Raw genomic sequence first — 95,033 nt, forward strand, 5'->3', positions numbered from 1 at the left:
AGGAGCAATGGGACCGGAGGGAGCAGAGCGACTATGCGGCAAGCCGGGTACAATAGAAGAGGCGAGCGCTGCCATAGGGCAGAAGAAGCGAAGGCGTTTATTGCGCAGCGCAAGGAGCAATGGGACCAGAGGGAGCAGGGCGACTATGCGGCAAGCCGGGTACAATAGAAGAGGCGAGCGCTATATTTGTAAGCAGATAAATATATTAATTAACCGTGTTAGGTATTCTCATTTTAAGGAATATCTAAGGCGGTTTTTTGTTGTTCTTTAAAATAAAATTTACAAAAAATAAAAATACCTATACCTCCACCATTATTGCATTCTTTATTGATACTTCTGAATAATAATTGTACAATGAAAGTAAATTTTCACAATTAAGGGTAGATTATGGATAAAGAGATTAAAGAAATATCAGAATGATTAGGAAACTAAAACATGTTCAAATAAATAATACCTTATGGTTGCAGTATTGAGGAAAGGTTACTGGATTATTTAGATATTTTATACATAATCGGAGGTTTTATGAAAAAACGGTTACATAGAAAAATATTAATTTTTACCAGTGCTATTATACTTATAATTGCTCTTATATTTGCAATCTATCCATATAAAACTGGACTAATGTTTAACTTTAAAAAAATAACTTATTCAGACAAGAAAATAGTGAGCGAGTATTTTAATATAGATATTTCGGATAGTTCATATATTAAAGTATTAAGCATTGAAACGGATTTATATCAATTCGATTATGTAATGGAGGTCGAGTTAGTTATCCCGGAACAAGATATTAATAAGACATTTCGTAATTATAAAAATATGCAAAAATTAACGGAAGCCCGAGGATGGTTCGCTAGCCAGCTTTTCATTGATTGGGGAATTAACAAAAATAATTTTGATTATGAATATAGATGGGCTGAAAATGCAAGAAGAACCCACTTTCTTGGATTAGGCGATACTCAGACACAAAAAAGTCCCAATATTATTTTTACGAAACCAGTTAACGGAATGGTTTTTGTTTTTATGACTTGAGATAAACTTGGTTGGGAGTAAGCGTTGTATAAGGTTATCTGTATGATAATTTTGCATTAAATGTCTGACCGGAATAAAGATGTATTTTAATAAAAATTAATAAGATTGGATGACAAAATGAAGTATAAATGTGGAATGTATGGAGGCTCATTTAACCCACTGCATCTGGGACATGTGAGATGTATTATTGAGGCGGCTAACCAGTGTGAAGAGTTGATATTGGTTATAAGTGAAGGTATTAATAGAGACGAAATCGATATAAGGGTGAGATACCGCTGGGTATACCAGCTAACAAAGCATATAGGCAATGTGAGATTATTTGTCTTGCAGGATGCTGCCAAAAACAAGGAAGCTTATACCGAAGAATACTGGATGAAGGACGCTGGTAAGGTCAAAGAATTTGCAGGAAAAAAGCTAGATGTTGTTTTCTGTGGAAGTGATTATGACAATAACAGCTTTTGGGCCAAATGTTATCCGGAAGCCGAAACGATTTTTTTGCAGAGAGATGATATATCCTCAACTAAGATCAGAGAAAATGTTATGGCTCATTGGGAATGGCTTCCCAATAGCGTAAAGCCTTATTATGCAAAAAAGGTACTGCTGATAGGGGGAGAAAGCACTGGAAAATCAACTCTGGCGATTAATCTGGCAAACTACTATAATACCAACTATTTAGAGGAAGTAGGAAGGGATATATCTGAACGCTCTGGAACAGATATGTTAATGCTTCCGGAGGATTTTACAGATATCCTTTTAATACATAAGATTAGGGAAAGAGAAGCTCTTCTACACAGCAATAAAGTGCTTTTTGAAGACACGGACTGTCTGATTACCAAGTTTTATATTCAGTTTCTTAATGGAAAAGGCAAGGCTGTGAACGAAAAGCTGGCCGATGCTATATCAGAACTAAACAATTATGATTTGATACTTTTTTTAGAACCCGATGTCAGATTTGTTCAGGATGGTGACAGGAGTCCGGTAATAGCAGATGACAGGGAGCATTACAGCAATAGGATAAAGGAACTGTACAAAGAAAGAAAATACAATATTGAGATAATATCGGGCGATTATCAGGAGAGATTCTCGAAGTCGGTCAGTCTGATTGATAAATTACTTGGGAGAGCATAGAAGATGATTGAATTAGAAAATAAAAAAGACAACAGGCTGACAGATAAACTTGTGAGTTTTATGACACCCTTTCAGTGGTTTGAAGTACTTGTGCTAATTGGTTTTACTGCCTATTTTGCAGCGGTTGATAAAGAAAGTTCAGTGTTGTACCTTGTTATAAATTCGCTTTCAGCAATATGTGGAGTTTTCTGCGTGGTGCTTTGTGCCTCGGGGAAAAGGTCCCAATATTATTTTGGTTTTGTAAATATTGCAGCTTACATTGTAATAGCAATGACAAGCAAATACTACGGACAAGTTGCCTTAAATGCGCTGTATTATCTTCCCACTCAGTTTATAGGCATGTATATGTGGAAAAAACATATGAATGAGGATATAAATGCAGTTAAGTCAAAGAAAATGAGTCCTAAGCAGGTGGGAGGTTATATTTTTGTAACTGCCTTGGGGATTGTAGGCTGTCAATACATATTGGAACTGCTGGGAGGCAAACAAACCTGGCTGGACAGTACTACACTTATAATTTCAATAGTAGCAAATGCACTTATGGTATTAAGATATAAGGAACAGTGGGCTCTTTGGATTGTGGTTGATATTATAACAGTTACCATGTGGATACTGGCTGGAGACATGATTCAGGTGTCTATGTGGTCAGTATATCTTCTGAATGCATTTTATGGTTTTTATAAGTGGTCAAAGATGAATAAAGTGAATTTTGAGAATGAATAATTCAATCTATACTCGTGATATGAATAGTAGCTTAGCCTGCTAAAAAAAATATGTAGTGACATCTTTACGGGAGATTTAAATGGAAAACAAGATTAATTGTTGGGGATGCTATGGTGGAATTAAAGAAGCAATAAAAGCATTATAACAATTGATGGAAAAGCATGGTTGACTGATGTCCAAACATAGAAAAATAGAGGTTTAAGTATGTTAGTTTTTGAAATCTCAGCTATCATTAAAATAAATGAAGATGGAATTACCTACTTGGACAATAATGGAAATGAGCAATTTATAGATTTTCATGAATGTAGAAGAAATTGGGCAGAGCATGTTAATACATCAGGACAGTACATAACTTGGGATGGAGAGCCGATTAAAAATATTGCAGAAGCAGATACTACCTGCGTTGGGAAGCGAGATTGGTTCTCAGCTAAGCCATATTATGAATTTTTTACAAAGCCTATAGTCAGGTTTGAGATAATACCAAAAAGAAAGCTCTGGGAGATTTTTAATAGACGATGGGTTCATAGGTACTATCCTCAATTTCATGCCGTACAAACAAAAATCGATGAATTGGGCTGGACCACATTTGATATGGGATAAGTAGTAACACAATAATTGTAGCACAGTACACTTAAAATTATTGGAGGACAATAATGCGTGATAAATTAAGAGTGGAAAGCTATCTGAAAGAGCATTTCCCCAATATACCTTTAGAGTCACCGCTGTTTTATAAAGCTCCTATAGGTATAAGATTTGAGCTTGGCGTACCATACAGAGGTTTAAACAGGCGTGAGTATTTTACATATGTCTGTCTTAGAGCAAGCATGATTTTTCAGGAAGTATTTAAGCCAGAAGAGGATATGATAGTTGTTGTAAAAAAATATCGAAGTATTGAACCATATATTTGTATTAACCAAGGGGAGGAGGTTTTTCCAAAGTATATAAAAAACAATAAGTTTGTAGACCAAGTTGATAGTGTTGAAATAGAAAAATACGTTGAAGCTGATGGTGAATTATCTGGGATTAGCACTCAGCAGACATTGTTTTGTAAAGCAAATGATATAGATTATATGGGTATGCTTAAAGCCAAAGCACGCCAAGACTTTGGGGTACTCCCATTTATTTCAGATGGAGTTTTCTTTATAAATGCTAAGAAGAATATTATTTTTTACATGTATGATGATAGAGGATTGGATTTAGTGGCAGAAAATAAAGAAAGTCTTTTACCATTATATAAAAAGTTTAATGATTGGATTTTAAACTACGATAGGGAACGGATAAATGAAGTTTTTATGAATAAAAATTCATAGACATTGTAGTAGATAAATAATGTAATTTGGTTGGCATAAAAGAAAAACCTGGGATGCCTGACCATATATTTAATGCGTTACCAAGAAATCTTCAGCAAAAATACTTTATGAAAGATAGTAAACAGGAATATAAGTGATTACAAAAATATGTTACTGTTTTCAGAATGTGCAGCTTAGCTGTTTTTGGGTAAGATTTATCCGGAATAAACAATAATATAAAAAAGCGTGTATGATTTTACAGAAAATCTGGAAAATCATACACGCTTTTTTATATTATGCCTCCCTTTGATGTTATTAGCACTGGCAAATTGAAAACAATAGATGTTAAAAAATGTGAATAAATTTATAATTTATGTTAAAAAAGTTTACTGACGTTAATGCGTTTGCATTAAGAAAAGTAACTCCATTTTTGTAATAAAAACCCAGAACATTAGTGATGATGCCTAAATGAGGCCTTATAAAATTACAAAAAAATTGTATAAATCGTTGACATATTATTTAGTAGTAGTATAATTGAATTAAATTAATTTATACTAGCTAGTAACTTAATTTAATAATTTCAAATCATTAAATTTTGGAGGAAAATGATATGAAAATGAGAAAGACAATACTATCCGCACTACTGTCTGCAGCATTGCTGTTGTCTATTACGGCGTGTGGTTCCGGGGACTCCGGAAACGCTGCAAATTCAGGTGATACCTCTCAGGAAACAGGGACTTCAAAGGCAGGTGGAACTACAAAACTGACCATGTGGCATATTCAAACACAGGAAAATGTTGCTGAAATCATTAACGCATCAATGAAAAGGTTTGCTAAAGATAACCCTGGTTTTGAAATGGAAGCAATTCCTATGCAGAACGATCCGTATAAAACCAAGCTTATTACGGCAATGAGCGCAAATCAGCTTCCGGATGTATTTATTCACTGGACAGGCGGCCCCATGATTTCATATATAGAATCCGATGCAGTATATGACATAACAGATTATATGAACAAGGACAGTTATAAGGATCAGTTCCTGGATGCCGCTATAAAGCAAGCTACATATAAAGATAAAATATGGGCTGTACCTGTAGAAAATGTTTCACCGGCTCTGATGTTCTATAATAAGAAACTATTTGCAGATAATGGCCTCGAAGTTCCAAAGACTTTGGACGAATTTGAAAAAACAAGTGATACTCTTGTTCAAAAAGGTATTATACCTGTTGCGCTGGCTAACAAAACAAAATGGCCCGGATCAATTGTATATGGTTATGTTCTTGACAGAATAGCAGGTCCAACTGCTTTTGCAGATGCGAATAACGGAGTAACCGGTTTTGATACACCTGATTTTCTTGCCGCAGCTCAAAAAATGTCAGACTGGGCCAAAAAGGGGTATTTTGGAAAGGACTATAACGGTATTGACTATGACGCAGGACAAGACAGGCAGTTATTCTATAATGGGAAGGCTGCCATGTATATAATGGGTGGATGGTTCCTGTTTACTGCAAAGGGTGAAAATCCTGACTTTGTCAAAGACGTAGGAGTAATGCAGTTCCCTGCAAATCCTGACAGCAAGGGTAAATCCTCTGAGTATATCGGTACGATGGGTGATAATTTCTACTCAGTATCAAAGAACTCCAAAAATCCTGAGATGGCCTTCAAAGCAATCACTTATCTGCTTGATGATCAAGCAGTTAAAGAAAGAGTTCCTGCTGGTAAGATTCCTCCTCTTAAGGCTATAACTTTAACAGATGATATCAGCAAAATAATTTCTGACAGCGCTTCTTCAGCTACCAGTATGCAGCTATGGCTAGACCAGTATCTTGCGCCAAACGATGCAGAATTGCATAAAGATCAGCTGCAAAAACTTTTAGCAGGCACAATAACTCCTGAACAATATAACAAGAGTATGGCTGATGGCGTAAAGGGTAAATAAATTTTTCAAAAACATACGTAGTTTGTCTCTTTGATAATAACGGTACCTGAAAGGGTACCTGTTATTGTCAAAATACTTAGAAGTGAGAGGATAACATATGGAAGTGAAAAGACAATCCTTGGAAAGTGTGAGAAGGCGGTCTACAGCAATCGTTGCAACTCTTTTCCTATTACCTGTGGCATTTTTCTTAATAGTTTATATTTTCCGGTCAGTAATATACACATTCAAATTAAGTACTCTTGATTGGAATGGAGTAAGCCAATCATCTATTAACATAGGATTGGGTAACTGGAAAACGCTTATACATGATGCTACATTTTTTACTACAATAAAAAACAATATTATTATGGTTATAGCCTGTCTGGTAATACAAATGCCGATAGCATTGGTATTGGCTTATTTATTGGATTGGGCCAACTCAAGGTTCAAGTTTTTGAAGTCTGTATACTTCCTTCCTTTACTTATGAGTTCAGTTGCCCTTGGTTTTCTTTTTAAGCAGTTGTTTGATTCCAATTATGGCCTGGCAGGCGCTCTAATGAAGATTTTTACAGATAGTCCTTTTAATTTGCTGGCAAATGAAAAGACGGCGATATGGGCGGTAATCGGAGTTATATCATGGCAGTTTATTCCCTTCTATATGATTTATTATTTTGCCGGACTTACCTCCATTTCACCTGAATTGTTCGAGGCTGCTGTTATTGACGGAGCTAAGCATCATCAGTACATATTCAGAATCTCTCTTCCGATACTGAGCGATACTATAAAAGCTGCAACAATTATGTGTATAGTAGGTTCCCTGAAATATTTTGATCTGATTTACGTTATGACTGAGGGCGGACCGTCTGGTACCACAGAACTAATGGCCACGTATATGTACAAAAATGCGTTTACACAAATGAAAATGGGATATGGCTCCACCATTGCGGCGGCAATGTTTATCATTATTACAACTATTTCACTTTTCACATTTAAAATGATGAATATGAAGGAGGAGAATTAATATGGCTCGAAAGAAAAAGTTTTCCTTTGCTGCGATTGTCGCCATTATCTTTGCCGTAATATGGATGCTTGTGGCAACATTTCCTTTCCTTTTCATGGCATTTACATCATTTAAACAAAGAAATGAGCTTTTTCAAAGCCCGACTATTTTTTCATTGCCAAAATCCTTGTACCTGGATAACTACAAAGAAATATTAACAGGAAACTTTCTGATTTATTTCAGAAACAGTGTATTGGTATGTGCTATTGGCTTGATTTTGCTGTTGGCGGCCTCAGCAATGGCATCATATGTTTTTTCAAGACTTAAATTTAAAATTAACAAGATAGTGTTTGCAATAGTTATTGCCTGCATGGCCATACCTATTCATGCCACCCTTATACCTGTATTTCTGCTTACAAAGGAAGTTCAGCTCTATGATAATATTATCGGCTTATTAGGACCATATATTGCTTTTAATATTCCTGTATCGGTATTCATTTTAACAGGCTTTATGAAAGGAATTCCGGTTGAGCTGGAGCAAGCGGCCGATGTGGACGGGGCGGGTAAGGTAAGAACTTTTTTAGAGATTATACTGCCGCTGTCAATGCCCGGTCTGGCCACACTGGCAATATATAACGGAATAAATATGTGGAATGAATTCGTTTATGCCTTTGTTCTTACTTCCTCTGTAAAAAGCCGTACCCTTCCATTGGCTATCTGGGAATATCAGGGACAATACGGGATAGATATACCGATGGTTATGACAATACTGACCCTTTCTGCATTACCAATGATTATTGCCTTTGTTGTTTTCCAGGAAAAACTTATAAAAGGCATGATGGCTGGAGCGGTTAAAGGGTAGAAAGCTTTCAATATTATTAGAAAAAGAGGTATACATATTATGTTTAAAGATAAAAAGACATTTGCAAAAATGTTTGATCATACGATACTTAAAGCTGATGCATCAAAGGCGCAGGTGACCAAATTGTGCAATGAAGCACTGGAATATGGTTTCGCATCGGTTTGCGTGAATTCCTGCCATACAAAGCTGGTAGCCGGTATGCTAGAGGGTTCTGATATAAAAACCTGTGTTGTAGTAGGCTTTCCTCTCGGAGCAATGTCAACGGCTGCAAAGGCTTCTGAAACCAAGGACGCTGTTTCTTCAGGCGCCCAGGAAATCGATATGGTTATAAATGTAGGAGCACTTAAAGATAAAGACTACCAGTATGTAGAAAATGATATAAAAGCTGTAGTTGCGGCAACCGGAAAGAAAGCATCAGTTAAAGTTATTATAGAAACCTGCCTGCTCACAGATGATGAAAAGGTAAAAGCCTGCGAAATAGCAAAGACGGCCGGCGCAGATTACGTAAAGACATCTACGGGTTTCAGTACCGGCGGTGCTACAGCATCTGACATAGCATTGATGAGAAAGACCGTAGGGGCTGATATGGGTGTAAAGGCATCCGGAGGAATAAGAGACTATGAAAGTTCAGTTAAAATGATTAATGCAGGTGCTTCAAGAATTGGTGCAAGTGCGACAGTGGAAATAATAAACAAATAACTAATAAAATATATGAATGGAGTGATTTTTATGCCTGATAAAATGAGAGCAGTCCAGTTGTTTGCACCAGGACGTGTAAGCTGCGAACTGATAGATATTCCTGCCATTACAAATCCAAAAAACTTAATAATAAAGGTGCAGGCATGCGGAGTATGTGGTTCTGATATTCCACGGGTAATGAGCAAGGGTGCTTACAGGTATCCTATTGTTATTGGACATGAATTTGCAGGAGAAGTTGTGGAAGCCGGTCCGGATGTCAAAACAGCTAAAAAGGGTGACAGGGTTACTGCAATGCCGCTGGTAAACTGTAAGGAATGTGATTTCTGTAAAATAGGTCAGGCCGTTGCTTGTGATAACTATGACTATTATGGTTCCCGGATTGACGGAGCTATGGCTGAATACATAGAGGTAAGTGAAGAAAATATTGTCCATATACCCGACAGTGTCAGCTATTATGAGGCAGCAATGGCCGATCCTGTTTCTGTTGCACTGCATGCTGTCAGAAAGGCAAATGTGGAGGCCGGACAGACCGTAGTGGTATTTGGCTTGGGCGCTATTGGCTTCATTGCTGTTCAATGGCTGAAAAATCTTGGTTGTCATAAAGTTATTGCAGTTGACATTATTGATGAAAAGCTTGAGCTTGCTGAAAAATTAGGGGCTGACCTTTGTCTTAACGGAGCAAAGTGTGATGCTGTCAAATCAATCATGGAGTACACAGACGGAAGAGGTGCCGATGCTGCCATAGAGTTGGCCGGCAGCACATTTACCCAGGTACAGGCAATTGACTCTGTCAGAAAACTGGGTACAGTTGTATTTTGCGGTATTGCTTATAATGATCTTATGTTGCCGAATAAAACTCTCGGAAAAATTTTAAGAGGAGAGTTGAATATTAAAGGTTCATGGAATTCATCAATAGCACCGCTGCCTATCAATGAGTGGAAGAGTGCATTAATGTTTGTTGAAACAGGGAAAATAAAGCTTAAAGATCTTATTACCCATGTTGTCCGTTTGGAAGACTGTCAGGATGCATTTGAAATGATGTATCACAAAAAAGAGATGTTTACTAAAGTAATATTTGACCCGAATAAAAAATAATACAGACACCAGGAGGTGAAAATATGCTCTCTTATATTTACCATTCAGATAAGACACTGGAACTCAAAGAAGTTCCAAAACCGCAGTTGAAGGGCGAGGGTGCATTAGTAAGGGTAATAGCGTGTTCCATATGCGGAACCGATGTGAGGACCTATAGATTCGGAAGCGCAAAAATTGATGATGGAAGAATAATAGGACATGAGGTAGTAGGAGAAATAATAGAGATTTTACCTGATATCAAGGAGTTTAAAACCGGCGACCGCGTGGCTGTAGCACCGGCTATCGGGTGTGGGAGCTGTTATGCCTGCAAGGCCGGAAAGACTAATATGTGTGAGGAGCTTAAAACAATAGGTTTTCAGTTTGACGGAGGCTTTGCCGAGTATATGGTTATTCCGGCAGAAGCCTTCAAAATGGGTAACGTATATAAACTCCCGCAATCCGATGAATACTCGGTATTCACTTTGAGCGAACCGCTGGCTTGTGCCATAAATGCTCAATCATATCTCAATATTAAAAATGGTGAAGATGTAGTTATATTCGGCTCCGGCATAATTGGCTGCATGCATGCCGAACTGGCTCTGTATTCCGGGGCGAGGAAGGTAATAATAATAGAGACCTCTAAGGAAAGAATAAGACAGGCCGGTGAACTGCTGGACAAAGTAACCTTTATAAATGCCGCTGAAACCGACCCCTTCAGTGAGGTGAGCAGAATAACCGGAGGTAAGGGGGCGGATGTCGTGATAATTGCCTGCTCAGTGGGCAGTGCACAAGCCGATGGTATGAAAATGCTGGCTAAATGCGGAAGGATTTCACTATTCGGCGGATTGTCAGGGGAGTCAACGGGATTTATTGACAGCAATTTAATTCATTATAGAGAAATCAGTGTTTTCGGTGTTCACGCATCAACTCCGGAGCAAAACAAGCAAGCTATGGAGATGATATATAACAATTCAATAAACGTTGAAAAATATGTTACCAGAAGATATCCGCTTAAAGATATAGAACAGGCTTACAAAGATATTGAAGGTGGCAGTATAATGAAAGCTATTATTTGCAATGAGTAAGGCAAGCTTTATTAAAAATAGTTTTAAGTGAGGTTGCTGATATGCATAAGAAATATATTCTGGCTATTGATCAGGGAACAACATCTACTAAAGTAATTGCAGTCAATCATGAAAGCAAGATTATAGATCAAGCCTCAAAGGATATAACACAGTTTTATCCTCAACCGGGTTGGGTTGAACATGATGCTGAAGAAATTTGGGAAACGGTTTTGGATTGTTGCAAACAGATTTTTTCAAGAGGAGTTGTTAAACCTGAGGAAATTGCCGCAATCGGTATAACTGATCAGAGGGAGTCTACCATATTATGGGACCGGGATACGGGGAAGCCCGTTTACCATGCAATATGCTGGCAAAGCCGTCAGACTGCACCAATTTGTGAGCGAATGAAAAAGCAGGAAGGGTTGGAGGAGTTAATCAATGAAAAAACCGGACTTCGGATTGATCCATACTTTTCTGCAAGTAAAATAAAGTTCATACTGGAAAATGTACCAGGGGTCCAGGGACAGGTTGATGCCGGGAAGATATTGATGGGAACTATTGATTCGTGGATAATGTGGAACCTGAGCGGCAAAGAGTCCCATGTAATTGATTATACAAATGCTTCCCGGACACTGCTTCTCAACATTCATACCTTGCAATGGGATGATGAGCTTATAGAAAAAATAGGTATACCAAAACAAATACTTCCCGAACTGAAGCCTTCCTCCTGTGATGCCCTTGCATATACAGCCCCTTCGGCATTTTTCGGACAACGAGTTCCAATATCCGGAGATGCGGGGGATCAGCATGCAGCTACAATCGGACAAGCTTGCTTTGAACCCGGGATGGCCAAAAATACCTACGGTACATCAATGGCATTGTTCATGAATATAGGTGATAAGCCGCTGAAGTCGAATTTCGGACTTACAACTGATCTGGGTTGGGTAATCGACGGAAAGGTTCAATACGCTTTTGAAGGTGTGGTTTTTGTCGGCGGTGCGGTTGTTCAATGGCTTCGTGACGGCTTGGGTATTATAAAGGATGCAAGGGAGTGTGACCTCCTTGCCGAAAAGGTAAAAGACACCGGAGACGTATACATCGTACCTGCATTTGCCGGGATGTGCGCACCATATTGGGACTCTTATGCGAGAGGTACTATTATCGGAGTTACACGGGGAACCACAAAAGAGCATATATGCCGTGCGGCACTGGAATCCATGGGCTATCAAACCAGGGATGTAATTGATGCCATGATAGCTGACACGGGGAAGAAACTGAAGTCGCTCAGAGTGGATGGCGGGGCGACAAAAAGTGAATTTTTGCTCCAGTTCCAGGCCGACATTCTGGGAATCCCGGTTGAATTGCCGGAAGTGACAGATATGGCCGCTTTGGGGGCGTCATACCTGGCGGGGTTGGGTATCGGGTTCTGGAAGGATACCTCTGAATTGAGAAAGCATTGGAAAATAGCCAAAGTCTATTATCCCAAAATGACAAAGGAAGAACGGGACACTTTATATGCCGGCTGGAAGAAAGCTGTTGGCCGTTCTTTGGATTGGGCGAAAAAATAAGGTTTCAGGTACTGCCGGAGGTTTATATGAAAAGGGTTTTGATTACTGGTGTTGCAGGCGGTCTGGGTTTATGCCTGGCTAAGGAGTTTATCAGGAAATCCTATTTTGTTTTTGGCTTTGATAATGAGCATAATGACAAATTAGGCTTACTTAAAGCTGAGTATGCTGACCAATTTGAATTTTTTCGGGTGAACACCGGTGAGGACAAAGCTGTGGATAATGCTGCTGAAATGCTGAAAAAGAAAATTGACAGCCTTGATATAATTATTAATGCAGCAGCAATTCTCCCTCCTGATAGTGCAAATTTATTGGAGGATTTTGATATCTCCCAGGCTATTGAAGTTTTTTCTGTAAATTCACTTGGTCCTCTAAGAATAGTGAAGAGTCTTTTGCCGCTTGTAAAGAACGGTGAGGACAAGCTGATTGTCAATATCTCATCTGAAGCAGGCAGTATGTCCACTCACTGTGATTATATAAACAGATACGATTATTGCATGTCCAAGGCAGCCTTAAATATGCAAAGTATAATACTGCAGCGTTATCTTAAACCTGACGGAATAAAGATACTTGCAGTACATCCCGGCTGGGTAAGGACCAGGATGGGCGGCTGGGATGCTCCCGTTTTACCCGGGGATTCGGCAAAGGGTATAGCAAAACTGGCCGACAAATATATGCACGATTTAGATGCCGGAATATATTTCGATTACGATGGAAATACAAGGTCATGGTAGTATTTAACCAATAACTTTATTTTACAGGAGGTAGTGAAAATGATTACAAAACAAAAACCAAAAATCGGATTTCTTGGTTTGATGCAGGGCTTGTATGATGAATCACAGCCCGAATTGCCAAAAATGCAGGAAGCATGGGCAAGACAAGTTGCAGAGCAGCTAAGGGACGTGGCAGACCTTGATTTCCCCGGACCTGCAAAAGAGAGAGCAGATATTGAAAGATACGTAAAGTATTTCAATGAAAAGGAATACGACGGGATAATGATTGTAAACCTGTTGTACAGCCCCGGTAACCGTTTGATACAGGCAATGAAAAAAAACAGCCTCCCGATTTTACTTGCAAATATTCAGCCGCTTCCTGATGTGACGTCAAATTGGGATTGGGTACTGTGCACAACAAATCAGGGAATACATGGAATACAGGACACCAGCAACGTACTTATGAGATGCGGTATTAAACCGGCCATAATAACGGATGACTGGAAAGCTGACTCATTTAAATCCTATGTTGAGGACTGGGCATTGGCGGCTAACGCATATAACAGGCTTAAAAAGACAAAGCTGGCGATTTTTGGCCGTATGCACAATATGGGGGATATCCTGGGAGATGATGCCGCACTGTGCAGAAAATTCGGGGTAGAGGCAAACCATGTGACCATCGGCCCGGTTTATTACAATATGGAGGCACTTACAAAGGAAGAAATAGATGCCCAGCTTGAAGAGGACAGAAGGAACTTTAAAATCGACCCTGACCTTAACGAGGAAAATCACCGCTATGCAGCACGTATGCAGCTCGGCTTTGAAAAATTTCTTAAGGATAACGGCTACGATGGATTTTCACAGTTTTTCAATATCTACAAGGAAGATGGCAGATTCAGGCAGATTCCTATTCTCGGTGGTTCCAGCCTTCTTGCAAAAGGATATGGATATTCGGCTGAGGGGGATACAAATGTACTTCTCATGACAGTGATTGGTCACATGATGATTGGCGACCCTCATTTTACTGAAATGTATTCGCTTGACTTTGGCAAAGATGCTGCAATGCTGAGTCATATGGGAGAGGGCAACTGGAAGGTTGCAAGAAAGGACAGGGGAGTGACGCTGATTGACCGCCCGCTGGATATAGGTGGTCTTGATAATCCGCCGACACCGAAATTCAATGTGGAACCTGGAACAGCCACACTTGTATCGCTTGTTGCAGTTGAGGGAGAGAGATACCAGCTCATTGTTTCAAAAGGTACTGTTCTTGATACTGAAGAACTGCCTGAAGTTCCAATGAATCATGCATTCTTCAAGCCTGATTCAGGAATTAAAAAGGCAATGGATGAATGGCTTGCAAATGGTGGCACACATCACGAAGTGCTGTTTTTAGGTGACTATAGGAGACGCTTTGAACTCCTGTGCAAGATTCTTGACATAAAATGTATTGAAGTATAATATTTGATTTAGGGTAAATTATGGTAAAAAAAATAACATTGAAGGTATAATGACGTGAGTGATAAATATAAATTAATGGTTGACGTTTCCAAAATGTATTATTGTTTCGGTATGAATCAAAAGGATATAGCGGTTGAATTGGGTATATCCCGGGGCTATGTATGCCAGTTGATGGAGCAGGCACGAAAATCCGGTATAATTGAGTTTAAAATTAATGACCTTACCAAAGAAGAGAAGGAAATTGAGGCTCATATGAGGTCAAAATTCAATTTGCGTAAGGCCATAATCGTTCCTTCGCTATCTAATGCCGACCCAAATCAGTTGAACCAGGAAGTTGTTGAAAAAACCTGCATATATCTGGATTCTATAATTGAAAGTGAAATGATTATCGCGTTCTCCTGGGGATGGACTGTATTCCAGATTTCTTCCAGCATGGTAAAAAATAAGGATGTTAAAAATGTGGTTTCTATTCCGTTGTCCGGAGGTATGACCAACCTGCAGAAAAAAATCTATGTTTCAGAGATATCAACCAACATAGCAGAAGCGTATAATGGCACACCATTATTCATTCCACTGCCGGCTGTTTTGCAGAATGCCCAGATAAAAGAAGCCGTATACAGTGATACTAATGTAAATAGTGTCTTAAACAAAAGCAAGGAAGCAGATATTGCACTATTTACAGTTGGTGGCTTCGGAGAACAGAACGTATTGTACCGCGGCGGGTACATTGATGAAAAAATAATGAAGTCACTCACAAAAAAGAATGCTGTTGGCGACATATGTGCCCACTTTATTAATGAATACGGAGAAATTTGCGATAAGGAATTGGATGAGCGGACTGTAACAATTAACCTTAATGATTTCAGAAAGATTAAAAACAAGGTTTGTGTTGCTTCCGGTGCCCCAAAAGTCAAAGCATTGCTGGGAGCACTCAGAAAGGAATACATTGATGTCCTTATCACAGATGAAAATACCGTTAATGAAATACTGAAAATAATTTAAAAGGGGTTATTTTTATGAAATTAGCTGGAATAGACCATATTACAATTAATTGCTCTGATATTAACGGTTCTTTCAGGTTTTATGAGGAGGTATTAAACCTGAAGCGCTTAGGTGATGTAGACATGGGTGACCATATTTTACATTATTATCAGTTGTCCGATATAAAGCTTGAATTAATAGAATATAAGGAAGCCCAGAAAATATATAAAACCGGGAATACTGATACAGGTCTGTATCGTCACTTTGCAGTATATACTGACGATATTGAAGAAATCAGATCAAGATGTAAAGAAAAAGGTTATGCGATAAATCTCAATCCAACCTACCTTCCGCAGATTGACAAAACTGTTATGCTCATTGTTGATCCCAATGGCGTGGAAATCGAAATCATACAATTATAATCAAATCAAATATAATCCAATCAAAAGGAATTAGCATTAATATATTATATTCAATCGAGTTTACCGGCTGCTCAATAAACAATCCGGTACGACTCGGTGGAAATGGAGCTAAATATGGACAAAGCGAAGCTGGTACTAGATAAGGATTATGAAATTTCAAAGATAGATGAAAAAGTGTTCGGTTCATTTGTAGAACCTCTGGGAAGATGTGTATATGGCGGTATTTACGAACCAGGTCATCCAACAGCAGATGAAAAAGGCTTCAGGAGAGACGTACTGGAATTAACCAGACCTTTAAATGTTACATTAAACCGTTTCCCCGGAGGAAATTTCGTTTCAACCTACCGTTGGGAGGATGGTATCGGACCAAAGGAAAAGAGACCAAGACGAGCGGAGGTTGCCTGGCAGTGTATTGAAACCAATGAATTTGGACTCAATGAGTTTGCCGACTGGTCCAAATTAAACGGTTCAGATGTGATGATGACAGTGAACCTGGCTACCAGAGGTGTTTTAGAGGCAATGGACTGTGTTGAGTACTGCAACTTCAACGAAGGTACCTACTGGTCCGATCTGCGTATTTCACATGGTTACAAGAATCCTCATGGATATCGTTACTGGTGTCTGACAAATGAAATTGACGGGGTCTGGCAGGTCGGACAGAAAACTGGCACTGACTACGGAAGAATAGCAAGAGAGGCTTCAAAAGGAATGAAATTGCTTGATGATGGTATAAAAACTGTATTAGCAGGTTCTTCCTCGCCATCACAGGCGACTTTTCCCGGTTTTGACGCGGCAGCTCTTGAGGAATCTTACGATTTTATAGATTACCTTTCCATACATCAGTATATAGGAAATTCAAAAAATGATACGCCCAATTATCTTGCAAAGCCTATAACGACAGATGCGTATCTTAAGACTGCAGCATCTACAATTGACTATATAAAGGCTAAGACCAGGAGCAGCAAAAAAGTAAAAATATCCTTCGATGAGTTTAACACTTGGCATTCAATAGCTGAGGAAGACAGGTTCAGTAAAAAGTGGCGTATAGCTCCTCCTCTTCTGGAAGACATCTACACAACTGAGGATGCCTTAGCCCTCGGAGGCATGCTGCTTGCGGTACTAAAGAATGCCGATCGTGTGGAGATAGCCTGTGTATCTGAATTAGTAAACTGCATATCCCATATTCGTACCAGAAACGGCGGCGGTGCATGGGTTCTTCCTCCATATTACACATTCCTGCTCTTCTCCAAGTACGGAAGAGGAACTTCATTGGTTACAGCAATAAAATCACCGAAATATGACTCGACTGATTTTACTGATGTGCCTTATCTTGATGCAGCAGCTACAATAGCTGATAATGGCGATTTGACAATCTTCGCTATCAACAGGAGCCTTGAGGAAACTCTGCCACTGGAGACTGAATTGAGAGGATTTTCAGAATATAAGGTTGCCGAGCACATTGTTCTTACAAGCGGAAACCCAAAGGACACTAATACTGAAGAAAATCCAAATTTTGTAACTCCTAAGAGTATTGGAGATGCCAGGATAGATGGAAATAAGGTTATGGCGAATCTGCCAAAGCTGTCCTGGAACGTTATTCGTCTTCAAAAAATCAAGTAATAGAGGGGAAGAAGTTTATGGACGTATACAAAGAATTGCCAAGGACGTCCTTTTCAGATAATATGCTGACCGGTATAGGTGACGACTGGATGCTGGTAACAGCAGGAAATGAAAAAGACGGCTGCAACACATTGACAGCTTGTTGGGGCGGCATAGGCAATCTCTGGCACAGAGACGCCGCATTCATATTTATTCGGCCAACCCGTTATACTTATGAGTTTATAGAGAAAAATGAAATGTTCTCACTTACATTCTTTCCCAAGGGCTATAAAAAGGCATTGTCTTTGTTAGGCTCAAAATCGGGTCGTGATGGTGACAAAATAACAGAGGCTGATCTGAAAGTTCAGTACTTGGATAATGTACCTACTTTTGAACAGGGGAATCTGTGTATCATATGTAGAAAGATGTATTACCTGGATTTTGTACCTGAGCGAATACCGGAGGAGGTAATGAAGCGATTCTATCCTGATGGGGATTTCCACCGTTTCTATGCCGGTGAAATTTTAAAGATTTACAAAAAATAAGAGCTATTAAGACCGGATATCTTACTGTAACTGGGATATCCGGTCTTTTGTGCGAATATAGGAATTTATATGTTTTGGAACAGGGATGAGGTGTTCATAATACTAAGCTTGAGTGTATACACCAGAAAGTTCCATTCCATATAAATTCCTAAATTCGGGGATTGAAAAGGGGGATTCCCCTTTCCGGTCTAGAGGGGGTGCTCAGAAACACGTAGTGTTTCGTCGAAGGGGGGGAGTAGTCCCCCATAGCGAACAAGATAATTTGCGTAGCAAATTTCTTGCCGGCATGGGCGCAATCTGATGCTGGAATATGACATTTCTTGCAAATTCCATATCACGGGGATACAATATAGTAAAAATGCTGCTGATATAGAGTTGAAAAATGAAATATCTTAGATATAAGAACAAAAGTGGGTGGATATTGTGGAGCAGGCAGAAGGAGGAATGGTTCTGGAAGTAAAGCTAAGAGACGTTTGTACTGATGATATACACATGATTGAAAGATGGTATGTTGAAATAGACGGCAGGAATTACTTGTCAAGGTTCAGACCTAAAGATTCTTATTTTTATGGTTGGTATATTATCGAAGCAGATGGTATTGGTGTCGGCACAGTTTGGCTTGAAAAAGAACATCTCCAGGATAATACTGCCGCACTTGGAATAATGATAGGAAACAAAGACATATTTGGCAAAGGGGTTGGAGAGAGGGCAATCAGGTCAGCGATTGGTAAGTGCAGGCAAATTCTTGGTTTCAATTCTGTAATATTAAATGTCAGAGAGTCGAATTCAAGGGCAAAAAAGTGCTATGAAAAATGTGGATTTAAGCTTGAGGGCATATATGATAAATTTAATGAAAAAGGTGAAGGTTTTAAAGTTTTAAGGATGATACTTGAATTATAAAAATATAAGAGGATGTAATATGAAAAGAGGAATCACACAATGGCATATGTATGACGATACAATACCCTGCCTGGAAATAGCAAAAAGCAGAGGATATGTTAATGTTATTGTCTCAAACCACGTTCCTGAATTAGCACAATTAGTAAAAGCTTTGGGCTTGGGCGGATACTTCCGGCAAGTATATTCATCTGCAGATTTGGGCTTTGAAAAACCTAATATACAGATATACCGAAAAGTATTGAGCATGTTCAGCGATATAAACGAAGTGACAATGATCGGAGACAGCTACCCTGCAGATATTCTGGGCGCAAAAAATGCGGGAATAAATGCTGTCCTGGTGAGAGCGGAAAACACATACAACTATCAATATTACTGCAAGAATTTAAATGGTGTTTTTAATATATTAGTTATAGCGGCTAAAAAGAATAATGTGGGATATTAATATCCTCCCCCAACCCGCAAAAGAGCCTGCCCCCACGGGATAAGCTCCGGCAGCCGGTACGAAAACCCACTGCCGGGTATCCTGCAGATAAGGGCAGGCTCAACTTGGATGTTTTATTAACCTCTGATACAGTATAAGTCTTACTGTTCTTCTTCCACATTTATCTCACAGAGAACAGTGGCCTCAATAGGCCTGCGGGTAAACAGCAGGGTATATTTTCCGGGTTTCAGGGCATTAAAGGTCCAGGTTGTCTGGGAAAATGCGTCATACACATTGGGCTTGGCCTTATAAACACTCTCTTCTGACATGAGGAGAAATACTTTTTCTTCGGAGGGGGTGTACGACCAGATGTACCCTGCAAAACCGCCTTCCACCAAGGATATTTTAAAGGGCTCATGTGCCTTTACATTTATTTTGCATCCGTCCACTGTACTCACAAAAATATCAACCTTTACTGTCTGCAGTGGAGGAGCAGCAGTATCCCACGAGCGCCTGTTTTCAAAGGTAAGGGTGTATTTCCCGGGCAGCAGGGCCTCAAAGGTCCAAATCTTCTGAGCGGGTGCTCCGACCACATCTGGGGCATAGCTGGTAAAGCTCTCTACGGATTTCAGGTTCACTGCGGCTATATCAGATACAGTATAAGTCCATTGATAACCTGTAGAGCCACTTTCTTTCAAAGATATTTTAAAGGTCTTGTTCAGATCTGCATCCAGCATGCTTTCATTCTGAGTACTTATAAAAGTATCTATAACCGGAAATCTCGTAATCTTCCAAAGAAGCATTTGCTTCAACAATGCCAGGTCTAAGGCATCCACACTTCCATCTCCGTTCAGTTCTGCAGCTTTTAAATCCAGTGTGCCGACACTTGTGGGGGTGCCTGCCAAGTATGCCTGCAGCATCATGCAATCGAAAATATTGATATCATGGTCACTGTTGAGGTCGCCGAAATAGGTGTAGGAGTATGCAACTCCATCCTCTATATATTCTTTGGCATTTGCAGAATTTATTGGAATAATCAAAGTGAAAATCAGTAAAACGGCCAGAGAAAATGCCGCTGCCCTCCGCTTGCTGATGCTGAAAAAAAGTGTCTTCATTAAATTTCCTCCCTATTTGAGTTTGCATATAAGTTTTAAGAGCTATTAAATCTGATAACTAAGCCCCTTGTCCATATGACGCCTGACAATCACAGTTTAGCAATAATTATTATAAATGTCAAATAATACCATATGTTATAAGGAGTATGGCAGAATGTGCACATCTTTTACATACATCTTTCAATAAGATCAAAAAGTTGATATAATATTCATGCTGTACCATAATATTCCGTTTGGAGGAAGATAAATTGGAGCAGAAAAAAAGAATTATAGCATTTTTAATTACCCTTTGTTTTACAATAGGCTGTTTTTCGTCTATCCATGCTTACGCACTTGATAAAGAGCCTGATACGGACATAACAGATAGTTCTGACATTTCAGACGGCCCGGAGAATCCGGAGAAGGACGAAGAGGATTCCCTTCAGATTATCACCGGCTCAGCCATTGACATTAAAACCACCGGTGCAGCCATTGATGCCACAACCGGCGGAGCCATAAAGAAAACAACGCCCTCCGGCATTGAGACCAAAGATAAAAAGGCCCGGGAAGACGAGGAGGAGCTATGGTACAGAAAGCAGAATCCCATGAAAAAGGAGCATCAAAAGCTGCTGTGGGAGTATTGCCGGAAAAGAAATGTAAATTATGTAGATATGCTTGCACTGATTTACACCGAAAGCAATTTTATTGAAAAAAGCTCCACCGGTAAATATTTCGGATATTTTCAAATCAGCAAGGGAAATTGCACCAATCTGGCAGCTACGTTGAAAACACCCAATAAACCCCTTGACGGTGCCATAAATATAAACTGGGGAACGGCAATGTACAGTTGGATACTTGCAGATGAACGTGTAAAGGGCCTGGAAGGCAAGAAAAAACGTGATGTGGCCCTGTCAATATATCAGAGAGGCACCGGCGGATACGACAAATACGGTATAAGCACAAGCTTCCTCAAGGTATATTATAAAAAATGGGAGAAGGTTTCGGACTGGTTTGAAGCGGAGAAATGAGGCACCGGCAAGAACTTTCTTTATTAGCAGGGGGGAAGTGCATGACAAAAGAGATAGATGTGACAAAATACAGGATGACAGCAGTCCTTCAAATACTTGCGGTTCTGGGACTGGCCGTGCTGCTGGTTCTGGCGCTACTTCTCGAAAAGGAGAAGCTGTATCTTTTCATCTATGTGGCAGTTGCTCTGGCAGCGGTGTTTTTAAACAGGTATTTGCACGAAGCCGCACATTATGCAGTTGGCCGCCTTCAAGGCTTCAAATGTGAAATGAAGTTCGGCATGAAGATTTCGGAATGCAGAGTTTTCGGGACTCAGACCTACAAACAGGTTGTAGCCCTGTCTCTGGCGCCGCTGTGCGTCTATATCCCTGTCACCGTTCTTGTGCTGCTGTCAGGAGCTTCAATCGGGTTGAAACTTGTTTATTCAGGCATATTAAGCCTTTTTATAGGAGGCATGGCCGGGGATTTTATATACGTATTTGAAGCCTTGAAAAATAAAGGCGGTAAGTTTACCGACAAGGGGCATGTTCTTGCAATTGAACAGGAGAGGGACTAAGAAGCGGAGCCTGTAAATGCAGCTCGGAGAATAAAAGAGCCAGATACTACGGCAAATAGTATTTGGCTCTTCTTGTCTCCTGATATATTTAAGGATTCTACTAGAATATCCTGTATGCACCTTCAAAATGATTTATCCAGTAGGAGGAATTTATTGAAGTAATTCTTACCTTACCCTGGCTGGAGGAAGCATCTATCATCTGTCCGTTGCCCAGGGCAATTCCAACATGTCCTCTGTATGAAATAATATCTCCCTTCCTGATGTCCTTCATACTTGAAATCCTCTGATACCTGGAGGTATTCTGCCAGGAGTAGGAGGTCATATAGCTTTGCTTTATACCTGCCTGGTTCAGCACCCAGTACACAAAACCCGAGCAGTCGAAGGTATTTGGACCCTTGGCACCGTAAACATATCTGGAACCAAGCTTGGATTTGGCTATGGATATTATCCTGTTAACAATGGAACCTGAAGAAATGCCGCTGTCACTGTCCCCGGAACTGCCTCCGCCGGAATTGCCGCTTCCTGAACCACTGCTTCCCGAGCCGCTTTCCGAACCTCCGCCCAAGGCACTTCCGTTCCAGCTTTTCGCGCTGTCGGAAAGGAGCTTCCTGATGGTCTGGGAGCCTACTTTTCCGTCAGCGGTAAGACCGTTGCGCTTCTGGAAGTTGATAACCGCATCATGGGTGTCGGAACCAAAATAGCCTGTTACGCTCTTAAGATATTTCAGCTTTTTGAGATAGGTCTGGATATTCTCTACATCGTCTCCTCTGTCACCGGTTTTCAGGCAGTATTCCTGTGCATTTCCGGACATGAGCAGATCCCTGGTGGCAGGTCCCATATAACCGTCTGCTATCAGACCGTTTATATCCTGAAAATGCTTGACTGCCATAACCGTGTCGGTGCCATATTTACTGTCGGGCTTTGAAGTGAGATAGCCAAGCTCATACAGCCTCTGCTGGAATTTTAATATTTCATCGTTTTCATCTCCAATATAGAAGGAAAGAGGTATTGCATCGGCGGAGTACAGCTTTTCGCGGGTATTCTTTCCCACGTTGCCATCTTCCGAAAGCCCGTTTCTTTTTTGAAATTCCTTGACTGCGTCCTCGGTGTCGGTGCCGAAATAACCGGTTACCTTATTCAGGTAGCCCAATTCATAGAGCCGGTTTTGAAGCTGCTCCACATCTGTGCCTTCAGCTCCCAGATAAACCGTATATTCCTTGGCGGCATCAGACATTAACAAATCATAGGTTCTGGCATCCACCTGGCCGGTAATGTCCAGTTCGTGCTTGCGCTGAAACAGCTTGACTGCTGCCTCGATTGCCTCGCTGTATTCCTGGGTGGGCTCGTCGGATTCCAGATAATCAAGTTCCACCAGCCTTTGCTGTATCAGGGTGACAATAGTATTTTTAATTCCCAGGCTTATTATGTCACCCTTTGAGGGATCAAGCAGTGCTTTTTCACCACGGGAAACCTTTCCTGACACCGAATCCGACAATGCGGTGGTATTTTGGGAGAGACCATCTGCAGTGACTTTGGCGGCTTGGTCTGCTGCAAGCACGGAGGAATCGCCCGAAGTATATGTAGAATTCCCGGCAGCAGCCTGTGACGGCGGTTCAGCCGTAAGCTTGTCTGCCATATGAAGTGAGGAAGCGGTGACTGCTGCCAGGGATATTACAACCACTCCTGAGGCAGATATCAAAAAATATTTGAACTTTTTAGGATATTTCTTTTTATACGCTTTTATCTTTTGTGAAATATTGCTGTATAAACTCTTGAGGTTATTTTTCTTCATATTTTCTCCGATAAATTATGTATTTTATTTTTGAAGAGGAATTTTTTACGCAAAAAAAACCACTTCCCATAATAAAAAATCTCATAACAGGAATTGGAAAAGACTTGAAAACTGCTACAGGATAAAACAGGTGATGCAAAGAAAAGAGAAAGTTTTAATACATATGACAATAAGAAAAATCTTTATGTAAGCATCAAAAATTAATATGACAATTCCTGGTAAACATAACTTTTTTAAAATGTTATATATATAATAACACAGGTTTAAGACATTTGTATTACGTTAAATTTACATGAAATACGTTTATTCCTCATTTTGGTTGCATAGCGCCAAATTTCGGCCTTCTCCTCCTAAATCCCACCTTATCTATCAGATATATAAAATATCCCAGCAGCAGGAAGAAGAAAATCAGTATGCATGCATTCTTCAGCACTTCAATCCATCCCAGCAGGTCCACGTCAATAAAGAAATAGGGGTAGGGGCTCTTGACAATTTCGATTATCCCCCCTATTCTGGCACGAATAAGCACGAACAGAAAATAATTCAACGGGAGCAGCAGCCAAAACATGGGGTCGAACCAACGAAAACTCAGTTTTTTGTCAAATAACAGCCAGTCCGCCACAGTTGCAATTGGAACGAAATAATGAACCAGTACGTTTTGCCAGTTCAAAAGAATGTATGTATGGCCGGAGTCACTGACAAACCTGGGTACCAGAACGAAGTGATAGACTAAAAAGGTAACGGCCACCGCCAGGGTCACCGCACCCTTGAAATGCGGAAGAAACACAGTCACACCCTTGATGCCCCTGGTCCTGATGTCCAGTAAGGTCTTCAGCAGCAGGCAGGAAAAGAAGAGAAAGCATAATACGTTGCTTTGGATAGTATAGAAAATCAGCATGTAGGGAGCGGGCTTTCCGCTGGGAAGCCCGGAATTAAGGTATAAACCCATTCCACAGCCCGCCAGGAACACAATTCTAAAAATTAATGCATACAAGCGATTATGAATACACATGGCATTTTCCTCCGCAGCAGCTAATTTTAAAAGGTTTTATTTAGTTTTACAATATAATTATACCATTATTGTACTTATTTTAATACAATTTGAAATATGTATACAATATTTTTATAAATTACTTTTAAAAACTATGTTCATATATGATATAATTAAGTTAAATATATAACAATTGCTGTAATTATTGAAAATTCTATAGTCTTAGACAGGCATCGTAAAAATTATTATAAAAATTTCAGTCTTCTTTTGTATATTCTTTGGATTGCGTTAAAAAATAAAATATATTATTATAAAAGTACATTAATAAAAGACATTTATAAAACTGGGTGATTATATGACTACAGGCAGAGTAAATAGTATTGAGGTAAAAAAAATAAACAGGAATGCCATATACAACTTTTTGTATATGAGAGATCCCATATCTATTCAGGAGATAGCGTACTCTTTAAGCATGAGTCTGCCAACCGTCACGCAAAATATCAAGGAACTGTATGAGCGTGGACTGGTTATTGAAACCGGACTGTTTGAATCTACCGGCGGGCGAAAGGCAAAGGCCATTTCCTACAACAGCACTGCAAAATATGCTGTGGGTCTTGATATTACAAGAAACCATGTGGGCATCGTAATAATTGACCTCAGTGCAAAAGTTATCAAGAATTCCAGGACACTGTTTCCCTTTGTCAATTCAAAGGATTACTTCAAGGGTGTAGGTGATTTTGTCTGCGGGTTTATAGCTGAATGCGGCCTTGAGCCTGAAAACATTCTGGGGGTGGGTATTGCTTTGCCTGCCATATTATCCGATGACGGGCGGTCTGTGAGCTATGCGCAGGTCATTGATTTTGAGGGGGGCGGCATTGAAGTATTTGAGGAATTTATCCCCTATCGATGCACCTTCAGCAATGATGCCAATGCGGCGGGCTTTGCCGAAATGTGGGGAGACAAAACCGAGGAAAGTGTGGCGTACCTGTCATTGAATAATTCGGTGGGAGGTTCCATCATCATAGGCAAGAACATATATAACGGGCAGAACCAAAGAGGCGGCGAGTTTGGACACATGACCATAGTTCCAAACGGAAGAACCTGCTACTGCGGTCAGAAAGGCTGCGTGGACGCCTATTGTTCTGCAAAAATACTTTCTGACAGCACCAATGGGAATATTGCAGAGTTTTTCCGGCTTTTGAGGTTGGGACAGGAGCATCAGAAAAATATATGGGAGGAATATGTTTCACATCTTGTGGTGGCAATCAACAACCTGAGAATGCTTTTTGACTGCAAGGTGATTCTCGGAGGCTACGCCGGGGCCTACATGGACGAGTATCTGAGGGAGCTCAGGCAAAGAGTGTCAAAGTACAATACCTTTGAGTCCGACGGAACCTACCTCCATGTATGCAAATACAAGCTTGAAACCACAGCGGTAGGTGCGGCCCTGCTTCATGTGGAGGAGTTTATCAAGAACATTTGAACATATAAAATATGACTGCTGTACAAAAATAAATAATTTTATTAAAAAACAAGTATGTTTTTACTCAAAAATGAAGAGTATATAACCAAAATCATTGATTTACGGTTATATACTTTTTTTGTTACCAAAATTGGAGCAGTGCTTGAAGTACCTGGGGCTGAGGAGAAACACACTATTTTTCGATAAAAAATGCTAAAAACTTATAAAATATGACTAAAAACTCATGCTTTTTTTAAAATTTTATATTGACTTTGTACAAAAACACGATATAATCTTATTAAAAGTAATTTATAAAAGTCTTATATAAATATATTAATTCAATGTGTTTTCAAAAGCAAATATTTGAAAGTGTATATCTGTATAAGAACTGAATCTCGAATTAGATAAAATCTATTCAGGGGAATTTTTACGGGGAGAAGGATATGAATCAGAACATTAAACTAAGAGTTTCACAAATTGAAAAATCCTTTCCAGGGGTAAAGGCACTTGATAAAATTGATTTTACTGTCAAGAAAGGCTCTGTCCATGTTTTATGCGGTGAGAACGGAGCTGGAAAATCAACATTAATGAAAATAATTAATGGAGTTTATCAACCTGATGGAGGTCAGATATTCATTGATGAAAAACCGGTAAAGATCAACAATCCCATACAGGCTAGAAATCTTGGAATTTCAATGATATTTCAGGAAATGAACTATGTACCTGAAATGACTGTGGAGGAAAATATTTTCCTTGGCAATCTGCCCGTTGGGAAGCTTGGAAATGTTGACTGGAAAGAGGTAAGGCGCCGTACGACGGATCTGTTGAAGAAAGAGCACCTGCCGTATTCTCCCACTACACTTCTGAAGGATCTCACTGTTTCCGACATTCAGATGCTGGAGATAATTAAAGCCGTATCTTATAATTCCGACATAATCATCATGGATGAGCCCACATCGGCCATAACCCTGAAGGAAGTTGAAAAGCTGTTTACCAAGATCAGAGAGCTGAAGGCCAGGGGAGTAAGTATTATTTATATTTCTCACAAGCTGGACGAAATATTCCAGATAGCCGATGAAATAACAGTTTTCAGAGACGGTACGGTGGTTGAAAGCCATCCAAAGGAAGAGCTTGACATTGAAACGGTCATTGCTTTAATGGTTGGACGTAAGCTTACCAACACTTATCCCAAGGAAGAAATCAAAATAGGTGATGACCTGCTGAAGGTGGAAAAGCTTAATAATTCAAATGTATACCACGATGTCAGCTTCCACCTGAAAAAGGGTGAAATTATAGGGTTTGCCGGTCTTATGGGGGCAGGCAGGACGGAAGTAATGCGTTCACTCTTCGGCTTGGACCCCATAACCTCCGGTAAAGTCACCCTGAAGGGAAAAGAAGTAAAAATAAAAAGTGTAAGGCAAAGTATTGAAAACGGATTGGTAATGCTTTCGGAAGATAGAAGAAGGTATGGAATAATTCCTGTGAGATCTGTAAAAGAAAATACAACCTTATCCTTCCTGCAAAAGGTGTTCTACAAGCTCAGGCTTCATAACAAGGTGGAAAAGAATATTGTTTCCGATATGTTTTCAAAAATGAGAGTCAAGACACCCAGCCTGGAAACCACCATCCAGTCACTTAGCGGAGGCAACCAGCAGAAAGTTGTGCTGGCCAAATGGATGGTAAGAAATCCGGACATACTAATACTTGACGAACCCACAAGAGGTATTGATGTAGGTGCTAAATTTGAAATCTACAAGCTCATGACCAATTTAGCCCAGGAGGGCAAGGCCGTCATAATGGTTTCTTCGGAATTGCCCGAATTAATCGGAATGTGTGACAGGATTTATGTGATGTGCAAGGGTACGATTACAGGTGAGATTTCAAGGAAGGATTTCTCCCAGGAACTGATAATGAAATACGCAACCGGAACTTTAATATCTAACGAGGTGAATTGAAAATGGATCTGAAAAATGTATGGGGTACAGCCAAAAAGAAATACAGCATTTTTATGGTGCTGTTCGTACTATTCTTTATTTGCTCATTGATAAATGAGAACTTTCTCACAGCAAACAACCTGACAAATATATCCAGACAGCTTGCTGTTACTACAATTCTTGCATTTGGTCAGACGATGCTCATAATATCGGGAATGCTGGACCTTTCACAGGGTTCCGTGCTTGCTCTCTCGGGCGTATTTGCAGTATCTGCCTACAAGTCCACAAACTCTCTTATAATTGCGGTGCTGGTAGGTATAATCACAGGTGTTGTCTGTAATATAGTCAACGCAATCATGGTAAGTACCTTTAAGGCTCCTCCCTTTATTGCGACGCTGGCAATGCTGACCATGGCCCGCGGTGTGGCGCTGCTGTTTACAAAAGGTCAGAATTTACTGCAGTTGGGTGACTTCGTAGTATTCGGACAGGGCTCGGCAGGTGTTGTTCCGATACCTATCATATTCCTGATTGTAGTTTCCATATTTACCTGGTATATCCTCAAGCATACGCGTTTCGGAAGATCCCTGTATGCAGTGGGGGGGAATGAAGAGGCTTCCATTGCCTCAGGTATCAATGTCCACAAGGTTAAGTATACCGCTTTCATAATCAATGGTATCTTTGTGGGTCTGGCAGGCGTACTCTTCATGTCCCGTGTAAATGCCGGTCTTCCAAATGGTGCGGTAGGCTATGAATTTACAGCTCTTACAGCGGCTATTATCGGCGGAACCAGTTTCTCAGGCGGTGTGGGTACTGCTGCAGGAACCCTGGCAGGTGCTTTCATAGTGGGATTTTTGGATAACATAATGAACCTGGCAAATGTGGATTCCTACATGCAGCAGATAGTAAGAGGTGCGATCATTGCTCTTGCCGTTATTTATGACATTCGTTCCAAGAACAAAAGAACCAAGAGTGCCATGGGAAGAATCGAAGACAAGGAAAAGCCTAAAGCGGTTAAGGCAAAATAGCTGTAACAGAAAATATTGCAGCGGGCGGTACAGTTCATCAATTCAGTATTAAACAGCATAGCTGTTTAAATAAAAAAAATATATCAAAAAGGATGGTCAACAATGAAGAAGAGACTTATAAGCGTACTCTCAATGTTACTGGCAATTGTTTTATTAGCTGCTTGCGGCAAGTCAGCTACACCAAACGCTTCAAACTCAACAGCCGGTGCGGGAACAGGCAATGGCCAGGCAAAGACTTACAAAGTGGCTTACATTGCACGTGCACAATCGGATTCCTTTGCTGCATGGCTTGCAAATGCTGTTAAAGAAGAGGCTAAGAAGTATCCAAACATAACTCTTGACGTATTTGACGGTGAAGCAAACGATGAAAAAGAGAACTCCATGATTGAGAATGCAATTACCAACAAATACAATTTGGTTATAGTACAGCCAAACAATGGTGAAGCTCAGAGACCATATGTTGAAAAGGTTGTTAAGGCCGGAATATTTGCCATTACAACCAATGCTCGTATTTCAGGTATTGAAGGGGCATCTTCAGTAGACGCAAATCCTTACGAACAGGCTGGAGTTAACGCTCGTGCGGCTATTGAACAAATTCCTCAGAATGCAAAGGTTGTTGTTTTGAAGGGACCTTCAGGAAACTTCCATGCTGACGAAAGACGTGCAAGCTGGCAGAAGGAATTCTTTGACAAACGTCCGGACGTTAAAATCGTAGGCGAGCAGATTGCCAACTGGAACAAGGACGAAGCTATGAAGTATATGGAAGACTGGGTTCAGGCAAATGACAAGATTGACGCAGTTATATCAATGAACGACAATATGGCTGCCGGTGCAATCGAAGTTGTCAAGGACAATGCAAAGTTCAAGGACATGCTTGTATACGGTGTTGACGGAACGGCAGAAGCCCTGCTCCTCATTCAGGAAGGCAAAATGACTTCAACCTGTATGCAGAGTGCTTATGATCTTGCAACAAAATTGCTGGATACAAGCAACAAGCTCTTGACAGGTGCTGAGAAGCAGATTGACACAGATATCGGAAATCCATTGGTTAACAAGGAAAATGTTCAGCAGTATATCGATGTATTGAAAAAAGCCGGAGCAATAAAATAAGTTATCTTTAAAAGTTGATGTGCACATGGAGATGTGTGAAGCTTGCTTCACCATCTCCGGTGCTTATTTAAGAGCAGGTCTTCAGCTTGTCTGTAAAATTTGTGTAATAACTTACTAAAATATTTTTATAAAACTGTATAATAAATCTATTTACTAGAAGTCATAAATTATTTAAAATTAAAATATGAAAACAATTACATTTATATAAATTGATGTTTTACAAAGAAAAAACTGAAATAGCCATTCTTTAAATAAATAGCAAATAAATGAGCAACGCTGTAAATGACAGCAATTTATAAGACTAATCTGGGAGGGTTTAATAATGAAGAACAGAGCAGCATATATGACAGGACTCAACAAAATGGAAATAAGGGATATTGAAATGCCTGTGCTCAGAGACAGGGATGTGCTTGTTAAGCTTGAATATGTAGGAATATGCGGTTCGGATGTGCATTATCTGGAGCATGGTAAAATAGGTGATTTTATTGTGGACGGGGACTTTATACTGGGACATGAATGTGCAGGAACTATTGCGGAGGTAGGCAGCGGCGTACAAAACCTCAAGGTGGGAGACAAGGTGGCTTTAGAGCCCGGTATAACCTGCGGGCAGTGTGAATTCTGCAAAAGCGGAAGATACAACCTTTGTCCCGATGTTGAGTTTTTGGCAACACCCCCATATCACGGGTCACTGATGAACTATATTGCTTTTCCTGAAAACATGTGCTTCAAGCTTCCTGAAAATATAACCACCAAGGAAGGTGCACTTGTAGAACCGCTGGCAGTTGGAATGCATGCTGCAATACAGGGGAATGTAAAGCTGGGTGACTCGGTGGTAATACTGGGGGCAGGCACCATCGGACTGGTAACTCTTTTGGCCTGTAAGGCGTATGGAGCTACCGAAATCACAGTGGTTGACGTTCTTCCGAAGCGCCTTGAATACGCCCGTAAATTAGGTGCCACAGCTACAGTCAATGCACTTGAAGCTGATGTCTTTGCGGAAATAGATAAAATCACCGGCAAAAAAGGTATGGATATAGTTATTGAAACAGCAGGTTCCGCCAGGACAATATCCCAAACCCCTTATCTGGTAAAGAACGGCGGAACAATTGTACTTGTCGGCCTGGCACCACAGGACATTATCGAGTTTAATTTTGCCAAGATCATGGCGAAGGAAGCTCAGATAAAGTCGGTTTTCAGATACAGAAATATATACCCTACCGCCATAAAGGCAATTGCGAAGGGGATAATTGACATTTCAGGCATTGTAACTCATGAATTTGATTTTGAAGATTCCGCGAAGGCCTTTGATCATGTGATAAATAACAAACAGGATGTTGTAAAAGCAGTAATTAAGATCTAGTATAACATTTGCTGAATCTCCTTTAAATATATCCTTATTGCCGTTGACCGAAGGGTCAACGGCGCTTTTTTTGTCAGCCGTCATTTGATGCATTGCAACCCTGCAAAACGGAACAAAACAAAAAAATATTTATAATTGTACGGATAGTATTTCGGGGATTTATATGAAAATAAACAGTATTAAATGATTTAGTACAAAATATCCAAAAAATAAATAGCGTAAAAATGATTTATAGTTAATATTATGCAATGAAGCGATTGGAACTTGCATAAAACAATCTGAAAACCTGTTTTACATGGTGCGATTTCATTTAAAAATGAATGTTTTTAATAGTAAAGCTGCAAAATATGCAAGAATTTCCTTGACGCATATAAATGACGATGCTATAATAAAACAAAACAAAACGGAACAATTTATAACGATTACGACGAACAATAGACGAAGGTGTCAGTATTTTCTTTGAAAAATACTGGCACCTTTATCATTTGAAAGGAGTCTTATATGGATACATTTACTGCCTCTCAAAAAGTTTTGAATGATGTGATTCTGAATATTGAAAAGGTTATAATCGGGAAACGAGCTGCTGTGGAGCTGATAGTACTGGCCCTGATAAGCGGTGGGCATGTATTGATAGAGGATATTCCCGGAGTTGGAAAAACAACACTGGTTTCGGCTTTGGCCAGGTCGGTATCCTGCGGTTTTAAAAGAATACAGTTTACACCTGATATTATGCCCTCGGATGTAACCGGTTTTTCTGTATATAATCAAAAAACAGGTGAATTTGAGTTCCGGCCGGGAGCGGCAATGAGCAATTTTTTACTGGCCGATGAAATAAACCGTGCTTCTGCCAAAACCCAGTCAAGTCTTCTTGAAATAATGGAAGAAAAGCAGGTGACGGTTGACTCGGTGACTTATAAACTTGATGAACCTTTCATGGTTCTGGCAACCCAAAATCCCATCGAATATTTAGGGACTTATCCATTGCCGGAGGCTCAGATAGACAGGTTTTTAATTAAGATTTCCCTGGGCTACCCCAGCGTTGAAGAAGAAATAAGGGTTGTGGTGCAGGGAAAGAACCAAAAGGATTCTCTTGAACCGGTGGCATCTGCCGGGGAAATTCTAATGGCAAGAGGGGAAGCCTCGAAAGTGTATGTAAGTGAATTAGTGGTCAAATACATAATCAATGTCACGGCTGCCACGCGAACCCATGCAGATGTGACGCTGGGCAGCAGTCCAAGAGGTTCAATTGCATTATACGGGTTGTGCCAGGCTTTTGCTCTTTATCAGGGAAGAGACTATGTGATACCTGATGATGTGAAATTTATGGCGCCTTATGCATTGCCCCACAGGTTGATTTTGAAAAGTGAAGCAAAGGTAAACAAAAAAACTCAACTGCAGGTTATAGAGGAAATTTTGCGTAAAATACCTGTTCCGGTGTTGAAAAGACTAAGTTCGATAAAATAAAGGGAGGTGTTTTCAGTGGGGAGAATAGCCGTATATTGCATCATATTGGCATTTGCCGCGGTACCTCTGTTCTATAATAATACCGTTACAGGCTATTTGGCTCCGTTGATGCTGATTTGCCTGGGCATTGCCAATTATATCTATATCCTTTTGCTCAGACGCAGCTTTGAATGTGTGGAACAGGCAGAGGCGGCAAATTGTAAAAAAGGCGGTAAGCTGAAATTTTCTCTGGTACTTTCAAATAAAGGCTTTTTGGTATACCCTCACATCCGGGCATGTTTTATTAAAAGCAATGTGTTTGAGCAAGCTGAGCGAATCTATCACGATTTTACTCTTAACCCCTTTGAAAATAAACAGTTTTCCTTTGAAGTGGATTTTGAACATCTGGGAAAATACAGTGTAGGTCTTGAATATGCGGAAATATCCGACTTTCTGGGGTTGTTCCGGATTAAATACCATAATAAGGAAAGAAGTTCCGTTGAGGTACAACCCCAGTTGATGGATGCAGGCAGATTTGAGCTTAAAAATATAAATGCTTCTCAAAATATTTTATCCTCTGTTAAATCGAAGTTTCAGGAAAATGATTATGCAGGAGTCAGAGAATATTCGTATGGAGATTCGCTGAAGAATATTCATTGGAAGCTGTCGGCACATTCCACCGGCCATATGACAAAATTGTTTGAAAATTACGCCACGCCTTCTGCCACCATATATATGGATTTTGATGCACCGGGCTGTACCCCGGCAGATTTGCCGTACATATACGATGGCCTGATAGAAACGGCCTATTCCGTAAGTCATTGTATTCTGGCGGGGGAATCGGATATAGAACTTGTATTTCCAAGGGACGGAAACATCCACCGGCTGAGGCTCAATACCCCGGCGGAGCTCCAACCGCAACTGTCCTGCCTGCCTCTGGTTTCTGCTGATTCAAATTATCCTTTCAGCGCTGTTCTGGATGAGTATACGGGAACAGGAAAAATGACAGCGAATATTATGCTCATTTTGAGTGCAAATATCGATAATGCACTTTTGAACAAACTTGCGGAATTAAAAAATACTAACAGAGATATTTTACTGTTCAATATTGCACCTGCGGCGGCAGCCATGCCGACAAACGGCCGGCGGGCAGGAATAGGGGATTTTATTGAGGCCCATGGGATAGGGTATCATGTAATAAATGATGTGAGTGACGTCAAAGATGCACTAAGGGAGGTCACGACGTGAAAGAATCATTTACTGTGACATTGTGGTTTTCACGTATCAAAAACCTGCTGGCAGGTTTTCATTACGATTTGTGTCGCTGCAAAGCAGCGGGATGGGAGTTTATATGAAAAAAGGCCTAACAGATATGCTGGTACAAGTTATATTAATGACTGCTGCGGCAAAAGGAATCAGTACAAATATATTCGGTGCCTTCTGGGTATCTGAAAAGCAAATGTCTTCCCAGGCGGAACAGGTTATAGCAGCAGCTCTTATCATACTTATCCTCAGCATGTGCTTTTATAGCAGAAAAACTGCAATGGCAGTATTGATTCCGGCTGGTATAGGAATTATAGGCATTGCAGTATATACCCGTTGGACAGGTAATATGGGGCCTGAAATCTTTGACTATTTGTCCAGGCCATACTATTCAATTATTATTGTCTGCTCCGCTGCCGTATTTATTTTGACAAGACTGAGAACGGGAATCATTCTCCTTGGATTGTCAGGCATATTTTCGCTCTTTGTACTGGTCATCCTGCAATATGAAATATCGGTTGTGAATTTTATATTGTTTTTAAGTACGGTGTTACTTTTGTATATGTGGAGAAGGTATGCCGATAAAAACCCATATGAGGCCGACGGACTTCCAAAAAGATCTCACCTGCCCATGCTGGCCGCGCTGGTTGTCATGTGCCTGGCGGTACTTTCCACCTCTTACGGTTTGTACCGGTTGGTTTCAAATTTTATAAAACCTCCCGCAATGGAACTTGCAGTTTTATCAGATCAGAACTTTATTAACTCTATGGGAAAATTGGGTGTTGTTACATATAAAGATGAGAGAGAGACTCAAAAGGAGCAACTTGAAGAAAGCTTTGATAATATGCCGGAACTGCCTGAGAACAAGGCTGATCCGTTGAATGAAATCAAAAATACCCAAAGTGACACAAATAATTTAAGTATTGCCGATAATCTGGTGCAAAAAGCAAAAGCCATAACATATTTCCGCAGCCGGCCTTCATTCTTAATTGGAATAGCATGTGTCATACTGCTTCCGTTTTTTGCAATATTATTGAAAAAGCTGCAGAGGAAATTGTGGTTCATACGGTTGAAACAACTGGAGAATGATGAACAGGTGGTGGCTTTGTACAAATATTTTCTGAGAATCCTGGAATTGTTCGGTTATAAAAGGAAGCATCAGGAAACACCTTTGGAATATGCCGAAAAAATATCAGGTTCCATTAATTCAATACAGTTTGGTCAAGGGGATTTCAGAGAAGTGACCCAAGTGTTTTTAAAGGCAAATTACAGCAGAAGTCAAACCACAGATCAGGAATGCCAGTGCATATACTCTTTTTACCAGGTATTTTTAAAATCCTGTTTGAGGGATGCGGGGCTTATACCATTTTCAATTAAATACCTGTTGCTGTGAGGAATACAGCTTTAAATATACGGAAGCATAACTTTTTGAATGTGAGCAAGGAGTATTCTGGTTTAGAAGAGTTTAATCCGAAAGGGGGTGCGCCATTTGAGCAAAAAATCAGAGGAACATATGGATATTTCATCCAATGAAATAAAGCTGTCTTTTGGGCCCAAAGTTGAAGCAGCTGTTAAATGCAAACCCCGTCAGATAGAAAAAGCTCAGGATGCAGGCCACTTTAAATTAATTGTTCTTCTGCTGGGCTGCTCAATAATTGCAGCGCTGTTCTTTTCGGTATTTGGCTGGGGAAACCCGTTAAAGTCACTCCGTTTAGCCGGTTCACTGCTGTTTGGCATGGAGCTTGAAAACGGGGCCTCCCCCTCGAAAATGATTAATTACCTTCTTTCATATGTACTGCCTATGAATGTGGGCATAGCTGTAACAGGCTCGGTACTGGCATTGGCTGGAGCAGCGTACCAGGGAGTATTTAAAAATCCAATGGCATCCCCTGACATTTTAGGAGCAACTGCAGGAGGCAGTCTTGGCGGAGGCATTTATATCCTGTTGTTCAGTATGGTGGAGGATCCGTTAAAAATCAGTATTGCCAGCGAAACAAGAGATACCTTTATGGCTAATATTGGAAGGCAGCTGTTTATATTCCTGTTTGGATTTTTGTCGGTAGTGGCTATTATGGCTATTGGCGTACTTATTGACAGGGGGTTTAAATCAACCTCCACAATGGTGCTGGCTGGTATGATAGTATCTTCAATGTTTAATTCTATTCTGGGATATATAAGATATATAATCACCATGATGGATCCAAATGATGAGAGACTTCCCATGCTGAACATGTTTCTTATGGGCAATTTTCTCAATGTGGCACAGGTTCCAAATTTTATAAAGCTATTAGTGCCATGCCTGATTTTTTCGGTTCCATTGCTTTTGATGAGATATCAAATAAACGGACTGGTTTTTGGAGATGAAGAAGCGCAGGCTATGGGCATAAATATAAAAGTCTTAAGAACCGGAATTATTTTTTGTGCTACCATTCTCACCACAACAACTATTGCCACAGTGGGACAAATAGGGTGGGTGGGGCTGGTAATACCCCATATGGGAAGATTGCTTGCAGGCCCTGATTTCAAAAGGCTTATGCCTGTATCAATGCTTTTAGGCGCATTGTTTCTGCTTCTGGCTCAGGCTGTCTCCAATCTGGGACACCTGCCGGTGGGTGTTTATACCTCCATACTTGGAATTCCTGTATTTTTTTATTTTTTGATTTCTTCCAGGAAAAAAGGAAAGAAATTATGGAATTAAAAGTTTTGTTTTAAAAAAGTGCATTAAATGTTGAAATAAAAAATGGGGAAGGAGGCCGTCAATATGAAAAACACATCTGCGGGATATATGAGGGACAATTCGGATATACGCAGCAGGGACATTATAAGAATCAAACCGTATTTTTGGACAATTTTGACAGTGCTGCTGCTGGTGGTAATATTATTATCCTCCGCGGTGAACTATAGAGAAATTCATCCGGTAACTTATGTAGTGAAGGATTTTGCATTGCTTGTAAAGACAAAGGCGGCAAACCTTGCTTCCATTCCTGTTATCTGGGAGGTGCAATACTCCGGTTATTTTCAGAAAAGTGTCGATAACTTGAACAGAAGTATATTTGCAGTATTTGTGGGAGCAGCACTTGCCGCAGCAGGGGCGGCCTTCCAGGGCTTATTCAAAAATCCTGTGGTCTCCCCTTCCATATTGGGAGTATCCTCCGGTGCCAGTGTAGGAGTAGCAATAAGCATTATGCTTTTTAATGCATATGTGAAGGATATACGCATGTATGCAGTTGCCTTTGCCTTTGGGTTCGGATGTGTGCTGCTGGTCCTGGCCATCTCTTCGGCCATAGGGAGAGGGAGGTTGAATATTGCTGACCTGCTGCTGGTTGGAACGGTGGTATCCTCATTTTTTAACGGGATTTTTTCAATAATCGTTCAGGTTGTTCCCAGGGAATTGGCGGCACAGATAAGTTCATTCCTTCTTGGAGCCATATACGCCGCTCCTGAAAAAAATGAGTTCAAAGGCTTTATTACAGCGGTGATCATAGGGCTTTTACCGTTAATATTGGTCCGGTACAGGATAAATATTTTATCCTTCGGTGATGAAGAAGCAATGTCACAGGGAATAAATCCCGGCTTGCTCCGTGTGATAATAATTTTATGCGGAACGGTGCTTGTTGTCTCAACGGTACTCTTTTGCGGGATTATAGGCTGGGTGGGGCTGGTTATCCCCCATATAGGCAGGATGCTGGCAGGTCCGGATTTCAAAACCTTGCTTCCGGTATGTGTTCTGGCAGGAGCCATATTCATGCTGATTGCCGAGAATATGTCCATGCTGCTGGGATATTTTCCTCTGGGTATAATTACTTCTATTATTGGTGCTCCATTGTTTTTCTATCTTCTTGCTATGAACAGGAGGGAACAATTTTGATTCTTGATATAAATAAAATTTCCTGCGGTTACGGTTCAAGGGCAGTTCTGAAAAACATATCCTTTTCCATTGCATCGGGTGAAATCTGCTGCCTGCTTGGACCCAACGGAGTTGGGAAAACAACGCTTTTTAAAACTATTCTGGGTTTTTTAAAAACAATAGAAGGCAATATTTCGGTGGACGGAGAGGATATTAAGGCCCTTTCCAGAAAGCAATTGGCCAGAATATTGGGATATGTTCCGCAGGCGCATACCCCACCCTTTCCTTATACGGTAGGTGAGGTGGTCACCATGGGAAGGACAGTTCATCTGGGGATTTTTTCTTCTCCGTCGAACAAGGATGCAAAAATTGCCGAAGGAGCTCTGGAAGTATTGGGAATACAGCACCTAAGGGACAGGATTTACACTGAAATATCGGGCGGGGAACGCCAGTTGGTCCTTATAGCCAGAGCCCTGGCAAAAGAACCGGAATTTCTTATTATGGACGAACCCACAGCAAATCTGGATTTTGGAAATCAGATAAGAGTTGTCGAACAGGTTAATAAACTGGCACGGAGAGGACTGGGAATACTGATGACAACCCATTCTCCCGAGCATGTATTCCAATGTGACAGCAATGTTGCACTGCTGGACAGGGAAGGCGGGTTGGCATTTGGAAAAGCTGAAAAGGTTGTAACAGAGGAAAGTCTTTTAAGGGCTTATGGAATACAGGTAAAAATTGCCGAGGTGCCAACCGAAACAGGAAGCAAAAAGGTGTGTGTTCCGGACAGTGTTTAGAGAAAGGAGGCAGGTATGAAAAAAAAGTATAATTTTATTTTAATAATTCTCATTATTTCAATACTTTTGCCGTTTTTGACTTCATGCAGGCCCAGTCCCGCACTTACATTGACAATTCCTCCCGAAGAGGAGCCGGCAGCGGTGACGGCGGAAAATTCACAAGCCCTGCCTTCTGAGCCTGAAACGGACCGGGAATATCCCGAGGATGACGCACATCCTGATAAGGCAAGCGCTGAATCATCAGCAGAACGATGGGGCAGAAATTCACAAGCCTCAGTTTCAACAGCAGCTTTGGCAATTACTGATTACCCTGCTGAAAATAGTGAAGCTAATGACGGTAATGCTGAATATCAGGCTGTACCCATTACCGTTATAACACAAGAGGTTAATGAAACCAGACAAATAAATGATAACAACGGAGTTCAAATTGAAATACCAAAAAAAGTTGAACGCATTGCAGCAGGAACTGCAGATTCGGCAATAATTGGAATGCTTGGAGGCATAGATACTCTGGTGGCCACTTCCGGTGAAACAGGGACAGGTTTGTTTCAAAAAGTATTTCCCCAATTAAAAAGTCTGCCTAAAGTCTGGCAGGACAGCAGTGCTGCCGGAATGAGCGAGAATTCCTTTCAAATGCTGCTGAAAGCAAAACCACAGGTGGTTTTAGCGTATTCCACCAGCTTTTCAAATAATCAACTTCAAGGACTGAAACAGGAAGGAATTACGGTGGTAACTTTGCCGGGCAGCAACGGGAACACAGAAAGTATTATAAGTCCTGAATACAGAGCCTTTGAGGATGTAATGAAAAAGGTGGCCATAATAGGGCAGGTGCTGGGAGACAGAACCCAGGACGGGGGCGGCAATGCAATACAAAAAGCCCAGGAATATACCGGGTATTGCAGGGAAGTAATGAAAAATATGAAGAACTGTTTCAGCTTCGATTGGAAATCCTCTTTTGATCCGCTGGCCTCAAGCTATGGGAAAAGAAAGGTTACGGCATATATAGAAAAATACCGGTCGGGTAACGGCGTATCCATATACGGGGAAAAAAATAATCTTCTGACTTCGTCGCTTACTCTTGCAGGAATAGCAAACAGCAGGGCTTTGAGTTCAAACATAGGGCAAAGCAGCTATGTAGAGGTGGATTTGCTGAATTTTGATACCCTTATAGTTGGAAGCCGTGAAGTGAAGGCTTCTCAAGAATATACCTGCTGGGGGCTTGAAGGAATGAATTCAAATGTCAAGCTGGTATGCGGGCCTATGAAACAGGCGGTAAACCCAAAGGGCTGTGTATCCTGGCTGGAACCGGGACCGGAATTTATACTTGAACCCCTTTGGCTGGCAACGGTTTTCAGCCCCCAATCAAACCTCTATGGAGGCAGTAATGCATCAGCATATATGGGAAGTGCCGTAAAAGCTTTTTATGAGCGGTTTTACGGGTACAGGCTCAGTCCGGGAGAACTGGAAGGCATCCTTGAAGGCCCGGCTGTGTAAATAGGGCTGGGGAGTATGTTCCCCCGGCTAAGCTGGCAGGTGACCTGAAATCATTTTTGGCTTTATGTCAAATTGAGTATACACATATTTAAAATATTACACGAGGAGGTAGTGGATTATGTACAGAAAAATTTTTAAATCAATTTCAATTTTTTTAGCGGCAGCCCTATTAGCAGCAATGATGGCAATCCCAGGCATAGCGGCAGGTGAAAAGTCAACTACAGGTGACAATGTAGTCAGGATGTCGGCAGCCGGGGCCATGAGCATAGTAGTTGAGATGTTGGGAGCAAATCTTTCCGCAACTTCTGCGACATGTCTGAATGGAACAAGTATGCCGCAGTTGTTTCCGACTTTTGCCATAAACAATGAGAATCCTGACCCGTATCTGGCCAACTTTGTAAACAAACGGTTTCCGGCCACCGTTGAGGGCTGGAATGGTTCGGGCCCAGGTACACCGGTTTATGACGGGACAAAGACTCCCCCCACATCACCTGTGGTAAGCAATCAACCGGATATTGTAGGCGGTTTCAGTGAAACTTCGACGCCTACGCTGAAAGCTTTGCAGGCGGTATATGATGTATTGTATCCCGGTTCAAAGGGGCAGCAGCTCATTTCACCGGCATCAGCACCACTTACTACCAAAGACGGTATCATTGCCGCAGTAAAAAATCATGCGGCAGCTATCGAAACTATCATGAAGGAATACAATAAAACCACACGTTACAGCAAAAAGCCCACGGAGATTGCAAACGAATTTGCAGCTTTTTATAATAACAATGTTGAAACCGTGCAAAAGCTTATAAAAGGTGCACCGCTTACTACCGTTGTATACATACAGTCAACAGGAACAGGAGTGTATAATGTTCTGGCGGAGAGCAGCAATGACATTTTTGCCACCTATCATATAGGGATCGCAGGTGGAAAAAATGTGGGCAAGGGTAGTCAAATGACTGGCGCACAAATCGAGGAGGCCAATCCCGATGTCATTGTAACAGGATCTGCCGCGCTGACTTCAGCGGTCAAAGCCGATACATCCCTTGCAGGAACTGCCGCCTTTGACAGTGGAAAGATATATACAATTCCCACAGGAGTATATGGCTGGCACCTGAGAAGTCCAGAATCCTGTCTGGCACCTCTGTGGCTTGGAAAAATACTGCATCCTGACAAAACGGCTTCCTTAAACATTAACACAAAGGTTTATAATTACTATAAGGACTTATACCACTACGATACTTCTCCCAATGCAAAGCAAAAGCTAAAGGATGTTGTGCTGAATATTACCGGTTTCAGTGACGGTATTCTTGAAGAAGCAGTAAGTGAGGTCAAGTCAGGTACACTTGTACCGTATACGGTTAAAGACGGTAAGGATATAATTATCAAGCTGAGTGCCGTTTCAAACAACAAGATGTATTACAGCGGAGACAGTACAACTACCTACCAGTATAAAGACAACAAAAAGAGTTTTAAAGACATATCCACCCATTGGGCAAAGGATTATATAGAATTTGTAGCTGCAAGAGAGCTGCTGGGCGATACCGGCGGAGGCAATTTCAGTCCCAACAGCCAATTTACACGGGGAATGCTTGCAGCCGTTCTGGGCAAATTATGCGACGCACCTGTTGTCAAGGTTGAAAAATCCAGATTTTCGGATGTTCCGGAAAATAAATACTATGCTCCATATATTGAATGGGCTGTTGAAACCGGTATAATGGACGGAGCGGCTAATAATAAATTTGGCCCCGACCTGCCTGTTTCCAGAGAGGAGATGGCTGTAATCATTACTAATTTTGCAAAGGCCGAAGATTTGATAATTAAGGAAATAATAGGACAGCCTGCAGTATTTTCAGATGAAAGCAGCATAAATGATCTTTCAAAAGATAGTATAAATACAGTTCAAAAGGCTGGAATAATGTCAGGAAAAGCAAACAACAAATTTGATCCAAAAGGAAAAATTACAAGAGCGGAGACAGCAGTTATACTTAGCAAGCTGATAACAAATGTGGTGGTAAATGAATAGACTCATTCCGGTAAAGCTTATATGAATCAATCAGCACGACGCGTTAACTTATAGGAAGAGGCAAAAGGGCTGTTGCAAAATATTATTAATTTTGCAACAGCCCATCTTATTTTCAGGAAAATCATTTGCACAGGCTGCAACTGCTGCAATCCCCGCAGGAAAAGCCTGTACAGTTTTTTGGAGTGGCGTCGTTGGTTACTGAAAACCTGAATTCACTCATCTCATACACCTTTGTCTTTTCGCCCTCAAATATTACATGCTCCCCGTCAAAGGTTATCTTCAGAGGTACCAGCATAAACTTGTCATCTTCAAGGGGGGCAGGTCTGAGGATGGGTTCGTGGGTTTCAAAAGAACCGTCAGCGGCATATACCATAACCTTGCTGCTGGAGGTCACCAGGGACCTGAGACTTCCGTCCTTCCTGAAGCACAGTGAGTTTAACTCTCCTGATATTCCTATGGCACTTTCATCATAGGCGGATATATTGCCGATGGGAGTTGCAAGGGTCAATTCATATGCCGGCTCAAGGGATCTGAGGCTTCCGTCCTCGTACAGTGAAAAGCCTATTCTCGCAGGAAAAATGTCAACCTGCTTTTTCAGAAATATGGATTCACCGGGCCATAAGGTCATAGCCTTCAAATTGCCGTTTTCATAAAAGCAAAGACTTATTATTTTTGTTTTGAAGCTGCCAAAGGGAAACCAGAACTTAAATTCCCTGCATAGCTGCTCTTCGTCCGCTTCCGACCAGTAGCCGCTGATTTTGCCGTTCAAAGGGAAAAGCCGCTTGATTGCTCCGCTCTCATAAAAGGTTACCAGCTCGGCAGGGAAGCTTCCAATAGGAGTAAAAATATCAGTCTGCTTTTCCAGGGCTATGCTTTTCACTGCTCCACTGCCGTAAAAGGATACGGAGGGAGTGTACTTTTTTCTTAATTCCTCCGGCCCATACTTGGGAATCAAATCCCCATACCTGGTAGGGATAGTGTTTTCTTCGTCCAGGGAACAGTTTTTCAAAATGCCGTTGGAATAGTACTCTGACTTATCAATGCCTGTGAGTTTTAATCCGGTTCCTGTTTCAATTAAAATTCCTTTCATAACGACCCCTCCTTTTTGTTTGCGTCAGGTCAGCATGTACAGACCTTTCTTATGATGGAAACCTTCAATTTGTTCTTTTCAAGTTCATCTACGCTGTAAGTGAGTTTTTTTCTGGGAAGCAGTATATCGAACCAGGGGGGGATATGACTGCAAACCACCTCCAATCTGAAAAAAGGACTTGCTTCTATAAAAGACTGGAGTGCTTTTTTTGAGGATATCTCAGGATGACTTTCCTGCAACTGAATCAAATCCAGAAAATAGACCCCTTCCTCCGAGGTCAGAACCGGAGAAGTGGCAGAGGTTGAAAAAGCTGGTGTTTTGACGGTTGTTTCCGCTTCCAGCTCATCGCTGATCTCAGTGAGCAGAGCCTCCGAGAAAGTATCCGCTTCAAAGATTTCAAAGCCCATTCTTTCAAAAATATTATAGGAAAGGCCCGTCACAGTCTTGCCGATAATTATTTTACAGTCCTCCAACTGGAGTATGACTGTTCGTATATTATCCCTTATTTCCGGTATCTTGGAGGTTATATCAAGAGAATAGGGTATTTCGCTTATTACCCTCCAGCTCTCATTCTCTCTGTTGAAGATTAATAAAACCGACCCGTCGTCAAAGGCTGTCAGCTCGTTATCAGTGTTCATTATTACGGCTATTTTTTCAGACATATGTATCCCTCCTTATCTTATGATAAAATATATACAAAAAAAGCGTACTGAAGGAACCCCTTCAATGCGCTTCATTGCAAACAGTATTTATTTATTAATTTAATTATATGAAGCAAAGCCCTCATAGGCAACTGTTATTTTAGGGAATATGACGGCTTATTAGCAGATTTGTAAATAATACACAAAAACATGGCAAAAAAACATATTGAATATGTACATCTTCGTGCATTGAGGATGCTGCCGCCAACCTTTATACTCAATATAAGCCAGTTCAATAAAAAAACGACGACGAAGTCTCAAACCAGTAAAACGGTTTTGAGACTTTTGTGTTTTTAAAAGGGACCGGTACAAATAAATAACCATTGACGAAGAGGTCTTTAAACTATTTAGCCTTAGTGCTTATTGTTTAGAGACTTTTTTATATTAATCAGAACAGAGAAATAAAAACAAAGTTGAGAGAGAGCGTGGAGAACACGCGGATTGGAGGTTTTTATGAGACAGGTAGCTATTTATGGAAAAGGTGGAATTGGAAAATCTACAACCACTCAGAATTTAACTGCTGGTTTGGGTGCAATGGGAAAGAAAATCATGATAGTAGGCTGTGACCCTAAAGCAGACTCAACCAGACTTATTCTTGGAGGTCTGGCACAACAGACCGTTTTGGATACCTTGAGAGAAGAGGGCGAAGATATTGATCTTGATCTGGTATTGAAGGCTGGCTTCTCAGGAATCAAGTGTGTTGAATCCGGTGGACCGGAACCGGGCGTTGGCTGCGCAGGCAGAGGTATTATAACTTCCATAGGCTTGCTGGAAAGACTTGGAGCGTATACGGATGATTTGGACTATGTTTTCTATGATGTACTTGGTGACGTTGTTTGCGGCGGTTTTGCAATGCCCATACGTGAAGGCAAGGCACAGGAAATATACATTGTTGCCAGTGGTGAGATGATGGCTCTGTATGCTGCCAACAACATTTCCAAAGGTATTCAGAAATATGCAAAAACCGGCGGAGTAAGACTTGGCGGTATTATATGCAACAGCCGTAAGGTTGACGGTGAAGCTGCTCTGGTTGAAGCCTTTGCAAAGGAACTGGGTTCACAGATGATACACTTTGTACCAAGAGACAACATGGTTCAGCGTGCAGAAATAAATAAGAAAACAGTTATTGATTTCGAACCGGATTGTGCACAGGCTGATGAATACAGATCCCTGGCAAAGAAGATAGACGAGAACAAATTGTTTGTCATTCCAAAGCCTCTGAAGCAGGAAAGACTTGAGGAACTGCTGATGGAGCATGGATTAATGGACATATAAAATGCAAAGCAAACTTTAGTGCATGCATCGTTGCCTTTGCATCATAAAAAGCCAAGCGGCTTTTTATGAAAGAGGAGTTTAATAATTGAGAAAAGGTGGTTGAGATTATGTTATTAATAAGAGCGATTATCAGACCTGAAAAAACAGGTATCGTATTATCCGAATTGCTGGCGGCAGGGTTTCCGGCTGTTACTAAAATGGATGTTTTCGGTAGAGGCAAGCAAAAAGGTATTATAATCGGAGATGTTCAATATGATGAAATTCCCAAGGAAATGCTTTTAATAGTTGTAAACGATGAAGACAAGGATGATATTGTAAAAGTTATTATGAGAAATGCCCGTACCGGCGAAAAAGGAAACTTTGGTGACGGAAGAATCTTCATAAGCCAGGTATTGGATGCCTATACAATAAGTACTGCAAAGCAGGGACTATAGCGCGCCAAAATTAAGGCGTACATCGTACGGCGCGCATTGAAAAAACATGAATGTTTTTTCCGTACTATACTATATAGCTGCTTTGCAGCGGAAAGGATGTCTTATGAAAGAAATTATGGCATTTATCCGTGCTAACAAGGTTAACAGGACTAAAGAGGCTCTTGCAAATGCCGGCTTTCCGGCGTTTTCATGCAGGTCCTGTCTGGGAAGAGGTAAGAAAAGCCTTGATGCTACGGTTCTGAATTATATCATGGAAAACGGCGATCTCCCGGTTTCCCAAGTGGGAGAAGCCTTTACCGAAACAGCAAGACTTATTCCAAAAAGATTTTTTACCATAATAATAGAAGACGAGCAAGTGGAGTTGGCGGTTAAGACCATAATAAAAGCTAACCAGACAGGCAATCCGGGAGACGGTAAAATATTCGTTCTTCCCGTTGAGGAAACCTACAAGGTTAGAACCGGTGAGACCGTACTATAAATAACAGGGTGGTGAGACTAATGAATGCTAGAAATATTGTATTGGATCAATACAGTGCAAAAATATATAAGAACAGAAAAGAACACATCATGGAGGTCACCGAGGAAACAAAAACCCAGCCGATAGCTGCAAATACCCGAACCGTTCCGGGTATCATTACCAACAGAGGCTGCTGCTACGCAGGTTGTAAGGGCGTTGTTCTCGGACCTTTGAAGGATGTACTGGTTTTGACTCATGGACCTATCGGTTGCGGATTTTATTCCTGGGGAACCAGAAGAAACAAGGCCAAGGCTGAAGACGGCAGAAACTTTATAGAATACTGTTTCTCAACCGATCTTCAGGAACCGGATATAGTATTCGGAGGAGAAAAGAAGTTAAGGCAGGCTATTGATGAAGCAATGAAAATATTTAATCCCAAATGTATAATGATTTGCTCCACATGCCCTGTTGGTCTCATAGGTGATGACATTCACGCGGTAGCTGCCGAGGCTGAAAAGGAATACGGAATATCCTGCATGGCCTTTAGCTGTGAAGGTTACAAGGGTGTCAGCCAGAGCGGAGGTCACCATATAGCCAATAATACTGTTATGAGAAGGATTATTGGAACCGGAGATGTACAGCCCACTAAAAAGTTCAGAATAAATATCCTCGGTGAATACAACATCGGAGGCGACGGCTGGGAACAGGAAAGAATACTCAAGAGAATAGGCTATGAAGTGGTCGCGGTATTTACCGGTGACGGCAGCTATGATGCCCTTTCAAAATCCCATACCGCACAGCTCAATCTTGTACAGTGCCACCGTTCCATAAACTATATAGCTGAAATGATGAAGACAAAGTACGGTATAGACTGGATAAAGGTTAACTTTGTAGGTCTCGAGGCAATCATACGGTCCTTGAGAGACATGGCGATGTACTTTGGAGACCCTGAGCTGTCCGCCAGGACTGAAGAAGTAATTGCCGATGAAATGGCCGGCATTGCGGAAGCAAAGGACTACTACTTTTCAAAGCTCAAGGGAAAGACGGCGGCCTTGTTCGTAGGAGGCTCCAGAGCCCACCACTATCAGAAGCTGCTGGCTGACTTCGGAGTAAAAACAGTGCTTGCAGGCTATGAATTTGCTCACAGGGATGACTATGAAGGAAGAGAAGTAATTCCAACCATAAAAGAAGATGCCGACAGCAAGAATATTGAACATATCGAGGTGGAAAAAGACCCAGACAAGTACCAGGCTTTCCTCACAGCGGAACAATATGAGCTTCTTAAATCAAAAATCCAGCTTGAAGACTATTACGGTATGATTCCCGAAATGGAAAACGGCAGTATAGTTGTTGATGATTTGAACCAATTTGAAACAGACGAATTTATCAAGCTGCTCAAACCGGATATATTCTTCTCCGGTGTAAAAGACAAGTATCAGATTCAAAAGGCGGGAGTCGTGTCAAAACAGTTGCACTCCTATGACTACAGCGGGCCATATGCAGGTTTTACCGGAGCTATCAACTTCGCACGTGACGTGACAATGGGGATTTATACACCTGCCTGGGGACTGGTTACAGCTCCCTGGAAGAACAAATCCGTCTTAAAGGCTAAATTAGCAGGAGGTGAACAATAATGCTCAATATGACACCAAAAGAAATAACCGAACGCAGTGCGCTCAGAGTTAATCCTTGTAAGACCTGTCAGCCTGTAGGTGCTCTTTATGCGGCGCTGGGAGTTCACAATTGCATGCCCCACAGCCATGGTTCACAGGGCTGTGTATCCTATCACAGAACCTTCCTGAGCAGGCATTTCAAAGAACCTGCAATAGCTTCCACCAGCTCTTTTACAGAAGGTGCGTCAGTATTCGGCGGCGGCAGCAACATCAGAACAGGTGTAAAAAATGTTTTTGATATATACAACCCTGATATTATTGCAGTCCATACCACCTGTCTCAGTGAGACCATAGGTGATGACCTGAATGCATTCATACAGGATATTGACATTCCCGACGGAAAAATTGTAGTTCACACAAATACTCCCAGCTATGTAGGCTCACACGTCAACGGTTTTTACAATATGATGTGCGGTTTTATTACCTATCTGGCCAAGCACACAGGAAACTCCAACGGAAAGACGGCTATTTTCCCCGGTTTTGTAAATCCCGGAGATATCAGGGAAATGAAAAAAATAGCCGGGCTCTTAAAGGTGCCTTATACCATGTTTCCGGATCAAAGCGGTGTAATGGATGCACCAATGACCGGAGACTATTCCATGTATCCCAAGGGCGGAACTACCATACCCGAAATTGTGGGACTGGGCGATTGCTCAGGTGTCCTGGCACTGGGAGAGCTTACCTGTGAGGAACCGGCAAACGTGCTTGAGAGAAAGTGCAAGGTTCCCCATGAATTACTGCCGCTTCCAATAGGAATAGAAGCTACAGATAGATTTGTAATGGCCCTGGCAGCAATATCACAGGCGGAAGTGCCCTACGAGCTTGAAGAGGAAAGAGGCCAGTTGGTGGACCTCATGCTGGATGCACACTTCTATTTCTTCAACAAGTCGGTTGCCATCTTCGGAGATCCTGACACTGTGCTGGGCCTGACTAGAATGGCACTTGAACTGGGTATGATTCCAAAATATGTGCTGACAGGAACCCCGGGTGAAAATTTTGTAAAACTCTCACAAGCGCTCTTCGCACAGTACGGAGTGGAAGGCTGCACTGCAAAGGCCGGCGGTGATTTGTTCGAACTGCATCAGTGGATCAAAAACGATAAAGTTGATTTGCTGCTGGGCTCATCCTACGGCAAGCAGATTGCAAAGGCGGAGGACATTCCTTTTGTAAGGGCGGGCTTCCCCGTACTTGACAGATATGCTCATTCAAACTCCCCCATAGTTGGCTACAAAGGAGCAATGAGGCTGGTTGAAATGATAGCAAATGCATTGATGGACAGACAGGACAGAGATGCCAGCGATGAGGATTTGGAAATCGTAATGTAATTAACTCAACTATTTTGACATTCCTGTAAGGACAGTACTTACGTACAACCTTTAAATCAATGGCTGTACTAAAAATAATTGATAGTACAACATTCGGTAAATAGGGTGCATAAATTTGGAGAAGATTTTTTGGAAATACAAGGCGGAGGAATTATGTGCCGGGATTTACCGAATGTTGTACTAATATCAGTAAGGTTCGGAATTAAATATATGAATTCTTCACCAACTGATACCTGCAACTATTTTTAATTGTACCAACCGTTGCTTTTAAGCTGTACTTTCGTACTATGACAAAGACTGATAAGCAGCTTGAGTTAATAACAAAAGCCAGAAGGAGGGATGGCGTATGGAATCAACAATCTTAAAAGAAAGAAAAGAATTTATAGGTTACGGGAAAGCAAGTACGATTAAATGCGAAAGCGACAGCCTTTCAGGTTCTGTAAGCCAGCGTGCCTGTGTATACTGCGGTGCCAGAGTAGTGCTCAATCCCATTACTGATGCCTTTCATATCGTACACGGACCTATCGGCTGTGCCAGCTATACCTGGGATATCAGGGGAAGCCTGTCCAGCGGCAGTGACCTCTATAGAAACAGCTTTTCAACAGACCTGAGTGAACAGGATATAGTTTTTGGAGGAGAGAAAAAGCTGACGGCGGCAATAGATGAAATTGTTGAAAAGCATCAGCCCAAGCTTATATTTGTCTATGCAACCTGCATCGTAGGTGTAATAGGTGACGACGTGGAAGCGGTCTGCAGGCTTGCGGAAAAGAAGTACGGAATCAGGGTTATTCCTGTAAAATCTCCCGGCTTTTCGGGGAATAAATCCTACGGCTATAAAATGGCTTGTAATGCCATACTGGCATTGCTGGAGCCTTATAAAAACATACCCGGGACACAGGGTGTAAATATACTTGGAGACTTTAACCTGGCAGGAGAAATGTGGCTTATAAAAAACTATCTGAAGGAAATAGGAATTCCCGTGGTATCCACCATTACAGGTGATGCAAGCCATGACAGCCTGGTAAAGGCTCCTTCTGCACAGCTCAATATTGTGCAGTGCGCGGGTTCCATGACCTACCTGGCAAAAAAGATGGAGCAGGAGATGGGAATCCCTTATATCAAAATAAGCTTTTTCGGAGTGGAGGATACCTCACAATCACTCATAAGAGTAGCAGAAGCAATCGGAACTGAAGAAAATATTCAAAAGGCAAGGCAGTTTACCAAAAACGAAACGGACAGACTTAAAAGTTTTTTAGATAAATACAGGAAAAACCTGGAAGGGAAAAAGGCTGCCATATATGTAGGCGGCGGCTTTAAGGCAATTTCCCTCATAAGGCAGTTCAACGAAATGGGAATAGAGACTGTCGTGGTGGGAACTCAAACAGGTAAGGCAGAGGACTATGAGATCATTTCAAGCCTTGTAGGAGAGAATACGGTAATTCTGGATGATGCGAACCCTGCGGAGTTGGAGACCTTTATAAAGGAAAAAGGTGCGGACATACTTGTAGGGGGAGTAAAGGAAAGGCCGCTGGCTTACAAGCTGGGAGTTGCCTTTTGCGATCATAATCATGAAAGGAAACATGCCCTGGCGGGCTATGACGGAGTGATAAATTTCACAAAGGAAATCAATCTGTCCTTAAACAGCCCGGTTTGGCAGTATGTAAATAAATAAAAGGTTTAATCGAATAAATTATATTTGTTTCAGTGTGCCATGCACGCAGAAGGGAGGGCATCATGAGCAAGAACTTAGTTAATCTGAATGTAAATCCGTGTAAGATGTGTATGCCCATGGGAAGTGTAAGTGCTTTTTATGGTATAAGGAAATGTATGACTATACTCCATGGTTCTCAGGGCTGCAGCACCTATATACGCCGCCACATGGCAACTCATTACAATGAGCCCGTTGATATAGCCTCCTCGTCCCTGACAGAAGAAGGAACGGTCTTTGGCGGCGAGCACAATTTGATCAAAGGGCTTGAAAACATGATCGAGCTGTATAATCCGGAGGTAATAGGCGTTGCAACCACCTGTCTCGCAGAGACCATAGGCGAGGATATACCCCGAATTCTCAAAAGGTTCTATGACAGCCATCCCGAAACGAATGTAAAAATAATTCCGGTATCCTCGGCGGGATACTCAGGTACCCAGTATGAGGGCTTTTTCAAGGCTCTGAGAGCAATCGTGGAGAATGTGGAAATGAGGCCGGGAAAAAACAATAAAATCAATATAATTACAGGAATGATTTCTCCTGCCGATACCAGGTATCTTAAAAAGCTTCTGGAGGAAATGAGAGTGGATTATATCCTGCTGCCTGACCTGTCGGACAATCTGGACGGACAGCATGCGGAAAATTACAACAGGCTTCCGGAGGGAGGAACCTCAATAGAGGAAATAGAAATGATGGCAGGAGCAAAAATGACCGTTGAGCTCACAGCTTTTGTAAAGGATGAAAATTCGCCGGCTCAATACCTGTATGAAGCATACGGGGTTCCTTACGTCAGATGCAATCTTCCTGTGGGACTCAGGGATACGGATGACTTTATCGCGGTACTGGAGGGTGCGGGAGGCAAAAAGACCGAGGAGATGAAGAAGCAGAGGGGAAGATATCTGGATGCCATGATTGATTCCCACAAATATAATGGAGAGGGCAGGGCGGTAATATTTGGAGAACCGGATTTTGTTCTTTCGGTAACCAGATTGTGTACGGAAAACGGAATCATGCCCGTGGTGACTGCAACCGGAGCAAAGTCAGGCGCCTTTGTACCTATGATAGAAAAGGATATAAAAAAGGTAGCGGGTTTCCAGTTTGTAGATAGTTACAAAATACTGGACAATACAGACTTTGACAATATAGAGAAAAATGCGCTGGAACTGGAGGCAAATGTGATGATTGGAAGCTCCGACGGCAGGAGGATTGAAGAAAAATTCAATATACCTCTGGTGAGATGTGCCTTCCCGGTTCATGACCATGTGGGGGGACAGCGTGTGAGAATGCTTGGCTACGAGGGTTCCCTGATTCTTCTGGACAGGATTACCAATACCTTGCTGGGGAAAAAGGAGCACAGCTTCAGAAACCAGTTGTTCAAGAAATATTTCAAGGGAAATGAAGAAGTACAGGCTCCGAAATTGAAGGCTGACGGCCTGGTTCCTGTCAAAGCCGGAAAGCTGGCCGCAACAAAAGCAGAAATAGCCAGGAAGACTGAAACCCACCCCTGTTTCAACGGCTGCGGCAGCCAGTATGCCAGAATGCACCTGCCTATTGCGCCAAAATGCAACATCCAGTGCAATTACTGCGTGAGAAAGTTTGACTGTCCAAATGAAAGCAGGCCGGGGGTCACTACCGAAGTGCTCTCACCCGAGGAGGCAGCAAGGAAGTACCAGATGGTAAAAGAAAAAATCCCCAATCTGAAGGTGGTGGGAATTGCCGGACCGGGGGATTCCCTGGCGGAATTTGAAAAGACCAGGAGAACCTTGGAACTAATAAGGGAAGCAGACCCTGAAGTTACCTTCTGCCTGTCCACCAACGGTCTGCTGTTGCCGCTGTATGCAGACGAGCTTGTGCAATTGGGGGTATCACATGTGACGGTAACCATGAATGCTGTGAATGCCACCATCGGAGCTAAAATATACAAGCATGTAGACTATATGGGCAACAGGTATTATGGAGAAGTAGGTGCTGCCATACTTATGGCAAACCAGATGGCGGGACTTAAGAGACTCACTGCCCTGGGGGTTGTCTGTAAGGTGAATATAGTTATGCTCAAGGGCATCAACGAATTCCACATACCCATAGTGGTGGCAAAGGCAAAAGAGCTGGGCTGCGAAATAACGAACATAATGCAGATGATACCTGTTAAAGGCAGTGCCTTTGAAAATATGCCCCTGACCAGTAATAAGGAAATAACGGAAATGCGTAAAAAATGCGAGCTTTCAATGAAGCAGATGTATCACTGCCGCCAGTGCAGGGCTGATGCCATCGGGACTCTGGATAATGACCAGTCCATTAATTTCAGAGGCTGTACCGGCGGTTCCTGCTCAACTGAGGAGAAGAAGGAGAAAGAGAAGATGGAGGAAAAGCCCATTCTCTTTGCAGTCTCCTCCAAGAGCGGAGTTCTGGTAGACCAGCATTTTGGCCATGCAACCGACTTTTATATATATGAGTACAAGGATAATAACATAAGGTTCAAGGAAAGAAGAAGCGTATCCAAATATTGTGACGGTTCGGAAAGCTGTGACGGAATGGGCGGAGGCAGGAAAGAGGGAAAAATAGATGCCATTCTTGAAACGGTAAAGGATTGCAAGGGGGTTTTGGCAATGCGCATAGGTGAAGCTCCCAAACAGCGCCTCAAGGAAAATTCAATTGAAACCTATACAACCTATGACCGTATTGAGGATGCTGTTAAGCAATTCGCCAAAAAAATACAAGCACAGCATTTAGTAAATTACGGCACATAATTCGGGTATATTTTTTTAAACTACATCGTTGTCGAAAGGAACAACATTGTTGTGCTGGCTGCGTATTAACCAAATTTATTTTATATAATGAAAGCGAGGAAAAAATTATGATCAGTCCGAAATACCATGTGTTTGTCTGTGCAAGCTGCAGAATCAACGGAACCCAGAAAGGTTACTGCCATACCAAGGGGGCGGTTAACCTTATTCAGAAGTTCATGGGGGAAATCGACGACAGGGACCTTTCAGGTGATGTAATGATAACCAATACAGGCTGCTTTGGAATTTGCGACAAGGGACCTGTCGTTGTAGTCTATCCGGAAGGAACCTGGTATGGAAATGTAACGGAGGACGATGTGGAGGAGATAGTGGAGTCACATCTGGAAAACGGGGAGAAGGTTAAAAGGCTGGCAATATAGAATAAATTAATCTGTAGTGCCAGTTAATAAAGTCTTTAAGAGACAAGCATTTATTTGAAGCTTGTCCGGGAGTGAGTGGCATTTTCTGACTGTTGCCACATTTTTAATTAGCACTACAGGTTAAATTAATGCCGGGAATAATAATGGGGGAATGTTTATGATCAGGATTACCGATGCAACTCTGAGTACCGTAAACCATAAGTATGCCCAAAAAGACACACTGACGGATATGTACAGGCTGCTGCTTCTGACGGGAGTAAACTATGTGGAAATCCCCATGTCTCTCTTAGATATTCTCGGCGATAGTGTTGACCTTTCCAGGACTGTTCTGAGAGTTGAACATGCCGCACAAATCAGGAACTATCCGGGCTTTATAAGATACATCTGCAGGCACAGCGGGTTTGAAGTACCTTCGGGCACCATATCCGAGTTTCAAATAAACGATATCAGGGAGGTCAACCTGCTCAGAAGATTTTCCGAACTGGAAAATGTACGTATAGTAGGTCTGGATGACCTGCTGCAGCATGACTACCTGAATATTTTTGAAAGGTTGAAGCTTTTGCTGGGAAATCAACTGGAATTTTGCCCTCAAAACAACTATTTTTTTGCCACAGCTCTGGCAGTGGAATGGATACTGAGCGGAGGAGAGAACATCGTTGCAAGTTTCGGGGGCGGAGGAGGCCTTGCGGCACTTGAGGAGGTTGTAATGGCTCTCCGGATAGTAAGGCGGCACAAGCCAAATCTGGATTTGTCTGTGCTGAGAGCCTTGAAAAAGCATTATGAGGAGCTGACCGGAATCTCCATCCGCGGAAACAAACCGGTTATCGGAGACAAAATATTTGATGTGGAATCGGGCATTCATGTTGACGGCATATTCAAGAACGGTGCCAACTATGAGCCCTTTGAGCCTTCTGTCGTGGGGATGGAAAGAAAAATAGTGGTTGGAAAACATTCGGGCAGAACTACAATAGAAATCAAGCTTAAGGAATACGGCATAGATTTGCCGAAAGAGAGAATAACAGACCTGCTGGGGAAAATTCAGGAGATGAGTATTGCACTTGGAAGAAGTATAACAGATCAGGAATTTATAAAGCTTGCCGACAATATAGCAAAATAGTATTATTAAGTAAAGTCTGTAAGCCAAAGGCATGCAGCGTTGATTTCCGGCAAAGGGGTTGGCTTGTAAATTGAAACCAAAGAAATATCTTGTAGATACCACTCTTCGGGATGGAGAACAGAGTCCCGGTTTTGCGTTCAGCATGGAGCAGAAGGTAAGGCTTGCCATCTTGATGGACAGGGCGGGGATACATCAAATCGAAGCCGGAATTCCGGCCATGGGCAGGTACGAAAAGGATTCCATCGCAAAAATCCTGGAAAACAGGCACAGGGCACGGATATCCACATGGAACAGGATGAACAGGGAGGATATTCTCGATTCCTTTGACTGCAAGCCGGACATAATACACATCAGCGCTCCGGTATCCTATGTTCACATATATTCCAAGCTAAAGAAAAACAAGGGGTGGCTTCAGAAAAACCTTCAGGAATGTGTGGATTTTGCCATGGAAAAGGGGTATGGTGTTACCGTGGGCTTTGAAGATGCGTCCAGGGCGGATATAACCTTTATGATAGGATTGGCGGAGGTACTTAAGGATATGTGTGCTGAACATCAGATACGCCGATACCGTAGGGGTACTGACACCCTCCAGGGCTTTTCAGGCAATAAGCGAAATAAGAAGTCATGCAGACATACCGCTGGGAATCCATGCCCATAACGATTTGGGAATGGCTGTGGCCAATTCTCTGGAGGCTGCAAGAGCGGGGGCTGATTATATCGATACCACTCTTATGGGAATAGGTGAACGGGCGGGGAACTGTGACATTGGACAATTTATCCTTGCTACCGAGCAATTGTATGATATCCGTCCCAACAGGAGGGATGTGGGGCTTTTGCAGGAAAAGGGCAGGGAGATAGTTTTTGGAAAACAGCAGTAGGCGATATTCACTTTATCCAAAGGAGGCGGCTGCCATGGATTTGTCACCATTATTCATATCGCTGAAGGTTGCCTTTACAGCAACCTTTATAACCATATTCGCGGGAATAGCCGCAGCAAGGTATGTGCTGAAAATAAAGAGATTCAAGGGAATGATAGACGGACTGTTTACACTTCCCATGGTTTTGCCGCCCACTGTGGTTGGCTTTTTTCTGCTGGTATTACTGGGAAAAAACAGTGTCATGGGAAAATTTCTGATGACTTTTAATATAAATGTGGTTTTCACGTGGGTAGGGGCTGTAATAGCCTCTACTGTCGTTTCATTCCCATTGATGTACAGAACGGTGCGCGGGGCATTTGAACAGTTTGACATAAACATTGTCTATGCCGCCAGAACACTTGGAATAAAAGAAAATAAAATTTTTTGGACTATTGTGATACCCAATGTTGTACCCAGTCTTATTGCAGGCACAATTCTGACCTTTGCCAGGGCGCTGGGAGAATTCGGGGCCACAATGATGCTGGCGGGAAATATTCCCGGGAGGACCCAGACCATGTCTGTGGCGGTATATTCCGCTGTTCAGTCGGGAGATACCAAAACTGCCTATAGCTGGGTTATAGCAGTGTGTGCAATGTCTTTTACCGCCATGGTTCTCATGAATTTCTGGAATGGCAGGCAGGCCGGAAAGTCTTCAAAGGGAGGTGGGTTCTGATGTCACTTTCTGTTGATATAAAAAAGAGGCTGGGCAATTTTACACTGCGGGTCTCCTTTACAGTTTCCGGCGGGATACTGGGACTGCTGGGAGCCTCGGGCTGCGGGAAAAGTATGACGCTTAAGTGCATTGCGGGCATTGAAGAGCCGGATGAAGGGAAAATAGTTCTGGGGGACCGGGTTTTATTCGACTCGGAAAAAGGAATAAACCTGCCGCCCCAAAAGAGAAAGGTGGGCTACCTGTTTCAGAACTACGCGCTTTTCCCAAATATGACCGTAGAGGAGAATATAGCAGCAGGAGCCGCAGGCATCAAGGCAGAAAAAGAAAATGCAGTGAAGGAAAAAATAGAAATGTTCTATCTTAAGGGACTTGAGAAAAAAAGGCCCTTCCAGTTGTCCGGCGGACAGCAGCAAAGAGTTGCACTGGCAAGGATACTGGCCTCCGAGCCGGACATTATTATGCTGGACGAACCTTTCTCTGCTCTGGACAGCAACCTGAAATGGCTTCTGGAACAGGAGCTTATGGAACTGCTGGCGGCCTATCCCGGTGAGGTTATAATGGTTTCCCACAATAGAAACGAGATATACCGGTTTTCAGATACCATAGCTGTGGTGTCAGACGGCCGGATAGACGCCATAAGCTCCCGGGAGCAGTTGTTTCAGAATCCTGAAACAGTATCGGCGGCACTGCTGACCGGCTGCAAGAATATATCAAGAGCAGAAAAGATAACCTCCCATACTCTTAAGGCTGTGGACTGGAATATTACATTGTACTCAAACAGACCCATACCCGACAATATGACACATGTGGGCATGAGAGCCCATTATTTCAAATATGCACATGGGAACGACAATACAAATACCATGAACTGTACGGTGGTCAAGGTTATAGAGAACCCTTTTTCATATATCATCCTGCTGAAAAACAACTGCTGCTCCGGCGGTGCAGACTGTACCAAAATAAGGTGGGAAGTGGATAAAGCCGTTTGGGAGGAGCTTACGGCAAAAAACAGTCCCGTAAGGCTGATATTTGACCCGGATAATTTGCTCTTGCTGTCCCAGTAACATTGATTATGATTTTATCCGTTGTGTTAATGGATTAATTTAACCTGTAGTGCCAGTTAATAAAGTCTTTAAGAGACAAGTTTGCTCGCGCGGGGACGACTTTAAAGAAATGCGCAGTATGATTAAAAGCTTTTCGCCAAAAGCGTTATATACAAGCATTTATTTGAAGCTCGTCCGGGAGTGAGTAGCATTTTCTGACTGTTACCACATTTTTAATCAGCACTACAGGTTAATTTAAACAAAATATAAAATTTCAGTATACAGGTACATTTTTTCATAATTTCGATATATTTTACTATAGAGCTTTTTGGGAGGTAAAATATATGGACGGTACAGGTTTCGTTTTATTTCTGTTCTTTTTTGGTCTTGGCTTGTTGATAACCTTTTTATTAATTAAGGCCTCAATTGACAATTCCAGGACTTCAGAGGAGATAACCGAAATAAGAAGGCTGCTGCAAATCCTGGTGACGGATAAGAAAGCGGGTATACGGGAGGAGGCGGATGCAGATACGGAGGAAGAGGTTGTGGCTGAGGCCGAGGCGGAGGAGTTAAAGGAATTTGAAATTATGGATATTCCCTATGAAAAATGTCCTGCCTGCGGTGCCGATATTTCTCAGGATGACGGGAAATGTCCCTCCTGTGATATAGCCCTGAAATAATACCAAGGGCGCAAAAGCGCGTGGAATACCGGGTTAATCAATAATTTACAAAAAATACCAAAGAATTTACGGATTATCTTCAAGAACTTTACATATACCTCCTAATATATAAGAGAAAACTATTATATTAGGAGGTGTTATTTTTGAAAGCAGGGTATTTAAAAAACAATTTAAAAGCCTTTTTCAGCGTATTTCTGGTGCTGGCAATTATTCTTACCATGCAGCCCCCGCAGGTCTTTGCAGGCAGCAGGGCCGAAATGGTGGCCCAATGGGATTTCAGCTCCGACCCCGACCCCACAAGGACCTTGACGGCTTTTGCTGCCACAGGAGGAGCGAATGCGGCAGGTGCAAGCCTCTCCACTTCCATGGGCAGCCGTCTGGGGGGATATACCCCCGGAAACAAATCCATTTATATAAGTGGCTGGGAAAATGGTGCAGATATAAAATACTGGCAGCTCACACTGTCTGCAAAGGGCTATGAAAACCTGCGGCTGTCCTTCAACAGCTTCGGCTCAGGCACGGCACCCAGGGATTTCAAACTTCAGTGCAGCACGGACGGAATTAATTTTGCAGATGTTCCAAACGGTGATTTCCAAAGCGGCTCAAAGCATGTGGAAGCTCCCGTCAAGGAAAGCCTGCCTTTGCCCTCCGAACTTGATAATAGCTCCAATATAAGTATCCTCTTCCTTCAAACCAGCAATATATCCATAGGCTCCGGAACAGTGGGTTCGGGCGGCAATTCCAGGCTGTATGACATTAAAATACTGGGAGATAAAATAGAAGGTGACATTCCGCCAACCCAGGAGGCCGTCGGACCTGTTGCGGCAGAACCTGCGAATGGTGCGTCCATTGCAGGAGGCAGCCGGGTAACACTGACCACGGCCACTGGAGAAGCAGCTATCGAATATACTTTAAACGGAGGCAGCATCCAGACAATAAATGGTGCTTCGGGGACGGTGGTAATTGATGAATTCAATCAGCCGGGCAACACGGCGGTAATTAGGGCAAAGGCTGTTAACGGAACGGCAGTTGGGCCGGAGAGTACTTTCATATACAAGCAGGCGCAAGTGGAGCCGGTATCTGCCGACAGAAGCGGAAAAATTCAGGCGGGTTCGGAAATTGGGCTCTCCACAGCTACTTCCGGAGCGTCAATAAGTTATATTTTGATTACAAAGGCAGGACTGCCGGAGGAAGAGGTACATAACAAAAGTGCGTACCTTGGGCCTGTGACGCTGGAAAAGGAAATGTTTCCAGCAAGAATACTGGCTGCGGCATCGGCAGCGGGATATCTGGACAGTGTGCAGTCAGCCTTTGATTTTGCTCTGGACGATGGCACCAGGGAAGAACAGGTTTACTTCGGACAGCTCCACTCCCATACAAACCAGTCCGACGGTTCGGGGACTCTGAAAGAGGCCTATGAATATGCCAGAAATGTTGCAAAACTTGATTTCTTTGCAGTAACAGACCATTCCAACTATTTTGACACAACAGCTTCACCTGCGGAATATGACAGCAGCAGCTCCAACACCAAATGGCAGCAGTGTATTTCGGCGGCGGATGCGGCAGCAACCGGCTCATTTGTGGCCCTTTACGGTTATGAGATGACCTGGACCGGGCAGGTGGGCCATATGAACACTTTCAATACCGAGGGTTTTGTCAGCAGGAACAATCCCAAATACACCTCAAGCTTTGCAGGCATGAAAAATTATTATGAGCTGCTGAAAACCATACCCATGTCCATATCCCAATTCAATCATCCAGGCAAAACCTTCGGTGATTTTAATAATTTTTCAGACTATGATGCAGCAATAGATGCCCAGATATCACTGGTGGAGGTTGGGAACGGAGAGGGCGCAATCGGTTCGGGAGGCTATTTTCGGTCCTATGAGTATTATACCAGAGCCCTGGATAAGGGCTGGCATCTTGCACCCACAAATAACCAGGATAATCACAAGGGACTGTGGGGAACCGCCAACACCGCACGGACGGCAATCATCACGGATAACCTGACAAGAGCGGGAGTTTATGATGCTTTGAAAAAAATGAGGGTTTACGCCACTGAAGACTCCAATCTGAAAATCAAATATACTGCCAATGACCAGTTTCTGGGCACAGTACTTCCAACCGATACACAACGGCTGAATATAAGGGTGGAGCTGCTTGACCCGGATGCGCCGGACAAAATCGGCAGGGTATCGCTGGTTACCAATGGCGGGAGAGAAAGTCATGTACAGAACTTTGACACAAACACAGGGGTATATTTAGTCAATATAGAAGCCCCTGCCAAGGGGTACTATTATATCAAGGTGGTTGAGGCGGACGGAGATATTGCGGTGACCGCTCCGGTGTGGATCGGAAGTGTTGAAAAGGTTGGAATTGCGTCGGCAGCTTCTTCCGTTTCAATGCCGGTTACAGGAGAAACACTTGAGCTTTCAACCGAAATATTCAACAATGAGTCTGAGACTGCAAAAGTGGATTCCATTACCTATAAAATTGGCGGGAATATATTTGCCACAGGCAAGGCAGGACAGCAAATAGCTCCGCTGGGTACGCTGAAGGACACTATAAGTTATACCCCGTCTGCGGCTGGAGTGGTCACAGTTGAGGTTTCGGCGGAGATTTCTCTGAACAGCCTTACAAAAATCTATACAGAAACATTGACCCTGGATGTGAGGGCAGCCGAAAAACTTATAAATCTTGGGATTGACGCTTCACATCTCAACGAATATGTGGCAGGTAATTATGCAAACAGCATGACAAACTTCGCAAAGCTTGCAGAAGAGTATGATGTAAGGCTTGTTGAGCTAAAGGGAGGAATAGCTTCCCAAAAGCTTGAGGGCTTGGCAGGGCTTATCCTGACTCCGCCCAACAGAAAAACAGGTATTGGTGCGCTGGGTGAATACTCAGATGCTGAAATTCAAGCTGTCAAAGACTTTTGTGCCTCTGGGAAAACCTTGATAGTTTGCGGTTTGGCCGACTATGGAGATGGCAGGAATGCAGAAAAATATCATGCGGCGTATCAGCAGAATCAAATACTTGAGGCTGTAGGTGCCAAAGCCAGGCTTGCAGATGATGAGGTGATAGATAACACAAATTATGTTCCTACCCAAAACTTCAGGCTGAGATTTAAAAATTACAACCTGGGTCATGAGTTCTTAAAGGGTGTAAATCCGGAACAGGAGTACAGTTTTTACAGCGGTGCTTCCATATACCTGGGAGATGGAGACAACTCAGAAGTTACAGTGATTGTAGCATCTCATTCCACTTCTGAAAGTCTGGATTCCGACAAGGATGGCAGGGGAGGCCCTGGAAACCCTGTAGCATCCGGGAACATTCCCGCACTTGCGGTAGAAAACGTATCGGGCGGGGCAAGGGTATTTGTGGCGGGAACAGTGTTCATGTCAAATTTTGAGGTTCAGGCAGCCATTGACAATTCCTCTGAACTCAATTACAGCAATTATGCCATATGTCAGAATATAGTCAAGTCCATGGCTCCGGAGGCAATAACCCCCATAAGTCAGGTACAGTCGGCAGGTGAAGGTGAAAAATTCACCGTACAAGGAGTTGTAACTTCAAATTCCAGCGGGTATCAGAAGGACACAGCCTTTTTTGACTGCATATACATCCAGGATGAAACGGCAGGAATAAACCTGTTTCCCGTCTCAGGGGATTACAGGGTGGGGCAGAAGGTGCAGGTAACCGGGACGGTGGGAGGCTATCAGGGAGAAAAACAGCTTACGGTTAAAAAAATCGAGCTGCTTGACCCCGGCATAAACCAGTTGCCGCCTGCTGCAACAGCTACCGGTGAAGCCGGCTCGGAGGCAAACCGGGGAAGGCTTGTAAAGGTACAGGGTGTTGTAAAATCAGTAGGGACTGCCAACGGCATAGTGGAAACCATAGTTCTCAATGACGGCTCGGGGGATGCAAGAGTGTTCATAGACGGATATATAAATCCTTCGGTAAATCTGGATTTTGTGAGAGAGGGGCAGCAAATACAGGCTGTGGGCCTGGGTTCTGTAGATACTCTGGGTGCAAGGCTCAGAGTCAGGGACAGAAATGAGCTGCAGCCGGTTTCAGATACGGTTGATTTCTCACAGACCTCTCCGGCTTCAGCATCACAGCGGGACATAAAAATAACACAAACATCCGTGGAAGCTGTTCCCACGGTAAACAGCAGCCGTGAAGCGGTATTAAGATTGACTTTGGCAGAGGCCCGAAAGCTGGTGGACAATGCGGTGGCTGCCGAAAAGGACGGAAAGGCTGCAGTGATAGACATAAGGAGTATACGGCAAAGGGGAACCATAAAGTCCTCAGTCCGGTTGGAAAATGAACTGCTGAGAAGGTTGGCCGATGAAACTGGTGCCCGCTTCAGAATTGACACGGGACTTGGCGCCTTTGAATTCACCGGCAGGTCCTTGGACTCCATTGCAGATTTGTCGGGCGGACAGGAAATCAGCTTTATCATTGAAGAATTCGAAAGCGAATTGCTGCCTGAGTCCCTGAAGAAATTGGTGGGCGGCCGCCCGGTTTACGATGTGGGGGTCTGGGCAGGAAACAGCAGTATACAGGAGTTTGGCGTAGATAATGTAAGAATTTCCATACCATTTTCTCTAAAGGACGGTGAAAACCCCGATGCAGTGGTAGTATACTTTATAGACCAATACGGAAAAGCGTCACCGGTTACAGGTATATACAACCGGGATACAGGTGAAGCAGTGTTTATGACAAATCACTTGTCAATTTATGCGGTGGGCTGCAATTTTGTGGACTTCATCGACACCAGCGGCAGTCGGTGGAAGGCCGCCATAGATTTTACGGCAGCCCGGCAGCTTATGGCAGGTATGGGAAACGGCAAATTCGGAACAGAACTTCCCATTACGAGGGCAATGCTTGTCACAGTACTGGGGAAAATGGCAAACGCAGAACAAAGTGGAATTCTGGGCTATAGTGATGTCCGTCCGGGACAGTACTACACCCCTTACATTGCCTGGGCTGAGGAAAACGGCATCGCCGCAGGCACGGGAAAGGGCAGGTTCAGTCCGCAGAGACCTGTAACAAGGGAGGAACTGGCTGTAATACTCAATAATTTCTTAAAATATGAAAACAGTGCTCTTACAGCAAAAGAAAACAAGGCGGCTGCTGTGGATCAGGCACGCATATCCCCCTGGGCAAGGGCGGCAGTTGAAATTGTTGTTTCTCTTGGGCTGCTGGAGCTCAAGTCCGATAACAGCTTTGAGCCGTATGAAGTTGTCACGAGAGCGGAATTTGCAGCTATCATAAAAAAATATACTGAAATGTCCCTGGAGAACGAAGTCAAATAATATATTTGGCTATGGACAATAAGTGAATAAAATATTAAGATTATATAATAAAAGCGGCTTCAGCGGTTATGAAAGGTCGCTTTTATTATATATTTATATTTTGCAGCTATAAGCTATATTAAGGCGTATTACAGGCTTTTCCGGAGGCGGCAGATGGATGAAGTACAAATAATAATAAAACAGATACTTATATTGACCTTGCTTGGTATTACAGGCTTTGCAGCCGGCAGGAAGAAATTGCTGCCTGAGAATTCACATAAATATATTTCTGCAATCATACTTAAAATCACAATGCCCTTTCTGATTTTCACTACCATGGGAAACTACTCCTTTACGGGAGAAACCTTGAAAAACGGATTTTTCATATTTGTCCTGGGGGTTGTTTTCATTCTGCTGGGCGGAGCGATTTCGCTGGGGCCGTGCAAGCTGATGGGTATCCGTGAAAAAACCCGGAATATATACATTGCCCAGTCAATGTTCGGGAATGTAATATTTATGGCTTATCCGCTGCTCAAAGCAATGTTTGGTGATGAGGGCATAGTGTACGCCATTTTTTACAATATTGCAAACGATGCAATATTATGGACCCTCGGAGTATATCTTTTCAACAAGCATAACTCAAAAAGCTGGAAGGACAACCTTTCCCATCTGATAAACCCCAATACCCTTGCTTTTATAGGGGGGCTGCTGATGATTCTTGCCAAGTGGCTGTTTAAGTTTGAAGATACCGCAGCCTATAAGCTTACCTGGGAGATATTTTATACAACCTTTTATAATCTCGGACATATAACCATATATCTTTCCATGCTTTTTATCGGACTTATTTTATCCAATGTGAAAATAGACGGCGTAAAAGACATACTTTCCAGGGCGAGCTATCTTGTTTATTCGGTTTTCAAGCTTTTGCTGGTGCCTGCCGCAGCTATTTTGCTTTTCAAGCTGACGGGTAAATTCTTTGATGATTTTGTAAAAAAAATAGTTGTATTGCAGCTTGCCATGCCGGCCTCTACAATTGTATCGGCTTTAGCCCTGGAATATGGCTCTGATTACAATGCTGCCACCGAGGGCATATTCATTTCCACCATATTGTCCATATTCACCCTTCCCCTGATGGTATACCTCCTGACGGTCTAGTTCACCGAAAAATTTGACGGACCCTGAAGGCGGTATCTTATAAGGGACTTCATAATTCATCAATCCGAATATTAAGAGCGGGCAGTCAAAAATTGTTCGCTTTTTTAATTGACAATGCTCTTTAATATTTGATAATATTATTGTATCAAAAAGGCGAATTATTTTCGTAAAATTTTTAAAAATGTTCACAATCAAATCATTAACATATTCGGAGGATTATGGCATGTGTGTTTCAAAAGACGCCAAAGTGGCTGTTGTTATGGGGAGCGATTCCGATCTTTCAGTAATGAAGAGCTGTATCAAGCTTCTTAAGGATTTCGAGGTTCAGTGTGAAGTAATGGTTTGCTCAGCCCACAGAACACCCGACAAGGCTTCTGAGTTTGCAAAAAATGCCCAGGCAAACGGAATAGATGTCATTATTGCGGCAGCGGGAAAAGCTGCGCATCTTCCGGGCGTTCTGGCTGCTTATACTCCTGTTCCGGTTATTGGTGTGCCTGTAAAGTCATCTACACTTGACGGGCTGGATTCCCTGCTGTCAATAGTTCAGATGCCTGCGGGAATACCCGTTGCCACCGTTGCGGTGGACGGTGCGGAAAATGCGGCGCTGTTGGCTGTTCAAATCCTGTCTGTTGCTTATCACGGACTGAGGGAAAAAATGCTGGATTACAAAAAATCCCTTGCCGAGAAAGTTGAAAAGAAGAATGCGGAACTCCAGAAAAAACTGGAGGAACTCTAGAACTGGACCGTCAAAAAACCATTGGAATTAAAAAGGAGTTATTCATGTGTGAATTAGGAGAATGCTTACAGTGTGAAAACCTTGACTGCTTTGATGACAGAATGGACAAAATGCATGAAGAATGCGGAGTATTCGGGGTATATTCAACTGATAACAGTGATGTTGATGTTGCAGGGTTGACCTATTACGGCTTGTATTCACTTCAGCACAGAGGTCAGGAAAGCGCCGGCATAGCAGTAAGTGACAAGGAAACAATCGTATTTCACAAGGATATGGGTCTGGTTCCTGAAATATTTGACAAGGTGGTTTTGACCCATCTCCAGGGAACCATGGCGGTAGGGCATGTCAGATATTCCACCACCGGCGCCAGCAGGCGCGAAAATGCACAGCCCATAGTTGTAAGGTCCAGAAACGGTCAGATAGCTCTGGCCCACAACGGAAACATAGTCAACGCTTCGCTGCTGAGAGAGCAGATGGAAGATAACGGAACCATATTCCAGACCACCAATGATACGGAAGTTCTGGTTAATCTGGTCACAAAACACGGTATTACCTCTGAAACCATAGAGGAAGCTGTTGAAAAAATGATGAGGGATGTTAACGGCTCTTACGGGCTTATTTTGATGACAGCCAACAAAATGCTGGGAGTAAGGGACCCGTACGGAATACGTCCCCTTTGCATCGGAAAAACCTCCAATTCATATGTGATAGCCTCCGAATCCTGTGCACTTGATGCGGTCAATGCCGAATTCATACGCGATATAGAACCCGGTGAAATTGTAACTATTGAAAACAATGAAATCACATCTATCAGAGCCTTCAACAATAAGGACACAAAGCTTTGCATCTTTGAATTCGTTTATTTTGCGCGACCTGACAGCGTTATAGACGGTGCAAGTGTCCAGCAGTCCAGATATGAGGCGGGAAAACGCCTGGCCATAGAGCACCCCGTTGATGCGGATATTGTCATAGGTGTTCCGGATTCGGGAATTTCTGCCGCTATCGGATTTTCCAAGCAGACAGGTATCCCCTACGGTGAAGGAATTGTAAAAAACAGATATGTGGGAAGGACCTTTATCCAGCCAAGTCAGGGCATGAGAGAGGTGGCCGTCCGCATAAAGCACAATGCCATCAAGAAGACTGTGGAAGGCAAAAGAGTAGTAATAATAGATGATTCCATAGTAAGGGGCACCACCACAAGACGAATAGTAAAGATTCTCAAAAAGGCGGGCGCCAAAGAGGTACATATGAGAGTCAGCTCGCCTCCGTTAAAATTTCCCTGTTATTTCGGAATAGATATATCATCAAGAAAAGAACTTGTTGCCGACAAGCTTTCGGTTGAAGAAATAAGAGAAATGATATGCTCCGATTCTCTGGGCTATTTGAGCCTGGAGGGTCTTCTGAAGACTCCGGTTGATTCCAGGTGCGGATTTTGTGCGGCCTGCCTCACCGGTGATTATCCAATAGAGGTACCTGCTGAAGGAGATAAATTCAGTTGCGGCACCTGATCAGTTCATTAAAATTATTGAGAATTCAATAGACCTGAGTATGAACTTCCGGGCATTGCGGGGCATTTCGGTTCCCTGGGCGGGGCCCGGAAATAAATAATTATTCGATAGGCGCTGTAGGGCAGCGGAATGGAGGATTAAATGACCACTTACAAAGATGCGGGCGTAGATGTTGAAGCCGGCTATGAATCGGTTAAATTGATAAAGGATCATGTGAAGCGTACCTTCAGACCTGAGGTTATGACTGAGCTGGGGGGCTTTGGAGGCCTGTTCAGCCTTGATAAATCAAAGTACCGGCAGCCGGTTCTGGTTTCCGGGACAGATGGTGTGGGTACCAAGCTCAAAATGGCTTTTTTGATGGAAAAACACGATACCGTGGGTATCGACTGCGTGGCCATGTGTGTAAACGATATAGTCTGCAGTGGTGCGGAGCCGCTTTTCTTCCTGGACTATGTTGCGGTGGGGAAAAACTACCCTGAAAAGGTAGCCGAGATAGTCAAGGGGGTTGCCGAGGGCTGTGTTTTGTCAGGCTGTTCGCTCATAGGCGGAGAGACTGCTGAAATGCCGGGCTTTTATCCTGTTGACGAGTACGATCTTGCTGGGTTTTCAGTGGGTATAGTGGATAAGGATAAAATAATTGACGGAAAAAATATAAAAGCAGGAGACAGGATTATAGGCCTTCCTTCTTCGGGAATTCACAGCAACGGGTATTCGCTGGTGCGTAAACTGATAAATCCCACCGAAAAGAATCTGAAGGAATATGTTGAAAAGCTGGGCTGTACTCTGGGTGAAGAGCTGCTTAAGCCAACAAGGATATACGTTAAGACCATACTGGCTTTAATTGAAAAATTCCAGATCAAGGGAATATCACATATAACCGGCGGAGGTTTTATTGAGAACATTCCAAGGATGGTTCCCGCAGGTCTGAAGGTCAGCATTGAAGTGGGAAGCTGGCCTGTGCTTCCGGTATTTGATATGCTCAGAGAATTGGGAAACATGAAGGACAAGGATATATTCAACACCTTCAACATGGGTATAGGCATGGTGCTGGCAGCAGCAGAGGAAGATGCCCCGGAGATTGTGGATTACCTCAAATCTGTGGGAGAGGCCGCATATATTATCGGAACTGTTGCAGAGGGGGAAGCCGGGGTTGAATTGGTATAAAATTGCGTTCCGGCCCGGACCTACATCCGAGGACAATATATACGGGGAGTTGAAGCAGATATGCTTAGGATAGGCGTATTGGTATCAGGAGGCGGTTCAAACCTTCAGGCGATTATAGATAAAATCCAAAACGGATACATAAAAAATGCAGAAGTTGTAACTGTTGTGTCCAGCAAGCCCGATGCATATGCTCTGGAGAGGGCAAAAAAATACGGTATAAATGGTACCTGCATTTCAAGAAAAGCCTTCAATAATATTGATGAATACGATGAGGCGCTTATAGGCCACTTCAGGGAGCATTCCGTGGAGTTGATAGTCATGGCCGGCTTCCTGTCAATTTTGGGAGAACGCTTTAACAGGTTTTATTCAAACAGGGTGATTAATATCCATCCGTCACTTATTCCTTCCTTTTGCGGGAAGGGCTTCTACGGGATAATACCTCACAGGCAGGTGCTGGAGTCAGGAGTGAAAGTGACCGGGGCCACAGTCCACTTTGTAGAGCTGGAAGCCGATACCGGGCCAATCATACTGCAAAAGGCGGTGTATGTGGAGGAAGGGGATACCCCTGAAAGCCTTCAGAAAAGAGTTATGGAGCAGGCGGAGTGGGAAATACTGCCGGAGGCTATAAAGCTATACGCCGAACACAGGCTTGTAATTGAAGGAAAAAGAGTTCGCATAGTCAGTTAACCAGTAAATGGAGGTATCTTTATGAAGGTTTTGGTAGTAGGCAGTGGAGGAAGAGAGCACACGATAATATGGAAGCTTTCACAGAACAGGAAGATAAGTGAATTGTACTGTGCTCCCGGAAACGGAGGCATCTCGGCATTGGCTGTCTGTGTTCCCATAAAAGCCACTGATATTGATGGAATAGTAAATTTCTCAAAAGAGAACAGCATAGATTTTGTAATGGTAGCACCGGATGACCCCCTGGTGGCGGGCATGGTGGATGCGCTTCAGGAGGCCGGCATCAGAGCCTTCGGGCCTGTCAAGGCTGCTGCAATTATTGAAGGCAGCAAGTCCTTTTCAAAGGACCTTATGAGGAAATACGGCATACCTACAGCAGGGTATGAGGTTTTTGACAGCAGTGAAGCGGCGCTCCGCTACCTGGACACCTGCAGTGCGCCTGTGGTTGTAAAGGCGGACGGCCTGGCACTGGGCAAGGGTGTTATTATTGCCCAGTCTGTTGACGAGGCCAAAGCCGCCGTTAAGAATATAATGAATGACAAGGTGTTTGGCGAGGCGGGAAACAGGGTTGTAATAGAGGAATTCATACAGGGGCCGGAAGTGTCAATATTGGCCTTTACCGACGGCAAGACCGTAGTCCCCATGGTATCTTCCCAGGATCACAAGAGAGTATTTGATAAGGATCAGGGACCGAATACCGGAGGTATGGGTACTTTCTCCCCCAGCCGGATATACGGCCAAAAGCTGGCGGAGCAATGCATGAAGGAAATATTTCTGCCCACCATGGAGGCCATGAACAAGGAAGGCCGCAAATTCAAGGGAATTTTATACTTCGGACTTATGATAACCAAGGACGGGCCCAAGGTCATAGAATACAACGCCCGCTTCGGAGATCCTGAGACACAGGTTGTACTGCCAAGGCTTAAAACCGATCTTCTGGATATATTTGATGCAATCATTGATGAAAAGCTTTCCGACATAAAAATAGAGTGGAGTGACAATGCCGCTGTTTGTGTTATAGCAGCATCAGGAGGTTATCCGGGCAAGTATGCCACAGGTTTCGAGATAAGCGGCCTGGAGGCGGCAGAGGCCGATGGGGACACAATTGTTTTCCATGCAGGAACAACTTATGCCGACGGCAGGTTCCGTACCGCCGGAGGAAGAGTGCTGGGCGTCACTGCCGTGGAGGAAAACATGGACAAGGCCATTGCCAGGGCGTATGCCGGCATTGAAAAAATCAAATTTGAAGGCATGCACTACAGGAAGGATATAGGAAGAAAATAATATTCTCAGGCTGTATGCCTGCAATCTGAAAATATAGATTTTAAAGAGGCTTATGCCCCAAATCCCAAAAGGGGTTTGGGGTTTTCACAATTACGGAAGCATTATATTTCAAGTATTTTACAACGTAGGTTTTTACAATTTTTAATAGATAGTTAATATTTTTATGCTATAATAACAGATATATTATAATGCAGGGTTTAAACCAATATAGCCATATTTACAGTAGAGGGATATACCAATGGGAGTTACAGGCTTGAAAATAGGAATTTGCGGAGGGACCTTTGACCCGGTTCATACTGCCCATCTGGCAGTTGCAGAATTGGTAAAAAGTGAATACGGTCTTGACAAGGTATTGTTTATACCGTCAGGCATGCCCCCTCATAAGGATTTGCAAAATGTGACCGGGCCGGTGCACAGGCTGAAAATGGTTCAGTGCGCGGTGAGCTCCAATCCCGGCTTTGAAGCTGTTTCCCTGGAAATTGAAAGGTCGGGCTACACCTATACTGTGGATACTCTCAAGGAATTGCACGGGATATATCCGGAAGGGACGGAGTTCAGCTATATTATTGGTGCAGACGTTGTAATGGATCTTTTGACATGGAGAAATGCACGGGAGGTATTTGCTCTCACAGGGTTTATTGCAGTCATGAGGCCGGGGTTTTCCGACGAAGCCTTTAACAGCCGGCTTGCAGATCTGAAGGAAAATTACCGTGTCAATATAAGCTGTATGGAGATACCCTTGTTGGATATTTCCTCCACGTATATCAGAGAAAGGGTCAAGGCGGGGAAGTCCGTTAAATATCTTGTCGACCAAAAGGTTGAAGAATATATTGAGGAAAACCACCTGTATAAAAAGGAAGACCGGCTATGAAGCTAGACCAGATGGATATTTTATTAAAGCAGGCGTTAAAACCAGGAAGGTATGTTCATTCGGTAAATACCATGAAGGAAGCTGTCCGCTTGGCAGGACATTATGGTGAGGATGTTGATTCGGCAGCTATTGCAGGGCTTTTGCATGACTGTGCTAAAAATCTTAATGATGAGCAGACCCTTGAGTACTGCAGCAATTATGGAATAAACCTCAGCCGGCTTGAGCAAAAACAGGTTTTTCTGATGCACGGAGCAGTTGGCGCAGTGATTGCGCGGGAAAAGTACGGAGTTGAAAATGAGGCTGTACTGAATGCCATCAAATATCATACTACCGGTTATGGCAGTATGAGCATGCTGGATAAAATAATATTGCTGGCTGATTTTATTGAACCGGGCAGGAAGCACAGTGAGGTTGACAATGCCAGAAAGCTGGCGTATATAGATATAAACAGGGCTTTGATAAGTGCTTTTGACAGCACCATCAGGTATGTCATGAACAGGAAGGGCTTGATTCACCCTTCTACCATAGAGGCCAGAAACAATATACTGATGCTGATTTCTTACGGACACACAGATTTGGAATTTAAGGGGTAAAAATATAGGTGTTATGAATAAAATTATTAAGTTTACATTTTATGGAGTTGGAACTTTTTTGCTGCTGTTTTCATCAATTATAGTAGGGGCAAATTTTGTCAGAGATTCCGGTGTATTTGACAAGGAGATTGTTGAGGTGAAAAAGCAGCCTCAAAATGTACAAGCGGCTACAAGCTCCACACCGAAAAAAATAATTGTTGATAGTGATTCTTCAAAGGGGCCGGCAAAAGATACCCCGTCGGTATCAACAACGGTGAACAACAAGAAACTGGTAATAGAAGTTATCAACTGCACTGACAAAGGCGGACTTGCCGAGGATACCAGGGAAATGCTTGAGGCACAGGGCTATACCGTAAGTGCCGGAACTGGTGCCGAAAAGCAGGGGACGTCAAAGATTATAATCAGAAAAAAGGGTGTAAAGACAGATGTAATAAAAAATGTTTTAAAAATTATGGTTGAAAAGGAAGAACTTCAACCTGACTCAAGATATGACGTTACAATCATATTGGGAAGTGATTTTAATCCGTAGTGGTCTGTAACATCTAAAACGTATATTGCCGGCGAGGAAAATTTCTGCAGGATAAGGCGGAGGACGAAGGCAATATGTGACTTTTAGGTGTTACAGAGTACTAGGTTAAAGCCTTAAAAAATTGAATAAAATAACGCTTAGGACGAGGTGCAAACATTTGGATTCAAAAAAATTGGTGGAGAAGATAGTAGCTTTAATGGAAGAAAAGAAGGCCAGGGATATAAGTATAATTAACATTGAAAGTATAACGGAAATTGCAGACTATTTTGTAATTTGCAGCGGAACTTCAACTACTCATATCAAGTCCATAGCTGATGAAGTGGAGTTCAAGCTGGGGGAAGCAGGGCTTCAGACTTACCATAAGGAAGGCTACGATACGGCCCGGTGGATACTGCTGGACTACGCGGATGTTGTTATTCACGTATTCCACCAGGAGGACAGAGGCTTCTACAATTTAGAAAGGCTTTGGTCAGATGGAGTATTGACTAATATAAGATAGTTATGGTTGTTGATGAAAATAATATAACAGGAAGCATATTTAAGGTAGCTGTTCCGGCGGTAGTGGAACAGCTACTAATTATGATTGTAGGTGTTGTTTCACTGGCCTTCGTGGGACATTTAAGCAATGAGGCTGTTACGGCCGTGGGCTTTATTAATTCACTGTTTGGATTTATACAGGTGTTTTTTGTAGCCTTGTCCACAGGTTGTACAGTTATCATAGCAAGGCTTATAGGCGAAGGCGATACCAAAAGTGCAAAAGCGGCCATAAAGGAATGTGTGTTGATAGGTTTTGCCGCTGCGCTGGTATTTTCAGTAATTCTTATCCTGCTTGCACGGCCGGTTATTTCCGCGTTTTTCAGCGGGGCTGAAAAAGTTATTGTAGATATGGCCGCCCACTATTTTAAAATTACCCTTATCACCCTTCCCCTTTTGTTCACAAACATAATCATAAGCGGCTCTCTGAGAGGTTCCGGAGATACAAAAACGCCCATGTTGATTGCAAATGTGGTAAATATATTGAACATTGTTCTGAGTTATGTTTTAATATATGGGGTTAGCATTGGTAATCTGACAATTGAGAAAAGAGGCATTACCGGTGCGGCAATCGCGGTCTGTATTTCCAGAGGAGTAGGAGGAGTGCTCAGTCTGCTTGTGGTTTTAAGCAGACCTGTTTTGTTAGCCTTCAGCTTGAAAGGAAAGCTTGCGTTTGATTTTCAACTGCTCAAGAGAATTCTTCACGTTGGAATTCCTGCTTCCATGGAACAGCTTATAATGCAGGGAGGCTTTCTCCTGCTGCAGGTGGTCATATCGCGAATGGGCACGGAGGCTTCTACTGTATATCAGATTGTTATGTCTATCAATTCCATGTGCTTTGTTCCCATTTTTGGTTTTGGCCTTTCTGCAACAACAATAGTGGGGCAGAGTCTGGGTGCAAAACGGATAGACCTGGCCAGAAAAGCCGGATGGAAGACGGTGAAGATATGTCTTGTAATTACAGTGGCGCTTTCCAGCCTCCTGTTTATATTTGCAGGAAGCCTGATTCGGATATATACAAGTGATCCGGCCATTATAGCCATAGGCACCGGAGCTATAAGAATATTCAGCTTTTCCCAGCCTTTTGTGTCAATTGTAACGGTGGTTTCAAATGCACTGCGGGGAGCAGGAGACATTATTTATGTCATGCTTACAAGCTTTGTGGGCATCTGGTGCTTCAGAGTGTTTCTGACCTTTTTGCTGGGGCTGGAACTGCGTGTGGGTATCACTGCCGCATGGATTGCCCTGACACTGGATTTTTCCATAAGATCGGTGATGTACCTTACAAGATTCAGGAAGGGAAAATGGGCAAATATATCAATATAAGATTTGAAAAACTTTCAGACTGCCCAGGTGCCGATTTTTTAAGTCAAAATGAAGAAAATAATAAGAAAGCAGTTGTGAAGAGAAAATTATGTTTTATTAACATATAAATAAAAAAATCAATGGCACGGGCAATGAAACGGATTTTATCCCATTTGTGACAAGGGGTGAATTCACTTCAGCCCTTGTGGGAAATGGAGACTTCTGAAAGATTTGAAAAACTTTCAGACTGCCCAGGTGCTGATTTTTTAAGTCAAAATGAAGAAAATAATAAGAAAGCAGTTGTGAAGAGAAAATTATGTTTTATTAACATATAAATAAAAAAATCAATGGCACGGGCAATGAAACGGATTTTATCCCATTTGTGACAAGGGGTGAATTCACTTCAGCCCTTGTCGGAAATGGAGATAAAATGATCAGTGCAAACGGTGTTTCCCTGCGATATGGGGGACGGGCTTTATTTGAAAATGTAAATATCAAATTTACAAAGGGCAATTGCTACGGTCTCATAGGAGCAAACGGCTCTGGAAAATCAACCTTTTTAAAAATCCTTTCAGGTGAAATAGAACCAAGCAAGGGCGATGTTACAATTACACCGGGAGAGAGACTTGCCGTTTTAAAGCAGAACCACTATGAGTATGATGAATACGAGGTTCTGAAAACTGTAATGATGGGGCATAAAAGGCTTATTGAGATCATGGAAGAAAAGGAAAAGCTCTATGCAAAATCCGAATTCACCGAGGCGGAAGGCATACTGCTTTCGGAGCTGGAAGCGGAATTTGCGGAATTGAACGGCTGGGAGGCAGAATCCGATGCCGCCATACTTCTCAACGGTTTGAACATTGGGGAAGAGTATCACTACAAGCTGATGAAAGACCTGGATGGAAATGAGAAGGTAAGAGTTCTTCTGGCACAGGCGTTATTTGGAAACCCTGACATCCTGCTCATGGACGAACCTACCAACCATCTTGACGTGGCATCCATTACCTGGCTTGAAAATTTTCTTGCCAACTTTGAGAATATAGTCATAGTGGTATCCCATGACAGACACTTCCTTAACCAGGTGTGTACTCAGATAGCGGACATAGACTTCGGCAAGATACAGTTGTACTTCGGCAACTATGATTTCTGGTATCAGTCCAGCCAGTTGGCACTTCAGCAGATGAAGGACGCAAATAAAAAGACCGAGGCCAGAATGAAGGAACTGCAGGAGTTTATTCAGCGGTTCAGCGCCAATGCTTCCAAGTCCAAGCAGGCGACCTCCCGTAAAAAGCTGCTGGACAAATTGACACTTGAGGATATAAGGCCCTCTTCAAGAAAATATCCTTTTGTGGACTTCAAGCCCGACAGGGAAGCTGGCAATGATTTGCTCATGGTTAACGGCATTTCCAAGGAAATTGAAGGTGAGCAGCTTTTAAAGGATGTAAATATCATAGTAAACAAAGGTGACAAGATAGCCTTCGTAGGAACGTACGGCAACGCGAAAACCACATTTTTCAAAATTCTCATGGGGGAAATGGAGCCGGACAGCGGAGATTTCAAATGGGGAATAACCACCTCCCAATCCTATTTTCCAAGGGACAACTCAGAGTTCTTTGACGGAGTTGATCTGAGTCTTGTAGACTGGCTGAGACAGTTCTCAAAGGATCAGACCGAGACCTTCCTGAGAGGCTGGCTGGGAAGAATGCTATTCTCAGGAGAAGAAGCCCTGAAAAAGGCATCGGTGCTTTCGGGAGGGGAGAAGGTCCGATGCATGCTGTCAAAGATGATGCTTTCAGGCGCAAATGTACTCATACTGGATGAGCCTACAAACCATCTTGACTTGGAGTCAATCACCGCACTTAACAACGGACTTATCAACTACAAGGGAACCATACTGTTTTCCTCACATGACCATGAGTTCGTTCAAACCGTAGCAAACAGGATTGTTGAGATTACTCCCAAAGGAATTATTGACAGGCAGATGACCTATGATGAATACCTTGAAAATGAAGATATCCAGGCCTTGAGAAAGGAAATGTGGTCATAAAAAAGTGAGTATTGCATAACAGCAGAAGGCTGAAGGCAGTATAAACGACGGGATTGCTTCCCGTACTAAATTTTTAAAATTGATTGCTCACAGAGTTCTTGTTGAAATTGTAAGGTACAGCACAAATATTCAATAACCGTCGCAGCAACTCCACCTTCCGGGTCTCGGGTGCTGTATCAAAGTGACATCCTGTCACTTTGCCGATAAAAATATTTGTGCTGTACAAAGTCCATTTTATAAGGATTTATTAACGAAGTTTTTAGGCTAGACTCTACAATTTCAAACAAGAATTTTGTATCAAGCTTCCAATTTAATAAAATTGTACTCGCCCAAGTCAATAAATTTTGTACTGATATATTCAGCAATTCTGGCTTGGTTATCCATTGCTTTTTTACATTAAGCTGTGTTAGACAATATTGTCTCATTTTGCGTATTGTATTTGCTGATGAAACTCATCATCTGTTAATCCGTACAGGATTTCATCATAAAACTTACCGTCAACAAAAACTGTTTTCCTTCGACGTCCTTCAACTGCCAGCCCAATCTTTTCACAAAGTTTATTTGAAGAAGTATTATACTCATAAACACTTGCATTAAATTTACAAAATCTCATTTGGTCAAAATAATACCTTAATATTATTGACAAAGCCTCATAAGCATAACCTTTATGTTGATATTCAGGTTTAATAAACATTCCGCAAGTGAAAACTCCAACTCGTCTGTCTGTTATAGATGGAGTTGCCATTCCAACTTTATTATTATCATTGTCCACTATTATAAGAAAGGGACTATCGTTATCATTTCCTTTTAATGATTGATTGAGAGCAAAGTCCTTACTTGCATTTTGCGACATTGGTATCCTTATATCTGATTCATATTTTTGTATCGTTGCATCTTGAAGAGCCTCAAAAAACAAATCATAATCTTCTGGTTCAATTGCTCTTAATGTAATTTTCTCACCTTTCCAAAAATTCATGCCTGCACCCCTATATTAATATAATCATTACTTCACAATATCTTACAAATACAAAGTACTTGTTATTCTAATGCTATCTCCAATTATATGCATATGTCAAGCTTATGAAAATTAAACAAATATAGGCTGACGACCATTTAGTTTACCGTGCTTTATTATACTCTCAGCTTTACAATATGGACATACAGAACCACATGCGAACATTGATTCTCTGTAATCTTTCGGCAAGTTACGGGGCATTGTGCCTATTGCCATGATTTCGCCAATGTAATTGAATAATCATGTAGGTCATGTTCTGCTAATGAGGATATATCACTCTTAATTGTTGTTAGTGATGGCATAATAACACTCCCGTTAATTATTGCAGTACAACTATATCACAAATCGAACATATGTTCAAACAACAATTATATCTAACAGAGCTTTACATTAATGCTATTCAAACGGAGGATACTCTATATCCTTTTCGTGGTACCAAACTTCCTCCCCGCCTGCGAACATCACCAGAACCTTGCCGTCCTGGCGCTTTTCAATATATCCATACCGGTCGTAGTCTTCAGCCGTGTTTCTGTAGCTATCGGCTCCCTGAGTTCCTTTGGGAATTATAATATCCCTGACCTTCTTCCGGTTCTCCTTAGTATATTCCTCGGTTTTTGATTCATGTATCCATCCACGGTTGTTGGTAGGGGTATCATAGGTTTTGAAGGAGACAAACAGCCACACGTCATCTTCGCTGGTATATCCTGCAAACATTACCACCACCAAAGTGTCGGTGAGATTGCAGACCCTTGGTGCATCATCCTGCGGCATCCAAAGAATGGGGGCGGACGCGCTCACAAACCTGTAATGTTCACCATAGCCTATATAAGTCACAGACAGGGGAAAAACATTTTTTTCAGAAGCAACTGAATTACCGCTGCTGTCCGGAGAAGACGGCTTATTCTGGAATGCACAGCCGGAGTAAAGAGCAATAATGAGAACCAGGGCAAATATGATCTTTAATTTCAATTTCATAGTTTAACTCTCCTGTTAAAAAATTAGGATGCCATATGCCATTGAAGCACATCACTTATTAAAGCTTCACAAAGCCAATTACGGGAGCCAATGGTAACTGACTTTATTAAATTATAACATTTACTCCCAGGTATATTCCATAAAATAGAAAATGCCGGGCTAAAGGGATAAAACACTCCAATAGCCTGGCATTAAAAACCTCTTAATTTAATTTTTAACGGATAGGATTCCATATGGGATGGTATTCTGCACGAGTATGATTCATCAGCAGCCTATCCGATGTTCTCCACATATCTCTTGATTTTTTTGGTAGTAGTTTTGGCAAATTCCTCTTCACGAAGGGTGAAATCCTTGATTCTCTTGTACAGCGGCATCTGCTTGTTGATTTCCCTTATCTCCGAATGTAGGAGCTTGTAGATTTCCTCCTTGGAAATGATATTCAGGTGGAGCCTTTCCTTGATTTCATCAACATCCACTACTATTTGCGCATTTACTTCCGTCTCGCCGGATTCCTCCTCATAGCGGCCCCAAACAAGACTTTCCTTTACATAGGGACACTTGGCCAGGTAGGCTTCCACCTCTTCGGGAAATATATTCTTACCGTTTTTGGTAACTATGACATTTTTCTTTCTCCCGGTTATGAAAATATAACCTTCCTCATCAATGTAACCTAAATCCCCTGTATATAGACGGCCATTCTTAAGCACCCTGGCGGTAGCCGAGGGATTTTCGTAGTAACCCAGCATTACATTGTCTCCGGCTATCACAAATTCGCCTATACCGTCTTCACCCACGTTTTCAACCGTAATTTCAACACCTGCCAATGCCTTCCCGGCAGAATCGTGCCTGAAGCCGCGGTCGTTGTTAACCGATACGATGGGAGCACATTCAGTGAGGCCGTAACCCTGGACGATTCTTATGCCCATAGCGCACAAATCGTTTGAAACGTCAGGATTAATTGCGGCTGCACCGGAAATGACCAGCCTGACCCTGCCTCCGAATATATTATGAATCTGTTTGAAAATCTTCCTGCGTATATCAATTTTAAGAAAATAATAGAGTAAATTGCTGATTTCAATGGCAACATTTAATTTTAGCCTGCTTAACAGGCTCTTTGAGGCCTGCTTTATTATTTTCTTATGCATATTCTCCAAAATCAGCGGCACCAGCATCAATATTGTGGGCCGGGTTTCCTGCAGGTTTTGTACTATATATTTCAAGCCTTCATTGAAGGAGAAACAGCAGCCGTTAAACATCATAACAAGAAAATTAGCCGTACATTCATAGGTGTGGTGCAGCGGCAGAATCGAGATGGAACTGTCGGTTTCATCAAGATAGAGCATGGAGCATACCGACCTTACATCCGAAACTATATTTTTGCTGGAAAGCATTACACCCTTTGCCAGATCGGTAGTTCCCGAGGTGAATATCAAGGCCGCCATACTGTCAGGATCAATCACAGCATCCAGGTACCGCCTGTCGCCTTTTGCAAGAAGCTCTTTTCCTTTTTCAATGAGACCTGTCAGAGCAAGAACGTTTGGGCCCTCATCCGCTTCCAGATCCATGTTTATAAAAAATTCTATATTTGAATTTCCGGCGAGCTTAGCCATATCCTCCGCATACTTGGAGGAAAAAACAATGGCACTTGCCCCCGCTCTGGAAATAAGATTTTCAATTTCATTAAAAGGTAATTCCCTGTCAAGGGGAACCACCACACCCACGCCGCCTGTAACGGTCAGATAGGTTGTACACCACTCGGCCCTGTTTTGAGATAAAATAGCAATTTTCTTATCCTTAAGCCCCATATTAATAAGGGAAGTGCCTAAGGCATCAATCTCCTCTTTCAATTGGGCATATGTTTTTCCGTAATATTCTCCATTTTTGCCTTTGATTAAAAATGCGTCTCTTGGTCCAAACAGGCTTGCACTCTGAACCATCATATCTTTGAGATCATTGATTTTCCTGGTTTGGTAAATCGGTTCGGCTCTCATTGATTACACCCCTCTTAATAAGCAATAAATGCTGTTATTTTAACCCTTTATGTTTCCTATAGAGGAACAATTCAGGTCAGGACAGGAAATATTCCATTCCAGATATTACTAAAAGCAATTGCGGTTAAAAGCCTTTGCTTCCGGGCAAATTATGCTCTCAGCCGAAAGTAATTGACTTTAAACACATATAATAATATAAGTATATTGAAATTAAATCAATATATGAGGCAAATAAAATTCTTTATAGCTGCCATTTATGCCTTTGCTTTATTTTATAGTTTCTCCGTCTGGATATTTTTCTCAAGGTCTTTCTCAATATGAAGAAAAACAATATTACCGATAAGGCAATAGCAGTGTATTTGAAAACAGGCGATGAGGTTATTTTGTTTACATAAGCTTTTGATTTTGCCTTGAAACTCTGATCGATTGTTCTTGAGGAAACAATATCGACCTTGCCGATATTTATGCCGTCAAGAGTGTAAACAATGTTTCCCAGTACAGTACCCTTGGCAATGGGAGCCTTGAGCCCTTCCTTGATGGTTACCTTGTTATCAATCTTCCACAAGTTTTTGTCATTGGGAAGAATTGCCTGGACTTTTCCGTTTGTCACCAGGTCCAGCTTGCCGTCGTCAGAAGCGTCTTCCACAACAACCTGCCTGATTATCTCGTTCCTGTCAATTATCAACTGGCTGGAGTAGTTTTCATATCCGGCCCGCAGCAGGGTTTCGGTAAAATCGAATACAGTTCTGCCGGGCTTGTTGTTTACACCAAGTATGACTGAAATCAGTTCCAATCCGTCCTTGTTTACCGAAGATGCTACAAAATTGGCGCCCGCTCTCATGGTTGAGCCGGTTTTCATACCGGTAATGGTAAATTGATTTCTGTCATCTCCGGTATCAGGACCGTAATTGAAGGACTGACCAAGCAGTTTATTGGTATTGTTCAAAACATTCCATTTGTCGTGCTTATTTGTGGGAGAGAGCATATCCAGCTTCTTTTGGCCTATTATTTCACGGAAAGCAGGGAAAGTAAGGCATTCTTTTGCAATGAGCGCCAAATCCCTGGCTGTGGTGTAATGATCGGCGTCCTTCTCATATTCGTCAATACCGCAGGGGTTGGTAAAGGTGGAGTTTTTCGCACCCGCAGCGGCGGCGGTCTTATTCATTATTTCAATAAACTCTTTTCTGTCGGAGAAGAGATTTTCAGCTATAATGTTGGCTGTTTCGTTGGCAGAAACAATCAGCAGGGCATGCAGCAAATCCTCCAAGGTCATTTGTTCACCCGGAATGATACCTATATTCATACCGCCTACCCCTATGTCGGAAACAGCTTCCTGACTGGCCGTCATAACCTGGCTGAACTTTCCGTTTTTAAGTGCCACAAGGGCGGTAGCTATTTTAGTGGTACTAGCGGGTCTGAGACGGACGTCAGGATTGTATTCATAAAGAATACTGCCTGTTTTGGCGTCCATCAATATGTATGCTGCCGCATCAATATCCAGATCTTTACAATAAGCAGGCGATATCTGAAATGCAAGTATTATGACAAGAATAAGTGTGACAAGTGCTTTTTTCATATTTCCTCCTTAGTAAAATACATCTTCTATTAGTATAATGCATAAACAGAAAATTTGAAACCTTTCGACAATATTTGTTACATATATAGCCATATGACAAAAAATGTAATATAATATTAGTCAGGCAAGGCCTTTCTCATTTTTAAGGTTGTATGGTTCTTCATACAATTCAGATTCCCTGTTTTACAGATTGAAGCAAACAGTATTCCTCAATAGATTAATATGCTGTAGAAAACCCGAGTGTGCAAGCCCGGCTCTATTCAGGCTGAAAAAAATAAGTTATCCGGTAATTTGCAAGGAGGAAATATGGAAATATCATTTTTAGGAAAGCAGTACTTTATAAATAAAGCAGTACTTGCGGTATTGGCCGCACTGCTTATTTTGGGGGCAGGATTTTTTGGATACTACCTGCGGCAGGTATACAAGCCCCTGGAAGAACCTGTCATAGAAAAATCAGTTGTGAATGGGGAAAATTCAAACGCAGCCCTGGGGGAGAAAAACAGTGAAGAGGAGGCGGAGGCAGAAGCGGAAGAAAAGATAAAGGTTTATATTGTAGGCTGTGTAAACAAGCCGGGAGTGTATACCCTGAACAAGGGAGATGTAATAGAGGATGCTGTCCGGCTGGCCTCCGGAGCCACAAAGGAAGCAGACCTTGAGAATATAAACCTTGCATATCCTCTTACTGAAAATACCATGCTCAGGATCAGGCCAAAAGCATCTCCTGCCAAGGAGGCGGACAAGCCGACGGCAAAAGAAAAAATGAACAGCGGGGCAGACATTATTAGTGACAGTCTGGAAGCAGTGGTTTCAGACCCTGAGAGAGATGCAAAAAACAGCGGCAAAAGCAGCCTGGTGAATATAAATACAGCTTCGCAGACTGAGCTGGAAGGGCTGCCAAATGTGGGACCGGCTACTGCCAAAGCTATTGTTGACTACAGAGAAAAAAACGGAAAGTTCAAGAAAACCACCGATCTGATGAAAATAACGGGAATAAAACAAAAGACCTTTGAAAAGCTGAAAGATTTCATCTGCATCTAGGAATCCAATTCGGAAAAAGACAAAACAAAACCGGCTGTTCTAGGCCGGCTGTAAAATAATTTAAAGGAGGAAAATATAATTTAATTTTCATAATTATTATATAATTATAGCGGAGTAATTCAAATGGCATTAATAAACGATTTTATCAGTCGAATAAAGTAAAATAATATGCAACATTAACAATCATTTCATAAATAATGGCAAAATGAACACCAAAACAAGTATATATGTCAGCAATAAAGACACTGCAGGTATAAAAAAACCAAAGAGTAAAAGCTTAAATATTTTTTTGTGCCTGTGTTTTTTTAATCTTTTATATCTGGTATTTCTCAACTTCTGCCTCCGGAATGCCGTAGTCGGTGTATTTTTTAACAAGATTATTATTCCCAGGAAAGCAGGCGAATAGTCATAAGAAGCAGTGATTGGGGGCATTACTATTGCAGGGGTGATAACCGGGTGCTATAATTTTTAAAATACACTGTCAAATGGGGGATTACCGGAACAACCAGCCGGTATATGGAATAGTATGAAATATTTAAGATTTGAAGTTGACGGAATTGAAAAGTACGGGCTGCTGAATCAGGAAGAGATTACCGAAATTGAAGGCAGTATTTTTGACAGCCCTTCCGAGACAGGCACAAAATATAACCTGAATGACGTGAAACTTCTGGCACCTTGTAAACCTGGCAAGATTGTCGCGGTAGGCTTGAATTATGTCGCACATGTCAATGAATTTTCCGGCAGGGATATACCTGAAAATCCCGTCATATTTATAAAGCTGCCCCACACTGTAATCGGGCCGGGAGACATTATCAAGCTGCCCGGAGCCTCAAAGCGCGTGGATTATGAGGCGGAGTTTGCAGTGGTCATAAAAAAGCACTGCAGCAACATAGAGCCCCAACAGGCGCCGGAATATATCCTTGGGGCAACCTGTCTGAACGATGTAACGGCAAGGGACATTCAGAAGGCCGACGGACAGTGGACCAGAGGGAAAAATTATGAAACCTTCTGTCCCATGGGTCCATACATTGTAACAGGACTGGATTTTACCAGGCTGGATATAAAGCTGATTTTAAACGGTCAGGTGAAACAGCACGGGGATACCTCCATGCAGATATTCAAGACCAATGAGCTTATCAGCTTCATCTCCCGATTTATCCCCCTGGAACCCGGAGATGTTGTTACAACAGGTACACCGGAAGGGGTTGGGCCATTAAGGCCCGGTGATATTGTGGAAGTTGAAATAGAAGGCATCGGAAAACTGACAAACCGTGTGGCAGATGAATAGGAGCAAAGACCGCAGGCACATGTGGTAAAAGAATACAACCGGATGAGTATTGACACATAAAATATGTGAGAATATAATTAATATAATATTGTGGTATTGATATCAGTCAGGCGTATGTGAAGCCGTGAGGAGGATGGCACAGGCGCCCGGAAATATTGACAAAGGCGTTGATGAGAAGAGTACGTAAAAATGGGGTTTCAGAGACCGGATACATTAGCTGAAAGTAACCGGACCGGCCAATTTACCGAAGACCACCTCTGAGTCTTTTTCGTTGATTACGTTATAATCTGCGTATGATTTTTTATATGCAATGAGCTGCAAGTAGGGTGGAACCGCGAGATAACTCTCGTCCTTATATTAGTCTTTGACTATGGGACGGGAGTTTTTTATTGTCCTTTGAGGGTCAATATAACAGTATAACAGTAAATCAGTATGACTTGAATTTTAAATATCAGGATAATGTTGAAAAGGAGAAGAAAAATGATAAAAATTACTCTGAAAGACGGAAGTGTTCAGGAATACCAACAGGGTATTTCCATATTGGAGGTGGCGGAAGGCATCAGTGCCGGCCTGGCCAGGGCTGCACTTGCCGGTGAGGTGGATGGAAAGGTAAGAGACTTGAACTTCAAACTTGAAAAGGATTGCTCATTGAGCCTGCTGACCTTCTCGGACGAGGGCGGAAGATTTGCATACAGGCATACGGCCTCCCATGTGCTGGCTCAGGCTGTGAAAAAGTTATTCCCCGATGTCAAGCTGGCTATCGGCCCTGCCATAGAAAACGGCTTTTACTATGATTTTGATGTGGAAAAGAACTTTTCTCCGGAGGATCTTGCCAGACTTGAAAAGGAAATGGAAAAAATCATAAAGGAAGATCTTCCGCTGGAAAGATTTACTCTCCCGCGTGCCGAAGCAATCAGGCTGATGGAGGAGAAGGGCGAGCCGTATAAGGTTGAACTGATAAAGGATCTTCCCGAGGGAGAAGAGCTGTCCTTCTACAAGCAGGGCGACTTTGTGGACTTGTGTGCAGGACCGCACCTGCCCTCCACAGGAAAGCTGAAGGCTATCAAATTAATGAGTGCGGCAGGTGCATACTGGAGAGGCAATGAGAAAAACAAGATGCTCCAGAGAATATACGGTACTGCCTTCCCAAAGAGAAGTGAACTGGAAGAATACATTACAAGGCTTGAGGAAGCCAAGAAGCGTGACCATAACAAACTTGGAAGAGAACTGGAGCTGTTTACTACTGTTGAGGAAATAGGACAGGGTCTTCCGCTGCTTATGCCCAAGGGTGCAAAAATAGTTCAGACTCTCCAGAGATTTGTTGAGGATGAAGAGGAGAGAAGAGGCTATGTGCTGACTAAAACTCCTTTTATGGCTAAAAGCGACCTGTACAAATTATCCGGCCACTGGCAGCACTACAAGGACGGCATGTTTGTGCTGGGAGATGAGGAAAGGGATGAAGAGGTAATGGCATTAAGGCCTATGACCTGTCCTTTCCAGTTTATGATATACAAGTCAAAGCTCCACAGCTATCGCGACCTTCCCATAAGATACGGAGAGACTTCAACTCTTTTCAGAAATGAAGCCTCTGGAGAAATGCACGGCTTGATACGCGTGCGCCAGTTTACCATTTCCGAAGGGCATCTGGTATGTACGCCCGAACAGCTTGAAGAAGAATTCAAGGGTGTTGTGGACCTTATAAAGTATATGATGGAGACTCTTGGCATACAGGATGATGTAACCTACAGGTTCTCAAAGTGGGATCCCAATAATAAAGAGAAATACATCGGCAGCGCCGAGGACTGGGAGGATGTCCAGGGTAAAATGAGAACCATTCTGGACCACCTGGAAATCGATTATAAGGAAGCAGAGGGAGAAGCCGCCTTCTATGGTCCGAAGCTGGATATCCAGTTTAAGAACGTGCATGGAAAAGAAGATACCATCATAACCGTACAGGTTGATTTCGCCCTTGCAGAGCGCCTGGATATGGTTTATATCGATAAAAACAATGAAAAGAAGCATCCGTATGTCATACACAGGACCTCCATAGGCTGCTATGAAAGAACGCTGGCCATGCTGATCGAGAAGTATGCCGGTGCCTTCCCCGCCTGGCTGTGTCCTGTTCAGGCAAAAATACTTCCTCTGGTGGAAAAGCATCATGACTTTGCCCAGAAGGTATGTCAGACGCTGAAGGACAAAGGCGTCAGAGTTGAAGTGGACTACAGGAACGAAAAGATCGGGTACAAGATAAGAGAAGCACAGATGGAGAAAATACCCTATATGCTGGTTATCGGCGATAAGGAGATGGAAAACGGTGCTGTGGCCGTAAGATCAAGAAAAGACGGCGACCTGGGAACCATGCAGGCTCAGGAATTTGTTGACAAGATCGTTGAAGAAATCAGAACCAGAGCAAGATAAAGAGTTGTAAACCTAAAAAAGGGCATCCGAAAACGGATGCCCTTTTGCAATAGCCTTCACATATTAAATGCAATATGGATAACTATTTTGTAATATAACCTGCCGGAAATGACAATAATCTCTATTGTATGATATAATGTTTTCGGTGTTTTTTTGTTTTATTTAGGGATTAAATACATACAAAATTTAAAATAAGTCTTTTATAAGGAGGCTTATGGAGGAGAATATGGCAAAGAAGCTTTTATCAGTCGTGGTTCCTGTCTACAATGAGCAGGAGGTAATAGATGAGACTTTCAGGCGTCTGTCTGCAACATTTAAAGACTACTTCATGGACATTGAGTATATTTTTATTAATGATGGAAGCAAGGATAATACATATTTCAAGCTTAGGGACATAGCCTCTTCAAATAAGGAAGTACGTGTTATCAACTTTGCCAGGAATTTTGGACACCAGATTGCAATTACAGCCGGAATGGACTATGCAAAGGGAGATGCCATAGTTATAATAGATGCGGATTTGCAGGACCCTCCCCAGGTTATTCTGCAAATGGTGGACAAGTGGAAGGAAGGCTATCAGGTGGTATACGGCAAAAGGCTCCAAAGAGAAGGCGAGACCTTCTTTAAAAAGCTTACTGCCAAGGTTTTTTACAGGTTCCTGGACAGTATGACCGATGTGAAGCTTCCTGTTGATGTGGGAGATTTCAGGCTCATTGACAGAAAAGTATGCGATGCGATGAAATGCCTGCCTGAAAGGTCAAGGTATGTAAGAGGCCTGGTAAGCTGGGTGGGCTTTAGGCAGACCAGCGTTGAATACCACAGGGAGAAGCGCTTTGCAGGTGAAACAAAATATCCCTTGAGTAAAATGCTGAAGCTTGCAGGGGACGGTATATTTTCTTTTTCCTACAAGCCGTTGAAGCTGGCAACATTTTTGGGCATGCTGGTTTCAGCTTTTAGCTTTATCTATCTTATTATTGTTCTGGTGCAGAGGATAGTGAAGAATGATGTTGCTTCAGGCTGGGCCTCCTCCATGGCCGTATCCCTGTTCCTTAACGGAGTCATGCTCATCGTCATAGGAATTATGGGGGAATATGTAGGCAGGATATATGAAGAGGTTAAAGCAAGGCCCTTATATGTGGTTGGAGAATTAATGGGCTTTGGGGAAGACAGGGACAAACAGGAATAAACGGGCAGGACAAGCTTATGCAGGTTTAAATGTTACTTTAATTAATGGGGGGTTGAATTTATGAAACAATATCTGGAACTGTGCAGGCACATATTGGCAAACGGCACAAAAAAGGAAGACAGAACCGGGACAGGCACTATCAGCACCTTTGGCTATCAAATGAGATTTAATCTTCAGGAAGGCTTCCCGCTTTTGACGACCAAAAAGCTGCATTTAAGGTCTATAATCCATGAGCTGCTTTGGTTCATAAAAGGTGAGACAAATATAAAATATCTGAAAGACAACGGAGTATCCATATGGGATGAATGGGCGGACGAAAATGGCGAGCTGGGGCCGGTGTACGGACATCAGTGGAGATCCTGGGGCACTGCCGACGGAAATCAGATAGACCAGCTCAGCCAGGTGATTTCTCAAATCAAGAACAATCCGGATTCCAGAAGAATTATAGTTTGCTCCTGGAATGTGGGAGAATTGAATAAAATGGCTCTGCCACCCTGTCATTGCTTTTATCAGTTTTATGTGGCAAACGGCACACTGTCCTGCCAATTGTATCAGCGAAGTGCGGATGTTTTTATCGGTGTGCCTTTCAACATAGCCTCATATGCCTTGTTTACCATGATGGTTGCACAGGCATGCGGTTTGAAGCCCGGTGAATTTGTCCATACTCTGGGAGACGCACATATTTACCTGAACCATCTGGAGCAGGTTGACCTTCAGCTTTCCAGAGAGCCGAGAGGCCTGCCAAAGATGGTAATAAATCCTGAGGTCAGGGATATCTTTAACTTTAAGTTTGAAGACTTTACACTGGTGGACTATGACCCGCATCCACATATAAAGGGAGCTGTGGCCGTATGATATCAATGATTTGGGCCATGGGCAGAAATAATGCTCTTGGCTGTAAAAACAGGATGCCCTGGCATCTTCCGGCGGATTTTGCCTACTTCAAGCGCACAACGCTGGGAAAGCCGGTGATTATGGGCAGAAAGACCTTTGAGTCCATTGGAAAGCCGCTTCCGGGCAGAACCAACGTGGTTATAACCAGGGATTCGAAATTCAGGCCCCAGGGGTGTATAACCGTGCATTCAATAGACAAGGCAAAAGCCTTTGCAGCCGGCGGAGAAGCTTTTATAATTGGCGGTGCGGAAATATACGGTGCCTTCCTGCCCGTTGCGGACAAATTATATATAACTGAGATAGATCATACTTTTGAGGCGGATACATATTTTCCCGGAATAGATTATTCAAAGTGGAAGCTTGTCTCAGAAGAGCCGGGGCCCAAGGACGAAAAAAATCCGTACGACTACCGGTTTCTGGTGTATGAACGGGCAGACTGAATATTCACAGCTTAAAGCAGTTGTAATATTCGTACTGAAGTAAGTAATTAAAAAAATAATTTGACAAGGAAATGGCTTTTTGTTATCATATTAATGCAAAACAAGAAGAAGTATTCCACTTCTCACCTGGCGAATTTTGATTTGCAGGGTTAATATCGGTTAAAAAGGCAACAAGCTGCCTTGGTGCGTTTTTGCATAATGACTGAGATTAATAAGTGGATGCTGCTTTTATCCACTTTTTTTATTGTCTAAAATTATTAAGGATTTGAAGTGAAACTTCTGCCTATTATATTCGGAGGTGTCAGTTATTAGCAAAAATGAATTAATGATCAATGAGGATATCAGGGACAAAGATGTCAGACTTATCGATAATGATGGTACCATGCTTGGTATCATGGCGACTAAGGAAGCCCAGAAACTTGCTGTTTCTAAGAATCTTGACCTGGTTAAGATTGCTCCGCAGGGAGTGCCGCCTGTTTGCAAGATAATGGATTACGGCAAATACATGTTCGAGCTTGCCAAGAAAGAGAAGGAAGCAAGGAAGAATCAAAAGATCATAAGCATAAAAGAAGTCAGAGTATCTCCTTCGATAGAGGATCATGATTTTGAATTCAAGGTCAAGAATGCATACAAATTCTTGAAGGATGGAGACAAAGTCAAGGTTTCAGTAAAGTTCAGAGGAAGAGAAATGCATTACACCTCAATAGGCATTGAAATTCTTGATAAGTTTGCAGAATTAGTAAAAGATGTTGGAACAGTTGAAAAGAAACCAAAACTTGAAGGCAAAAGTATGATAATGATACTTAATCCAAAGCAGTAGGATAGGAGGAGAATAAATATGCCAAAGTTAAAGACTCATAGCGCATCAAAAAAGAGATTCAGAGTGACAGCTACAGGAAAGATCAAGAGAGGTCAGGCTTGGAGAAGCCATAGACTCGTTTCCAAGGCTACAAAAGCTAAAAAGCACCACAGGTTGGGTGCATACGTTTCAGCTGCTAACGAAGCTGCAATTAGAAAACTTATTCCATATAAATAAGAGGGAGGACGAAGGTTTATGGCAAGAGTTAAAGGTGCGATGAGAACTCGCGCAAGACATAAAAAAATATTGAAGCTTGCAAAAGGATATTTTGGAGCAAAGAGCAAGCTCTTCAGAATGGCCAATCAGGCTGTAATGAAATCTTTAAACTACGCATTCAATGACAGAAGAGCGAAGAAGAGAGATTTCAGAAAGCTTTGGATTGCCAGAATAAATGCTGCTGCAAGAATTAACGGTTTATCCTACAGCAGATTTATCAGTGGATTGAAGAAATCAGGAATCGAGCTCAACAGAAAGGTTCTTGCTGATATGGCAGTGAACGATGCCACTGCATTTGCACAGTTGGCTGAGCTGGCAAAATCCGCAAAATAAGAAATAAGGTTTTTACAGGGAGTATCTTTTTGACAACCAAAAAGATACTCCTTTTTAGCAGTTGCAAAGCTTTATTTTCATGCTTGGAAGGGTGTTTATGAGTAGAGTTGTTTTTTTAGTGGATATGAATGCTTTTTTCATAAGCTGTGAAATGTCAAGAAAGCCCGAAATCTCAGGAAAACCTGCAGCGGTTGCCGGTGATCCCAAAAACAGGTCGGGCATAATCCTGGCCGCAAACTATGAAGCGCGTAAATTCGGTGTGAAAACCACAATGGTTATTCACCAGGCGTTAAAGCTGTGCCCCGGCATGGTTCTTGTGCCTCCCGACCATCATTATTATGAAGAAAAATCAAAAGAGGTAATGTCACTGCTGGGAAACTATTCACCAATTGTGGAACAGAACAGTATTGACGAAGCCTGGCTGGATATGACCGGAACGGAAGAACTTTTCGGAAGCCCTGTTGAGGCTGCCCGCAGAATTATGACCGATATAAATGAAGGCCTGGGGCTGTGGTGTTCGATAGGAATTTCTGAGAACAAGCTGCTGGCCAAAATTGCTTCAGAGCTTAAAAAACCCATGGGAATAACGGAATTATGGTTAAAGGACATAAAGCAAAAGCTGTGGCCGCTTAAGGTTACAGACATGTATGGAGTGGGCCGGCAAACAGGCCTTAAGCTCAATAATCTGGGAATTGTCACCATAGGGGACCTGGCAGGGTATGAGCCAAAAGCACTGACCAGGCTGCTGGGGAAAATGGGAGCTGAGCTTCACGCCAGTGCAAACGGACAGGACTATTCGCCCGTAACACCACGCAGCACTGGTGAAATGAAATCCATAGGCAGGTCCACAACCCTATCCGAGGATGTTACCGATGTAGAGGCTATAAGAAATATATTTTACGAATTGTGTGAGGAAGTGGGCTTCGATGCAAGAAAGCACAATAAAAAAGCAGGAACGGTTCAGATTACCATCAAATATTCGGATTTTCAGAGTATTACAAGGCAGACAGGAATTGAACCTACTTTTTTGACCAGGGAAATATTTGAAAAGGGTTTTTCTCTGCTGAGCCATAACTGGAACAGCTTTCGTCCGGTAAGGCTCATAGGCATAAGTATAACCGGTTTTGAAAGGGAAGGCCATTCCAGGCAGCTTTCACTGTTTGAAGAGGACAACCTGCAAAATCAAACCGAAAAAGAGGAAAAGCTGGAAAAAGCAATAGATGACATAAGAACAAGACATGGTTTGACTTCCATAACAAGAGCAGCTCAGATCAAAGATAAAAACAAGTACAATAAAAGCTAGTACAAGTCGGTTGAAACAGGCCGTTGGCCTACTTCAACTTTGCTTGCATGGTGTTTTTCAAAATCTGTCTCTGCTTTTCAAAAATATATCTGGTCAAAATATCTGAATCTCTTGGAGAAATTTTAATATAATGCAAGCCTACCTCATATCTCTTATTCTTTTCACTGACATTCCTGATAACCTGGGCAAACACCCTTATGATGGCCGAATCCTCAAGGTTTATGCTTATGTCCAGTACCGTGCGCGGGTCCAGAGCCTCCTCAAGAATCATACAAAAGCCGCTTCCGCTGATGTCTTTTGTATAGGCCGGCTTTAGCTGGGTTTCATCCAGCTTTTCGAATTCAAATTTGTCAGTGCTTATAAACTGCTGGTCAATTATCTTATACTGGCAGTTAAGTACCACGTCAAGCCTGTAAAAGCGCCTTCTCTGAATCTTGTTGAAATCGCTTATGATAGTTACATCAAATATATCAAGAGCTCCGTTTTTTTTGTGCCCTTTGACCTGGCCTTTGAAGTAAAGAAGTTCATGTCTCTCATTGAGGTAATATATAATTATCTTGGAATCTCTTGAGAGAAATTTAAATCTGCCTTCCCCCATAGGTGAAGCTATGCTTATTGTATTATCATCAATAACATCAACCAGTTGGCTCACGTAGCTGGTGGTTGATTCATCATCTTTTTTATAGGATTCAGGTATTTCAATCTCTAATTTAGTACCAATTTTGATGTCTTTAGCGTTCATTAAAAATCTCCATATCAACGTAATAGAATAAAAAAACCAACATGTCCTTAAGTACATTATATTCTAAAAAAAGGGATTTTTCAGTAAAAATATTAAAATAATAATAAAAATTATTTGCTGCAACCAGTTAAATTTTGCGACATTAATCATATAATAAAGTGAAGAAGGCTTTAACTGTGGACATGCGGCAAAATGTGATATATAATATTCCCTGGCTGTCGGAGCGTTATAGCTAATCAACTTAATTGGATGTGATTATATTATGGACCGGTTTTTCACTGAAAATAAATATGAAACAAAAGGAAACAGGAGAAACATATTTGACAGGCTTTTTTTAAATACCAGATGGTACTTTGTTTACGGCTATGTCAAGGAAGTCATCAAAGGAAGCAGACTGGCTCTGAAAAACAAATATGATACTGCCCAGTGGGCACATTCCAGCTACAGGATAGCTAAGAACATAGAGAAAAGCGGAGGCAGGTTTTTTATTGACGGTATTGACAACATAACAAAGGTTGAGGGCCCTGTGGTTATTGTAAGCAATCATATGAGCACACTGGAAACCTTTGTATTTCCAAGTATAATTTGTCCCCTGAAGGAATTTACCTATGTGGTTAAGGACAGCCTGATAAACATGCCGGTCTTCGGACGTTTAATGAAAAGCCGCAATCCTATCGTGGTCTCCAGAAAAAACTCCAGACAGGATTTGCTGAATGTTATAAAGCAGGGCAAGGAAAATATCGAAAAGGGCATATCCATACTGTTGTTTCCCGAGGGTACAAGGCAGGAGAGCTTTAACCCTGAGAAATTCAATTCCTTAGGCGTAAAGCTTGCAAAAGAAGCCGGTGTTCCTGTAATACCCGTTGCAATAAAAACGGATTTCTGGGGCAACGGGAAGCTTATAAAGGATATCGGGCCTATCCGCAGGAAAGAGCCTGTCTGCATAGCTTTTGGCGAGCCTGTTTATATAGAGGGGAACGGCAAGGCGGAAAACAGGCAAATTATTGACTATATTTCACAAAAGGTTGAAGAATTCAAAACATATAAGGTATAAAAATATTAATGCAGAATGTTAAATTAAATAGACTTTTGGGCTTGTCAAAATGCAATCTTCGTACTAAAATATATAGATGAAGCGTTTCGGGAATTAGCGCAGTTTGGTAGCGCGCTTGGTTCGGGACCAAGAGGCCGGGAGTTCGAATCTCCCATTTCCGACCAGAAGGCAGCAGCTTTGGAATATTTTCCAGGCTGCTGTTTTTTTATGTCTGAAAAGCGGATGCCTTTCAAAGCAGTTTGAAATTTGCATCAAGAATTTATTGAATTTAATAGAAAAATATAGTAAAATTAGCAAAAATAATAAATAATGTACAATTTTATCAATTAGGTTTCGCATTATTCCCTTCACAAAAAACAGCTTTACCACAGTAAAACATTTCAAAAGGAGAATCTTAAGATGAAAATTTTAAGAAGTGCAGGACGCAGGCTTGTCACACTTATTCTTATTGCAAGCTTGCTTGTTACGGCCACACCCGTTGGTGCGGCAAATGACAAAAATGAAAATATTAATGAAAGCTTTATAACCGCCATAAATTCCATTGAGAGTTTCAGCGCTGCCCCAAGGCAGGAAATAAAAATAATCACCGATTATCTGAGTATTGATGCAGATTCTCTTATAGTAGCCGAAAAGCAGGGCTATTCCGTACAGGATTCCATATCGGTTGCGAAAATCAGAGAAAATACCGACTTGACCTATGAGGAAATAAAACAGGGCATAAGCAGTTACAGCAGCATTTTTGATTTCCTCATTGCTATTGAACAGTATAAGGGCGTAATTGAAAATTGGAAATTCTCAGCCCGGACCATTTCCGGACTTAAAAAATGCCTCCTTATGAAATACAGCATGCTGAACATCAGAGATGCCGCTATTATCTCAGAGCTTTTTAATTCAGAGGTTTTTGAGGTGGCAAGGCAGAATGCCGATAGCAGTATTTTTGAAGGCCTGCCTGATAGTTGTACATCAGAAGAAGTGACGGGTGTATATGCCTTCCTGGCAAAATATAAGATAAATCTTAATTGGTTTTTGGATTATACAGAAAAGAACAATATTAAGTGGAAGGACTTTTATGCCAAGGTGGAGGCATATTTCACGGCTCACAGCCAAAAGGCAGCCTTGGATGACCTGACTGAAAAGACCG

Annotated in this window: 82 protein-coding genes, 1 tRNA gene and 2 pseudogenes; 74 read left to right on the top strand and 11 right to left on the bottom strand. The window is 42.3% G+C overall.

The window, feature by feature from the left end:
* Positions 1-522 precede the first annotated feature (522 nt).
* The 20 genes from CLHUN_RS16270 to CLHUN_RS16365 all read left to right on the top strand — a co-directional run bounded on the left by CLHUN_RS16270 (position 523) and on the right by CLHUN_RS16365 (position 19,411).
* On the top strand, positions 523-1,029 hold the full coding sequence (locus CLHUN_RS16270; protein WP_080065693.1) for a hypothetical protein: 507 nt from the start codon (positions 523-525) through the stop codon (positions 1,027-1,029).
* A gap of 117 nt (positions 1,030-1,146) precedes the next feature.
* Positions 1,147-2,157: an AAA family ATPase gene (locus CLHUN_RS16275; protein ID WP_080065694.1), complete on the top strand. Its 1,011-nt coding sequence runs from the start codon at positions 1,147-1,149 to the stop codon at positions 2,155-2,157.
* A gap of 3 nt (positions 2,158-2,160) precedes the next feature.
* Positions 2,161-2,880: a nicotinamide riboside transporter PnuC gene (gene pnuC, locus CLHUN_RS16280; protein ID WP_080065695.1), complete on the top strand. Its 720-nt coding sequence runs from the start codon at positions 2,161-2,163 to the stop codon at positions 2,878-2,880.
* 204 nt (positions 2,881-3,084) lie between these two features.
* Entirely contained in the window at positions 3,085-3,480 is a 396-nt protein-coding gene (locus tag CLHUN_RS16285; RefSeq protein WP_080065696.1) for a hypothetical protein, read from the top strand.
* Between the two features lie 53 nt (positions 3,481-3,533).
* Positions 3,534-4,190, top strand: coding sequence for a DUF3885 domain-containing protein (locus tag CLHUN_RS16290; protein WP_080065697.1), 657 nt, complete (start codon positions 3,534-3,536; stop codon positions 4,188-4,190).
* A gap of 589 nt (positions 4,191-4,779) precedes the next feature.
* Positions 4,780-6,108 carry an extracellular solute-binding protein gene (locus CLHUN_RS16295; RefSeq protein ID WP_080065698.1) on the top strand — a complete coding sequence of 443 codons (1,329 nt, stop codon included), beginning with the start codon at positions 4,780-4,782 and terminating at the stop codon, positions 6,106-6,108.
* Positions 6,109-6,481: 373 nt separating this feature from the next.
* Positions 6,482-7,108, top strand: a complete 627-nt coding sequence (locus CLHUN_RS16300; protein ID WP_340148342.1) for a carbohydrate ABC transporter permease — start codon at positions 6,482-6,484, stop codon at positions 7,106-7,108.
* Between the two features lies 1 nt (position 7,109).
* On the top strand, positions 7,110-7,949 hold the full coding sequence (locus CLHUN_RS16305) for a carbohydrate ABC transporter permease (RefSeq protein ID WP_080065700.1): 840 nt from the start codon (positions 7,110-7,112) through the stop codon (positions 7,947-7,949).
* Positions 7,950-7,988: 39 nt separating this feature from the next.
* Positions 7,989-8,648, top strand: a complete 660-nt coding sequence (gene deoC, locus CLHUN_RS16310) for a deoxyribose-phosphate aldolase (protein ID WP_080065701.1) — start codon at positions 7,989-7,991, stop codon at positions 8,646-8,648.
* Positions 8,649-8,678: 30 nt separating this feature from the next.
* Positions 8,679-9,743, top strand: coding sequence for a galactitol-1-phosphate 5-dehydrogenase (locus CLHUN_RS16315; protein ID WP_080065702.1), 1,065 nt, complete (start codon positions 8,679-8,681; stop codon positions 9,741-9,743).
* Between the two features lie 23 nt (positions 9,744-9,766).
* On the top strand, positions 9,767-10,807 hold the full coding sequence (locus tag CLHUN_RS16320) for a zinc-dependent dehydrogenase (protein ID WP_080065703.1): 1,041 nt from the start codon (positions 9,767-9,769) through the stop codon (positions 10,805-10,807).
* Between the two features lie 41 nt (positions 10,808-10,848).
* Positions 10,849-12,354, top strand: coding sequence for a glycerol kinase GlpK (gene glpK, locus CLHUN_RS16325; RefSeq protein ID WP_080065704.1), 1,506 nt, complete (start codon positions 10,849-10,851; stop codon positions 12,352-12,354).
* Between the two features lie 26 nt (positions 12,355-12,380).
* Positions 12,381-13,085: an SDR family NAD(P)-dependent oxidoreductase gene (locus tag CLHUN_RS16330; RefSeq protein ID WP_080065705.1), complete on the top strand. Its 705-nt coding sequence runs from the start codon at positions 12,381-12,383 to the stop codon at positions 13,083-13,085.
* A gap of 39 nt (positions 13,086-13,124) precedes the next feature.
* The gene (locus tag CLHUN_RS16335; protein WP_080065706.1) at positions 13,125-14,522 is read left to right on the top strand and encodes an L-arabinose isomerase family protein; all 1,398 of its coding nucleotides are present in this window, start codon (positions 13,125-13,127) and stop codon (positions 14,520-14,522) included.
* A gap of 54 nt (positions 14,523-14,576) precedes the next feature.
* On the top strand, positions 14,577-15,524 hold the full coding sequence (locus CLHUN_RS16340; RefSeq protein ID WP_080065707.1) for a sugar-binding transcriptional regulator: 948 nt from the start codon (positions 14,577-14,579) through the stop codon (positions 15,522-15,524).
* Positions 15,525-15,538: 14 nt separating this feature from the next.
* Positions 15,539-15,925, top strand: coding sequence for a VOC family protein (locus CLHUN_RS16345; RefSeq protein ID WP_080065708.1), 387 nt, complete (start codon positions 15,539-15,541; stop codon positions 15,923-15,925).
* Positions 15,926-16,039: 114 nt separating this feature from the next.
* Entirely contained in the window at positions 16,040-17,545 is a 1,506-nt protein-coding gene (gene arfA, locus CLHUN_RS16350) for an arabinosylfuranosidase ArfA (protein WP_080065709.1), read from the top strand.
* A 17-nt stretch (positions 17,546-17,562) separates the two neighbouring features.
* Positions 17,563-18,069: a flavin reductase gene (locus tag CLHUN_RS16355; RefSeq protein ID WP_080065710.1), complete on the top strand. Its 507-nt coding sequence runs from the start codon at positions 17,563-17,565 to the stop codon at positions 18,067-18,069.
* Positions 18,070-18,492: 423 nt separating this feature from the next.
* A complete protein-coding gene (locus CLHUN_RS16360) occupies positions 18,493-18,969 on the top strand; it encodes a GNAT family N-acetyltransferase (protein ID WP_080065711.1) in 477 nt (158 codons plus the stop codon).
* A gap of 19 nt (positions 18,970-18,988) precedes the next feature.
* Positions 18,989-19,411 carry an HAD family hydrolase gene (locus CLHUN_RS16365; RefSeq protein WP_080065712.1) on the top strand — a complete coding sequence of 141 codons (423 nt, stop codon included), beginning with the start codon at positions 18,989-18,991 and terminating at the stop codon, positions 19,409-19,411.
* Between the two features lie 140 nt (positions 19,412-19,551).
* Here CLHUN_RS16365 and CLHUN_RS16370 read toward each other — a convergent pair whose 3' ends face one another.
* Complete coding sequence (locus CLHUN_RS16370) at positions 19,552-20,505, bottom strand: protease inhibitor I42 family protein (RefSeq protein ID WP_080065713.1); 954 nt, start codon at positions 20,503-20,505, stop codon at positions 19,552-19,554.
* Positions 20,506-20,753: 248 nt separating this feature from the next.
* On the opposite strand from CLHUN_RS16370, the gene CLHUN_RS16375 reads away from it, so the two are divergent.
* Both CLHUN_RS16375 and CLHUN_RS16380 read left to right on the top strand, forming a co-directional pair.
* Positions 20,754-21,512, top strand: a complete 759-nt coding sequence (locus CLHUN_RS16375) for a lysozyme family protein (protein WP_080065714.1) — start codon at positions 20,754-20,756, stop codon at positions 21,510-21,512.
* Between the two features lie 41 nt (positions 21,513-21,553).
* Positions 21,554-22,066 carry a metalloprotease family protein gene (locus tag CLHUN_RS16380; protein ID WP_080065715.1) on the top strand — a complete coding sequence of 171 codons (513 nt, stop codon included), beginning with the start codon at positions 21,554-21,556 and terminating at the stop codon, positions 22,064-22,066.
* Positions 22,067-22,166: 100 nt separating this feature from the next.
* Here the strand turns inward: CLHUN_RS16380 and CLHUN_RS16385 are convergent, their stop codons facing one another.
* Together CLHUN_RS16385 and CLHUN_RS16390 are read right to left on the bottom strand one after the other, a co-directional pair.
* Positions 22,167-23,858 carry a C40 family peptidase gene (locus CLHUN_RS16385; RefSeq protein WP_080065716.1) on the bottom strand — a complete coding sequence of 564 codons (1,692 nt, stop codon included), beginning with the start codon at positions 23,856-23,858 and terminating at the stop codon, positions 22,167-22,169.
* 310 nt (positions 23,859-24,168) lie between these two features.
* The gene (locus tag CLHUN_RS16390) at positions 24,169-24,807 is read right to left on the bottom strand and encodes a Pr6Pr family membrane protein (protein WP_242656543.1); all 639 of its coding nucleotides are present in this window, start codon (positions 24,805-24,807) and stop codon (positions 24,169-24,171) included.
* 397 nt (positions 24,808-25,204) lie between these two features.
* Here CLHUN_RS16390 and CLHUN_RS16395 point away from each other — a divergent pair, with 397 nt between their 5' ends.
* From CLHUN_RS16395 to CLHUN_RS16455, 13 genes are all read left to right on the top strand, one after another.
* On the top strand, positions 25,205-26,332 hold the full coding sequence (locus CLHUN_RS16395; RefSeq protein WP_080065718.1) for an ROK family transcriptional regulator: 1,128 nt from the start codon (positions 25,205-25,207) through the stop codon (positions 26,330-26,332).
* A 422-nt stretch (positions 26,333-26,754) separates the two neighbouring features.
* Positions 26,755-28,266, top strand: a complete 1,512-nt coding sequence (locus tag CLHUN_RS16400; protein WP_080065719.1) for a sugar ABC transporter ATP-binding protein — start codon at positions 26,755-26,757, stop codon at positions 28,264-28,266.
* Between the two features lie 2 nt (positions 28,267-28,268).
* Positions 28,269-29,270, top strand: coding sequence for an ABC transporter permease (locus CLHUN_RS16405; RefSeq protein WP_080065720.1), 1,002 nt, complete (start codon positions 28,269-28,271; stop codon positions 29,268-29,270).
* A gap of 102 nt (positions 29,271-29,372) precedes the next feature.
* Positions 29,373-30,380, top strand: a complete 1,008-nt coding sequence (locus tag CLHUN_RS16410) for a sugar ABC transporter substrate-binding protein (protein WP_080065721.1) — start codon at positions 29,373-29,375, stop codon at positions 30,378-30,380.
* A 322-nt stretch (positions 30,381-30,702) separates the two neighbouring features.
* Positions 30,703-31,740 (top strand): NAD(P)-dependent alcohol dehydrogenase, encoded by a 1,038-nt coding sequence (locus CLHUN_RS16415; RefSeq protein WP_080065722.1) that lies wholly within the window; start codon positions 30,703-30,705, stop codon positions 31,738-31,740.
* Between the two features lie 501 nt (positions 31,741-32,241).
* Positions 32,242-33,204 (top strand): AAA family ATPase, encoded by a 963-nt coding sequence (locus tag CLHUN_RS16420; protein ID WP_080065723.1) that lies wholly within the window; start codon positions 32,242-32,244, stop codon positions 33,202-33,204.
* A gap of 15 nt (positions 33,205-33,219) precedes the next feature.
* Positions 33,220-34,431, top strand: a complete 1,212-nt coding sequence (locus CLHUN_RS16425) for a DUF58 domain-containing protein (protein ID WP_080065724.1) — start codon at positions 33,220-33,222, stop codon at positions 34,429-34,431.
* Between the two features lie 103 nt (positions 34,432-34,534).
* Complete coding sequence (locus CLHUN_RS16430; RefSeq protein WP_080065725.1) at positions 34,535-35,839, top strand: hypothetical protein; 1,305 nt, start codon at positions 34,535-34,537, stop codon at positions 35,837-35,839.
* A gap of 96 nt (positions 35,840-35,935) precedes the next feature.
* A complete protein-coding gene (locus CLHUN_RS16435) occupies positions 35,936-37,144 on the top strand; it encodes a FecCD family ABC transporter permease (RefSeq protein WP_080065726.1) in 1,209 nt (402 codons plus the stop codon).
* A gap of 63 nt (positions 37,145-37,207) precedes the next feature.
* Complete coding sequence (locus CLHUN_RS16440; RefSeq protein WP_165755778.1) at positions 37,208-38,314, top strand: FecCD family ABC transporter permease; 1,107 nt, start codon at positions 37,208-37,210, stop codon at positions 38,312-38,314.
* Positions 38,311-39,090 carry an ABC transporter ATP-binding protein gene (locus CLHUN_RS16445; protein WP_080065728.1) on the top strand — a complete coding sequence of 260 codons (780 nt, stop codon included), beginning with the start codon at positions 38,311-38,313 and terminating at the stop codon, positions 39,088-39,090. Before CLHUN_RS16440 ends, CLHUN_RS16445 begins: the two co-directional genes overlap by 4 nt.
* 15 nt (positions 39,091-39,105) lie before the next feature.
* Complete coding sequence (locus CLHUN_RS16450; protein WP_080065729.1) at positions 39,106-40,584, top strand: TroA family protein; 1,479 nt, start codon at positions 39,106-39,108, stop codon at positions 40,582-40,584.
* Between the two features lie 118 nt (positions 40,585-40,702).
* On the top strand, positions 40,703-42,601 hold the full coding sequence (locus CLHUN_RS16455; RefSeq protein WP_080065730.1) for an S-layer homology domain-containing protein: 1,899 nt from the start codon (positions 40,703-40,705) through the stop codon (positions 42,599-42,601).
* 121 nt (positions 42,602-42,722) lie between these two features.
* Here the strand turns inward: CLHUN_RS16455 and CLHUN_RS16460 are convergent, their stop codons facing one another.
* Together CLHUN_RS16460 and CLHUN_RS16465 are read right to left on the bottom strand one after the other, a co-directional pair.
* Complete coding sequence (locus tag CLHUN_RS16460; RefSeq protein WP_080065731.1) at positions 42,723-43,691, bottom strand: hypothetical protein; 969 nt, start codon at positions 43,689-43,691, stop codon at positions 42,723-42,725.
* 29 nt (positions 43,692-43,720) lie between these two features.
* Positions 43,721-44,353 carry a Fe-only nitrogenase accessory AnfO family protein gene (locus CLHUN_RS16465; protein ID WP_080065732.1) on the bottom strand — a complete coding sequence of 211 codons (633 nt, stop codon included), beginning with the start codon at positions 44,351-44,353 and terminating at the stop codon, positions 43,721-43,723.
* A 492-nt stretch (positions 44,354-44,845) separates the two neighbouring features.
* On the opposite strand from CLHUN_RS16465, the gene nifH reads away from it, so the two are divergent.
* From nifH to CLHUN_RS16595, 26 genes and pseudogenes are all read left to right on the top strand, one after another.
* Positions 44,846-45,667 (top strand): nitrogenase iron protein, encoded by an 822-nt coding sequence (gene nifH / locus CLHUN_RS16470; protein ID WP_080065733.1) that lies wholly within the window; start codon positions 44,846-44,848, stop codon positions 45,665-45,667.
* Positions 45,668-45,774: 107 nt separating this feature from the next.
* Positions 45,775-46,101, top strand: coding sequence for a P-II family nitrogen regulator (locus tag CLHUN_RS16475; RefSeq protein WP_080065734.1), 327 nt, complete (start codon positions 45,775-45,777; stop codon positions 46,099-46,101).
* Positions 46,102-46,204: 103 nt separating this feature from the next.
* Positions 46,205-46,579, top strand: coding sequence for a P-II family nitrogen regulator (locus CLHUN_RS16480; RefSeq protein ID WP_080065735.1), 375 nt, complete (start codon positions 46,205-46,207; stop codon positions 46,577-46,579).
* Between the two features lie 20 nt (positions 46,580-46,599).
* A complete protein-coding gene (gene nifD, locus CLHUN_RS16485; RefSeq protein WP_080065736.1) occupies positions 46,600-48,192 on the top strand; it encodes a nitrogenase molybdenum-iron protein alpha chain in 1,593 nt (530 codons plus the stop codon).
* Positions 48,192-49,556, top strand: coding sequence for a nitrogenase component 1 (locus CLHUN_RS16490; RefSeq protein ID WP_080065737.1), 1,365 nt, complete (start codon positions 48,192-48,194; stop codon positions 49,554-49,556). The genes nifD and CLHUN_RS16490 overlap by 1 nt, the downstream gene beginning before the upstream one ends.
* A gap of 346 nt (positions 49,557-49,902) precedes the next feature.
* Positions 49,903-51,228, top strand: coding sequence for a nitrogenase iron-molybdenum cofactor biosynthesis protein NifE (nifE, locus tag CLHUN_RS16495; RefSeq protein WP_080065738.1), 1,326 nt, complete (start codon positions 49,903-49,905; stop codon positions 51,226-51,228).
* A gap of 62 nt (positions 51,229-51,290) precedes the next feature.
* Positions 51,291-54,011: a nitrogenase component 1 gene (locus CLHUN_RS16500; protein WP_080065739.1), complete on the top strand. Its 2,721-nt coding sequence runs from the start codon at positions 51,291-51,293 to the stop codon at positions 54,009-54,011.
* A gap of 107 nt (positions 54,012-54,118) precedes the next feature.
* Positions 54,119-54,427 (top strand): 2Fe-2S ferredoxin, encoded by a 309-nt coding sequence (locus tag CLHUN_RS16505; protein ID WP_080065740.1) that lies wholly within the window; start codon positions 54,119-54,121, stop codon positions 54,425-54,427.
* 157 nt (positions 54,428-54,584) lie between these two features.
* Positions 54,585-55,544 (top strand): homocitrate synthase/isopropylmalate synthase family protein, encoded by a 960-nt coding sequence (locus CLHUN_RS16510; RefSeq protein ID WP_080065741.1) that lies wholly within the window; start codon positions 54,585-54,587, stop codon positions 55,542-55,544.
* Between the two features lie 142 nt (positions 55,545-55,686).
* Positions 55,687-56,422, top strand: a pseudogene (locus CLHUN_RS16515) (beta/alpha barrel domain-containing protein).
* Positions 56,423-56,456: 34 nt separating this feature from the next.
* Positions 56,457-57,134, top strand: coding sequence for a molybdate ABC transporter permease subunit (gene modB / locus CLHUN_RS16520; protein ID WP_080065742.1), 678 nt, complete (start codon positions 56,457-56,459; stop codon positions 57,132-57,134).
* Positions 57,134-58,198, top strand: coding sequence for a sulfate/molybdate ABC transporter ATP-binding protein (locus CLHUN_RS16525; protein WP_080065743.1), 1,065 nt, complete (start codon positions 57,134-57,136; stop codon positions 58,196-58,198). The genes modB and CLHUN_RS16525 overlap by 1 nt, the downstream gene beginning before the upstream one ends.
* A 323-nt stretch (positions 58,199-58,521) precedes the next feature.
* The gene (locus CLHUN_RS16530; RefSeq protein ID WP_080065744.1) at positions 58,522-58,857 is read left to right on the top strand and encodes a hypothetical protein; all 336 of its coding nucleotides are present in this window, start codon (positions 58,522-58,524) and stop codon (positions 58,855-58,857) included.
* 143 nt (positions 58,858-59,000) lie between these two features.
* Positions 59,001-64,178 carry a CehA/McbA family metallohydrolase gene (locus tag CLHUN_RS16535; RefSeq protein ID WP_080065745.1) on the top strand — a complete coding sequence of 1,726 codons (5,178 nt, stop codon included), beginning with the start codon at positions 59,001-59,003 and terminating at the stop codon, positions 64,176-64,178.
* 153 nt (positions 64,179-64,331) lie between these two features.
* A complete protein-coding gene (locus CLHUN_RS16540) occupies positions 64,332-65,312 on the top strand; it encodes an AEC family transporter (RefSeq protein ID WP_080065746.1) in 981 nt (326 codons plus the stop codon).
* Between the two features lie 223 nt (positions 65,313-65,535).
* Positions 65,536-66,048 carry a 5-(carboxyamino)imidazole ribonucleotide mutase gene (gene purE / locus CLHUN_RS16545; protein WP_080065747.1) on the top strand — a complete coding sequence of 171 codons (513 nt, stop codon included), beginning with the start codon at positions 65,536-65,538 and terminating at the stop codon, positions 66,046-66,048.
* Between the two features lie 44 nt (positions 66,049-66,092).
* Positions 66,093-67,556 carry an amidophosphoribosyltransferase gene (purF, locus tag CLHUN_RS16550; protein ID WP_080065748.1) on the top strand — a complete coding sequence of 488 codons (1,464 nt, stop codon included), beginning with the start codon at positions 66,093-66,095 and terminating at the stop codon, positions 67,554-67,556.
* A gap of 141 nt (positions 67,557-67,697) precedes the next feature.
* A complete protein-coding gene (purM, locus tag CLHUN_RS16555; protein ID WP_080065749.1) occupies positions 67,698-68,720 on the top strand; it encodes a phosphoribosylformylglycinamidine cyclo-ligase in 1,023 nt (340 codons plus the stop codon).
* A 60-nt stretch (positions 68,721-68,780) separates the two neighbouring features.
* Positions 68,781-69,407, top strand: a complete 627-nt coding sequence (gene purN / locus CLHUN_RS16560) for a phosphoribosylglycinamide formyltransferase (protein WP_080065750.1) — start codon at positions 68,781-68,783, stop codon at positions 69,405-69,407.
* Between the two features lie 21 nt (positions 69,408-69,428).
* Positions 69,429-70,688, top strand: a complete 1,260-nt coding sequence (gene purD / locus CLHUN_RS16565; protein ID WP_080065751.1) for a phosphoribosylamine--glycine ligase — start codon at positions 69,429-69,431, stop codon at positions 70,686-70,688.
* Positions 70,689-70,941: 253 nt separating this feature from the next.
* A complete protein-coding gene (nadD, locus tag CLHUN_RS16570) occupies positions 70,942-71,559 on the top strand; it encodes a nicotinate-nucleotide adenylyltransferase (protein ID WP_479692034.1) in 618 nt (205 codons plus the stop codon).
* Positions 71,556-72,152 carry a bis(5'-nucleosyl)-tetraphosphatase (symmetrical) YqeK gene (gene yqeK, locus CLHUN_RS16575; RefSeq protein WP_080065753.1) on the top strand — a complete coding sequence of 199 codons (597 nt, stop codon included), beginning with the start codon at positions 71,556-71,558 and terminating at the stop codon, positions 72,150-72,152. Before nadD ends, yqeK begins: the two co-directional genes overlap by 4 nt.
* A gap of 13 nt (positions 72,153-72,165) precedes the next feature.
* A complete protein-coding gene (locus CLHUN_RS16580) occupies positions 72,166-72,681 on the top strand; it encodes a LytR C-terminal domain-containing protein (protein ID WP_080065754.1) in 516 nt (171 codons plus the stop codon).
* Positions 72,682-72,838: 157 nt separating this feature from the next.
* Positions 72,839-73,180: a ribosome silencing factor gene (gene rsfS, locus CLHUN_RS16585; protein ID WP_080065755.1), complete on the top strand. Its 342-nt coding sequence runs from the start codon at positions 72,839-72,841 to the stop codon at positions 73,178-73,180.
* Positions 73,181-73,182: 2 nt separating this feature from the next.
* Positions 73,183-74,541: an MATE family efflux transporter gene (locus tag CLHUN_RS16590; RefSeq protein ID WP_080065756.1), complete on the top strand. Its 1,359-nt coding sequence runs from the start codon at positions 73,183-73,185 to the stop codon at positions 74,539-74,541.
* Between the two features lie 409 nt (positions 74,542-74,950).
* Positions 74,951-76,567 carry an ABC-F family ATP-binding cassette domain-containing protein gene (locus CLHUN_RS16595; protein WP_080065757.1) on the top strand — a complete coding sequence of 539 codons (1,617 nt, stop codon included), beginning with the start codon at positions 74,951-74,953 and terminating at the stop codon, positions 76,565-76,567.
* A gap of 421 nt (positions 76,568-76,988) precedes the next feature.
* Here CLHUN_RS16595 and CLHUN_RS16600 read toward each other — a convergent pair whose 3' ends face one another.
* The 5 genes and pseudogenes from CLHUN_RS16600 to CLHUN_RS16615 form a co-directional block, all read right to left on the bottom strand.
* Positions 76,989-77,543 (bottom strand): GNAT family N-acetyltransferase, encoded by a 555-nt coding sequence (locus CLHUN_RS16600; RefSeq protein WP_080065758.1) that lies wholly within the window; start codon positions 77,541-77,543, stop codon positions 76,989-76,991.
* Positions 77,544-77,669: 126 nt separating this feature from the next.
* A pseudogene (locus CLHUN_RS21835) lies at positions 77,670-77,884 on the bottom strand (IS1595-like element ISClba2 family transposase); the annotation flags it as partial.
* A 94-nt stretch (positions 77,885-77,978) separates the two neighbouring features.
* Complete coding sequence (locus CLHUN_RS16605; protein WP_080065759.1) at positions 77,979-78,557, bottom strand: membrane protein insertase YidC; 579 nt, start codon at positions 78,555-78,557, stop codon at positions 77,979-77,981.
* Positions 78,558-78,829: 272 nt separating this feature from the next.
* Positions 78,830-80,548 (bottom strand): AMP-dependent synthetase/ligase, encoded by a 1,719-nt coding sequence (locus CLHUN_RS16610; RefSeq protein ID WP_080065760.1) that lies wholly within the window; start codon positions 80,546-80,548, stop codon positions 78,830-78,832.
* A 241-nt stretch (positions 80,549-80,789) separates the two neighbouring features.
* Entirely contained in the window at positions 80,790-82,124 is a 1,335-nt protein-coding gene (locus tag CLHUN_RS16615) for a D-alanyl-D-alanine carboxypeptidase family protein (RefSeq protein WP_080065761.1), read from the bottom strand.
* A 306-nt stretch (positions 82,125-82,430) separates the two neighbouring features.
* Between CLHUN_RS16615 and CLHUN_RS16620 the strand changes: the two genes are divergently transcribed.
* The 10 genes from CLHUN_RS16620 (at position 82,431) to dinB (ending at position 92,096) form a co-directional block, all read left to right on the top strand.
* Positions 82,431-83,162, top strand: coding sequence for a ComEA family DNA-binding protein (locus CLHUN_RS16620; protein WP_080065762.1), 732 nt, complete (start codon positions 82,431-82,433; stop codon positions 83,160-83,162).
* A 526-nt stretch (positions 83,163-83,688) separates the two neighbouring features.
* Positions 83,689-84,450, top strand: a complete 762-nt coding sequence (locus CLHUN_RS16625; protein WP_080065763.1) for a fumarylacetoacetate hydrolase family protein — start codon at positions 83,689-83,691, stop codon at positions 84,448-84,450.
* A 480-nt stretch (positions 84,451-84,930) separates the two neighbouring features.
* Positions 84,931-86,868, top strand: a complete 1,938-nt coding sequence (gene thrS, locus CLHUN_RS16630; protein WP_080065764.1) for a threonine--tRNA ligase — start codon at positions 84,931-84,933, stop codon at positions 86,866-86,868.
* A 226-nt stretch (positions 86,869-87,094) separates the two neighbouring features.
* A complete protein-coding gene (locus CLHUN_RS16635; protein WP_080065773.1) occupies positions 87,095-88,051 on the top strand; it encodes a glycosyltransferase family 2 protein in 957 nt (318 codons plus the stop codon).
* A gap of 60 nt (positions 88,052-88,111) precedes the next feature.
* Positions 88,112-88,906, top strand: a complete 795-nt coding sequence (locus CLHUN_RS16640) for a thymidylate synthase (RefSeq protein WP_080065765.1) — start codon at positions 88,112-88,114, stop codon at positions 88,904-88,906.
* Positions 88,903-89,385, top strand: coding sequence for a dihydrofolate reductase (locus CLHUN_RS16645; protein ID WP_080065766.1), 483 nt, complete (start codon positions 88,903-88,905; stop codon positions 89,383-89,385). Before CLHUN_RS16640 ends, CLHUN_RS16645 begins: the two co-directional genes overlap by 4 nt.
* A 325-nt stretch (positions 89,386-89,710) precedes the next feature.
* Positions 89,711-90,205 carry a translation initiation factor IF-3 gene (infC, locus tag CLHUN_RS16650; RefSeq protein ID WP_242656544.1) on the top strand — a complete coding sequence of 165 codons (495 nt, stop codon included), beginning with the start codon at positions 89,711-89,713 and terminating at the stop codon, positions 90,203-90,205.
* Between the two features lie 18 nt (positions 90,206-90,223).
* On the top strand, positions 90,224-90,421 hold the full coding sequence (rpmI, locus tag CLHUN_RS16655) for a 50S ribosomal protein L35 (RefSeq protein WP_080065768.1): 198 nt from the start codon (positions 90,224-90,226) through the stop codon (positions 90,419-90,421).
* Between the two features lie 18 nt (positions 90,422-90,439).
* Positions 90,440-90,793, top strand: a complete 354-nt coding sequence (gene rplT, locus CLHUN_RS16660; protein WP_080065769.1) for a 50S ribosomal protein L20 — start codon at positions 90,440-90,442, stop codon at positions 90,791-90,793.
* Between the two features lie 97 nt (positions 90,794-90,890).
* Positions 90,891-92,096, top strand: a complete 1,206-nt coding sequence (dinB, locus tag CLHUN_RS16665) for a DNA polymerase IV (RefSeq protein ID WP_080065770.1) — start codon at positions 90,891-90,893, stop codon at positions 92,094-92,096.
* A gap of 28 nt (positions 92,097-92,124) precedes the next feature.
* Here the strand turns inward: dinB and CLHUN_RS16670 are convergent, their stop codons facing one another.
* Positions 92,125-92,838 carry a flagellar brake protein gene (locus CLHUN_RS16670; RefSeq protein WP_080065771.1) on the bottom strand — a complete coding sequence of 238 codons (714 nt, stop codon included), beginning with the start codon at positions 92,836-92,838 and terminating at the stop codon, positions 92,125-92,127.
* A gap of 262 nt (positions 92,839-93,100) precedes the next feature.
* Between CLHUN_RS16670 and CLHUN_RS16675 the strand changes: the two genes are divergently transcribed.
* The 3 genes from CLHUN_RS16675 to CLHUN_RS16685 form a co-directional block, all read left to right on the top strand.
* Entirely contained in the window at positions 93,101-93,892 is a 792-nt protein-coding gene (locus CLHUN_RS16675; protein WP_080065772.1) for a lysophospholipid acyltransferase family protein, read from the top strand.
* Between the two features lie 87 nt (positions 93,893-93,979).
* Positions 93,980-94,056: transfer RNA gene (locus CLHUN_RS16680), tRNA-Pro, on the top strand.
* Positions 94,057-94,291: 235 nt separating this feature from the next.
* A partial coding sequence (locus CLHUN_RS16685) for a hypothetical protein (protein ID WP_133051118.1) occupies positions 94,292-95,033 on the top strand: 742 nt, incomplete at its 3' end.

The sequence above is a fragment of the Ruminiclostridium hungatei genome, from assembly GCF_002051585.1.
GTDB lineage: Bacteria > Bacillota > Clostridia > Acetivibrionales > DSM-1351 > Ruminiclostridium > Ruminiclostridium hungatei.

What these genes read in the sequence shown, in the direction of transcription:
- CLHUN_RS16270 (WP_080065693.1), top strand. Translation starts at nt 523, where the DNA reads ATGAAAAAACGGTTACATAGAAAAATATTAATTTTTACCAGTGCTATT.
- CLHUN_RS16275 (WP_080065694.1), top strand. Translation starts at nt 1,147, where the DNA reads ATGAAGTATAAATGTGGAATGTATGGAGGCTCATTTAACCCACTGCAT.
- pnuC (WP_080065695.1), top strand. Translation starts at nt 2,161, where the DNA reads ATGATTGAATTAGAAAATAAAAAAGACAACAGGCTGACAGATAAACTT.
- CLHUN_RS16285 (WP_080065696.1), top strand. Translation starts at nt 3,085, where the DNA reads ATGTTAGTTTTTGAAATCTCAGCTATCATTAAAATAAATGAAGATGGA.
- CLHUN_RS16290 (WP_080065697.1), top strand. Translation starts at nt 3,534, where the DNA reads ATGCGTGATAAATTAAGAGTGGAAAGCTATCTGAAAGAGCATTTCCCC.
- CLHUN_RS16295 (WP_080065698.1), top strand. Translation starts at nt 4,780, where the DNA reads ATGAAAATGAGAAAGACAATACTATCCGCACTACTGTCTGCAGCATTG.
- CLHUN_RS16300 (WP_340148342.1), top strand. Translation starts at nt 6,482, where the DNA reads ATGCCGATAGCATTGGTATTGGCTTATTTATTGGATTGGGCCAACTCA.
- CLHUN_RS16305 (WP_080065700.1), top strand. Translation starts at nt 7,110, where the DNA reads ATGGCTCGAAAGAAAAAGTTTTCCTTTGCTGCGATTGTCGCCATTATC.
- deoC (WP_080065701.1), top strand. Translation starts at nt 7,989, where the DNA reads ATGTTTAAAGATAAAAAGACATTTGCAAAAATGTTTGATCATACGATA.
- CLHUN_RS16315 (WP_080065702.1), top strand. Translation starts at nt 8,679, where the DNA reads ATGCCTGATAAAATGAGAGCAGTCCAGTTGTTTGCACCAGGACGTGTA.
- CLHUN_RS16320 (WP_080065703.1), top strand. Translation starts at nt 9,767, where the DNA reads ATGCTCTCTTATATTTACCATTCAGATAAGACACTGGAACTCAAAGAA.
- glpK (WP_080065704.1), top strand. Translation starts at nt 10,849, where the DNA reads ATGCATAAGAAATATATTCTGGCTATTGATCAGGGAACAACATCTACT.
- CLHUN_RS16330 (WP_080065705.1), top strand. Translation starts at nt 12,381, where the DNA reads ATGAAAAGGGTTTTGATTACTGGTGTTGCAGGCGGTCTGGGTTTATGC.
- CLHUN_RS16335 (WP_080065706.1), top strand. Translation starts at nt 13,125, where the DNA reads ATGATTACAAAACAAAAACCAAAAATCGGATTTCTTGGTTTGATGCAG.
- CLHUN_RS16345 (WP_080065708.1), top strand. Translation starts at nt 15,539, where the DNA reads ATGAAATTAGCTGGAATAGACCATATTACAATTAATTGCTCTGATATT.
- arfA (WP_080065709.1), top strand. Translation starts at nt 16,040, where the DNA reads ATGGACAAAGCGAAGCTGGTACTAGATAAGGATTATGAAATTTCAAAG.
- CLHUN_RS16355 (WP_080065710.1), top strand. Translation starts at nt 17,563, where the DNA reads ATGGACGTATACAAAGAATTGCCAAGGACGTCCTTTTCAGATAATATG.
- CLHUN_RS16365 (WP_080065712.1), top strand. Translation starts at nt 18,989, where the DNA reads ATGAAAAGAGGAATCACACAATGGCATATGTATGACGATACAATACCC.
- CLHUN_RS16370 (WP_080065713.1), bottom strand. Translation starts at nt 20,505, where the DNA reads ATGAAGACACTTTTTTTCAGCATCAGCAAGCGGAGGGCAGCGGCATTT.
- CLHUN_RS16380 (WP_080065715.1), top strand. Translation starts at nt 21,554, where the DNA reads ATGACAAAAGAGATAGATGTGACAAAATACAGGATGACAGCAGTCCTT.
- CLHUN_RS16385 (WP_080065716.1), bottom strand. Translation starts at nt 23,858, where the DNA reads ATGAAGAAAAATAACCTCAAGAGTTTATACAGCAATATTTCACAAAAG.
- CLHUN_RS16390 (WP_242656543.1), bottom strand. Translation starts at nt 24,807, where the DNA reads ATGGGTTTATACCTTAATTCCGGGCTTCCCAGCGGAAAGCCCGCTCCC.
- CLHUN_RS16395 (WP_080065718.1), top strand. Translation starts at nt 25,205, where the DNA reads ATGACTACAGGCAGAGTAAATAGTATTGAGGTAAAAAAAATAAACAGG.
- CLHUN_RS16400 (WP_080065719.1), top strand. Translation starts at nt 26,755, where the DNA reads ATGAATCAGAACATTAAACTAAGAGTTTCACAAATTGAAAAATCCTTT.
- CLHUN_RS16405 (WP_080065720.1), top strand. Translation starts at nt 28,269, where the DNA reads ATGGATCTGAAAAATGTATGGGGTACAGCCAAAAAGAAATACAGCATT.
- CLHUN_RS16410 (WP_080065721.1), top strand. Translation starts at nt 29,373, where the DNA reads ATGAAGAAGAGACTTATAAGCGTACTCTCAATGTTACTGGCAATTGTT.
- CLHUN_RS16415 (WP_080065722.1), top strand. Translation starts at nt 30,703, where the DNA reads ATGAAGAACAGAGCAGCATATATGACAGGACTCAACAAAATGGAAATA.
- CLHUN_RS16420 (WP_080065723.1), top strand. Translation starts at nt 32,242, where the DNA reads ATGGATACATTTACTGCCTCTCAAAAAGTTTTGAATGATGTGATTCTG.
- CLHUN_RS16430 (WP_080065725.1), top strand. Translation starts at nt 34,535, where the DNA reads ATGAAAAAAGGCCTAACAGATATGCTGGTACAAGTTATATTAATGACT.
- CLHUN_RS16440 (WP_165755778.1), top strand. Translation starts at nt 37,208, where the DNA reads ATGAAAAACACATCTGCGGGATATATGAGGGACAATTCGGATATACGC.
- CLHUN_RS16450 (WP_080065729.1), top strand. Translation starts at nt 39,106, where the DNA reads ATGAAAAAAAAGTATAATTTTATTTTAATAATTCTCATTATTTCAATA.
- CLHUN_RS16455 (WP_080065730.1), top strand. Translation starts at nt 40,703, where the DNA reads ATGTACAGAAAAATTTTTAAATCAATTTCAATTTTTTTAGCGGCAGCC.
- CLHUN_RS16460 (WP_080065731.1), bottom strand. Translation starts at nt 43,691, where the DNA reads ATGAAAGGAATTTTAATTGAAACAGGAACCGGATTAAAACTCACAGGC.
- CLHUN_RS16465 (WP_080065732.1), bottom strand. Translation starts at nt 44,353, where the DNA reads ATGTCTGAAAAAATAGCCGTAATAATGAACACTGATAACGAGCTGACA.
- nifH (WP_080065733.1), top strand. Translation starts at nt 44,846, where the DNA reads ATGAGACAGGTAGCTATTTATGGAAAAGGTGGAATTGGAAAATCTACA.
- CLHUN_RS16475 (WP_080065734.1), top strand. Translation starts at nt 45,775, where the DNA reads ATGTTATTAATAAGAGCGATTATCAGACCTGAAAAAACAGGTATCGTA.
- CLHUN_RS16480 (WP_080065735.1), top strand. Translation starts at nt 46,205, where the DNA reads ATGAAAGAAATTATGGCATTTATCCGTGCTAACAAGGTTAACAGGACT.
- nifD (WP_080065736.1), top strand. Translation starts at nt 46,600, where the DNA reads ATGAATGCTAGAAATATTGTATTGGATCAATACAGTGCAAAAATATAT.
- CLHUN_RS16490 (WP_080065737.1), top strand. Translation starts at nt 48,192, where the DNA reads ATGCTCAATATGACACCAAAAGAAATAACCGAACGCAGTGCGCTCAGA.
- nifE (WP_080065738.1), top strand. Translation starts at nt 49,903, where the DNA reads ATGGAATCAACAATCTTAAAAGAAAGAAAAGAATTTATAGGTTACGGG.
- CLHUN_RS16500 (WP_080065739.1), top strand. Translation starts at nt 51,291, where the DNA reads ATGAGCAAGAACTTAGTTAATCTGAATGTAAATCCGTGTAAGATGTGT.
- CLHUN_RS16505 (WP_080065740.1), top strand. Translation starts at nt 54,119, where the DNA reads ATGATCAGTCCGAAATACCATGTGTTTGTCTGTGCAAGCTGCAGAATC.
- CLHUN_RS16510 (WP_080065741.1), top strand. Translation starts at nt 54,585, where the DNA reads ATGATCAGGATTACCGATGCAACTCTGAGTACCGTAAACCATAAGTAT.
- modB (WP_080065742.1), top strand. Translation starts at nt 56,457, where the DNA reads ATGGATTTGTCACCATTATTCATATCGCTGAAGGTTGCCTTTACAGCA.
- CLHUN_RS16525 (WP_080065743.1), top strand. Translation starts at nt 57,134, where the DNA reads ATGTCACTTTCTGTTGATATAAAAAAGAGGCTGGGCAATTTTACACTG.
- CLHUN_RS16530 (WP_080065744.1), top strand. Translation starts at nt 58,522, where the DNA reads ATGGACGGTACAGGTTTCGTTTTATTTCTGTTCTTTTTTGGTCTTGGC.
- CLHUN_RS16540 (WP_080065746.1), top strand. Translation starts at nt 64,332, where the DNA reads ATGGATGAAGTACAAATAATAATAAAACAGATACTTATATTGACCTTG.
- purE (WP_080065747.1), top strand. Translation starts at nt 65,536, where the DNA reads ATGTGTGTTTCAAAAGACGCCAAAGTGGCTGTTGTTATGGGGAGCGAT.
- purF (WP_080065748.1), top strand. Translation starts at nt 66,093, where the DNA reads ATGTGTGAATTAGGAGAATGCTTACAGTGTGAAAACCTTGACTGCTTT.
- purM (WP_080065749.1), top strand. Translation starts at nt 67,698, where the DNA reads ATGACCACTTACAAAGATGCGGGCGTAGATGTTGAAGCCGGCTATGAA.
- purN (WP_080065750.1), top strand. Translation starts at nt 68,781, where the DNA reads ATGCTTAGGATAGGCGTATTGGTATCAGGAGGCGGTTCAAACCTTCAG.
- purD (WP_080065751.1), top strand. Translation starts at nt 69,429, where the DNA reads ATGAAGGTTTTGGTAGTAGGCAGTGGAGGAAGAGAGCACACGATAATA.
- yqeK (WP_080065753.1), top strand. Translation starts at nt 71,556, where the DNA reads ATGAAGCTAGACCAGATGGATATTTTATTAAAGCAGGCGTTAAAACCA.
- CLHUN_RS16580 (WP_080065754.1), top strand. Translation starts at nt 72,166, where the DNA reads ATGAATAAAATTATTAAGTTTACATTTTATGGAGTTGGAACTTTTTTG.
- CLHUN_RS16590 (WP_080065756.1), top strand. Translation starts at nt 73,183, where the DNA reads ATGGTTGTTGATGAAAATAATATAACAGGAAGCATATTTAAGGTAGCT.
- CLHUN_RS16595 (WP_080065757.1), top strand. Translation starts at nt 74,951, where the DNA reads ATGATCAGTGCAAACGGTGTTTCCCTGCGATATGGGGGACGGGCTTTA.
- CLHUN_RS16600 (WP_080065758.1), bottom strand. Translation starts at nt 77,543, where the DNA reads ATGAATTTTTGGAAAGGTGAGAAAATTACATTAAGAGCAATTGAACCA.
- CLHUN_RS16605 (WP_080065759.1), bottom strand. Translation starts at nt 78,557, where the DNA reads ATGAAATTGAAATTAAAGATCATATTTGCCCTGGTTCTCATTATTGCT.
- CLHUN_RS16610 (WP_080065760.1), bottom strand. Translation starts at nt 80,548, where the DNA reads ATGAGAGCCGAACCGATTTACCAAACCAGGAAAATCAATGATCTCAAA.
- CLHUN_RS16615 (WP_080065761.1), bottom strand. Translation starts at nt 82,124, where the DNA reads ATGAAAAAAGCACTTGTCACACTTATTCTTGTCATAATACTTGCATTT.
- CLHUN_RS16620 (WP_080065762.1), top strand. Translation starts at nt 82,431, where the DNA reads ATGGAAATATCATTTTTAGGAAAGCAGTACTTTATAAATAAAGCAGTA.
- CLHUN_RS16625 (WP_080065763.1), top strand. Translation starts at nt 83,689, where the DNA reads ATGAAATATTTAAGATTTGAAGTTGACGGAATTGAAAAGTACGGGCTG.
- thrS (WP_080065764.1), top strand. Translation starts at nt 84,931, where the DNA reads ATGATAAAAATTACTCTGAAAGACGGAAGTGTTCAGGAATACCAACAG.
- CLHUN_RS16635 (WP_080065773.1), top strand. Translation starts at nt 87,095, where the DNA reads ATGGCAAAGAAGCTTTTATCAGTCGTGGTTCCTGTCTACAATGAGCAG.
- CLHUN_RS16640 (WP_080065765.1), top strand. Translation starts at nt 88,112, where the DNA reads ATGAAACAATATCTGGAACTGTGCAGGCACATATTGGCAAACGGCACA.
- CLHUN_RS16645 (WP_080065766.1), top strand. Translation starts at nt 88,903, where the DNA reads ATGATATCAATGATTTGGGCCATGGGCAGAAATAATGCTCTTGGCTGT.
- infC (WP_242656544.1), top strand. Translation starts at nt 89,711, where the DNA reads ATGATCAATGAGGATATCAGGGACAAAGATGTCAGACTTATCGATAAT.
- rpmI (WP_080065768.1), top strand. Translation starts at nt 90,224, where the DNA reads ATGCCAAAGTTAAAGACTCATAGCGCATCAAAAAAGAGATTCAGAGTG.
- rplT (WP_080065769.1), top strand. Translation starts at nt 90,440, where the DNA reads ATGGCAAGAGTTAAAGGTGCGATGAGAACTCGCGCAAGACATAAAAAA.
- dinB (WP_080065770.1), top strand. Translation starts at nt 90,891, where the DNA reads ATGAGTAGAGTTGTTTTTTTAGTGGATATGAATGCTTTTTTCATAAGC.
- CLHUN_RS16670 (WP_080065771.1), bottom strand. Translation starts at nt 92,838, where the DNA reads ATGAACGCTAAAGACATCAAAATTGGTACTAAATTAGAGATTGAAATA.
- CLHUN_RS16675 (WP_080065772.1), top strand. Translation starts at nt 93,101, where the DNA reads ATGGACCGGTTTTTCACTGAAAATAAATATGAAACAAAAGGAAACAGG.